The 96147-nt window shown below is 33.6% G+C and carries 80 protein-coding genes, 2 tRNA genes and 1 rRNA gene (1 of these 83 only partly in view); 34 read left to right on the top strand and 49 right to left on the bottom strand.

Features of this window, described 5'->3' with window-relative positions:
* The 3 genes from rrf to BLV35_RS08075 all read left to right on the top strand — a co-directional run.
* Nucleotides 1-92: ribosomal RNA gene (rrf, locus tag BLV35_RS08085) — 5S ribosomal RNA — on the top strand; the annotation flags it as partial.
* Nucleotides 93-155: 63 nt separating this feature from the next.
* Nucleotides 156-228: transfer RNA gene (locus BLV35_RS08080), tRNA-Phe, on the top strand.
* 6 nt (nt 229-234) lie between these two features.
* A tRNA-Leu gene (locus BLV35_RS08075) sits at nt 235-320 on the top strand.
* Between the two features lie 1305 nt (nt 321-1625).
* On the opposite strand, the gene BLV35_RS08065 is transcribed toward BLV35_RS08075, so the two are convergent.
* The gene (locus BLV35_RS08065) at nt 1626-2033 is read right to left on the bottom strand and encodes a response regulator (protein WP_091087647.1); all 408 of its coding nucleotides are present in this window, start codon (nt 2031-2033) and stop codon (nt 1626-1628) included.
* Nucleotides 2034-2037: 4 nt separating this feature from the next.
* Nucleotides 2038-3750, bottom strand: a complete 1713-nt coding sequence (locus BLV35_RS08060) for a sensor histidine kinase (protein WP_091087643.1) — start codon at nt 3748-3750, stop codon at nt 2038-2040.
* Nucleotides 3751-3909: 159 nt separating this feature from the next.
* On the opposite strand from BLV35_RS08060, the gene typA reads away from it, so the two are divergent.
* Nucleotides 3910-5706 carry a translational GTPase TypA gene (gene typA / locus BLV35_RS08055; protein ID WP_091087641.1) on the top strand — a complete coding sequence of 599 codons (1797 nt, stop codon included), beginning with the start codon at nt 3910-3912 and terminating at the stop codon, nt 5704-5706.
* Nucleotides 5707-5794: 88 nt separating this feature from the next.
* Here the strand turns inward: typA and BLV35_RS08050 are convergent, their stop codons facing one another.
* The 7 genes from BLV35_RS08050 to BLV35_RS08020 all read right to left on the bottom strand — a co-directional run bounded on the left by BLV35_RS08050 (nt 5795) and on the right by BLV35_RS08020 (nt 20131).
* Nucleotides 5795-8578 carry a T9SS type B sorting domain-containing protein gene (locus BLV35_RS08050; protein ID WP_091087637.1) on the bottom strand — a complete coding sequence of 928 codons (2784 nt, stop codon included), beginning with the start codon at nt 8576-8578 and terminating at the stop codon, nt 5795-5797.
* 82 nt (nt 8579-8660) lie between these two features.
* Nucleotides 8661-13715: a T9SS type B sorting domain-containing protein gene (locus tag BLV35_RS08045; RefSeq protein WP_091087634.1), complete on the bottom strand. Its 5055-nt coding sequence runs from the start codon at nt 13713-13715 to the stop codon at nt 8661-8663.
* A 24-nt stretch (nt 13716-13739) separates the two neighbouring features.
* Nucleotides 13740-16076 carry a T9SS type B sorting domain-containing protein gene (locus BLV35_RS08040; RefSeq protein WP_176980592.1) on the bottom strand — a complete coding sequence of 779 codons (2337 nt, stop codon included), beginning with the start codon at nt 16074-16076 and terminating at the stop codon, nt 13740-13742.
* Nucleotides 16077-16091: 15 nt separating this feature from the next.
* Nucleotides 16092-16928: an ABC transporter permease gene (locus BLV35_RS08035; protein WP_091087701.1), complete on the bottom strand. Its 837-nt coding sequence runs from the start codon at nt 16926-16928 to the stop codon at nt 16092-16094.
* A 4-nt stretch (nt 16929-16932) separates the two neighbouring features.
* Entirely contained in the window at nt 16933-17847 is a 915-nt protein-coding gene (locus BLV35_RS08030; protein ID WP_091087630.1) for an ABC transporter ATP-binding protein, read from the bottom strand.
* Between the two features lie 72 nt (nt 17848-17919).
* Nucleotides 17920-18312, bottom strand: a complete 393-nt coding sequence (locus tag BLV35_RS08025; RefSeq protein ID WP_091087627.1) for a response regulator — start codon at nt 18310-18312, stop codon at nt 17920-17922.
* Entirely contained in the window at nt 18302-20131 is a 1830-nt protein-coding gene (locus BLV35_RS08020) for a PAS domain-containing sensor histidine kinase (RefSeq protein ID WP_091087623.1), read from the bottom strand. The genes BLV35_RS08025 and BLV35_RS08020 overlap by 11 nt, the downstream gene beginning before the upstream one ends.
* 338 nt (nt 20132-20469) lie before the next feature.
* On the opposite strand from BLV35_RS08020, the gene BLV35_RS08015 reads away from it, so the two are divergent.
* Nucleotides 20470-21534, top strand: coding sequence for a hypothetical protein (locus BLV35_RS08015; protein WP_091087619.1), 1065 nt, complete (start codon nt 20470-20472; stop codon nt 21532-21534).
* A gap of 45 nt (nt 21535-21579) precedes the next feature.
* Entirely contained in the window at nt 21580-22458 is an 879-nt protein-coding gene (locus tag BLV35_RS08010; RefSeq protein WP_091087616.1) for an SdiA-regulated/phytase-like domain-containing protein, read from the top strand.
* On the opposite strand, the gene BLV35_RS08005 is transcribed toward BLV35_RS08010, so the two are convergent.
* Complete coding sequence (locus BLV35_RS08005) at nt 22441-26169, bottom strand: metallophosphoesterase (protein WP_091087612.1); 3729 nt, start codon at nt 26167-26169, stop codon at nt 22441-22443. The two genes, BLV35_RS08010 and BLV35_RS08005, sit on opposite strands and share 18 nt — an antisense overlap.
* A gap of 25 nt (nt 26170-26194) precedes the next feature.
* Between BLV35_RS08005 and BLV35_RS08000 the strand changes: the two genes are divergently transcribed.
* Nucleotides 26195-27397 carry a Pycsar system effector family protein gene (locus BLV35_RS08000; protein WP_091087609.1) on the top strand — a complete coding sequence of 401 codons (1203 nt, stop codon included), beginning with the start codon at nt 26195-26197 and terminating at the stop codon, nt 27395-27397.
* Here BLV35_RS08000 and BLV35_RS07995 read toward each other — a convergent pair.
* The 8 genes from BLV35_RS07995 to BLV35_RS07960 all read right to left on the bottom strand — a co-directional run bounded on the left by BLV35_RS07995 (nt 27394) and on the right by BLV35_RS07960 (nt 35541).
* Complete coding sequence (locus BLV35_RS07995) at nt 27394-29763, bottom strand: GAF domain-containing protein (protein ID WP_091087605.1); 2370 nt, start codon at nt 29761-29763, stop codon at nt 27394-27396. The genes BLV35_RS08000 and BLV35_RS07995 overlap by 4 nt on opposite strands.
* Nucleotides 29764-30157: 394 nt before the next feature.
* Complete coding sequence (locus tag BLV35_RS07990) at nt 30158-30400, bottom strand: hypothetical protein (protein WP_091087601.1); 243 nt, start codon at nt 30398-30400, stop codon at nt 30158-30160.
* 239 nt (nt 30401-30639) lie between these two features.
* Nucleotides 30640-31698 (bottom strand): nucleoid-associated protein, encoded by a 1059-nt coding sequence (locus tag BLV35_RS07985; protein WP_091087598.1) that lies wholly within the window; start codon nt 31696-31698, stop codon nt 30640-30642.
* 92 nt (nt 31699-31790) lie between these two features.
* Nucleotides 31791-32330: an IS1096 element passenger TnpR family protein gene (locus BLV35_RS07980; RefSeq protein ID WP_091087594.1), complete on the bottom strand. Its 540-nt coding sequence runs from the start codon at nt 32328-32330 to the stop codon at nt 31791-31793.
* Between the two features lie 225 nt (nt 32331-32555).
* Nucleotides 32556-33155 (bottom strand): HPP family protein, encoded by a 600-nt coding sequence (locus BLV35_RS07975; RefSeq protein WP_091087590.1) that lies wholly within the window; start codon nt 33153-33155, stop codon nt 32556-32558.
* A 6-nt stretch (nt 33156-33161) separates the two neighbouring features.
* Nucleotides 33162-34442 (bottom strand): chloride channel protein, encoded by a 1281-nt coding sequence (locus BLV35_RS07970; RefSeq protein ID WP_091087586.1) that lies wholly within the window; start codon nt 34440-34442, stop codon nt 33162-33164.
* A gap of 149 nt (nt 34443-34591) precedes the next feature.
* Nucleotides 34592-34981 carry an SMU1112c/YaeR family gloxylase I-like metalloprotein gene (gene gloA2 / locus BLV35_RS07965; RefSeq protein WP_091087582.1) on the bottom strand — a complete coding sequence of 130 codons (390 nt, stop codon included), beginning with the start codon at nt 34979-34981 and terminating at the stop codon, nt 34592-34594.
* A gap of 2 nt (nt 34982-34983) precedes the next feature.
* Nucleotides 34984-35541, bottom strand: a complete 558-nt coding sequence (locus tag BLV35_RS07960) for a sugar O-acetyltransferase (RefSeq protein WP_091087579.1) — start codon at nt 35539-35541, stop codon at nt 34984-34986.
* 385 nt (nt 35542-35926) lie between these two features.
* On the opposite strand from BLV35_RS07960, the gene BLV35_RS07955 reads away from it, so the two are divergent.
* The 7 genes from BLV35_RS07955 to BLV35_RS07925 all read left to right on the top strand — a co-directional run bounded on the left by BLV35_RS07955 (nt 35927) and on the right by BLV35_RS07925 (nt 42178).
* On the top strand, nt 35927-38047 hold the full coding sequence (locus tag BLV35_RS07955) for a TonB-dependent receptor (RefSeq protein ID WP_245712034.1): 2121 nt from the start codon (nt 35927-35929) through the stop codon (nt 38045-38047).
* Nucleotides 38048-38366: 319 nt separating this feature from the next.
* Entirely contained in the window at nt 38367-39017 is a 651-nt protein-coding gene (locus tag BLV35_RS07950; protein ID WP_091087572.1) for a hypothetical protein, read from the top strand.
* Nucleotides 39018-39053: 36 nt separating this feature from the next.
* The gene (locus BLV35_RS07945; protein WP_176980591.1) at nt 39054-40391 is read left to right on the top strand and encodes a 2TM domain-containing protein; all 1338 of its coding nucleotides are present in this window, start codon (nt 39054-39056) and stop codon (nt 40389-40391) included.
* Between the two features lie 2 nt (nt 40392-40393).
* Nucleotides 40394-40678 (top strand): 2TM domain-containing protein, encoded by a 285-nt coding sequence (locus BLV35_RS07940; protein ID WP_245712032.1) that lies wholly within the window; start codon nt 40394-40396, stop codon nt 40676-40678.
* Between the two features lie 8 nt (nt 40679-40686).
* Entirely contained in the window at nt 40687-40998 is a 312-nt protein-coding gene (locus BLV35_RS07935; RefSeq protein ID WP_091087563.1) for a 2TM domain-containing protein, read from the top strand.
* A 16-nt stretch (nt 40999-41014) separates the two neighbouring features.
* On the top strand, nt 41015-41368 hold the full coding sequence (locus tag BLV35_RS07930) for a 2TM domain-containing protein (RefSeq protein WP_091087560.1): 354 nt from the start codon (nt 41015-41017) through the stop codon (nt 41366-41368).
* 54 nt (nt 41369-41422) lie between these two features.
* Entirely contained in the window at nt 41423-42178 is a 756-nt protein-coding gene (locus BLV35_RS07925) for a LytR/AlgR family response regulator transcription factor (protein ID WP_091087694.1), read from the top strand.
* A 123-nt stretch (nt 42179-42301) separates the two neighbouring features.
* On the opposite strand, the gene BLV35_RS07920 is transcribed toward BLV35_RS07925, so the two are convergent.
* The 7 genes from BLV35_RS07920 to BLV35_RS07890 form a co-directional block, all read right to left on the bottom strand.
* On the bottom strand, nt 42302-42469 hold the full coding sequence (locus tag BLV35_RS07920) for a CsbD family protein (RefSeq protein ID WP_091087556.1): 168 nt from the start codon (nt 42467-42469) through the stop codon (nt 42302-42304).
* Nucleotides 42470-42689: 220 nt separating this feature from the next.
* The gene (locus tag BLV35_RS07915; protein WP_091087553.1) at nt 42690-43463 is read right to left on the bottom strand and encodes a CDP-alcohol phosphatidyltransferase family protein; all 774 of its coding nucleotides are present in this window, start codon (nt 43461-43463) and stop codon (nt 42690-42692) included.
* A 61-nt stretch (nt 43464-43524) separates the two neighbouring features.
* Nucleotides 43525-44547 carry a COX15/CtaA family protein gene (locus BLV35_RS07910; protein ID WP_091087549.1) on the bottom strand — a complete coding sequence of 341 codons (1023 nt, stop codon included), beginning with the start codon at nt 44545-44547 and terminating at the stop codon, nt 43525-43527.
* 60 nt (nt 44548-44607) lie between these two features.
* Nucleotides 44608-46023 (bottom strand): CCA tRNA nucleotidyltransferase, encoded by a 1416-nt coding sequence (locus tag BLV35_RS07905; protein WP_091087546.1) that lies wholly within the window; start codon nt 46021-46023, stop codon nt 44608-44610.
* 74 nt (nt 46024-46097) lie between these two features.
* Entirely contained in the window at nt 46098-46472 is a 375-nt protein-coding gene (locus BLV35_RS07900) for a GxxExxY protein (RefSeq protein WP_091087542.1), read from the bottom strand.
* Nucleotides 46473-46515: 43 nt separating this feature from the next.
* Nucleotides 46516-47085, bottom strand: a complete 570-nt coding sequence (locus BLV35_RS07895; RefSeq protein ID WP_091087539.1) for an L-threonylcarbamoyladenylate synthase — start codon at nt 47083-47085, stop codon at nt 46516-46518.
* Nucleotides 47086-47216: 131 nt separating this feature from the next.
* Nucleotides 47217-48293, bottom strand: coding sequence for a glycosyltransferase family 4 protein (locus BLV35_RS07890; RefSeq protein ID WP_091087537.1), 1077 nt, complete (start codon nt 48291-48293; stop codon nt 47217-47219).
* Between the two features lie 218 nt (nt 48294-48511).
* Here BLV35_RS07890 and BLV35_RS07885 point away from each other — a divergent pair, with 218 nt between their 5' ends.
* Nucleotides 48512-49282 (top strand): lipopolysaccharide kinase InaA family protein, encoded by a 771-nt coding sequence (locus tag BLV35_RS07885; protein WP_245712031.1) that lies wholly within the window; start codon nt 48512-48514, stop codon nt 49280-49282.
* On the opposite strand, the gene BLV35_RS07880 is transcribed toward BLV35_RS07885, so the two are convergent.
* From BLV35_RS07880 to BLV35_RS07870, 3 genes are all read right to left on the bottom strand, one after another.
* Entirely contained in the window at nt 49279-50073 is a 795-nt protein-coding gene (locus BLV35_RS07880; protein WP_091087534.1) for a glycosyltransferase family 2 protein, read from the bottom strand. The genes BLV35_RS07885 and BLV35_RS07880 overlap by 4 nt on opposite strands.
* Nucleotides 50063-51136 (bottom strand): glycosyltransferase family 9 protein, encoded by a 1074-nt coding sequence (locus BLV35_RS07875; protein ID WP_091087531.1) that lies wholly within the window; start codon nt 51134-51136, stop codon nt 50063-50065. Before BLV35_RS07875 ends, BLV35_RS07880 begins: the two co-directional genes overlap by 11 nt.
* A gap of 65 nt (nt 51137-51201) precedes the next feature.
* Nucleotides 51202-52017: a 2,3,4,5-tetrahydropyridine-2,6-dicarboxylate N-succinyltransferase gene (locus BLV35_RS07870; protein ID WP_091087528.1), complete on the bottom strand. Its 816-nt coding sequence runs from the start codon at nt 52015-52017 to the stop codon at nt 51202-51204.
* Between the two features lie 349 nt (nt 52018-52366).
* Between BLV35_RS07870 and ruvX the strand changes: the two genes are divergently transcribed.
* Together ruvX and BLV35_RS07860 are read left to right on the top strand one after the other, a co-directional pair.
* Nucleotides 52367-52783, top strand: a complete 417-nt coding sequence (ruvX, locus tag BLV35_RS07865; protein ID WP_091087525.1) for a Holliday junction resolvase RuvX — start codon at nt 52367-52369, stop codon at nt 52781-52783.
* Nucleotides 52784-52905: 122 nt separating this feature from the next.
* Nucleotides 52906-54402, top strand: coding sequence for a malate:quinone oxidoreductase (locus tag BLV35_RS07860; protein WP_091087521.1), 1497 nt, complete (start codon nt 52906-52908; stop codon nt 54400-54402).
* A 25-nt stretch (nt 54403-54427) separates the two neighbouring features.
* On the opposite strand, the gene BLV35_RS07855 is transcribed toward BLV35_RS07860, so the two are convergent.
* The gene (locus tag BLV35_RS07855; RefSeq protein WP_091087518.1) at nt 54428-56656 is read right to left on the bottom strand and encodes an FUSC family protein; all 2229 of its coding nucleotides are present in this window, start codon (nt 56654-56656) and stop codon (nt 54428-54430) included.
* A 199-nt stretch (nt 56657-56855) separates the two neighbouring features.
* Here BLV35_RS07855 and def point away from each other — a divergent pair, with 199 nt between their 5' ends.
* From def to BLV35_RS07835, 4 genes are all read left to right on the top strand, one after another.
* Nucleotides 56856-57443 (top strand): peptide deformylase, encoded by a 588-nt coding sequence (gene def, locus BLV35_RS07850; RefSeq protein ID WP_091087515.1) that lies wholly within the window; start codon nt 56856-56858, stop codon nt 57441-57443.
* Nucleotides 57444-57532: 89 nt separating this feature from the next.
* Nucleotides 57533-58012 carry a DUF5606 family protein gene (locus BLV35_RS07845; protein ID WP_245712030.1) on the top strand — a complete coding sequence of 160 codons (480 nt, stop codon included), beginning with the start codon at nt 57533-57535 and terminating at the stop codon, nt 58010-58012.
* A gap of 112 nt (nt 58013-58124) precedes the next feature.
* A complete protein-coding gene (gene mazG / locus BLV35_RS07840; RefSeq protein WP_091087511.1) occupies nt 58125-58907 on the top strand; it encodes a nucleoside triphosphate pyrophosphohydrolase in 783 nt (260 codons plus the stop codon).
* A 99-nt stretch (nt 58908-59006) separates the two neighbouring features.
* On the top strand, nt 59007-60455 hold the full coding sequence (locus BLV35_RS07835; RefSeq protein WP_091087508.1) for an APC family permease: 1449 nt from the start codon (nt 59007-59009) through the stop codon (nt 60453-60455).
* Between the two features lie 8 nt (nt 60456-60463).
* On the opposite strand, the gene BLV35_RS07830 is transcribed toward BLV35_RS07835, so the two are convergent.
* Nucleotides 60464-61144 (bottom strand): Crp/Fnr family transcriptional regulator, encoded by a 681-nt coding sequence (locus tag BLV35_RS07830; protein ID WP_091087504.1) that lies wholly within the window; start codon nt 61142-61144, stop codon nt 60464-60466.
* Between the two features lie 105 nt (nt 61145-61249).
* Here BLV35_RS07830 and BLV35_RS07825 point away from each other — a divergent pair, with 105 nt between their 5' ends.
* The 9 genes from BLV35_RS07825 to BLV35_RS07785 all read left to right on the top strand — a co-directional run bounded on the left by BLV35_RS07825 (nt 61250) and on the right by BLV35_RS07785 (nt 70242).
* Nucleotides 61250-63628, top strand: a complete 2379-nt coding sequence (locus BLV35_RS07825; RefSeq protein ID WP_091087501.1) for a heavy metal translocating P-type ATPase — start codon at nt 61250-61252, stop codon at nt 63626-63628.
* Nucleotides 63629-63723: 95 nt separating this feature from the next.
* On the top strand, nt 63724-63915 hold the full coding sequence (gene ccoS, locus BLV35_RS07820) for a cbb3-type cytochrome oxidase assembly protein CcoS (RefSeq protein ID WP_091087498.1): 192 nt from the start codon (nt 63724-63726) through the stop codon (nt 63913-63915).
* Between the two features lie 2 nt (nt 63916-63917).
* The gene (gene ccoN / locus BLV35_RS07815) at nt 63918-66107 is read left to right on the top strand and encodes a cytochrome-c oxidase, cbb3-type subunit I (protein WP_091087495.1); all 2190 of its coding nucleotides are present in this window, start codon (nt 63918-63920) and stop codon (nt 66105-66107) included.
* Between the two features lie 5 nt (nt 66108-66112).
* Nucleotides 66113-66283, top strand: a complete 171-nt coding sequence (locus BLV35_RS07810; RefSeq protein WP_091087491.1) for a CcoQ/FixQ family Cbb3-type cytochrome c oxidase assembly chaperone — start codon at nt 66113-66115, stop codon at nt 66281-66283.
* A gap of 24 nt (nt 66284-66307) precedes the next feature.
* A complete protein-coding gene (locus BLV35_RS07805) occupies nt 66308-67204 on the top strand; it encodes a cbb3-type cytochrome c oxidase N-terminal domain-containing protein (protein ID WP_091087488.1) in 897 nt (298 codons plus the stop codon).
* 26 nt (nt 67205-67230) lie between these two features.
* Nucleotides 67231-68649 (top strand): cytochrome c oxidase accessory protein CcoG, encoded by a 1419-nt coding sequence (gene ccoG, locus BLV35_RS07800; protein WP_091087485.1) that lies wholly within the window; start codon nt 67231-67233, stop codon nt 68647-68649.
* A 116-nt stretch (nt 68650-68765) separates the two neighbouring features.
* On the top strand, nt 68766-69215 hold the full coding sequence (locus BLV35_RS07795) for a FixH family protein (RefSeq protein WP_091087481.1): 450 nt from the start codon (nt 68766-68768) through the stop codon (nt 69213-69215).
* A 56-nt stretch (nt 69216-69271) separates the two neighbouring features.
* The gene (locus BLV35_RS07790) at nt 69272-69973 is read left to right on the top strand and encodes a sulfite exporter TauE/SafE family protein (protein ID WP_091087478.1); all 702 of its coding nucleotides are present in this window, start codon (nt 69272-69274) and stop codon (nt 69971-69973) included.
* 32 nt (nt 69974-70005) lie between these two features.
* Nucleotides 70006-70242, top strand: a complete 237-nt coding sequence (locus BLV35_RS07785; RefSeq protein WP_091087475.1) for an HP1242/YdcH family protein — start codon at nt 70006-70008, stop codon at nt 70240-70242.
* A gap of 165 nt (nt 70243-70407) precedes the next feature.
* On the opposite strand, the gene hemN is transcribed toward BLV35_RS07785, so the two are convergent.
* The 7 genes from hemN to BLV35_RS07745 all read right to left on the bottom strand — a co-directional run bounded on the left by hemN (nt 70408) and on the right by BLV35_RS07745 (nt 80303).
* Nucleotides 70408-71772, bottom strand: a complete 1365-nt coding sequence (hemN, locus tag BLV35_RS07780) for an oxygen-independent coproporphyrinogen III oxidase (RefSeq protein ID WP_091087472.1) — start codon at nt 71770-71772, stop codon at nt 70408-70410.
* A 138-nt stretch (nt 71773-71910) separates the two neighbouring features.
* Entirely contained in the window at nt 71911-73935 is a 2025-nt protein-coding gene (locus tag BLV35_RS07775) for a DUF349 domain-containing protein (protein ID WP_091087469.1), read from the bottom strand.
* Between the two features lie 332 nt (nt 73936-74267).
* Nucleotides 74268-75020, bottom strand: a complete 753-nt coding sequence (locus tag BLV35_RS07765; protein WP_091087464.1) for a shikimate dehydrogenase family protein — start codon at nt 75018-75020, stop codon at nt 74268-74270.
* Between the two features lie 2 nt (nt 75021-75022).
* Complete coding sequence (locus tag BLV35_RS07760) at nt 75023-76417, bottom strand: tetratricopeptide repeat protein (protein ID WP_091087461.1); 1395 nt, start codon at nt 76415-76417, stop codon at nt 75023-75025.
* 132 nt (nt 76418-76549) lie between these two features.
* The gene (locus BLV35_RS07755; protein ID WP_091087458.1) at nt 76550-77746 is read right to left on the bottom strand and encodes an aspartate aminotransferase family protein; all 1197 of its coding nucleotides are present in this window, start codon (nt 77744-77746) and stop codon (nt 76550-76552) included.
* Between the two features lie 40 nt (nt 77747-77786).
* Complete coding sequence (gene lgt, locus BLV35_RS07750; RefSeq protein ID WP_091087454.1) at nt 77787-78623, bottom strand: prolipoprotein diacylglyceryl transferase; 837 nt, start codon at nt 78621-78623, stop codon at nt 77787-77789.
* Nucleotides 78624-78674: 51 nt separating this feature from the next.
* Nucleotides 78675-80303, bottom strand: coding sequence for an OstA-like protein (locus BLV35_RS07745; RefSeq protein WP_091087450.1), 1629 nt, complete (start codon nt 80301-80303; stop codon nt 78675-78677).
* Between the two features lie 322 nt (nt 80304-80625).
* Between BLV35_RS07745 and BLV35_RS07740 the strand changes: the two genes are divergently transcribed.
* The gene (locus BLV35_RS07740; RefSeq protein WP_091087447.1) at nt 80626-82494 is read left to right on the top strand and encodes an alpha-amylase family protein; all 1869 of its coding nucleotides are present in this window, start codon (nt 80626-80628) and stop codon (nt 82492-82494) included.
* Between the two features lie 105 nt (nt 82495-82599).
* On the opposite strand, the gene BLV35_RS07735 is transcribed toward BLV35_RS07740, so the two are convergent.
* The 8 genes from BLV35_RS07735 to rsfS form a co-directional block, all read right to left on the bottom strand.
* The gene (locus BLV35_RS07735; RefSeq protein WP_176980590.1) at nt 82600-83376 is read right to left on the bottom strand and encodes a superoxide dismutase; all 777 of its coding nucleotides are present in this window, start codon (nt 83374-83376) and stop codon (nt 82600-82602) included.
* 8 nt (nt 83377-83384) lie between these two features.
* Entirely contained in the window at nt 83385-83654 is a 270-nt protein-coding gene (locus BLV35_RS07730; protein WP_091087438.1) for an acyl-CoA-binding protein, read from the bottom strand.
* Nucleotides 83654-84307, bottom strand: a complete 654-nt coding sequence (locus BLV35_RS07725; protein ID WP_091087435.1) for a phosphatidylserine decarboxylase family protein — start codon at nt 84305-84307, stop codon at nt 83654-83656. The genes BLV35_RS07730 and BLV35_RS07725 overlap by 1 nt, the downstream gene beginning before the upstream one ends.
* Nucleotides 84297-85142, bottom strand: a complete 846-nt coding sequence (locus BLV35_RS07720; protein ID WP_091087433.1) for a phosphatidate cytidylyltransferase — start codon at nt 85140-85142, stop codon at nt 84297-84299. Before BLV35_RS07720 ends, BLV35_RS07725 begins: the two co-directional genes overlap by 11 nt.
* Before the next feature lies 1 nt (nt 85143).
* Nucleotides 85144-85749 (bottom strand): lactate utilization protein B/C, encoded by a 606-nt coding sequence (locus tag BLV35_RS07715; protein WP_091087430.1) that lies wholly within the window; start codon nt 85747-85749, stop codon nt 85144-85146.
* Between the two features lie 257 nt (nt 85750-86006).
* On the bottom strand, nt 86007-86486 hold the full coding sequence (locus BLV35_RS07710) for a hypothetical protein (RefSeq protein ID WP_091087426.1): 480 nt from the start codon (nt 86484-86486) through the stop codon (nt 86007-86009).
* A 683-nt stretch (nt 86487-87169) separates the two neighbouring features.
* Complete coding sequence (ftsH, locus tag BLV35_RS07705; protein WP_091087423.1) at nt 87170-89095, bottom strand: ATP-dependent zinc metalloprotease FtsH; 1926 nt, start codon at nt 89093-89095, stop codon at nt 87170-87172.
* Between the two features lie 18 nt (nt 89096-89113).
* Nucleotides 89114-89485, bottom strand: a complete 372-nt coding sequence (rsfS, locus tag BLV35_RS07700; RefSeq protein ID WP_074722868.1) for a ribosome silencing factor — start codon at nt 89483-89485, stop codon at nt 89114-89116.
* Between the two features lie 96 nt (nt 89486-89581).
* On the opposite strand from rsfS, the gene BLV35_RS07695 reads away from it, so the two are divergent.
* A complete protein-coding gene (locus tag BLV35_RS07695) occupies nt 89582-90310 on the top strand; it encodes a biotin--[acetyl-CoA-carboxylase] ligase (RefSeq protein WP_091087420.1) in 729 nt (242 codons plus the stop codon).
* Between the two features lie 28 nt (nt 90311-90338).
* Here the strand turns inward: BLV35_RS07695 and BLV35_RS07690 are convergent, their stop codons facing one another.
* The 3 genes from BLV35_RS07690 to pyrE form a co-directional block, all read right to left on the bottom strand.
* Nucleotides 90339-90995 carry a hypothetical protein gene (locus BLV35_RS07690; RefSeq protein ID WP_091087416.1) on the bottom strand — a complete coding sequence of 219 codons (657 nt, stop codon included), beginning with the start codon at nt 90993-90995 and terminating at the stop codon, nt 90339-90341.
* Nucleotides 90996-91173: 178 nt separating this feature from the next.
* On the bottom strand, nt 91174-91566 hold the full coding sequence (locus BLV35_RS07685) for an SRPBCC family protein (protein ID WP_091087412.1): 393 nt from the start codon (nt 91564-91566) through the stop codon (nt 91174-91176).
* Nucleotides 91567-91578: 12 nt separating this feature from the next.
* The gene (gene pyrE, locus BLV35_RS07680; protein WP_091087409.1) at nt 91579-92229 is read right to left on the bottom strand and encodes an orotate phosphoribosyltransferase; all 651 of its coding nucleotides are present in this window, start codon (nt 92227-92229) and stop codon (nt 91579-91581) included.
* Nucleotides 92230-92236: 7 nt separating this feature from the next.
* On the opposite strand from pyrE, the gene BLV35_RS07675 reads away from it, so the two are divergent.
* Nucleotides 92237-92839, top strand: coding sequence for an NUDIX hydrolase (locus BLV35_RS07675; RefSeq protein WP_091087405.1), 603 nt, complete (start codon nt 92237-92239; stop codon nt 92837-92839).
* A gap of 7 nt (nt 92840-92846) precedes the next feature.
* Here BLV35_RS07675 and BLV35_RS07670 read toward each other — a convergent pair whose 3' ends face one another.
* On the bottom strand, nt 92847-94574 hold the full coding sequence (locus tag BLV35_RS07670) for a M14 family metallopeptidase (RefSeq protein ID WP_091087689.1): 1728 nt from the start codon (nt 94572-94574) through the stop codon (nt 92847-92849).
* Nucleotides 94575-94833: 259 nt separating this feature from the next.
* Between BLV35_RS07670 and BLV35_RS07665 the strand changes: the two genes are divergently transcribed.
* Nucleotides 94834-96147, top strand: partial view of a DEAD/DEAH box helicase gene (locus BLV35_RS07665; protein WP_091087401.1) — the 5' portion only. Its footprint extends 36 nt past the window's final position; the window shows 1314 of its 1350 coding nt (coding positions 1-1314); its start codon is at nt 94834-94836; its stop codon lies off the right edge, out of view.

The raw sequence follows: 96147 nt of genomic DNA, 5'->3' as shown, positions 1-96147 counted from the left end.
GGGGCTCACCTCTTCCCATACCGAACAGAGTAGTTAAGCCCGCCTGCGCAGATGGTACTGCAGTTATGTGGGAGAGTATGTCGTCGCCTTTCTTTAAAAACCCTGTTCTAACGAACGGGGTTTTTTGTTGATACTCATTAATAGTAAATATTTAGGGTACCTTAGCTCAGATGGTAGAGCAATGGACTGAAAATCCATGTGTCCCTGGTTCGATCCCTGGAGGCACCACATTATGCTCGGATGGTGAAATTGGTAGACACGCTGGACTTAAAATCCAGTGAACAGTAATGTTCGTGCGGGTTCAAGTCCCGCTCTGAGTACTAGAAAACCTAATTAGCTTAAGCTAATTAGGTTTTTTTTTTTGATCAAGTCTAAAACGGGGAGATTCGATGTTGCTGCTGGCTTTGACTTGAGATCTCTTACTCCTCTGAATTTATTTCTAAAAGCTTTTATTTTAGGATTGAATGAGTCTACAGCTGCGTTTTTACTTCTTTTTTCAAAATAGTTCAAATTGGAGTCATAATTGATTTTAAGATGTTCATTATAGTATTACAGTTTTTTTGCCAAGGAAATTGAATATTGTCAAGACCACTCAATTGCGTTCTAAACACTTTTATTTAGCATTAGAAGGTCGTACTGAAGTCCTAAAAGCTTTCTTGTGATAGTAGTTAGAGATGGTTTTATATTAGTTAGTAATTAAGTTGTTCTAGAGTTTGAGTTGAATAACCTGAAGCTCGATTGATTAACTTTGCCCATCCATGGATCTCGTTTTGTAGCCCCTATAGTTATAGTTGACCTGTTTTTAAAGTCGTACGTTGTAATTGTATGGGGTTATCTACTCTTTCGATGTCAGAATGAAATTCACATGATACAGTGAGCACTTTTTGGATTATAGATTATTTCGTTGTTCCGCGGAAGAGATACGTTGTGCTTAATCGATAGTAATTTGTTTAAATATTTTTTAAAGTCCAACTTGTTGCTTTTGCTATAGCTTTTTCTATTGTTTCATTTTCGAAGTCAATGACTTTCTGTTTGTATCTAATTTTCTGCTGATTTTTTTGTTAATTTTTGAGCATATATTTTCCTTAGGCGTGGTATGGTTTCTAATTTTATTAAATATAATTAGGGGAGAAATGGTTCGTAAATTGTATGGAAATGTGTAAATATTCCGTGGTGATTTTTCCCTTATTAGCTGCCTTCTAGAGCATTAATTCAATCGCTTGATTTTGGTATATAAGTGACCTCTGTTATTTATTTGGGGACTACAGTATCAGTTTAAATCGCTGTATTTATGGATGTTACAACGCTGGTTCCTTTATGTAATAATTGTTTAATACTGTTGATTTAACTATTAAATTTAATATATAGCTACACATAGGTTAGACTATATTATCGGGATAAAGGAGTTGTTATTGGGCATAAAGTTTTTTGTTGTAGGTTTTAAATATAACAAAAAATAGAAGTGCTCAGTTTTAATTTTAGCTAATGGCAAATTGATAATTTCGTCGTCGTGAGATGGTATTTATCTGTAATAGTAAAGTTTGAATTTTCGTTTTTTTTATAGGTTTCAAAAATTATAATATTGACTTTAATTTAGGGCTTTAGACGTTCTTAATCTTTTTTAATTATGCTTTTTTATTTGATAAGTAATCTAGCATGGAAAGGGTAATTGGTTTTGACAAAAAGTCAATTACCATGGGATATTTTTTTGCTTTTTCTAAATCTTCAGGGTCAATTGTTGACGAGAGTATTACCACTTTTGTAGTGGTGTTAAAGTCAGAATAGTTTGAAGTACAAAAGGAATCTAAGAATTCCCAACCGCCCATGACGGGCATGTTTAAATCTAAAAAAATTAATTGAGGTTGTTTCTGGGATTCAGTATCATTAAGTTTGATTGAATCGAAATATTTGAGGGCTTCTTCACCATTTTGCGCTGTAATAATTTCATTTGAAAATGTTGTTTTGCAAATTACTTTTTTGCATAACATTAGCGTTATAGGGTCGTCATCGACACATAAAATTAAGTCTAGCATTGTATTATTTGTTTTTGAATGTTAAAGTAAAAATAGTTCCTTTGTCTACTTGGCTATCAATACTGATAGTTCCTCCCATAGCTTCGACCTGTGATTTTACAAGGTATAAACCCAACCCTTTACTATCTGGATAGTTGTGAAACCTTTGGTAGAGACCGAAAACTTTATCGTGATTTCTTTCTAAGTCGATTCCTATTCCATTGTCCTCAAAAATTAATGTTGTGTAGTTTTCGACTTCATAAGTAGAGACAGATATTTTTAGCGTTTTATTTTCTGATTTGTATTTTATTGAATTAGTCAAAAGGTTCAATAATATACTCTCGATATAGGGTTTATTGATTTCTAATACGGGGGCTTTTTCAAAATCAATTGTTACTATTGGTTGATGAGTCTTAATTTGTAGAGTGAGTTGGCTAAATATATTTTCAAATACTTCTTTTAATATAACTACTTCTTTTTGAATGGAAGGGTTGTCCTTAATAACCATTACTTTTGTCAGGTCATTAATGGTTTCGTTTAGTAGATGGGTCGATTTGTTGAAGCCGTTTAAAATCTCTTGTAGTTCTGGATTTGTAACGGGGATGTCTTCGAGTAAATTCAATAACCCGGTTAAGTTAGATAGAGGAGCTCTAAGATTGTGAGAGGTTATGTATGAAAATTGCTTTAAATCCTTATTGTTTTGAGTTAATTCTCGCATGAGTTGTTCTTTTTCATTTTCCTGCTTTTTTTCTTCAGAAACATCTCTTTGTATGGAAACCCAGTTTGTCAAGTCATTATCAGAATTATAAATAGGAATCATTGAAAATCGCAACCAAAACTCTTCTTCGTTTTTGGTGTAAGCTATCATTTCTATTGTACTATCTTCTTTGTTTTTTATAGCGCTTATTATCTTTTTAATGTTCTTTTTATCGGAATTGCTTCCACGTAGTAGATCTGGAGATTTCCCTATAACTTCAAAAGAAGAGTAGCCTGTCATTACTGAAAAAGCAGGGTTTACATAAACTATTTTTGGTAATTTACGTTTGTTAAAGTTAGCTTCTGTGATGATTATTGAGTCTTTGGTTTGAACAATTACTGTTTCTAATAACTTTAGACGTAGTTCTTCTTCCTTTTGTTTTGTGATGTCTTGAATTGCTCCAATCATTCTAATGGCTTTGCCATTTTCGTCCTTTAGAAGAAACCCTCTGTCAAGTACATATTTATAAGTATTATCAGCACATTTAAAGCGATATTCATCTTGCCAATTTTGTGTTTTTTGCTCAATAAAAGAATATAATTTAATAGACATTTTAATGCTGTCTTCCGGATGTATGTTGTCAAACCACCATTTTGAACTATCTCCAATTTGTTCTTGGTCGTAGCCAAAAATACTTTTTATTCCTTTGCTCCAAAATAGGTTGTCTTCCTGTATTTTCCAGTCCCAAATCGTATCACTTGTTGCCTTGGCAACAATGTCATATTTTTCATTCGATTCTTTAATTTCGTCATTTGTTTTTTTAAGTTTTTCAAAAATAACCTTGTTTCTATTGTCGTTTGCAGATAGAATATATCTAAAGGTTATGCCGGTTAGAAAAACTAAAATGAGGTCTTTCGAGAAATTGTAAAGTTGATAATTAGCTAAATAAGAGTATTGTAGAGAAAGCTTGTGAAAAACGATAGCCACGAAGACGGCTATTAGGATATAAATAATAGTTAACTGGTTGGATTTGCTTTTCATTACTCAAATGTAATTAATTATAATGAATTATAAAATACCCTTATCCACTTATTTTTTAACTTAATTTTAATATCTAAAACGTTAACAATATGTAAACTATTGTAGAAATATTTTTTATATCAAAATAAAGTGTACCTTTGCACCCATTAAAAATCACAGATGGAATCTATTAGAAACATTGCAATTATTGCCCACGTCGATCACGGTAAAACAACTTTGGTTGATAAAATTATGTATCACTGTCAGTTATTTCGTGACAACGAAAACACAGGTGACTTAATCCTTGATAACAACGACTTAGAGCGTGAAAGAGGTATTACCATTACTTCTAAAAATGTTTCGGTAGTATACAAAGGAACAAAAATCAACATTATTGATACTCCTGGTCACGCCGATTTCGGTGGTGAGGTAGAAAGAGTATTGAATATGGCTGATGGAGTTTGTCTACTTGTAGATGCTTTTGAAGGACCGATGCCACAGACACGTTTTGTATTACAAAAAGCACTTGACCTTGGTTTGAAACCATGCGTTGTAATCAATAAAGTTGATAAAGAAAACTGTACTCCTGAAGAAGTTCATGAGAAAGTATTTGACTTAATGTTTGAATTAGGAGCTACTGAAGAACAATTGGATTTCCCAACTGTTTACGGTTCTGCTAAGAACAACTGGATGTCTGACCATTGGGAAAACGTTACTGATAATGTTGAAGCATTATTAGATATGGTTATTGCTAATGTTCCAGCTCCTAAAGTTTCTGAAGGAACTCCTCAAATGTTGATTACTTCATTAGACTTTTCTGCTTTTACAGGTCGTATCGCTATTGGTCGTCTTGAAAGAGGTGTTTTGAAAGAAGGAATGCAAATATCTTTATGTAAAAGAGACGGCGTTATAGTAAAATCACGTATTAAAGAATTACATACTTTTGAAGGATTAGGTCGTAAAAAAGTTCAAGAAGTAATTGCTGGAGATATTTGTGCAATTGTTGGAGTTGAAGGTTTTGAAATTGGAGATACAATCGCTGATTTTGAAAATCCTGAAGCATTACAAACAATTACTATTGATGAGCCAACAATGAGCATGTTGTTTACAATTAATGACTCTCCTTTCTTTGGTAAAGAGGGTAAATTTGTAACTTCTCGTCATATTAGAGACCGTTTGACAAAAGAATTAGAGAAAAACTTAGCAATGAAATTAGGTGAAACTGATTCAGCTGATAAGTTTATGGTTTTTGGTCGTGGTGTACTTCACTTATCTGTTCTTATTGAAACAATGAGAAGAGAAGGGTATGAAATGCAAATCGGTCAACCACAAGTTATTATCAAAGAAATTGATGGTAAAAAATGTGAGCCAATTGAAGAATTAACTATTGATTTACCAGAGAGTCTTTCAGGTAGAGCAGTTGAATTCGTTACTTTGCGTAAAGGTGAAATGCTTTCTATGGAAACTAAAGGGGAGCGTATGATTGTGAAATTCAACATTCCATCTCGTGGAATTATTGGATTACGTAATCAATTGCTTACTGCTACAGCTGGTGAGGCGATTATGTCACACCGTTACATAGGATACGAACCTTTTAAAGGACCAATTGCTGGACGTAACAAAGGATCATTAATTTCTATGGAAAAAGGAAAAGCGATTCCTTATTCTATCGATAAATTACAAGATCGTGGTAAATTCTTCGTTGAACCAAGTACTGAAATCTACGAAGGTCAAGTAATTGGAGAAAACTCTCGTGCTGATGATATGTGTGTAAACGTAACTAAAGAGAAAAAGCAATCTAACGTACGTTCTTCTGGAAATGATGATAAAGCGAGAATTATACCTCCAATCATTTTCTCATTAGAAGAAGCTTTAGAATACATTCAAAAAGATGAATATGTAGAGGTAACTCCAAAATCGATTCGTTTGAGAAAAATATATTTGACTGAAACAGATAGAAAAAGATTCAAAATCTAATTTTATTTTTTTATATAAAGAAGCCATTCGAAAGAATGGCTTTTTTTTTGCTTGGTACTTAAAATAAAATGAATAGTCCAGTGACTATTTATCGTTTCAAACTAAAGTGACCCTTTGCTTCTCTGCCATCTTCTAACTTAATAGTAAACCAATAATCATCTGCTGGGAGGGTAGATTTGTTATAGTTACCATCCCATCCAGGACTTGTAGGGCTTAATTGCTTGAGTAATTTTCCGTAACGGTCAAAAATATATATTACTGAATTCTTATAAAAGACAGTATTTATTCCTTTTAAATTCCAATAGTCGTTATAGCCATCGTTGTTAGGAGTAAAAAAGTTTGGAGCTTCTAATATTGAAAAACTTTTAATTACTTGACCACAACCATTGAAGTTTTCTACTATTAATTCGTGGAAGCCGCCAGGTACATTTTCGAATATGACTGAATTTTGAAATGGTGTTGACGTACCATTTTGAAAATGAATCATGTATTTGTAATTATCAGGATTCTCTAAATTAACTATAATATGATTTGTAGGTACTAGATCATGAACCTCGATATCTTTTATTTTTGCAAGGTAAGACATAGTTACTTTACAGGTTCTTGTCGTTGTACATCCAACATTATTTTTCACTACTACAGTATACTCTCCTTCTTTTGATACTGATATGGAGGCTGTGTTTTCCCCTGTTGACCATAAGTAGGTGTAGTCGCTAGTTAGTGCTGGTGCTTTTACACCGGAGTCTAGAACTATGGTTGGATTTGAACCTTCACATAAAATCCTTTCCTCATAAGTATTTACTTTTGGAGTCGGTTCTACAATAATATCAAATTGACCGGTTCCGTAACAACCTTCGTCATTTTCAGCTCGAATATAAAGTGTTCTGGAAGCGGAAGTATATTTGTCTTCTAATTCATTTAGTCCAAGTGAAGCGTTTTGTTCACTTGAATAAAAATACAATCGCACATCTGACGGAAGATTTAATTCGGTTTTTATTGATTCCTTTTTTAAATCCAGTTGAAAAAGTGCCTGTCCATCACCTAAGTCACATTCATGCATAGGATCAGGGAGTAACAAATTGTTTTCATTTGCATGTAAAATTACGGTTCCAATTTTATAACAGGATGAATTTGGCTGGGTGACTTTAGCATATACAACTTCATCCGGAACACTGTTTTGATATAGTGATGGAATAGGTTCGGTATTAGTTAAATCATTTTCAGCTTCCCCTATACTATGATAGAAAAACACCTCATATTCAGTGTTCCCCAGACTAATGGGCTCACTAGCTAAATCGAGATTAAAGATTGATAGTCCATCTGTTGGGTTTGCATCTTGTGTGTCACATTGTATGAGCTTATATGGGTTCTCAGAAATAACTGGGGCGTCATATATTGTAATTGTTTTTTCTATTGGTTCCCTAGTCTCGCCATTTACTATTTTGGTTAAAGTAACGGTATAGTCACCAATATTTTGATAAATGTGGTAAGCATCGAAATCAGTTGACGTAGTCCCGTCACCAAAATTCCATAGAACCGAATCTACTGTTTCTACCGTATTGATAAAAAAATGAGTTGAGTCTCCTAGACAATTAAATTCATACGCAAAGGAGTAAAGAAATAGTGAGGTTATGAATGGGGGTAGCCCCAGTTTTGATAGTTTAAAATTCAAATCAATTGCATTCTGTAGGTAGTTACTACTTGTTCCGTCTAATTCAGGATTATTTATCACGGATAATTTATTAAAGCCATCGGCAAAAAGAGGATAGCCCGCACGGTATATTTTTTCATCTATAGCAAGCTGCAATGCTCCTGCCACATTATTTGAATTATTTATTAATGTATTTGAGCCTGGAATATTTGAATTTTGTAAATCGAACTGAAGTAATGAACTTCCTGAGGAGACTCCTTCTGAATTAAAATTATTTGTCGTTACATATAGCTTTTTTGTTTTTGAAGAAAATTCTACACCGTATGGGTTCGCATTATTTAATAATGTTATTCCATTATTAACAGCTCCTGTTCCGGAATTAAAATCAAAGAGTAGCACATTTCCTGTATTGTGTACTTCATTCCCTTTTGGGTCTCTATCGTTTGTTCGTCTTGTTGCAGTATTTGCTATAGCTATTTTTTTTCCATTTGGAGAAGCCTTTAAATAGCCTATAGAATTTGGTAGATAACCGCCAAGAGGTATGTTAAGAGGAGTTGTAGTTTTAACGGGCGCAGTGTTAACTCCTTGAGTACTTATTTTAAATGAATAAAAATTATTTATAAAATGGGTAATCACCCAAAAAGAAATACCATCTCCATGCTGAACAGCAGTTATTTTTTCAGAACATTTAAATTTAAATTCTTCGCTATCATTAGGGTTATATGTAAGTAGATGAACATTTTTTTCAGTGCTAACAACGTCTCCAAGACCATTGTTAAGTCTCATGTCAACCTGAGAGTAGTTTAAACCATGATTTGGAGGAGGATCGTTCCTGTCGATGGTACCATTAGGGTTTTCGGGAAGTGGTTGGTCTACTGTAAAAATATAATAAATATAGGGATTTCTGGGCTTTGGAACTATAATAGCTGATTGTGTACTTGATTGATGTCCTAATAGCCCAAAACCGTTAGGCATAATTTGATGGCTCTTATCATATACCGTTGAGCCATCTGTATAAAAAAGTAAATTTCCGTTTTTATCAGATATGCTTGCACATCCTTCTTTCGTGACTAGTTTTCCATTAGTTAAAGTAACTGGACTTCCCGAGTTGAAATCTAAACCTGCACTATCACCAAAATACCAAATCGCTGCTTCCTTTTGAGCATATGCTGGAGCTAATATAATAGAGAAAAGTAGAATTAAAAAAGCCCTGATTTTCATAGTAACTCAAATGTAGTGAATTCTAAGTAATATTGAATTAATAATAATAAAGCACTATTGCATGTTAAATATGTGAATTTACTTATCTTTTTAAACTAAAGTGTCCTTTTGCTTCCCTTCCATCCTCTAACTTAACTGTAAACCAATAGTCATCTGACGGTAGTAGGCGTCCATTAAATGTACCATCCCATCCAAGATCTGAGGGATTGATTTTTTTAAGCAGTTTACCATAACGGTCAAAAATATAAATTAAGGATGTAGAATTAAAGTCTTTATTTGCACCTTTTAAATTCCAGTAATCGTTGTATCCGTCTCCATTTGGAGTAAAAAATTTAGGTATTCCGAGAACGGCTATTGTTTTACTTATAGTTCCGCAGCCATTACTATCATTTATATATACTTCATGAATCCCAGCTGGTACATTATCAAAGAAATTTGATACTTGAAATGGACCGTTCGGTTCGTCTAAACTATATTCATAGTTACCTTGACCAGTAACATTTACAGTAACGGTATTGGTATTTGCTAAATCTACAACAGTTATACTTTGAAGATATGCTATATCTGAAGCGGTGACTTTTATCGTTCGTATTCTACTGCAGCCAAAAGGGCTAGTTACGTTTACAGTATATAAGCCTATTGCATTAACATTTAAAAAGTCCTTAGTTTCAGTTGTTAAATTTATATTGTCTTTTGTCCATTGATAGGTGTAATTGCTGGGAGAAGTCCCATCTTGAATTCCAGCATCTAGCTTTACAAAAAAAGTAGGAAGATTGGAACATACTAATTCATTCTCGCTTCCATTTGTATTTAAGCTAATGTTAGGTAAAGGATTTACAATAAAAGGTATAATAAGTGATGCTGTACAGGTCGTGTTTATCGCGTTTTGAACTGTGACTGTAATGTTTTGTGTCTCGGTAACATATGGATTGGGCAATGGACTGGATAGCAATTTTCTATTTTGGTCAAAGTATTTAACGTCCATCCCTGTTTGTCCTTTTAGAATTGTCGCTTCAAAAGTTGATGTGTCGAAAGCAAATTTTCCGTCTTGAAGTAAAGGATTTGGCTCGTCATCACACGCTGTTGTTAAAGCCGTAAGAATAGAAAAAGCTTCGGGTAGATCATCGACAATAAACTGGAACGAATTTTCATCATAACAAGGACCATTATCTACTTGAGTTGTATTGTTGGTTACTTTGTAATTAATGGTTAAATTACCATTCACAGTTAATGGATTTGGTAATGGACTTGATAAAACTGTTCCAGAACCATTACTGTAACTTATAATAGCATTGGTTTGACCTTTTAAAATTAAGGAGGTTATAGAAGAGGTGTCGAAGTTAAAAATTCCATCTTGATTATCATCACAACTTCTAATAATTTGATTGGGATTTACATTATTAGCTACTGGTAAAGCTTCAACAGTTAAATTTATTTTTGCAAACCCATAACATGATTTGTCAATTGTGCTATCAACTCTTACCCAAACTTGTCTATTTGGGAAACCGATATTTCTGTAGTTGTTTATAGGCAAAATAGGATTTGTTTGTGATAGAAAATCACTTTCGGTTCTGTAGTATGAAACAGTATATGTTCCTGTTGCAGGAAGATAATTTGTTTGTATGTCATTTTGAATAGGTGTAAAATCAAAACTAGCAACGCCATCTCTATCATCATTTGTAGCGTCAAGATAGTCGTCACATTTGAATAAATCCCACTGTGTTCCAGGAGGAATTTGAGTGACAGAAACAAAAACGTCAATTTTTGCAACGGTAAAGCAACTATTGTTATTGGTAACTCTTGCCCAAACACTAGTGTCGTTGGTGTTAAAAGCAATAGGATTGGTTATTTCTAATGCGGGGTTATTGGTTTCTGCTGCAGCAAATGTTGTGAAATAAGTAAACATGTCGGCTGGATTTTTTGAAATAAAATCATTTTTCACCTTTAGATTTACAAAAGTATATCCATCCCTATCATCGTCACACTGAATAATAGTTACATTAGTAACGTCAGGTAAAGCATAAACCGTTAATGTTGTTTCTGAGGAAAGTAAGTCGCATGAGTTTCCCACTTTCTTTAATTGAACACGATATTTATATCCGTCCATGGCATTTTTCACACTTGTTATTAATAAGGTATTGGTTGTTTCTCCTGAGTACGTTGTGCCATTAACAATATTATTCCACATAGCTCCACCATTCGTTGATAGTTGCCATTGGTAGGTATTCCCGCCATTATCTACTACTGTCACTGTTGCATTTTGTAATTCACAAGTAGGTGCAACAATAGGTTCTGTGGTAATTACAATAGGAGCTGCAATCGTATAGTTAGGATGTGGAGTTGTATAACCATTAGTCCTACTTGTTACGACTCCTTTGGAATCAACTGTTGGAGGAGCAATCGAACCCAATAATCCTAAACTATTATCTGTAAATCCAGCTTCTATGACATCATAACAGCCATCATTATCACTGTCTAATTCAAGATAATTTTTAATCCCATCACTATCTGTATCTCTAATGGTATAGTTAATGATGCCGCTTTCGGGTACGGTTTCTAGGTTGTTTGCTAGGCCATTAGCTCCAAAATTAGTGCCGTCGATAACTCCATCTAAATTGGTGTCAGAAGCATTAGAACCAGATTCAACTAAATCGTATATTCCGTCATTATCACTATCTAGGTCGATATAATCTTTTATTCCGTCACTATCGCTGTCAACAGGAATTAACCCCGTTCCAAAAGCATCACTTAGTCCATCTTTATTAATATCCACAGCGGAATAGGCTATAAAAGTATTTGCCCCTTGTGCTTCGACAGTATCTGGAATTCCGTCATTGTCACTGTCAAGGTCCAATTGGTCAGGTATTCCATCAAGATCTGTGTCTTTTGGTATACATGTAGCTACAATTGTAAATGAGGCTTTATTAATTTCAGTATCAGATAAGTTTTTCTGTGTAAAAGAAATTGATTCTGTCATGAAAGAACGAAAACTAAATGTACCTGTGCCAGCTGCTAATGGTACAGCGCTATTTAGTCTAAATCGAATTTCGAAAGAAGAAAATTCCGTTATGTTACTTTCAAAAATCCCATCATAATTAGTGTCAATTAAGAGCTGATTATTTGGGTTTAATACTGTAATAGTTTTATTAGTGGGTGATTTTAAAATAAATTCGGAATTAGAATTTAGTAAGTCACTACTGTTTGCTACAGCAATGTACTCTAACGCTAATGATATTGGTTTAGTAAAATTCATCTGATAAGTAAGTGAATTTCCACTACCCGCGGGGATCTCAGTAGTGAAATCGCCATTCGTTTTGCCTATAAAAGAGGAAGTGGCTGTAGTAGGATTTGAAGTTAGTACTCCCGCGAAGGAGTTAGTGTAATTATTTTTATTAATAATACCGCTATTTAGATTTGAGGTGTCGATTCCAAGATTACCATACGACTCAGTACAATTTGTAATCCCATCATTATCATTGTCAATATCAATATTGTTATTTACTCCATCATTATCAGAATCTAATGCACAGTCACTTACGGGTATTTTGTCTGAAAATACATTACTTACACATCCTAGAATACCTCCTTTTACTTGATAATAACCTGGTTGAGTTGGAGTATATGAGTTTGAGTTTGCTCCTGTAATTGGGTTGTCATTAAAATACCATTGAAATGTATCGTAGGAAGAAAAAGTACTAATGTTCAAGTTTACATTTGGGATGCAGTTTGTACTATTTATAGCTAAATTATCAGTTACGATTTCAGGCTTAGTATCAAAACCAGAATAATAACCACCATAAGTTGCTGCCCCATTAGTTCCAAAATAAGAAACATAGACTTGTTTCGTGGATTTAACGGTAATATTACCGGAAAGACCACTTATGGTATATCTTTCGAAATTTGGATTTCCAGCTATTGAAACGGCTGTTGTTGCAATTGGGCTGCCATTGATTGAAACTAATGCGCCAGTTTCGGTTACTATGTTTAGTCCTCCATTATAGGTGATACTTCCTATTGATTCGATTAAAGGGATGTTGTCAACAATGTTTGGTGTTGAGCAGTTTATTGGCGGTACAAAAAATAAGTTTTGATTAGCTGGTGCGGCGGTACCTCCTATACATTGATAGGCAAATAAGTTCTCAGATGAATTTACATATAAGTTTCCATTAACGAAATTACTACCATTTAGAACATAATAGCTTCCAGCATTAAGTGTTGCAATAGGAGTTGAATTTCCATTAGTAAATATTTGAGTATTATCGCTATGAGCAACTAAAATTATGCTTTCTAATTCATCAGTCCCATTTCCTCTTACAAATATATATTCCTTACCTATTTTTTCTAATGGTACAATTTGATCAAACCCTACATCGCGGCCAGTTCCCATCGGAGCTGCTCCAGTAACTATTGTATTATTACTTCCTCCAAATGAGCCTGAATTTACAGCTATAGGTTTGTCAGACTCTACAAGAGCGCCTATCATTTTAGAGCTATTAGAAGTTGTATTAGAATAGTTTTCTAAGGCTAAAACATAACTTTCATTTTTATTTAGCAGTATTGTAATAGGGCCCGTAATTGTAGTTCCGTCAGTTAAAATAGTGCCAACAGGAATATTTGAAATAGTTACTCTAGAGCTGTTTTCAGTTGAAATAATGGAAGCGAAATTTAGAAGAGACGTATCGTATAATGGATTTAACATTGCACCTAATCTAAATACTTTCCCTAGAGCACTCTTCCCTTTAGAGACTAGACCTCCAGCATGATTATAGGTTCCGTTAATGTTCAGACCGGAGTTTACTCTGACACTAGCATAAATTAAATTTTCGGATTCTATAATGTAACCTTTATTCTGAATTGTTCCAATTGTTGTTTTTGGAGTGAATAATTGAGAATTATTTCCCTGGCCAATATAATATACAAAGGGAGTAGTATTGTTGACAATACCTGAAATTACAGCGCCTCCATTCTCAATGATCTTGAAGTTAACGTTAGTAGTACTAGGTGTCGAAATATATAAATAATGATCTCCTACCAAATTATTTTGAGCAGTAATTGGCGGTATATAATGTGTTTTACTAAATTGGGCAAAACAGCTTATTGATAAAAAAGTAAAGAAAATAAGTAAAGTTTTTTTCATGGGCTAAAAATAGGGAAATAAGTATTATCTCTTTAAAGAAAAATGGCCTTTTATGATTTTTCCATCTTCAAATGTTAAATTAAACCAATAATCATCAGCAGTTAATGGACGTCCGTTGAATGTACCATTCCATCCCGCACTTGTAGGACTTATTTCTTTTAGTAATTTTCCATAGCGATTAAATATGGTTATCGTTGATTTTGGTAATAAATCTAGGTTTTCAATATTCCAATGATCATTATAGCCATCTCCGTTAGGGGTAAAATACCTAGGATAATCCAATACATAGAAGACAAAAGGAGTTGATATGCCACAACCATTTTTATCTCTTGCATAGGCGATATAGGTTCCTGCAGCTACTCCTTCAAATTGTGGGTTATCCTGAAAATAGGAACCATCAATTGAAAATTCGTAATCTCCTGGCCCTGTATATTCTATTAATACGGAATTTTCATTTCCTGCGAAATCATTTATTGTAGTGCTGTTTATGGTAGCGATTCCCGAAGCAGTTATATAAAACTTTTTAGTTGCTGAACATCCGTTTGAATTGGTAACTGTAACGAAATAGTCTCCGGCAGCAGCTACTGTTATTATATTTGTTGTTTCACCGGTATTCCATAAGTAGCTGCTGAATCCCGTAGCGACTGCTATATTTATCGTATTCCCGTTACATAAACTTGAGTTTAAATCTTGGAAATTTGGAGGGATAAAAGTATCTATAATCAGTGTAATAGGGGTAATGGCATAACAGTCAGGGCCGTTTATAATTTTTGCATAAATAATTTGTTGATAGGGAGTCGTGTTTTTAAATACATTTGGAATCACATTCTTTTTGGAAAGAGCGTCAGCTGGATTCAAATAGTACTCTACATTTAATCCAGCCGCTAGTCCATTTAAAACGGTTGGCGTTATTTCTGCATTTAAATCAAAGATAGATAAACCATCTTGAGTGGTATCTAAATCGCAGGTCATAAATGGATTTAATGGCCCAATACTTTTATTAGAAATTTGTAGTGTTAGTTCAGCATAATTTACGCAACCGTAAGAATTGGTAACTCTTGCATACAGGATTTGATTTTGGGATTTGTTCGCATACGATGTCGAATTTGTAATCGCATTTACGGAGCCTTTGGCTTCTGCCAATGTTTCATAATAAGCAACGGCACTTAAAGAAGAATCATTATTTTTGATTTGAGTATCTACTTTAGTTAAGTCAAAAAAGGAAACTCCGTCGCCATTGTCATCGCATTGTACTAAAGTAGTATTGTTCAGGACAATTTCAGGAGTGTACTCAATTTTTATTTCATTCGTCGCGGTGCACGTTGTGGGGTTTAGCGTGATTTCAACTTTGTAAGTTCCCGAATTTTTAACGGTATACGATGGGTCTACTTCACCAGCTATTAATGTATTGTTTTTATACCATTTATAACTATAAGTTGTAGGTAGTTTAGTATCTATAATGTAATTTTCGCCAAAACATACACCGTTATTTGTGGCCAGTAACCTATCTGCGCCTAAATCTATTTTAGAGACAAAACTACCAGCTTGAAGGAAAACAGCGGAGTCAAAATATTCAAACTCATCATCTGCGATTACCAATTTGATATGATATAAAGTTCCTGCAGTAACAATTGTTTCTGCGGTCATTACTTTTGTTTGTCCACTATAATTTATAGGGCTTGAATTAGGTATACTAGTATTTAGTTGCCCAAAATAGTTTTCATTTATTGCAGCGCAGGATTTAGTAGCTCCTGAAGTAGGATTTGTATAGCTGATAGCGGGATGTATGTTTGTAGATGAGACTGGGGTTGAAGACCCAGGAATTACTGCCAAATTTTTGTAACTACCAGTACTTCCTTTTTCTTTTATTAAAAATGCAAATCCATCGGAATATTCGCAAGGGAAAGCATCTTGGTATTCATTTGAAGCAAAAATATAATTGAAACTAATGAAGTTGGTCAAGGGTATGAAATCAAATTCTAAAACAGTTGCATTTATCGATTTAATGTTTATTGCTTGATTTAGATCAGCATCGCCTAACCATAATTTACCACCACCTCCGGAATTTCTAACAAATGGTCCAACTGAATTAACACTGCTCCAAGTGCTCAAAAGGACACCTTCGGCAAAGGGAAAGCCACTTGGTCCTGAATTGAAATAACTATAACTATTTTTTGTTCCTGAAAAGGTGTCTCCCGACGCATTAGAATTTGAAGTAGTAGCGCATGTACTATTGTTTGTCAGTATGTCTACAAGATTTTGTGCGGTATAAGTATCGTTTACAGTAAATGACTGAGTCTTTCCCAAAATGGGAAAACAACAAAGAAAAACACAAAGTAATATTGTTTTTAAAGACTTCATACACTTGTAAAGGTACTATAAATCTCTGTTTTTTAATAACTTGTATGATAATAACATGAAGATAATTGACCATGACAACACAATTAATAGTGAGGAAAAATGAACACTGTAATCTTTTACACTGTCTACTCCAATTTGTGTTCCGATATTTTTTATCACCGATAATCTGGAAAAAGGCTCAATTATTAGGTTAGACATCGACTCTAGTGGAAAAAATTGAGTTATATAATCAGCTGTTTTATTATCAGGAAATATTTTAAAAACTAAAATTCCTTTTGCGATTCCTTCTATGATATTCCATACTAATAGAAAACCAAGGGCAAATGCAGATCGCTTTACCAGTATTCCTAAAAACAAACAAAAAGAGAAAAAGCCAACTAATTTGACAAAGAATGCCACTAGATATTCCATTTCAGAAAAGACTACAGATAGCTCTGTATAGGAGGAAAAGAGGTAGCCTAGAATTAAAGACATAAGAAATACAAAAACGGTAGAACAAAAAGAAAATAACAGCACCGTCAAAAATTTAGACAAAATGAACTCTTTTTTACTCAAACCGTCAATTAAATTTTGTTTTAAAGTACCGTAACTATACTCATTAGCCATCATGGAAACGATAACAATTGCTAAAAATAATTTTAAAACTGCTGCAATATAAGTGTTGAAGTGATAAATAAAGGGGAAATTAAATATACCCATTTCAGCAAGATGAATTTTAAAAAAACCAATATCAAATTTTATAGACGCAATCATTGCTATAAAGGAAAGTAGAATGAAATAGGTCAACGTCAAAACTCGACTAGCTTTGTTCATCCATATTTTTTGCAATTCAATCGATAATAATCTTTTCATTTTTTTAGTTTTTAAGTGTTGGTGAAGCATTTTTTGTCAATTCTAAAAATTGCTCTTCCAAACTGTGTTTGCGTTTTACCAAATGACTTAGATTAATATTTTTTTCGAAAAGAAATTTATTTAAAGCGGCGGCTTCTAAGGGGCTTTTTAGATATACAAAAACCTTTTCGTCCTCTTGCTTAATGCTCTCAATAGCGGGATGTGGGCGTAAAGCTTGGATTAAGTTTTCAGAATCCTCTGCTTGAAGTTCAAAGAAACCTTCATTGGAAGACATGCCATGTACACTTCCGGAATAGAGAACGAGTCCTTTTCTTAACACTAAAACATGTGTACACACTTTTTCGACTTCATCTAATAAATGAGAGGCAAGTAAAATAGTAGTTCCTTGCGATGCAATCTGTTTTATAATATCTCTAATTTGATGAATTCCCTGAGGGTCTAAGCCGTTAGTAGGCTCATCTAAAATCAATATTTCTGGATCATTTAATAGGGCAGAGGCAATCGCTAAACGTTGTTTCATTCCTAAAGAAAAGGTGCTAAATTTACTGTCTTTTCTTTCGTCTAAACCTACAAGTTGTAGTTTTTCCTGAATTTTAGCATAACTGATATCCTTTATTTTACAAACTAGCCTCAGGTTTTCTTGTGCTGTCATATAAGGATAGAAATTAGGCCTTTCGATAATTGCTCCTACTTTTTTCAAAGCATCATGGGTTTCCATTTTTCCGCCAAACCAGCTGTATTCCCCTGAGGTTTTATTAACCACATTCAAAACAATTCCAAGTGTTGTTGATTTTCCGCTTCCGTTTGGTCCTAGAATACCATAAACGTGACCTTTTTTTATTTCGAAGGAAATATCTTTTAAGGCTTGCACGCTTCCGTAGCGTTTGCTGAGATTTTTGATAGAAAGGATGGTTTCCAAAATGTTCGTTTTTATATTATCTATAGGACGAACAAATTAACCAATTGTTACCGTTTTAACAAAATTAGTTTGTTAAGCAATTAATAGGGTTGCTTCTTCTAATTTTTGAGCGGTAATTGGTTTCATGATATAGTTTTTTACAATGTCATATTTCTTTACCATTTCAATATCAGAGGGGTCAATGGAAGAGGTGACAATAAAAATGGCGATTTCTTTCTTAATGGGTAATTTTATAAATTCATCAAGGAATTGCCATCCATCTAAAATAGGCATATTTAAATCAAGCAAGATGACGTCAGGTAAACTTGAGGGCTTATCACAGTTTTTAGCCAACTCATTTAATGCAATTTGAGAATTGTGAAACGATACTATTTCTTCACAAAATTTATTTTTTGAAATCAACATACTCATTAATTTAATCGACAATTTGTCGTCATCGATTATATAGGTTGTTTTATTTTTCATTTATAAAAATTTTAAAAGTAGAGCCACAGTCTAATTTACTTTCTACTTCAATCTTCCCGTCCATCGCCTCTATTTGGTTCTTAGTTATATATAATCCTATTCCTTTTGCATCTTCGTTGCCATGGAACGTTTTGTACATTCCAAATAATTTATGACCGTTTTTCTTTAAATCTAATCCTAGTCCATTGTCCTTGAAACTAATAATAGTTTGGGATTCATTGATTTCGTAATTGATTTCGAGAAAAGCTTTCCGTTTTGGGGATTTATATTTTATGGCATTAGTAAATAAGTTAAGTAAAATGCTATCTAGATAAGCGGGAACTACCTTCACCATTAAATTGTCAGGAATAGTGTCGATTATTGATATTTCACTTTCTTTAATAGCCAGTCGCAAGGCCATTTTTGTTTTTTGTATTTCGTCTTTTAAAGAAATCGTGATTTTTTCAACATTTGTTTTTTGCTGAATAGTTATTATTTCGTTTAAATATTCGATCGTTTCCGAAAGTTTTGCAGTCCCTTCTTTAAAAAGATCAAAGTAAGAAAGTTTTTCTTCTATAGTTTTCGAATTCTCAATGATATCGACAACCATTTCTAAATTGCTGGAATGCGATCTGATATTATGGGAAACAATGTGTGCAAAATTATATAATTTGCTGTTTTGTTGACTTGTTACTTCTAAGAGATTTTTAAGTTCAATCTCTTTTTCTATCCTTTGAGTAACATCCCGTCCTACACCAACAAAATTTATAAAATTATTTTCGTTATCAAATACAGTTGTAATATTCAATTCAAACCAATATTTTTCTTTCTTTTTATTGTAATTCAGAATCGTAATTTTTATACTTTCTTTATTCTGAATAGCTTTTCGCATTTTGGCAGTAGCTTCAGGATCTGTCTCTGGGCCTTTAGACATATAACCAGGTCTTTCATCTAATACTTCTTCTAAACTTAAACCTGTCAATTCTAAATAGGCATTGTTTGCCCAAATTGCTTTTCCCTGTGCATTAGCAATTACAATGGTGTCAGTAGTTTCAGAAGCAACAAGAGATAGCATATTTAGATTTGCTTCAACATTTTTACGATCACTTATGTTTCTAAAAAAACAAACCAGGTAGGTATGATTATCTACTATAAACTTTTTTCCTGAGGCAACTTCCACTGGAATAACAGTGTTATTCTTTGTTTTTAAGTAGGTCTCATTTACAAAATGAGTATCTTTTTTTAATTGATTTGCAAGAAATCGTCTAATTCCTTTTCTTTTATCAGGCGGGAAAAGTTCTGAATTATGAAGACCTAATAGTTCGGAACAGTCATAACCACTAAGTTCATAAGATCTTGCATTACAGTCTGTAATAATTCCCGTTGCCGAGTCAATAATGATGATGGCATCATTTGCGCTTGAAAAGATAGATGAGAATTTTTCTACACTTAATTCTAGTTTATGAATCAGGTTTTGTTCTTTTGTAATATCCTGAAAAGTACCTATTAAATGGGTTGGTTCGCCGTTTTTGAATTCGACTTGGCAAACACATTCGACATATTTGGGGTTGTTTTTGGCGGTTGTAATTTGGAATTTTTCGTCAAATGAAACTCCTTCTTCAACTGCTTTTTTTATGTTTTTTTCGAATCGAGTTCTTACTTCACCCTCCGAAAAGAAATTGATTGCATATCCTCTTATTGGTTCGAAATCTTGAGAAACTTCAAGAATTTTTTTTGTGACAGCGTCCCAATAAACGGTATTGGCTTTGATGTCTATTTTCCATATACCGATTTTAGCAGACGCAGCTGCTTTAACATAAATATCATGTTGGTTTATCATAGTAGGTTTAGAGTATCGATTTAGCCTTGGGGGCTTTCAAATGTAGAATAAATATATTCCTTACTGTTTTTTTTAGTAATTAAATTGAGAATATTTTCGGATTAGGTGGTTATTTATGACGTAAGAAGTTGTCAATCAGTTGATTCGATAGTTTTGTCGAATATTTTAAAAAGTACAGGATAAAATTTTTCTTACGCTAGTATGTTGAGACAGTGGATACTAGTTTTAATTTTTAAATGCTTTGAAACGGGTCTCTTAGGCTTGTCAAAAGTTAAGAAGTTTGAGTTTTATTATCTTTTACTTATAAATTGATGTAAATTTGCATTAAATACACCCTAATGAGCGATTCTGAAGTACTGTTTAAAAAACCATCCTATCCTATAAATAATGCCCTTTTTGATTATTTAGGTCGTTTTGATCGAATCTCGAAAGTTCCCGTAGTTTATGATGATTTGTTGCGTTTCTCAGGAGCTATAAACGTTTATGATAAGCAGGAGGTAGATACCTTATGGATAAGGGTTTATTACAATGAATTTGAAAGAATGGAAATTGATCTTACCTTAAAAAAGATTTATTCGCTTTTACATTCTGATGGTAATTTAGACATTATTAAGTTTTTGAATGTAGATTCAATCGATTATTGCACTTTTGGGAATTCTAAACCTTTTCGAATAAAAGTTAGAAACATATTAAATGATAATTACACTCATTTTTATGTGAAAAAAGCTGATGCTTCGCGTGTATATGGACTAGAGTTAGAGCACATATTATCTCCTGATAAAATCAATTTCTTAGTGTATGAAGATACATTGATTGAAGAACATATCATGGGTATTCCAGGAGATGTATTTATAAAAACACTTTTGGAGGATTGTAGTGAAACCGAAAAAGCACAGATAGCAAAGGAATTTGTAAAGTTTAATGAACGTTGCATGATACGTCTTTTAGGAGATATGAGGGCGTACAACTATGTAATTGTGCCAATTCACGATTTTGATCAGGTAGTCTATAGAATTCGCCCCATTGATTTTGACCAGCAATGTTATGAGGGGAATTTCAAGATTTATAGACCACAATTCTTTAAAGAGAATTATCCTATGGTAAAATTAGTCAAGGATAAATTGCAGGATAGTTCCATTGAACAATATAAAAATGAAGAACGAGCGGTATTAGCTAAAAGAATCCTTTCGGCAGAAACACGTATTAAACGATTATTGAAGATTATGGGAAATGACCTCATTGCCCCTGATGAACATGTACAGCGACTAAAGAATGATTTGTTTGTATTTACAAATGATTTGAATTTTAAAAATGCTAAAAGGATGGGGAATGTTTTAACTGCAGCCTTCCGATTTGTGACCAGAAACTATAAAAACGCCAATTTATTTAAACCTGGGTTTTAATCTATAATTAAGATTCTTTATTGTTAGTATATAATTCTTCAAAGTATGAGAAACCCAATTTCGATTCTGCTATTGTCAATATTGTTATTGTCTTGTAAACAGGATTCAAAATTAATAACATCGCTTTATGCACTACCGAACAAATTAAAAGAAGTTTCAGGCATAGCTTATTCAACTCAATCTAGCTTGCTTTGGGTTCTTGAAGATAGCGGTAATGCAAATGCAATTTATGGGTTAAGCCCAAAGGGGGAATTGGAAAAAAGTATCACAATCGATAATGCTAAAAATATCGATTGGGAAGATATTACTAAGGATAGTGAAGGGAATCTATACATAGGGGATTTTGGTAACAACGAAAACACCAGGAAAGATTTATGTATTTATAAAATTGCTAAAGATTCTTTACTAAAGAATACTATAAACGCTTCTTATAAAATTTCATTTGAGTATCCTGAGCAAAAAAAATTTCCTCCAAAAAAGACGGGTCTTCTATATGATGTAGAATCTTTTTTTGAATTTAAGAATAACTTTTATCTTTTTACGAAAAACAGAAGTAGTAAATTTGATGGCACGACCTTCCTTTATAAAATCCCTAATAAAGCAGGTTATCATCAGGCAGAGTTACTTGGAGAATTCAAGACCGGAGGTAGTTTTGAAAACAATACCGTTACTAGTGCAGCCATAAGTCCGGATGGATCTAAAGTGGTTCTTTTATGCCATAGTAAAGTATGGCTTTTTAAAGATTTCACTACAGATAATTTCTTGTCAGGAAAAGTAAGTGAACTTAAACTACATCATTTTTCGCAAAAAGAAGCCATTTGCTTTAAAGACAATTCAACACTATTGATTGCTGACGAAAAGACTAAAAAAATAGGTGGTTTTGTTTATGAAACAACGGTAGAAAGACTAGAAGCCCAACCCTAAGCCAAAAGTGATACGTCCTTCATCATCGGCACTTTTAAAGTAAGTTAATCTTGTCGTTATGCTATTGAGACCATTAAGCCAGATACCGCCACCCATGGATTGATGCCATTTATTTGACGTTTCTCCATCTAGCCAAACTCTTCCATAATCAAAACCTCCGAAGACTCCATAGGTCATAGGAACGATACTATTCTTGATTTTCCCTATTGAATAGCGAATGTCACTGCTTTGAAAAAAGGATTGGTTTCCTAGAAAACGCTGGTTTCTAAAACCTCTTAAATCATAATCACCACCTAAAGTTGCTCCTTGATAAAAGTCATAATTATTATTCAAGATTGCTTTTCCTTTTAATAGAGTGGCTAACACAAGTTTTCCGTTCGAATCAATTTTATGGTTAAAATTAAGTTTAGACTCGATAGCAGGGAAATTACGTTTTGTATCGTTAAGGTTTATTTTCCAACTTCCACCTATTGAAAAACCCATTCCCATGGTTGGTAAAGAAGGGTTGTCATAGTTTTCATAACTGTATTTTATACTCGCTCCAGCGAATTGCTGACTGTCAAAAACTCTGGGATGTACACTGTTTGGAATTGCTACAAAACGATTACTAGTGCTTTCTACATCAAAACTTTCAATGGACGTCTGAAAAAGAATAGTACTTCCATAAAGTCCTGTTTTTTTAATTTGTGGTGCTATTTTAAGCATTCTAATGCGAACTCTATTGTAATCCATGCCGTATAACTCTTCATTATTTAGACTGTTGTTTCCAAAACCAAAATAGTTAATGGCAAAATTTGGACTGGTAATTTGGGATTCTAAATTAAAGTCCCAATTCCCAGCTATTTTAGGAACATGGAGGTTGTATAGTAATTCAAAACCTTCCGTTGCAAAATAATAATTAGCTTTTAGTGTGTGTTTTCTGGTGTATGGATTTTGTTTAAAATGATTGATAGTGTAGTTTGCAACAATGCCAAGTTTTATTCCGTCATCAGGGTTAAAACCAATAGTTGGCATACCTGAAAAGGCATTGTATTTTGGTTTCTTATAATCATAAAGATTTGCCTCATAATCATCAGTCAGGAGTTTTTTAGTTTTTGAGTCAATGGCAAAGCTGTTTTCTTTTGATTTAAAATCAATAATTTTAGTGTTGTGACCATTTGTAATTGTATAGGCGTCGTGGTTCTGTCCACCAATAAGTCTAATGTTTATACTTGATTTTTTATTGCCTGTAACTTCAAATTCATCATCATCATCTAAGCCATACACCCAGATATTCTTAGTTCTAGAGCCGTTAAATAATTTAGTATACTCTAATTCATCACCCTCTTTTTTTATTCGATAAACACTAACTTCAATTTTATTTTTAGCAACATGATGGATTATAAATTTGTCTTTTTTATTGGTACCAACAACCAAAACCGTTTTTTGTAATACACGATTGTACTCGCTCGCATATTTTACTAACTGTGCTCTTCTCAATTTTAGTTTCTGCTTTATTTGCTCTATGGTCTCGTCTTGTACTTCTTTAGGTAAATTGTCAAAAGCGTGGTCTATAGTTTCATCAGATAGGTTTTCTTGAATGTATTTGGCTTGAGCAATCCATTCTTTTTCGGTAGCGGTTTTTAAAAAAGCAAGGTCTAAAGGGTACGGTTCTCTATTGAACCATTTAACATTTTTAATGTCATCCTTGAATGTTTGCATATGACGAAGTGCTGGAATATTCATCAGGATTGAAAGCAATGCACCATCATATTTAGAAAAAGCTTGATCTCTATCACGAGGAATGGGCTTATAAATAACTTGATTGTCTTTTTTATATTCGGCCCAGCGCCATTGGTCATAATGTCTATCCCAATCCCCAATGAGCATGTCAAATAAACGCGCTTTTATGTATTCGTTTTCGTCAACAATATATTTTTCATCCTTGCGTAAGTTCTCTAGTAAATCTTCGGTGCTAATTATATCATCTGGTTTTCCAAAGGACTCTAGGTCTTTTTGACTTTCGGAAGGACGCTCTTCAACTAAATACAATTCATTCCCAAAATCAGCATTAAAAGCTCCTAATACTTCTTGTTTTGGTATATAATACAAATGAGGATTTGTATGGAAAACACCAATTCCATCGGCTAAATTACCAACGGCCAATGGCGCATAAGGATGCGCAGTGGTATAAAAATCATATAGGAAATTTTCAGCATAGGTGTTTTTAAATTCATGTTCTACATATTGATCTTTGAAAGCAACACTTTGCAAAAAGCGTCCCACACTTTTCTTTACAGCACGCATTACATATTCTTTACCATCCGGGTCAGTGAGTCTCAGTGAAATAGATTGATGTCCTCCGCCAGCTCTTTCAGGTGATAGACCACCATAGAGCGTGTCGAGTGTCGCTACTTGTGATTCTATTAAAGTGCCATAATATTTTCTATAATGGGTGCCAAAAATAAAATTATGAGTAGCACTTTTGTCAATCATTTCAGGGGTGTAAATAGAGGTCTTTTCTGTTGGAGAAAATCGAGTTGCATAATCAACTTTAATTTCTTTCTTAGGGTAAAGTACTGTTTTTCTGAATAATAATTGAGTTTGATTGTTGTCTCTACCGTAAAATGAAACTGTTGTTTTTCCATTCTCATAGGTGTCTAATGTAGCATAACCATTTTTCTCATAGGAGAAGTCATTTGAATTTATTGCTCTTGCTGCTTCAGATTTAGATCCTGCACCACTAATGATTTGCTTGATATTATCGTTGTCAATATATTGTAAATTATGATCATGACCAGAAACTACAATTACATTATTTTGGCTTTGTAAAAGGGTTTTCATTCGTTTTACATAAGCCGTATATTGTTTGTTTTGAATGTCTTGCGGACTAATTCCTGAGGTTTTTCTCAATAAGTTAATTAAGGAACCTATAACTGGTAAAGGAATTTTTTGTTCTAATGGGAAAAGCTGTTTTTTTAAAGAAAATTGTCCGCCATGACTGCCATTAGTCATCAATGGATGATGCAACGCCATAATGACTGTTTTATCTTTGTTTTTATTTAAGATGCTTTCTAATTCTTCAAAAAAAGCTTCTCTACTTTTAATCGAACAATCATCATTTAGTGTTGGAGTTTTATCCCAGTCTTCAAGAAACCATTGACTGTCAATGGTAATAAGAATTAGGTTGTCATTTATTTTCTTATCATCAATAGGGCAACCTTTTCTGGGTGAGAATGATTTTTTATCATCAAGATAATCCGTAACTATTTCTTCTTGTCGTTCTAATCCTTTTATGCCATTATACCAGTCGTGATTTCCGGGGATAAAAATAGTTTTACCCTTGAAATTTTTTGAAAGTTTTAATTGGTTTTCTAGCTTATTGTGAGCGATTTCATAGTCGATTTTATCTTCTTTTGGAGGCATTCCTTTTGGATAGATATTATCACCCAAGAATAGGAGCGTACTGTGTTTATTTGCTAAAACAAGTTTTTCATGAAGCGAGTTTAGTGCGTTTTTATCATTATTTTTGTCAGTGTTCCCCGCATCACCAATTAAAAAGAAAGTATGGGCAATTTTTGAAGTGTCGGTTGCGTTATCAGCCACAGGATTTTCAATTTTATTTCCAAATTGTGGATGATGTGTCGCACAAGACTGCAATAATATTAAAAATAAAGCTAGAGAATGATATATTTTATTTTTGTAGAAACGATTATCCGAAAACAATTTCATAATTTAGTAGTATAAAAATTTACATATGAATCTTATAGAAGAAGCCGAAAATTTTGTTTGTAAATTACTCAAAGATAAACTTTCTGTTTTATATTTCTATCATGATTGCAACCATACTTTAGAAGTAGTAACTGCAGTTCAAGAACTTTCTAAAAAGGAGGAATTAAGTCCGCTGGAAAGTGAAATATTACTTGTAGCAGCTTGGTTTCACGATACTGGATATATATACGGATGCGAAAACCATGAAAATCATAGCATTGATATTGTTTCTGATTTTTTAAAGGAAAAAGATAAATCAGATGAATATATACAACAAGTTTCTAGTATTATAAAAGCAACTATTTTCGATTATGTACCACAAACTCTTCTTGAAAAAATAATCAAGGATGCTGATTTTTTTCATTTTACAAAGGAAGATTATCCAATAAAATGCAATCTACTAAGAAGGGAATGGGAAAGTACAAATAGGGTGAAATACACTGACTTAGAATGGGCTCAAGAAAACTTGAGAATGTTATCTCAGCGTCACGTATATTATACTGAATATGCCATTGAAAATTGGCAGATTCTAAAAGAAAAAAATATTAAAGTAATTGAACAAGAAATACAAAATATGCAAAACGATAGTAGCGATTCACTGGAAGTAACCAAAATTAAAAAAAAGAAAACTAAAAAGGAAGATAAGAAAGTAAAACCAGATCGCGGAGTTGATACTTTGTTCAGAATAACACTAAGTAATCACACTCGTTTAAGCGGAATCGCAGATAGTAAAGCTAATATATTACTATCTGTAAATGCTATTATTATCTCAATTGCATTATCTTCTTTAATTCCAAAATTAGACAATGCTAATAATGCTCATCTGGTCGTTCCAACTTTTATAATGCTGATGTTTAGCGTGGTATCGATAATTTTCGCGATACTTTCAACGCGTCCTAAAGTTACAACTGGAACTTTTACAAGACAAGATATAGAAGATAAAAAGGTGAATTTACTGTTTTTTGGAAATTTTTATAAAATGCCTTTAGTCGAATACGAATGGGCAGTAAATGAGATGATGAAAGACAATGCCTATTTATACAACTCTATGATTAAAGATTTGTATTTTCTAGGTGTTGTTCTCGAAAAAAAATATAGATTATTAAGGATTACCTATAATATTTTTATGATTGGAATAATAATTTCAGTGATCGCTTTTGTAATAGCATTTAATTCCGTGAGGCTTTAATTCAACTCATCGAGCAATTCCTGATAAGTATATCTCTTGTCAGGGGAGTTTTTGTCAACAGTATTTGAAACCTTTACTCGTAGTGCTTTAAGCCCAGAAACACCTTGTAATTCTTCGACGTCAAATTGCTCTATTGTTGGTTCAAGGATTCCTTTAAATTGTAAGAACTTGATATATTTTAAGTATTCTGTTTCTTCATAATTATGGGAGTACACAATCGTGATTTTCTCTTTTTGGGTAATTCTTTCGGTTGTTCCTTTGATGTTGGATTTATCAATACGTTTTTTTACCACTTCATAACGGGCATTATAGGTTCCGTCAACATCAAAACGTTTTTCATCCATTCTAAAACGAATAGAAATAGGAGAACTAAACACTAAAATTAAGGAAGTTACATCTAGTTCATAGGGCAATGCTGATTTAAGCTGATGATGTTCTAATTCCATTTTGCACAGCGTTTGAAGTTGCCACAATCTTAAATTATTCAGATACATTAAGTCAAAGGGTTTTGAAGGAGCAATCGATGCGCCAATATAGAGATTGTGCTCGACTCCATCGGTTTTAAACCTTTCGAAATAATGAGGAAATATATTTTGTGCTTCCACCTGTTCTTTGTCTAGAACCGTAGCCATTTTTTTATTGATGATAGACATAGCGTCATCAAATTTTTTCCGTGCTTGATAAAACAAACCTGTTTTTGGATCTAAGTCTTCAAAATAGCTATTTATCAATAACTGACATTCGCCCTCAATTTTTGAATTAGATAAAATGGGGTGTATTTCTTTTTGAATGTAGTTTTGAATCTGTTGTTCTGTATCTGCTTTTAATTCTAATTGCAATTCTTTAGCGTACGATTGCATTTCAAATTTTCGTTGCTCCAGTAAAGGAAGTGTACTATTTGCTTCTAAATTTTCAAAAATGGCAGATAATACATTAAGTTGATTTTTTAAATCTTCTTTGACAGTTGCGTTTCGGTGTTCAGAGGAACCTTTAATGTCAATTTGACCATACAGTGGATACACTTCTTTGAAAACAATTTCTTTAAATATATAATCCTTATTAGAGGTGTTTGTTTGAAAATATTTTTGTGCCTCATTTCTAAATTTCCAGTAAACACTGGAGTGTATTGCAGTATATTCACGTTGAATTATAGCTTCTACTTGGTTTTCTAAATCCATATTGTACCGTTCCATAGTATCTACGATGTACGGCAATATAAGGTCCAGATTGTTTGCATTGATACTATTTAGTTGTCTTGGTTTGGATGAAACGAGTTCCATAATCCCTAGCAATTTATTGTCTTTTATTACCGGTGCCAGAATGCAACTTTTAATGCCTTGAGCTAATAAATGTTTAGCAAACTTTTCATTACCGGGAATAGTGGAAAAATGCTCCACATTTGAAATTGAAAATGGTTTTTTATCTTCTAGAAGTGTGCTGAAGGAGCATCCGAGAAAAGCTTTTTCGCAAGGGATTTCGTTTTCATCCAGAAGAATGAAACTTTCCACCTCTTCATTTTTAAAAGGCGGCCGTATAAATTTACCTTCTTCTTCGTTATATATGACTAGACCTATTCTTAAATCAGGAACTTTAAATATTGATTTAAATATTGCGTCTGAGTTTTTATTAATATCATTTTGTCCTTTTTCAGGTTTTAAAAGATTACTTTTTAAATTAGATATGGCACTTTCCTTGGTAGCATCATAAAGCGTTACTATCCCAAAACCTTTTAGAACCCAACTTTCTAAAGGGAATTTCTCTTTCCATAAATCGATATTACTATAATTGTCCATCAATTCATCAATATCTTCAGATGATAATAGAACGGCTTTTTCTGTGGGGTATATCTCTATGAAATCAGCATTGTATAGAATGCGATAATGATTTATAATTCCATCTGAATTTGGAATATCATAGAATAAAGGCTTGTTGTAATCAAACTGCTGACGATAATAGGAATTTAATATTAAGATACAGCTTAGTACATAAAATTGATCATCGCTAAAGTCTCTTATTGTTAAATCAAAATCTCCTGCAGCATTTAATATTTTTTTGAACCTTTCTGAATAATTAAAAGTCAAATTTTGAAACGGAATCGTAACGGCTTTAATCTCATTATTTGTTAATGAAGTCGGGAATAAATCAGCCAGTAAATATTTTATAAGTGTTTTGTTCTTTTCAATAATTGATAAATCGGCAATACCGGTTCTAAATTCAGGTATTGGTTCAATTTCTTTTAACACTGCCTTTGCATAATTAGAACGATAATCAATATCTGACAATGCTATTTCTTCCAATGATTCGATTAGTTTATGAAAGGAAATTAGTGTTTTAAAAGGGCTGTCGTTAAATACTAAGGTGTTCATTCTGAAGTGGATTTAAAAAGGCAAAATTACTAGTAAATGAGCTTTTTCACCTCTGTAAATTTATAAAAAAAACTCCAACCACTAGTGTAATTGAAGGTTTAATATTTTTAAGGTTTAGAACAAGCTTTACTAAATGGCCTAAATAAACTCGAGTTTTCTGATTTGTTAACTGAGACTATTAAGTCTACGGCTTATTTCAGTCTGAGCTTGAGAACAGGTTCATTAGTAAGGAACATAAGTAAAATAGGGAAATATAGATTTCAGATTTTGATTTCTTTTTTTCGTTTCAGATTTTGCTTCATAAGTAAAATACAGTGGGTCAGTAATAATATTAGCATCTTTTGTGATTTTTAGAGGGTTAAAGAAATAGTATTTAATAAAAAATTTAAGTCATCTAAATATGCTGAAGACTTTTCTTTACATAAAAATTTTTTAGAGTATTATTTATATCTTTTAATTCAGGTGTTAGAAATGTTTTGTTTCCCCTTTGATCATTTGTTAGTTCTAATTGACAAACAGTACATTTATATTCCTTTAAATGATTCGTAATGTCACGCGTAGTAATTATTTTATGGCCAAAAAGTAAACAATATAATTTTTTACTTAAAAAATTTTCTTTGATTTCGACTGTACTCATACTAGTGGCGTTTAGATAGATTTGGGCTTATAAAACTATCTAAAAATCGTTTAAACAAACAATTTAATCGATTAAATACATGTTTTTGTTAAATAAGTAAAATAATTCTGATAATTATTAAAATATTTATAAGCTAATACTAAAGTTGTGAATTAGTTGGTTACTAGGGTGTTAAAAAAAATCCTCAATTACTTAATAGTGATTGAGGATTTTTTAAAGTTACATAAGTAAAAAAAGCTTTACGATTTTTCTTCTTTATTGAAATAAACTAAATAGTAATACATCTGTTTTTCTTCATCCCAACCTTTTTCAACATATTTTTCTGCACTTTCTGGATTGATGAAATCCATTTTGATTTGGATATGCGTGTCTAAGTTGATTACATTTTTTATTGATTTGCGAGCATCCGTAACTGCAGCATTAGCAATAGGGAATGAAGTTACGTCTTCAATGCTGTACTTTTCTCCTTTATCAACCTTGTAATTTTTAAATTCCGGAATTAGGTCTGGATTGTCTAATACTTCATTCAAGAAGTTAGTTTCTTCAAACTGATCATTTTTTGCAAAATAATTCACAGAACGGTTCATGAACATTACTTCTTCTTTTTTGTCTTCAGCAGGAAAAACAACGTCTTTTGCAAAGTTTTGACAGAACTTCAAGTATTTTTTAGTGATAAAGTTTTCATCTTCAAAAGCATCAACAGATAGGAAATGCTCTAACCAGTATCTCGCATCATAACGGTTGCTGTCCACAGTCAATATTTTGTATCCTTCTTCTTTTTTATGATTAAAAATGATACATCCTTTATCTAGTTTGCTTAAGTTAATCCCTTGTTGCAGGATCATCTCTAAATGTGTTCCTTTTTCTTCAAATTGTAAAAAGTCAGCTTGCAACTCACTTTTAAATATACCTATGGCATCAACGACATTGTTATCAATATTAACGTTTGTCAGATAGGTAACATATACCTCTCCATTCTTAATATGAGGATGGTTCGATTGTTCGAATAAATGATTAGTGATATTCTTTGAATTTTCATGTAAACTAGCCGGGTTTTCAAAAATGGCTGAAGCAAATTTATACATGTCGTTATAATCCAAATCTACTTCATGCGCAAACTGAAAATAGTTTTCTTCTTTTTCTCTAAAAGGTTTCAAGAAAAATTCTTTTATAAGAGGCACAATTTCATCTTGAAGACTAAAAGGTTGCTCTGATAAGAAGATAGCTTCATTACGACTTTTGTTCCCTACTCTATGAATAGAAAGCGTCTCGATGTGAGTGTTGAATAAGTTAATCATTTTGTGTGTTTTATTTTTTAGATGAAAAAGCCAAGATTATAGACAATAGAGAAGTCTTTAATCTTGGCTCTTGATTCTTATTTTTTACTATTCTAATTCCAGTTTTCCTCAGATCCAAAATCTTCAAAACTGTCGTCTCCGCCAAACATGTCCAAATCGTCTTCGTCTAATCCGTCTTCATAATCATTGGCATAATCATCAGCATTGTCTGCTTCAAAGCTTTTTTCCATTGCTTCGTCTGGCATTTCACCATGAGAAAATAAAGTTTCGGGATATAAATTTCCAGCTTCTTGCTCTTCAACAGCAGCTAATTCAACTAAGAATGTCCACATATTAATAAAATCATATACATAGATGATTTTTGTATTTTCAGCATCTAATAGATCTGACAATTGGTAAGAGCTCATTGTTTTTTGCTCTCCAACAACATCGCCTGTATCAAAAAGCGAAATTTCATCTTCCTGGTTCCATGTTTCATCACAAGTGTAAAACGAGGCTACTTCCATACCGTCAAAACCAAAGGAATTGAATATTGCGTTATGTAAATCTTCTAAAGTGTCATCTGCAAGTATTGCAATATCTCTGAATATATCTTCTTCTGCATCTAGAATTACTCTGAATTTGTAAACCATAATCTTTGTTTTTAATGAGAGGTCAAAGGTAAAATTTAATTTTATATTTCATCCCGAAGTTTCAAGACAGATTCTAGATTTGTTGATAAGATTTTTGCGTATGCATTTATAGAGAACCAAATCAACTATTTATAGGTCTGCCAATTAAAAATAGCACTAAAAGTGATTGCTACGATTTAATTATTCGAATAAAAATAAAACATAAGTAATTATATAGAATTATAATTATTTGCTGTTTAGATATTTATGTATTTTTTTTCTGAATTTGTGGTATTTCCCATGAATAGGATAATATCTGTTTACCGTCATATTATTAAAAATCAGGGCAACCACTAGAAGAATTAAGACTCCGCTTAGTACCGGTGAAATTACATACCAGTATCCCAAATTTTTTATATGTGCCGATCCAGTTACTGCTATCAAAGCGGTAGCTCCTCCAGGAGGATGCAATGTTTTTGTCAATTGCATAAGAATAATAGAAACTGAAACGGATAAGGCAGCTGTTAACCACAAGATGTCAGGTATGAATTTTGCAATAGTTACCCCTACAATTGCAGAGATAACGTGACCCCCAATCAAATTTCGAGGTTGTGCTAGCGGACTTTGGATAATACCATAAATCAAAACGGAGGATGCGCCAAAAGATCCTATAAGGAATAGGACATCAGAATTTGGAAGTGTTTGAGATTGTAAATAAGCAAGCGTCCCTATCCCAATAAAGGAACCAACAAACGACCAAAATTTTTCTCTAAAATCAACTAGCGTTTCTTTATAAAGTATGTATTTAGTCTTACGATAACTTCTTTTAATTTTTTCAGCTGGCATAAATATTTATTTTACTACACTAGCAGCGTAGGAATATACAGAATGTGGATAAATCATCTTTGCCGTGTATTTTGAAATCAGACAAACAACTAAAATGGGAAAAAATAGGGTATAATCATTTATTAACCCGCAAATTAAAAATAGTGCAGTAAAAGGGGCATGAATACTAGCGCTTAAAACCGCTGCCATTCCTATGACCATAAAGTTAACTGGAATTATATTTGCGTTTAAATAAGTGTTTAAAAGCAGCGCTACAAATAATCCTAAAAAAGCTCCAATGAAAAGGCTAGGCGCAAAAACACCGCCATCTCCACCAGAAAATAAAGTTGCCGATGTGACAATGGGTTTTAATATAATGATACCTATAAAGGTATATAATAAACTATAAGATATTTTCACCTCATTTGGATTCATAAAAATCATTTTAATCGCGTGATATCCTTCTCCATATAATTGCGGAAAGAAAAATAGTGAGCAACTCAATATTACAGACCCAATTAAGATTTTGTAGTAATGACTTCTTATTTGGCTTAGATTATTTTTAAAAAACAATACGCAACGCGTTAGATAAACAGAATTAATCCCTGCAATAATCCCTAACAAAATAAAGTACGGAATTGCTCTTATGTGCCACGTTATGATGTCTACAGTAAATATTGGTTTCTCATCTATTAAGTAAACAAGCCCAAAAGCAAAAGTAACCGCAATAAGATTAGTGATTAAAAAAGCACGTGTTATTTTTCTAGAAATAACTTCGAACACAAAAAATAGTCCCGCGATAGGGCTGTTAAATAAAGCTGTGATTCCAGCCGCTATTCCCGCACAAATCAGCTCAGTTTTGTATTCTTTAAATATATTTTGTTTCCGTTGTGCCACTGATCCTATTGTAGCTGTAGCGACAACTGTCGAAACTTCAATTCCCGTGGAACCTCCAAAAACAACAGTTAGCAATCCATTAATAAAATGAGAAGCAATCTTAGATTTGGGTAAGTTTTTGGTTTTCGAACCTGTACTTTCAAAGACTTCATTGATTCCTTTATTCTCTTTTTTATTAAACACATAATGTCTAAGAAAATAAATTACCGACAATCCAAAAACTGGAAAAAGAAATATAAATAAAGGATGTAAAGTAGCTTGGCTGGAGAAAATTTCTTCGTAATGGTCGGTTAGCTTCTTTAATGTTATTGCTAAAAAAGCAGAAAGGAAACTAATCAAAATAGAAACAATAATTAATTTTCGCAATTTTATCAATTGCATGTTTTTTTTAATACGGGCAGTATTATTCATATAAATGTATTGTGAACCTTAGTTTTTATAAGGTTTTTAAAGGTTGCAAATTTAAAGAATAAAAAAAGAGTAAGGCTTGTTCGTGAGTGACAGTTGACTTTTTTTATGAAAGTTTTGTGACTGCAATCGTTGTCTGGGATTTTATTAAGTTAGAATTCATAAAATTCTATAGGCAAATCATCGGGGTCAGCGATAAAGAAAAATTGTTTACCGGTGTATTCATCTATTCGTATTATTTCTGAGAAAATGTTATTCTGAATTAGAAAATCACGGGTTTCTTCAATATCGTCAACCTCAAACGCCAAATGACGTAAACCACAAGCTTCAGGTCGGGAAGATCTTTGTGGCGGATTAGGAAAAGAGAAAAGTTCTACGATATAAGTTCCATTCAAAGCCAGATCTAGTTTGAAAGAATTTCTTTCTTCTCGGTATACTTCCTGAAGTACTTCCAGTCCTAGGATTTCTGTATAAAAACGTTTTGATTTTTGATAATTAGAACAAATAATGGCAATGTGGTGTACTTTATTTAAGACTAACATAACTATTGATTTAATTTCCGAATCACTTTTGCAGGATTCCCAACTGCTAATGAGTTTTCAGGGATGTCTTTTGTAACAACAGAACCAGCGCCGATGACAGCGCCTTTGCCAATGGTAATTCCGGGACAAATTACTGAATTACCACCAATCCAGCAATCGTCTCCAATTGTGATAGGCAAGGCATTTTCCAGTGTTTTCCTTAATTCGGCATCGAGCGGATGAGTCGCAGTGTATAATTGTACTCCCGGTGCAAAAAACACATTGGAACCAATAGTTACTTTGGCGCAGTCTAAAACAACACAGTTAACATTGAAGTAAACATTCTCTCCACAATGAATATTATAGCCATAGTCGCAAAAAAAAGGTGGTTCGATATAAAGATTTGCACCTGCATTCGGAATTAGTTCTTTGATTATTTCTCGTGCTTTTTTAGTAATACGATATTCGGTAACGTTCAAACGATGCAGCAAATTTTTTGAACGTCTTCTGTCTTTTACTAAAACAGAATCCCCAGCCAAATAGTAGTCTCCGGCGATCATTTTTTCTTTTTCGGTATTCATAGTGGTAATAATGGTTTTTAAATAATAATTTTGGCATGGCCTCCGGAACCCCAATAGATATAGTGGGCAGGACGGGCTGTATGTTAAAATCTCTATCGTCTCGCTTTAAGAATGAGACAAAAAAGGATTTTCGCTACCATTCCTCATGCAAATCGTACCCCTAATCAATACCGATTTGATGTAAATATAAGAGAAAATTAAAACCACCACAACTCATCCTTGATAATCTACAGTTCAGTAAGAACTTTTTTTATTACTTCTATTTCCATTAGATATTTGCTTCATCAAAATCAAAATCATGAAACCATCAAAAGACGATTATCTAAAAATTCATCAAATAAATAAGAGGCTGTTCTTTTTTACGGTTCCTCTATTTCTATTTTCTATGGCGCTTTTTGCCCAAACAACCATTTCAGGGAATGCGGTAGATCAAAGAGGAAAACCAATCGCAGGAGTGAATATCTATATTGAAGGTACTTATGATGGTGCTACAACTAGTGACAATGGTCAGTTTTCGTTTGAAACGACTGTAACTGGAAACCAAGTTTTAATAGCTAGCTTTCTGATATATGAAACCACACGAATAGCTATTGATGCGGCTATTTTTCAAAATAAAACGATTATTTTAAAGGAAAAGAGTAATACACTTGACGCAGTAGTAATTTCGGCGGGTACTATGGAGAGTGGAGATAAAGCCCGCGTTTCGGTTTTAAAACCTTTGGATATTGTGACAACGGCAGGTTCAGCTGGGAATATAATTGCCGCATTACAAACATTGCCGGGGACACAAAGTGTAGGTGAGGATGGAAGACTCTTTGTACGTGGTGGTGAGGCTAATGAAACACAAACTTTTGTTGATGGACTTCGTGTCGCGCAGCCTTATGGTGCTAGCACGAATAATTTACCTACAAGAGGCCGGTTTTCTCCTTTTTTGTTTAGTGGAATCACTTTTTCAACTGGAGGATATTCAGCAGAATATGGCGAAGCGTTGTCTAGTGTGTTACTTTTAAATACGGAGGATGAACCAGATCAAAATAAAACAGATATTTCTTTAATGACCGTAGGTCTAGGTGTTGGGAACACACAAAAATGGGATAAAAGTTCGTTGAGTGTTAATGCTTCGTATATCAACTTAGCTCCTTATCAGGCTCTAATCCCTCAAAATGTAGCGTGGAATAGTCCGTTTCAGTCTTTGTCTGGAGAAACGGTGTATCGTTATAAATTGGATAAGGGACTACTGAAGTTGTATGCCGCTTTCGATTCTTCAAAATTTGATATTAATCAAGAAAATATAAATGCTGTAGAGAAAACTAGAGTTGATTTAAATAATAATAATTTCTATTTCAATACTTCTTATAGTGGTGATTTTGGTAACGATTGGCAAATTGTAACCGGAATGAGTTACGGGTATAGTAAAAATAAAATCGACTTAGATTTTGATAATGTGAATAATGATGAAAATGCGGCTCATTTGAAATTAAAACTAAAGAGAAACTTTTCTAACCGATTTAAATTGTCTTTTGGAGCAGATTATTTTACAACTCAATTTAATGAAAGCTTTACAGCTAATTTAGGAGCAACAGGTACCAATGGTTACAATTCTAATATTGCTGCTGCTTATACAGAAGCTGATATTTTTTTATCTAAAAAATTTGCGGCAAAAATTGGGTTTCGTGCATCGCATAATGACATGTTGGAGGAAACGAATGTTTCTCCAAGGATTTCAATGGGGTATAAAGTAGCTAAGAACAGTCAGTTCTCTTTCGCTTATGGTGATTTTATCCAAAGTCCAAATGCAGCTTATATCAAGTATTCTCAATACCATCAGTTTGAAAGTGAGAAAGCATCGCATTATATTTTGAACTACCAATATAGCAAAGATGGAAAAACGTTTCGTGCCGAAGCGTATTATAAAGACTACAGCAATTTAGTGAAATACGATAGTCCTATGGCAGAGTATAATTCAGCTTATAGTAATAACGGTTCGGCTTACGCCAAAGGGTTGGATTTATTTTGGAGAGATGGTAAAACGATTAAAAATCTGGAATACTGGATTTCCTATTCTTATATTGACACCAAACGAGATTACAAAAACTACCCAACGACTGTTACGCCAAATTTTGTATCTGACCATAGCTTGTCTGTTGTTGCTAAGTGTTTTATAACAGACTGGCGCTCCCAAGTAGGTTTTACAAATTCTTTTAGTTCCGGTCGTCCCTATAACAATCCAAATGAAACTCAATTCATGAACGGAAAAACAAAGCCCTACAATAGCCTAAGTTTTAATTGGGCGTATTTAATTAGCCAACAAAAAATTCTGTATTTCTCTGTTTCGAATGTCCTTGGAACCCAAAATATTTTCGGATATGACTATGCAAATACTGCTGACTCAAGTGGTTTTTATAAAAGAAAGGAAATTACGCCTACTGCAGACCGTTTCTTCTTTGTTGGTTTCTTTTGGACCATTAGTAAAGACAAAAAGGACAATCAGTTGAAGAATCTGTAAAGGATAGAAGTTAGAAGGGTAGTCACGCACTGAAACGAAATGAAAAATTACCATTACAGTCACTTCGAGTGTATTTATGAAGTGGAGCGGAATAAAAATGTATCGAGAAGGCGTCATTGTTTCCGATAAATGGCTCGAACTAATGATTTTTCAAAGATGCTAGACTTTACAGTTTTTGGATTAACTAACAACTCATCTGTATAAATCAACAGTTCAGTAATTATAATTTTTAAAGGGATAAAATCCATGATACTTTTGAAGTATAAATTAAAAGAGTTTCAATCATCAATAAAAAAAATCAATCTTAAAACTAGAAATCATGACTAAATTAATCACAGCGTTCGCTTTATTTGTATGTAGTTTATTAGCGGCTCAAGGCCAAGAAGCATCAGCTTCCAAAACGGGAAGTCAGTTTGACCAAGGAATGGGAAAAGCTTTCGGACTTTGGAAAGAAGGAAAAAATAGCGAAGCTTCTGATTTATTCGAAAGAATTGCAGCAGTAGAAACAACTACTTGGTTGCCTAATTACTATGTAGCATTGGTCAATACGACTTCTGCTTTTAGAACCAAAGACAAAGAAAAAATAAAAGTATTACTTTCGAAAGCACAAACTGCGTTAGATACTGAAATGGTAAAAGATCAGAATAATGCAGAACTTTACGTAATGCAAGCCATGATCAACACAGCCTGGATTGTTTATGACCCAATGACAAATGGACAAAAACTATCAGGCTCTACGATGGGATTATATGCAAAAGCCGAAGCAATTGCACCAAATAACCCGAGAGTCGTTTTTTCTAAAGCAGAGTTTGAAATAGGAAGTGCTAAGTTTTGGGGTAAGGATATTAAACCAATGTGTGCTCAAATTGATAAAGCCATTGGACTTTTTAGTACTTTTCAACCAGAAACAGCTTTTTCTCCAAGTTGGGGATTAGACAGAGCATTAGAAGCACAAAAAAATTGTCAGTAAGACAAAGGCAGTTTTGACCTTTAATACCCAATTGAAATGAACAGATTAATAAAAGAATTTCCAAGAGCGCTAATTATTTCGATAATCATATTTATCGTTTTAAACGTGATTCCTGTTCTGAACGGTGGAGTTATCACTTTTGACAATCATTTGACAGTTAATTTTTTATACACCATGCTTTATGGAATGGTTTTGTATTATGGTAATGCCATTCTCTATATGTTCCTAGATTCGTTTTTTGAAAAAGGAAGGTATAGTTTAAAAAGAGTTATTGTAGGTTTCTCAACTTCTTTCGTTCTTACTTTATTCCTGATTTTATTATTGCGAATATTTGAAGATGTAATTATCGAAGAAAGTACTTTGACGGCTTTTTTTCAAAATGAATCTGCTTCTAACTATGTAGTAGCTTCCGTAGTGACATTTGTTGTCTTAGTAGGGATTCATTCACTTTATTTCTACAAAGCCTATAATGAAAACAGGGTAAAGGAACAAAAAATCATTGCTGGAACTGCATCTGCAAAATTCGAGAGTTTAAAAAATCAAATAGATCCTCATTTTCTTTTTAATAGTTTAAATGTGTTGAGCTCTTTAATTGAAGAAAATCCTGATAATGCACAACGTTTTACCACTTCTTTGTCTAAGATTTATCGTTATGTTCTGGAGCAAAAGGATAAAGAATTAGTGTCTGTAGAAGAGGAATTAGCTTTTGCTAAAACGTATATGAATTTACTTAAAATGCGTTTTGAGGATAGTTTAAATTACGAATTAAATATAATAAATGCAGATCCAGAAGCTAAAGTAGTACCGTTGTCATTGCAGCTTTTATTAGAGAACGCTGTCAAACATAATGTTGTTAGTGCTGGGAAGCCGCTGCAAATTAGGATTTACATTGAAAATGGCTGTCTGGTGGTTCAGAATGACTATCAAAAGAAAGAAGTTTTGCAAGGTCGTCAAGGAGTGGGCTTGCAAAATATCATCAGTCGTTATGCAATTATTACGAACAGAAAAGTGATGGTTGAACAAAACGAAAAAACTTTCACTGTCAAAATTCCTATTTTAACAAAACAAATTTCAGTTATGGAAACAGCTATCGATTATAGTGAAAACAACGCTTATTATAGAGCTAAAAAACGAGTAGAAGAATTGAAAGGATTTTATGGAAACTTAATTTCGTATTGTTTTGTTATACCCTTTCTAATTTTTATAAACCTGACCTATTCACCACAATTTCAATGGTTCTGGTTTTCTGCTGCTGGTTGGGGTTTTGGATTAACCATGCATGCCTTGAAGGTTTTTGGATACAGCTCCAATTGGGAAGAACGGAAAATACAGGAAATTTTACGAAAAGAAGAGAATAATCAAACATGGAAATAGTTGTGGAAAATAAAGATAAAAACGATGATCGCTATTTAAAGGCAAAAAAGAGATTCGAAAAAGTTAAAGCGTTTTATGTGCATTTGCTTATCTATTTTAGTATAATTCTAACTATAGTTTTTATTAACTTTAAATTGACTCCTGAAGATCACTGGTTCTGGTATTCCGTAATTGGGGCAGGAATTCCACTACTGATACATGGTTTAAAAGTTTTTTTGTTTAACGCTAAATGGGAAGAGCGAAAAACAAAAGATATTTTAGAAAAAGAAGATGATAAACAAAAATAAAAATAATCATGGAAGATAAATATCAAGACGAGGAACGTTATTTTAAGGCTAAAAAGAAAGTGGAGCAGATAAAAGGCTTTTACGGAAACTTAATGTCCTATGTAGTAGTTAACTTGGGTCTTTTAGTACTTAATTTAGTCACTTCACCAAACCATTTGTGGTTTTATTGGCCTATGTTAGGCTGGGGGATAGGCGTGATTATTCACGGAATGAAAGTCTTTAATTACATGCCTTTTATAGGAAAAGACTGGGAAGAGCAAAAAATTAAAGAATTCATGGAAAAAGAAAGAGAGAATCAAAAGAGAGAAAACTGGAAATAATTTAATCTCAAACAAGATGGGACGATTTAGAAAAAGAATGTACGATAAGTATCAAGAAGAAGGGAATAGCCCTGATGAGCGTTATGATATGGCTTACAAGAGAGTAAAGAGAATTAAAGGATTCTACATCCATGCATTAGTGTATGTATTGGTTAATGCTTTTATATTAATCTCAATATTTAATCGAAGTATGATAGGGGATGTCGTTTTTTGGGAATGGCAAACTTGGAACACTGTTTTCTTTTGGGGAATAGGTTTAGTAGCGCACGGACTTTCTGTTTTTGGTAGAGATATATTTTTTGGATCCAACTGGGAAGAAAAAAAGGTTCAAGAATTTATGGATAAAGACAAGGGTAATAAATGGGAGTAGCTATTTTAGCTAATGCAAATTACAAACAATTTTCAAACCGAAAATAATTTTATATTGAAAACAATCATAATTGAAGACGAAAAACCAGCTGCAAGACTGTTGCAAAGAAAGCTCGAGAAACTAAATGTTGAAGTAGGAGTGATGCTTCATTCTGTTGAAGAATCCATAGCCTGGTTTTCTAAAAATGAACATCCGGATTTAATTTTTTTAGACATACAATTGTCGGATGGATTGTCGTTTGAAATTTTTGAAAAAGTCGAAATCAAGAGTGCTATAATTTTCACAACGGCCTATGATGAATTTGCTTTACGAGCGTTCAAATTAAACAGTGTAGATTACCTTTTAAAACCAATTGACGAAGATGATTTAGAGCAAGCTGTTTCGAAATTTAAAGAACGATTGCCTAAAAAAGAAAAGTTGCAATTGGATTTTGAAGAGATTAAAAAAATGCTTGGCAATCCTTTTGAGAAAGAATATAAAAAAAGGTTCACTGTGAAAATTGGTCAACATTTAAAAGTTATTTCGATTGAAGAAATTGAATGTTTTTTTAGCGAAAATAAAGGGACTTATATTCACACATTCGACAATAGAAATTATCTTGTTGAATCAACTTTAGAAGTTTTAGAACAAGAATTAGATGCAAAAGAGTTTTATAGAATCAACAGAAAATTTATAATTCCTATGAAAGCAATTAAAGAAATTGTGATCTATAGTAACTCTCGATTGAAAGTAATTTTGCCTTCTTATGGAGAGGATGAGGTTATTGTAAGTAGAGAAAAAGTAGCCGATTTTAAAGTATGGATTGGGTAGCGAAAAAGCATGAAAAAACTGTTTCAAAAAAGCACGTTTTTATTTCGTTTTAAATAAAGTAAAAAGCATTTTTTCGAAACAGTTTTTAGTGATTTTTGAATTCGAAATTAGTAAAATAATGATTTAATTTCTTTCTCTGTCTTCCCTAATTTTTTGTTGTAGTTTTCCCCACATTACATCTTCTTTTTCTTCTTCAAATAACAAATCGTCATCGGTAAGGTCGGCAAATTTTTGTTTTAGTTTACCTTTCATTTCATTCCAGTTTCCTTTAATTGCTTCTGAATTCGGCATAATAGTGTAGTTTAATAGTTACTAAATTATCTATTGTAAAATTGAATAAAAGTGAGAGAAAAAGTGTTGTACAATTCCTTGAAATTCTTGCGAAATTGTTTTAGGGTACAGGCTTCAGTAGTTACTTTTGTTGATTAAACTTATTAAATAAGTTAGTAGGCTTAAGTAGCTGGTAAATAGTTGTTTTGTAATGCAATATAGATTTTCTCTATGGTCATTTTTAAGCTTTTAAAAACGATTTCCTAATGCCTATTATCACAAATATAAGGAAAGAATATCCAATAAAAAAAGGAGCGATATATTCAATGTAATTCATTGCTAACATCAGCGAAATTATCAGTAATTGAAACCCTAGTCCATAAAGTGAAACGAAAGTCATAAACCAGTTTGGGAATGTTTTTACCTTGTATGCACTACTGTCCAAAGCATGAATGATCTTGTCAAAGCCCCCATAAACAACTGTGTATGTTTTGAACAAAATATCGACTGATTTTTGAGTTTCGCCGGCTAATGCCCGAGGCGATTTGTATTCGAAAATCTTGCTAGTTTTATCTCCTCCTACCGATTTATTTCTCAAAATAACATAGTAATAATTGTATAAAGTTCCTTGTAATTGAATACAAAAAAAGGCGCCTAAAGTGAGTAGAAAAGAGGTCTTAGAAACGTAACAAATAGCACTCAGAAAAAGGAAGTTTAAGATGATGTCAAAAACGCTGTCGAGGTATCTTCCGGTATAGGAAGGCGTGTTTTTTAAGCGAGCAAGTTCTCCATCGGCAGCATCGATTCCTGATTTTAAAATAATAAAAAAACCAGCTAGGTAATAGTGACTTTCTAAAATACAGTAAATCGCAATTAGCCCTGATATGCCAAAAAGAAGCGTTACATGGATAGGTGTGAATCGCGTATTTTTTAACCGATTCGCGAGCATTTTTCCAAACGGTCTTCCGTAATCTGATAGGTCAAGAAAGCTATCTTGCGCAGCAAGTTTAGACATTTTTTATAGGAACAAATAGAAATGTGACAATATAGTCAAAGGTAAATATAGTGATAAGTTGTTATTTTGACAACCTATGTAAAGTAAATGTCATCGCCGATAAAAGGAAAAAAGCATTGATTTGATGTGTTAATCCTAGCCACAATGGAACGCCATATAAAAGAGTAAAAACCCCTAAAGCAAACTGTACAAAAACGAGTATTACAAGTAGGTTTATACCGCGAGATTGTCCACGATCTAAAGTGATTTTTCGACTCTTAAAATAGAGTAAAACCATAAAACCAACCACAATATAAGCTAAGGTTCTGTGTATAAATTGCACGCCACTTTTACCTTCTGTAAAGCTTAATAACAGGTTTTTTTGTTCGAGAAAAACACTGTCATGGATGAACTGACCGTCACTCATCATTGGCCAATGATTGTGAATTAATCCTGCATTTAAACCAGCAACAAATCCTCCATATATGATTTGGATTAATAAGAATGCTAATGCGTATCTCGCAATTGTTTTTAAGGGTTGTAGACTGTTTTTTCGATTTGGATAGATTAGATCTAAGGCTACCCAAAAAGTATAAGCAAAGGTGATAAATGCAAAAGTTAGGTGTAGCGCTAGTCTGAAATGACTAACATCTGGGTTGTTTATTAAACCACTTCTTACCATAAACCATCCCAAAAAACCTTGGAAAGCACCCATTCCTAAAAGGACGATGCATTTGTTTATCGTTGCTTTATCTAGTTTCTTTTTGATTAAAAAATAAAAGAATGGAACTATAAATACCAAACCAATAATACGACCTATAAAGCGGTGAAACCATTCCCAAAAATAGATAAATTTATAGTCGGACAGTTGAAAGTCGTTGTGAATGTTGATTTTTTGATATTCGGGGAACTTCTTGTATTCGTCAAATGCTGCTTGCCATTTAGCTTCTGATAAAGGGGGAAAAGTGTCTGTAACTAAATGCCAGTCGGTCATTGATAAACCGGAATTGGTCAATCTTGTAATTCCTCCTACGGTTACCATTAAAAACAATAATACGCAACCGGATAATAACCAAGTAATAACTGATCGATTCTCTTTTTTCATTTTCGAAACTAATTTTGGCAAAGATATTTTATATTATAGTAATCTTTAACTCAACAATCGTTAAACTTTGATTAAGCCCATTTTTTGCGCTCTTTTCATCATAAAACCGTAAGCAGCATCATAATCATTTGGAATTTCACCTTCTAATATTGCTTCTTTTATAGCTTCTTTAAGCATTCCTATTTCTTTTGAAGGCTTGAGGTCGAAGATCTCCATAATCTCTTCTCCTGTTATCGGAGGTTGAAATTGTCTAACATGATCACGCTCTTCCACTTCCACAATTTTCTTTCGAACAATTTCAAAATTACTATGGTATTTCTTAAATTTGTTTGGGTTTTTAGTGGTAATGTCAGCTTCGCACAAGGTCATTAGATTCTCTACGTCTTGTCCGGCATCAAATACCAAACGGCGTACAGCAGAATCTGTAACTGTTTCTTGGGATAATACAATAGGGCGTGAACTCATCATGACCATTTTTTGAACAAATTTCATTTTTTGGTTCAACGGCATATGCAAGCGTTCAAATATTTTTTTGACCATTTTACCACCTAAAAACTCATGTCCGTGGAAAGTCCAACCTTGTTTTTTATTGAAACGTTTGGTAGGTGCTTTTCCTATATCGTGTAATAAAGCGGCCCAACGCAACCAAACATCATCTGTGTTTGGGCATATATTGTCTACAACCTCAAGTGTGTGATAAAAATTGTTCTTATGGGTTTGACCTTCAATTTCTTCTACTTGATTCAAAGCCGTCAATTCAGGTAAGATAATGTCTAAAAGTCCTGTTTTGTATAGCAGTAAAAATCCCTCTGAAGGTTTGTCTGTCGATAAAATTTTATTCAACTCGTCAACGATACGCTCTCCAGAAATAATTTTGATACGTTCTGCATTTTTTGCAATGGACTGAAACGATTTTGCTTCTATTTCAAAACCCAATTGATTAGAGAAGCGAATGGCTCGCAACATACGTAAAGGATCATCAGAGTAAGTGATGTCTGGGTCAAGAGGAGTTCTCAGTATTTTGTTTTCTAAATCGTCTAATCCTCCAAAAGGATCTGACAGCGCTCCGAAATTATTCGTATTCAACGATAATGCCAACGCATTAATAGTGAAATCACGACGATTTTGATCGTCTTCAAGCGTTCCGTTTTCGACCACAGGATTCCGACTTTCAAAATGGTACGATTCTTTTCTTGCTCCAACAAATTCAATGTCTGTATCTTCAAAACGAAGCATCGCGGTACCATAGGTTTTGAATACCTGTACTTTTGGTTGTTTTGGAAGTAGTTGAGAAACTTTTAAAGCCAATTCGATTCCGCTACCAACGGCAACAATATCGATATCTTTTTTAAAATCTCTGTTTAAGATTAAGTCTCTTACGAAACCACCAATAACGTAACTATCGACGTTTAGTTCTTGGGAAGCTTGTGAGATGACTTCGAAAATTCTATTATTTAATGCTTGTTTGTAGTTCATAGTGTTTTTTGCCACGAATTCACAAATTATTTTTTTTTAAAATGTTTTTTATGACATAAATTTATTCTTGAGTTTTATAAAACGATTCTTTTGTACTCAAGAGATTTATTATTAAAATTAGCTAAAATGGCTAATTTATTTGTTGATACTTTTAGATAGTTAATACACTGAGCTGTGTGTTTTGAATCTAGTTTTTCGCATGATTTTAATTCAAGTATAATTTTATCGAATAATACAAAATCTGCATAGAATTTATGATTTAAAACCGTGTTTTTATAATGAACAACATATTCTTTCTCTCTTTCGAAAGGTATTTTTAAATTTCGTAATTCATATTCTAACGCATCTTTATAGACTATTTCAGAAAATCCCCCACCTAGATTATTATGTACTTCAAATAGAATTCCAACGATTTGAAAGCTTTCTTCTTTATAAATAAGATCACTCATAATAATAAATTTTAAAAAAAAATTAGTGAATTCGTGGCCTTTCCTATTTTCGTATTACTTTAACCTGACTATCATTCGTTAATTTTATAATTGTTGACGGTTTTACAGCAATTTTATCGCGGTGCAAATTTACAACATAGTCCACACCTTTTATAATCTCAGGACTGATTTCTTTAAAACTTTTTGGAGTCGGTTGTCCTGAAATATTTGCTGAAGTAGAAACCAATGGCTTTTTCATCTTTTCCAGTAATTTGAAACAGAATGGTTCTTTTACGATTCGGATACCTAATGTTTTATCGGGAGCAATTAAATTAGGAGCCACATTTCTAGGGTTATCCAGAATAATAGTGGTAGGGTTTTCTGATAAATCCATGATTTGCCAAGCTACCTCAGGAATATCTTTAAAGACGTTGTACATCATTCGTTCCCCATTCATCAAAACAATCATACTTTGGGTTTCTACTCTTTTTTTGAGCTTGAAGATCTTAGCAACCGCCTCTGGGTTTGTAGCATCGCAGCCAATTCCCCATACGGTGTCTGTGGGGTAGAGGATTATTCCGCCTTCCTTTATGATTTCGTATGCTTTATGAACTTCTTCGTTAAGATTTTCCATCATTGATTTTTTTATGTTGTTCTAAGTTCTTTTTAGTTATTATTATAGTTTTATAACTATTAATCTGTTTTATATTTGAAATAGTATTGAACCTTGAAATAGGTCCTTCGGCATGAAATAAATAAAATGTTTTAAAAAAGACATTTTTCATATACTTTCAAATATTCAGCAGCTGCTACTTTCCAGTTGAAACTTGCGGCTCTTTCTTTCATTAATAATTCCATTTCGGTTTTATTATTGTAAAAATGGTTTAAGCCTTCAATTAGTGTCTCTTTCATATATTCAGGATCGAAATTATCCCAATAATAAGCATGTTTTCCACCCACTTCCGGTAATGAAGTTTTGTTAGATAAAAACACGGGTTTGCCAAAATGCATTGCCTCAATAGGGGGAAGACCAAATCCTTCACGAATTGATGGGAAGACAAAAGCATGACACTTCGATAAGTAAAATTGTTTAGCAATATCACTTACTTTACCAGTTAGAAAAACTCGATTTTGTAAGTTATTTTCTTGGATGAAGCTTGCTATCTCTATTCCATATGGCTTATTGCTATTTCCTGATAAAATCAAATTAAAATCAGTAAGATGTTCCATCATTTTTACGACAGAAAGGAAGTTTTTGCGTTCTAAAAAATCTCCAATCGAATATAAAAAAGGTTTGTCTGTAGGGATATTTGAAACAAAAGTAGAAGTATCTAAAATTGTCGAAATAGGATTTCCATTGTGAATTATATATTCAGGGATAGTTGGGACATTAAAATATTGATGTGTTTGTTTTTTTGCAAATTCGGATATGTAGGTAATAGCGGTTGCTTTTTTTAATTTTTCAATAAAAGCTAAGTTTTTTTTATGGTTCATATCCGACGAAATTTCTTCAACAAAGTTTACATCGTGGATAGTTAAAAGATATTTTGTGTCAAATCGGGGTTCTATTTTAGAGTTTTGGTTTACAGAATGCCATAAATCATACTTTTTGAATGGTCTTAAATGTTTATACCGATGTGCACCAATGTATCGATGATACTTAAACTTATCACCGAATTCAGATTTCAATTTACTAGGATTGTCAGAATTAAGGTAAAGGTTTAAATTGTCAAGAGGAAGGCTTTCTAGGCCTTTTATTAACTCGTAATTAAAAGTTCCGAGTCCACTTGTTCTATTTTTTATATTATGTGTTTCCAAAAAAACACTTTTATTTTGTGTCATTACAATAATTTTCGACGAAAATACGATATTAATTTGAAGTCTAAAATGGTATGTGTATTTTTGTTGGTTGGTAATGGTTTTGAGAGCTTGTCTCTGAAATTTGATTGCTATTTGTGAGAGCCGCTAATTTATATATGATTAATGTAGCTTTTTGAATCCATTTACAATCAAATAGAGCTTTTTTTGAAAGCATAATAAAAGCACTTAATAAAATAAAAATGACAATAAAACTAATGTTTTCTAGGACGGTTCAAAACTCTAAAGGAATCCTTTGCTTCATTAAAGAATTTAATTCTGATTTAGGAACTGTTTTTGGAAATGGAGACAGAAACATAATCAAACTATTTGATCTTGATGGGAAAATAATTAATATCAAGTCGTTTAAAATTCCAAATATTGTCAACAAAGTCGCCTACAAGTATTTTAGGAAATCTAAAGCCAAACGTTCTTTTGAATATGCTACTATTTTGTTAGAAAGAGGAATAGGAACGCCAGAACCATTGGCCTATTTCGAAAAATTCAATAGCATAGGCTTGCGCGATAGTTATTATGTTAGCGAACATTTAGAAGCCAACCTTACTTTTAGAGAATTGGTAGAAATCCCAGATTATCCAGATAATGAAAATATTTTAAGACAGTTTACAAAATTCACTTTCGATTTGCATGAAAAAGGAATTGAATTCTTAGATCATTCTCCTGGCAATACACTGATTAAGAAAGAAGAAGGCAATACCTATAGTTTTTATCTAGTCGATTTAAACCGTATGAACTTTCATGAATCTATGGACTTTGACATGAGAATGACAAATTTCAGTAGGCTTACGCCAAAGAAAGAAATGATTGCCATTATGAGTAATGAGTATGCTAAATATTATGCAGAAAGTGAAAGTGCGGTTTTTGAAAAAATGTGGCAGTTTACCGTTCAGTTTCAAGATGAATTTGCCAGAAAACGCAGGTTGAAAAAGAAATTGAAGTTTTGGAAATCTTAGTCATTTAAGCGGAGTCTTTTCAATTCCTGAAAGCGAACATAAACACTATAGGCGTTTAGGTAACAAATAACGATGCCTTTTTTGCCATCCAATATTCCCATTCTGATGACGTATTGATATAGAAATTGGTATACGGGTCTCACGTAAAAATGAAAAAAAGTAGGTTTTGTTCCTTTATTTAATTCTTCGATTGCTTTTAATTTACCGTAAACGCTCATTTTTTGTCTGTATTCGTTGTAACTGCGAAACGAATAATGAATCAGTTCATTCTTTAATTTTCCAATTTTTCCTGTAACCGTTAACTTTTCATGAACAATCTTTCCTAAATCATACTGAGCCTTTTCTTTCTTGAAAAGTCTAATTATTTTATCGGTTTGCCATCCACTAAAGTGTAATTTGATGTTTTTAAACATAAAGGTACGACAGCAATAATAGGCCGAAAAGGAGTTTTTGTCATGAATGGTTTCAATAATCTCCTCTTTTAGTTCAGCTGTAAGTCTTTCATCGGCATCCAAAAAAAGTATCCAGGAATGAGTAGCTAAACTAATGGCATAATTTCTTTGGGATGGGTAATTTTCAAAAGGATGTTGTACCACTTTTACATTCTTATGATCTGCTGCTATTGCGACGGTTTTATCCGTACTAAAGGAATCCACGACAATTATCTCATCAGCAAAATCCAGGTCGTTTAAAACGTTTTTTATATTGTGCTCCTCGTTATAGGTGATAATTAGTGCACTCAGAAATGTTTTATTGGATGATATTTCGTCTCTACTTCTATTAATTGTCATTTGATAGATTCTTTAATAGAAAAGACTTTAGTTTGTCTTTAAATAAACTAGGTTTAAATTCTTTATATAAGGTAAGAGCATCCTGTTTAAGTTGCTTCTCTGTTTTTTGCGATAGTAATTCCGGTTTATAATCATTTAAATGTACTGACATGTGATGGATGCCATCTTCTAATGTGGCCCAGATTTTCTTTTCAATCCATGGAGAAAAGATAATAAAAGAAGGTTTTCCTAGGGCTTTAGCCATATTTATGGCGCCACCGTCATTCCCTACAATTAAATCGCATTGATTCAATACGCCAATAAATGCTCTCAAATCACCACCCAATAAATCAAAATATATTTTTTCCTTGGTTGATGGTTTACAACTGTCAAAAACAGTTTTAGCATCATCGATTTGCTTTGGGAAATAATTAAAAAGAATATTCACATCTGCATTGTCTGCAATTGTATCAATAACGGATGTTATATAGTTTAATGGATATGTTTTTAGTTTTTCACTACCCAAAAGGCTAATCATGACCGTTTTTCTATCTTTTTTAAGCTTATGTTGTTCAAAAAGGGAGATAGCGTGCTCATTTTCCGCTTGAGTAACAAATAATTTGGGTAACGGATCAATCTTTACCGCTAAATCAAGGGGTTCTATAAGGGACAACCTTCTTTCAATGGCTAAGCCCAGATTAGTTTTTGGGAATTCCTCAAACGGGACATTGTCAGTATATAGAAAAGTGCGTCCTTTTTTCTTATAGGATATTTTTCTTGTGGCTCCACTCAGTAGTACAATTAACCAACTTTCCAATTTTGAATAAGCATCAATTAATAAATCGTATTTATTGGCTCTGATTTCTAGAGCTAAATTCAGTAATTCTTTTTTGCTTTTTCGATGCTTTTCTTCAAAACGAATAATCGTATCGATATTTGGATTGCCTTCTAAAACAGGAGTTGTTGATTCGTATACCAAATAATCGATTTGAGCATCAGGGTAGGCGAGTCGGAGGTTGTTGCATATAATGCTGCTCACCAATACATCCCCAATCATTTTTTGCTGTATAACTAGTATTTTCATAAGATAAAAAAACCTCCCTTTTTGAGGGAGGAATATACAATATAATATTTTATTACAAAATAAATTTAAACAGCTACGTCATATTCGCGTAAAGCGTTATTCAAAGATGTTTTTAAGTCAGTAGATGGCTTACGAGTCCCAATGATTAATGCACAAGGAACTTGAAAATCACCTGCTGCAAACTTTTTAGTATAGCTTCCTGGAATCACAACCGAACGAGCAGGAACAAAACCTTTCATTTCTACTGGCTCATCACCAGTTACATCAATAATTTTTGTAGATGCAGTCAAACATACGTTGGCACCAAGAACAGCTTCTTTCCCAACATGTACCCCTTCGACAACAATACAACGAGAACCTATAAAAGCACCGTCTTCAATAATTACTGGCGCAGCTTGTAAAGGTTCAAGAACGCCTCCAATTCCTACACCACCACTTAAATGCACATTTTTACCAATTTGAGCACAACTTCCTACTGTTGCCCAGGTGTCAACCATAGTTCCTTCGTCTACATAAGCACCAATGTTTACATAACTTGGCATCATGATTACGCCACTTGAAATGTAAGCACCATAACGAGCAGATGCTCCCGGAACGACACGAATTCCTTTGGCAGCATAATCTTTTTTCAATTCCATTTTGTCATGGTATTCAAAAATCCCTGCTTCCCATGTTTCCATTTTTTGGATTGGGAAATACATAACCACCGCTTTCTTAACCCATTCGTTTACTTGCCATGCATCACCTTTTGGTTCAGCAACACGTAATTTACCAGAGTCTAATAATTCAATTACTTCTCTAATGACTTTTGTAGTCGTTTCTTCTTGTAACAAAGCTCTGTTTTCCCAGGCTTGTTCTATAATTGTTTGCAATGAATTCATGTGTGATAATTTTTAGGCAAATATAAGTTTTTAATGCAAAAACAAAAAGTCAATTTGCTTGGAAAATGTTACAAAATTTTCAGGTTAATACTAAATGTTTGAGTCGTTTTATTACCAACTCATTATGTTGGCTTTGGTTTGATGTAACTGTATTAAATTTGTTAGCCGATGCAGTATTCATTCCAACTGTCGGTTAAACGGTATTGTAATCTAATAATGATAACAATACCTCTAAAATGATCCAAGATGAGTTGAAAGCTTCTTGGTAAAAAAGTGATAAAAAAGTAACATTTCCGTTGTTGCTGAGAATCGGAAAATTAAAATAGTTATCTTTGAAAAAAATATAAAAATGCCTAGAGTACTTGCTATAGATTACGGACAAAAACGCACCGGCATTGCGGTGACAGATGAAATGCAAATCATTGCGTCAGGACTAACTACCATTCCAAGTGCAACAGCTATTGCTTTTTTAAAGGATTATTTCTCTAAGGAAAAGGTAGAAGCAGTACTTATTGGCGAGCCCAAACAAATGAATGGGCAACCTTCAGAAAGTGCTTCTATAATTAAAGGTTTTGTGACTCATTTTACCAATCATTTTCCAGATATGAAAGTGATTAGAGTAGACGAGCGTTTTACCTCAAAAATGGCTTTTCAGTCGATGATTGATAGCGGTATGAAGAAAAAACAACGTCAGAATAAGGCGTTAATTGATGAGATTTCTGCCACAATAATGCTACAGGATTATTTGAATAGAAAAACGTTTTAAAGAGTCATCCTTAAAGGACTATAAAAGGCTAAAACGTTTTCGTAGTTTGTAACTTTTCTCTATCATTTTATGCTTTTTTTTGCAATTATATAAAGTATCTTTGCACTTTAAATTTTTTTGCTATGCCAGACACAACAATTCGTTCAAATACTGAAGTAGTTCTTATAGGTGCTGGAATTATGAGTGCCACTCTTGGATTAATTCTGAAAGAACTGCAACCAGACATAAAAATAGAGATTTTCGAAAGATTAGATAGGGCAGCTGCCGAGAGTTCTGATGCATGGAATAATGCAGGGACTGGGCATTCTGCTTTTTGTGAACTTAATTATACTCCTGAAAATGAGGATGGAACGATTGACCCGAAAAAAGCAATTAGTATTGCTGAATCTTTTGAGGTGTCTCGACAATTCTGGGCTTATTTAGTAGAAGAAAATAAAGTTCCTTCTCCTGAAAATTTTATCAAAAGTATCCCGCATCTAAGTTTTGTTTGGGGTGATAAAAACGTTGAATACCTAAAGAAAAGATTTGAAGCTTTACAAAAAAACCAACTTTTTAAGGATATGGTTTTCAGTACTGATTTATCCCAATTGAAAGAATGGATGCCTCTAGTAATGGAAGGTAGAGATGAGTCAGAAAAAGTGGCTGCTACAAACATGGCTATAGGTACTGATGTGAACTTTGGAGAATTAACCAGAAGTATTTTCAGTTATTTAGGTACTCTTGACGGAGTAACTATTCATTATCACCATGAAGTGCAGAAATTGAAACAGCGTGATGATAAGTCTTGGAGAATAAAAATTACTGATTTGGCTACAGGCCAAAAAAGAAAAGTATATACTAAATTTGTATTTATAGGTGCCGGTGGTGGATCATTGCCGTTATTAGAAAAAGCAGATGTTCCTGAAGGAGATGGTTTTGGTGGTTTTCCTGTAAGTGGACAATGGCTTAAATGTACAAACCCTGAAGTAATTGCAAAGCATGCCGCAAAAGTATACGGTAAGGCTAGTGTAGGTGCGCCACCTATGTCTGTTCCTCATATAGATTCAAGAATGATTAACGGAGAGAAACAGTTGTTGTTTGGCCCTTTTGCCGGGTTTTCAACTCGTTTTTTGAAAAATGGTTCCTATTCGGATTTACCATTATCCATAACCACAGATAATATTTTTCCAATGCTATCTGCAGGGATTAAAAACATACCGCTTACAAAATATTTGATTCAACAAGTACGTCAATCGACAGAAGACAGAATTAATGCTTTACGTGAATACGTTCCTAGCGCAAAGTCAGAGGACTGGGTGATTGAAAGAGCGGGACAACGTGTTCAAGTTATTAAAAAAGATAAAAATGAAGGTGGAATACTTGAATTTGGTACTGAGGTAATAACTACCGCTGATGGATCATTATCTGTTCTACTTGGTGCTTCGCCAGGTGCTTCTACCGCAGTTTCGATTATGATTGACTTAATAGGAAGATGTTTTAAGGAAGAGCTAGCGTCTGCTGAATGGCAAGAAAAACTTAAAAAAATGATTCCTTCCTATGGTCAGGCATTGAATGAAAATCCTGCTTTATCAGACGAAATAAGAAAAAATACCGCTGCAGTTTTAAAACTAAAAAATTAGATTTTATAAAATGAACTTCAATGAATTATTGGAGTTCATTTTCTGTTTTTATTAATACTCGGGTAGTCTTAACTATATTTTCGGATAGATTAGTTAACCATATTAACTGCTCGATTACCAATTGTGCTTCCTGCATTTTTAATTGAAATGCGTCTTCATCAATAGCATTTTCTTCTTTTAATTCTTTGGCTCTAATTTTATTTAATTCGATAAATCGTTTGCTTAAATCCTCATTAATTGTATTTGCTTTAGGCTCTATACCATCTTCTTTTAAGATAGTTATGGCATCTTTTAGGTTTTTAATAACTTTGTCTACAACAACATTAAATGCCTCTGAAGCCGCAGATGTTTTGTGGGATTGGATGTAGGTTCCAAGGGATGCTGCCGACGACAATAGGGTGTGATTCAGTACGGTCAATTTATAGACTTGTGCTAATTTGTTTTGTTTCGATTTAGGCTCTTGAAGCATTCTTTGAAAGGAGGCCATCAGATTTCCAACTTCAATAAAAGCATGTTTTCGAGCTAAACGATAGGAAGTAGGAACCTCTCCTTTTTTATTGTAAAACAAGGATATTTGCTTTAAATAATTTCTGTTTGCTTCAATTGATTTTTCTAAATACACTGGAATTTTAACAAACTCCCACGAAGGCCACAAAAAGTAATTGGCCAGAAAAGATAAAACGGCTCCAACCAAGGTATCTAAAACGCGATATTGAATTACATCTTCGATATTAGGAGTTAGAATTCCATAAATAAAAATCACATAAATGGTTACGAATGTGGCTCCAATTTTATAATTAGTTGGTGTAAATGAAAAGCCAAAAAGCATCGCAATAATCGCTAGCCCGCCAATGATTGTAGAGTCATGAACGAAGGATAATATTCCAAAAGCAATAAAGCCACCTAGAATTGTTCCGAAAATTCTTTGAAAGGTTCGTTGTTTTGTCAAGCCATATCCTTGCCTCATAATAACAACAATAGTCAATACGATCCAATAAGCATTTTGAAAGGGTAATATTTTTCCAATTATAAAGCCAATCAAAATGGTAATTGTTAACCGAAGAGAATGTCTGAAAACAGTGGAAGAGAAACTGAAATTCTCGATCAGTGTACGTATTGGATAGTATTGTGGCGTTATGAATTTTTCTAAATCTTTATCTTTTCCTTTTAAGTCTTGTGATTTAACTGCAGTTGTAAAAGCGCGCTCTAGTGTTTTGTTTATCTCGACTTGTTTCTCCGCATAATGCAACATGTTTGTTAGCATTAAAACACCTTCTGAAGCGTTGTCTTTCCCTAAATCATTTTCATAATTTGTAATTGCCAGTTCTAAGTCGTGTAAATCAGTAATAAGGTTGTGTTCAGAAATGTATTTCTCGCCGTCTTCAATGCTTTCAGATACTTTTTTGAGGCTTTTTGCAAGGTTGTAGGCAAGGTTTTGGTAGGTTTTTAAAACCCTTGGATGGGCGTCAAATTTTTGGTGTAGCTTATTGTGGTCGAATGAAGTAGCAATAGCCAACTCCATAATTTCCACTAACGAAATGAATACCAAAAGCATTTTTCGATTCTGATTAGAAGAACCGGAATCAGTTCGATTCCTGATAAGTACTTCTCTTATGTTTTCGTGAATAGTGTTTAGTTGAACCTGTAAATTCAATTGTTTTTCGGTGATTGCTTTTCGGTCTGAGTTTAATTCCCATAAGTCACCTCTTAATTTTAAATATTTCGAGGTTAATTTGATGCATTCGGCAATTTGTAATTCAGCATAACGATGTGGTCTTATGTAAAAAAATACTACAGAAATAAGTAGGTAGAATATGCCTCCCAAAAGTAGTAGTCCAGAATACTGAACTCGGTCCCAGCCTATTTGCAAATGAGCAAAAGCCAATGAGATTGTTAATAAAGCCGAAAATGAGACCATCGTTGCTCTTTGGCCATAGACTGAAATCATCGAAAGGAAAAATAATAATACAGTTAAGAAAGGATAAAATAGCCAGGAGTAGGGATAGACGAGGTTTATTAATAAATTAACTCCGGAAACGATTAAAATGGTAACAAGAATTCCGTTAATTTTATGTTTCAGATTACTTGGGATGTCACTGGGATAAACAAGAATGGCTCCCAGGGCTATAGTAAAACCAATTTGGAAATTGCCTAAGAAAGAAAATAGCAAAACGGGAATAGCCGCTGCTAATGTTATTTTTAAAGCATTTGTAAAATAAGTACTGTCTATATTCTTTTTGACTTTAGGAAACATATAATAAGTATTGCATACAAATATAAGTATTGTACGATTTATCCATAGCTGAAAAGGCTTTGATTTAAGTTTAAAGTAGAAATAAATGCTAAATATCCTTTAGGAATTATTCATTGTCTAAATTTTTACTATTTTTGCCAACCGTAATTAAGGTGTGAAAATCCTGAATTTACGGTTGCTAATACTTAAAATAACAATAATGATTTTACCAATTGTAGGATATGGGCATCCTGTTTTAAGAAAAGTAGGGGAAAATATTTCTCAGGAAGATGCTGACTTAAAAGAGACGATCGCTAATATGTATGATACGATGTACAATGCATGTGGAGTGGGACTTGCTGCACCACAAGTTGGCAAAGCACTTCGTTTGTTCATAGTTGATACAACACCTTTTAGTGATGATGAAGATTTAGAAGATTCAGAACAACAAGAATTGAAGGGGTTCAAAAGAACTTTTATCAATGCAAAAATGTTGAAAGAAGACGGTGAAGAATGGTGTTTTAATGAAGGATGCTTGAGTATTCCTGATGTTCGTGAGGATGTTTACAGAAACGAAAGAATAACTATTGAGTACTGTGAAGAGGATTTTGTAGTGAAAACAGAAGTTTTTGAAGGTTTGATAGCGAGAGTAATTCAGCATGAATACGACCATATCGAGGGAATCTTATTTACAGATAAAATTTCTTCACTTAAAAAACGTTTGATTCAAAAGAAACTAAAGAATATTACTGAAGGCAAGACATTCCAAGATTATAGAATGCGTTTTATTGCAAAAAAAGGAAGATAATACACTTCCATATGATATGTTTAGGCATGGATTTTGGTGGTTAATAAAAAATATATACAAATCGAATTCTTAATAATAATTAAAATAATATGAATTTAGAAAAAATACTAGCCATTTCTGGGAAACCAGGTTTATATGTACTTAAAGTACAAACGCGTACTGGTTTTGTTGCAGAATCATTATCGGATGGAAAGAAAATCACGGTAAATTTAAAAAGCAATGTAAGTTTATTATCTGAAATTTCAGTTTACACTTATGAAGGCGAAAAACCATTAGCAGAAATAATGGGGAAAATCGCTGCCAAAGAAAGCAATGGTCCTGCAATTTCACATAAAGAAGACAATGCTACATTAGCAGCGTACTTTAAAGAAGTATTAGCTGACTATGATGAAGAAAGAGTATATCCATCCGATATTAAAAAAATATTGAATTGGTACAATATGCTTCAAGCTAAAGGTTTGGTTGTTGATGCAGAACCAGCTGCAGCCGTTGCAGAGGATACTCCTGCTGTTGCCGAAGTAGAAGCTGCTGTTGAAAAGCCAAAAAAAGAAAAAAAAGTTAAGGAATAATACATTCTGAATTTTATAAAAAATCCTGTCTTCTCTAATTTTAGAAGACAGGATTTCTTATTTTTACGAGCCTTTATTCAATGACTAAACTGACAAGGAAAAAACAAATACTATGACTACAAGAGAAACGCAACTTAAGGCTTTTGACAGATTGTTAACTATCATGGATGAGTTGAGAGAGCAATGTCCCTGGGATAAAAAACAAACTCTTCAAACTTTACGTCATCTTACCATTGAGGAAACCTATGAACTTGGAGATGCTATTTTAGACAATGATCTAAATGAAGTAAAAAAGGAATTAGGAGACTTGATGTTGCATATTGTTTTTTATGCTAAAATTGGAAGCGAAACGAATGATTTTGATATTGCTGATGTGTGTAATGAAATTTGTGATAAGTTGATTCACCGTCATCCCCATATTTACTCGGACACTGTTGTTGCCAATGAAGAAGAAGTAAAACAAAATTGGGAAAAACTAAAACTCAAAGAAGGAAGAAGTTCAGTTCTTGAAGGTGTACCTAAAAGTTTACCTGCTTTAGTGAAGGCAAGCCGAATCCAAGATAAAGTAAAAGCTGTAGGATTTGATTGGGATGAACCACATCAAGTTTGGGACAAAGTACAGGAGGAACTGCAGGAATTGCAAGTAGAAGTAGAAGCTGGCGATCAAGATAAAATGGAATCCGAGTTTGGGGATGTTTTATTTTCGATGATAAACTACGCCCGTTTTTTAAACATAAACCCCGAAGATGCTCTGGAGCGCACCAATAAAAAATTCATTAAACGTTTTCAATATCTGGAAAGTAAAGCAGGCGAATTAGGCAAACCCTTAATGGACATGACCTTGGCTGAAATGGATGTTTTTTGGGAAGAAGCGAAGCGGCTTCCCAAAAATTAGGAATTGGAAAATCTTTGATTTTCAAATATACTAAATTGGGAAGAAGCGAAGAAATTGTAGTTCCATTTTTCTATTTATAAAAGTCAATTCAAAATACATATGTCGGAAAATAAAACCGAGTTAAAGCGCTCGTTAGGATTACTTGATGCTACCAGTTTAGTAGCTGGTTCTATGATAGGTTCAGGGATTTTTATAGTAACATCGGCAATGGCGCGTGATATCGGTTCTGCTGCTTGGTTGTTGATAATATGGGTGGTTACTGGTTTAATTACCGTGGCTGCTGCACTAAGTTATGGTGAGTTAGCCGGAATGATGCCTAATGCTGGCGGACAGTTTGTTTACATTCAGCGTGCTTACGGACGATTAGTTTCCTTTTTATATGGATGGACGGTTTTTACCGTGATTCAAACAGGAGTTATTTCTGCAATAGCAGTGACTTTTGCAAGTTATGCCGCTATATTTTTTCCGTTTTTAGATGATACTTTGTTTAAAATTAGTAGTTCTGTAACATTTACAAACAGTAAGTTACTGGCTATTTTGAGTATTATTTTGCTGACATATGTTAATACTAAAGGGGTTAAAACTGGAAAAGCGGTACAACTAATTCTAACTTCGGCTAAATTGATTGCTTTATTCGCTTTAATTATTTTAGGAATTTATGTGGGTTTAAAAACGGATGTTTTGGTGAATAACTTTACTAATATGTGGGATGCTAGTAAAACGGTACTTAATTCGGACGGAACAGTAACGGTTACAAAATTGGCAGGAACAGCAATTCTAGGAGCAGCAGCGGCGACAATAATTAATTCATTGTTTTCTAGTGACGCTTGGAATAATGTGACTTTTATTGCAGGAGAAATTAAAGAGCCTAAAAAGAATATTCCACGTAGTTTATTCCTGGGTACTTTGATTGTTACTATTATTTATGTTTTGGCAAACGTAGCTTATTTAGCGTTACTACCAATGCAAGGAGCACCAGGTGCTACAACTGTTTTTGACAGTGGAATCATGTTTGCAAGTAATGACAGAGTAGGAGCAGCGGCAGCTGGTATGATTATGGGTAATGTTAGTGTTTTTGTAATGGCTGCGCTTATTATGGTGTCTACCTTTGGGGCTAACAGCGGATTGATTCTTTCGGGAGGAAGGTTGTTTTATGCTATGGCAAAAGACGGTTTGTTTTTTAAACAAGCAACAGAATTAAATAAAAACCAAGTTCCAGCTAAGGCTTTGTGGGTACAATGTATCTGGGCTTCTGTATTAGCAGTATCAGGTAAGTTTGGCGATTTACTGACCTATGCGACTTTTGCGTCTTTACTCTTTTATATTTTAACTATTATTGGTGTATTCGTTCTTAGAAAAAAAGAACCAGATACGGAACGACCTTACAAAGCTTTTGGATATCCATTTGTACCCGCTATTTATGTAGTAGTAACTTCGGCAATATGTATTGCATTATTGGTCTACAATACTTTAAATACAGGTTTAGGACTCGGAATAGTGTTTTTAGGGATTCCTGTTTACTATTTTATGATGAATAAAAAAGAATAGTGAAGCCGCTATTCGGAGATCTTTTTTAATTTACTAATGTCAGTAATAGTAATTTTTTTACCGACTAATTTGATTAATCCCAATTTATTAAAATCAGACAGTAAACGAATACAACTTTCAGTAGCTGTCCCTATCATACTGGCTAACTCGTCTCTTGATAGTTGAATTTTTAAGGAGTCATCTTCGTTTTTTCCAAAGGTGTCGTGTAAGTGAAGCAGCGTTTCAGCTAATCGTTCTTTTACAGTTTTTTGAGCCATATTGACGGTATGACTGTCCGCTTCTTTTAAGTCACCGCATATCGTTTTCATCACATTCATTGAAAACTGATTGTTTTTATCAAAGAACCCCATGACTTCGGTTTTTGGAATAAAACACACTTCCATGTCTTCAAGCGCGACAGCACTTAAGTTAACGGGTTCGTCACTAATCATAGAACGTTGGCCTAATAATTCTCCTTTTGAAACTAGTTTGACAATATGATCTTTTCCATTGGGACTCAATTTAGTAAGTTTACAAACCCCGTCCTTAATACAGAATATTCCATTTACATTTTCTCCTTCTTCAAAAATCACTTCTCCTTTTCGGATAATGCGTGACGTTTTACAACCGGCAAGTTTTACCAGTTCATCTTTATTAAGAGCTTTCAGTGAACTGAATTCTCTAACAATACATTGTTCGCATTTTGACATTATAAGAGGGGATTAGGTCGGTAAATTTACGAATTTATATGACATATATCATATTTTTATTAACATTCGTTTAGGAGCTTTGCATCAGGTAAAATGAGCAAAATTATGGACACACAAAACTGTTTCCATTGTGGTTTAGATGTTATTAAAGCAGAAGAAATTATTTTTGATGAAAAAAGTTTTTGTTGCAACGGTTGTAAAACGGTGTACGAAATTTTTAGTGTCAATGATTTGACGTGCTATTATGATTTTGAAAAATCCCCTGGAGCAACCCCACTTGATATTAAAGGTAAATATGATTTCTTAGAAAATGAAAGTATCGTTTCAAAATTATTGGATTTTCAAGAAGCTACAACCGCTGTTGTTTCACTTAGTATTCCTCACATACATTGTAGCTCGTGTATTTGGATTCTGGAAAATTTACAGCGTCTACAAGAAGGAATAAGTACTTCACAGGTTAACTTCCCTGAAAAGAAAGTTAGAATAACTTATGATCCCCAAAGCGTTTCTCTAAGTAAAATTGTTTACCTACTTAGTTCCATTGGCTACGAGCCTTATATAAGTCTTGAAAATTATGAAACTGGAAAAAAGAATGTAGATAGAAGTTTGACTTATAAGTTAGGAGTTGCTTTTTTCTGCTTCGGTAATATTATGTTACTTTCCTTTCCGGAATATTTTGATGTGAACGAATATTGGTTGGATACTTATAAACCATTCTTTCGCTGGCTTATTTTTGCTATGTCCTTACCTTCATTTTTGTATTCCGCCTCCGATTATTATGTTTCGGCTTATAAAAGTATCCGATCTAAAATGCTAAATATTGATATTCCTATTGCTTTAGGAATTATTGTGATGTTTGTACGGAGTACGGTTGATATTGTATTTGATTATGGGTCTGGTTTTTTTGATAGTCTTACGGGCTTGATTTTCTTTATGCTGTTAGGAAAGATGTTTCAAATAAAGACCTACAGTTTCTTAAGTTTCGAAAGGGATTTTAAGTCTTATTTTCCAATAGCAATTACCCGAATCAATAGTGATGCTACTGAAGAAAGTGTCCCTGTTTATGATATTCAAAAAGGAGATCGACTACTCATCAGAAACCAGGAATTGATTCCTGTTGACGGAATATTGATTAGTGAGAAAGCAGCCATCGATTATAGTTTTGTAACCGGTGAAGCAGTTCCTATTACTAAGAATTCCGGTGACAAAGTATTTGCTGGTGGAAAGCAGATTGGGAAAGTTATTGAAATGGAAGTATTGCATTCTGTTTCTCAAAGCTACCTCACCCAGTTATGGAGTAATGATGTTTTTCAGAAGAGTGTAGTGCAAAGACATAAAAGTATAACCGATACCATAAGCAGGTATTTTACTCCTGTATTATTGTTTATTGCTTTTGCGGCATTTGGCTATTGGATTTTTGTTGATACTACAACTGCTTTTAATGTTTTTACGGCAATCTTGATTGTGGCCTGTCCTTGTGCTTTGGCATTGACTGCACCGTTTACGATGGGAAATGTGCTGCGTATCGTAGGGAAACAGAAATTTTACCTTAAAAATGCGCTAGTGATTGAACAATTAGCTAAAGTGGACACCATTGTTTTTGATAAAACAGGAACGATAACCACTAATAAAAAAGCGAAAATTTCTTATGAGGGCAAGTCGCTGTCTAGCGAGAATCTAACCAGTATCAAAACAGTACTTCGTGCATCTAATCATCCGTTAAGTAGGATGTTGTATGACTTTCTTCCAGAAATGAAAAGTGTTGCAATTACTGATTTTGAAGAAATAACCGGTAAAGGGATTCGGGCTAAAATTCACGGTATGGAGGTAGTAATCGGATCGGCTGCATTTGCAGGTAGTCCAGACGAGAATGCGGTGCTACAAACGGCGGTTCATATCGCAATTAATGAGCAGTACTTTGGGAAGTACGTTTTTAATAATCAATATAGAGAAGGATTAGAAAGTCTTTTTAAAAGTTTGAAGGGTACCTATCAAATTAAAGTGTTGTCCGGTGATAACGAGGGGGAGAAATCTTCTTTAGAAACACTGTTACCTGCCGGGACTGAATTGATTTTTGACCAGAAGCCGGAGCAAAAACTGGAGTTCATTAAGCAATTGCAAGAACAGGGAAGAAATGTGATGATGGTGGGCGATGGCTTGAATGATGCGGGGGCATTGGCGCAAAGCAATGTCGGAATTTCTATTTCAGAAAATGTCAATGTTTTCTCTCCAGCATGCGACGGGATTTTAGAAGCAAACGAATTCCAAAAACTACATTACTTTTTGAAGTTGTCTAAAAAGGCAATGACAACGATTAGGATGAGTTTTGGATTGTCTTTGCTCTATAACGTAGTAGGTTTGTCTTTTGCGATTACCGGACATCTGCAGCCTTTAGTAGCGGCTATAATTATGCCGCTGAGTACAATAACGATTGTCAGTTTTGTTACTATAATGAGTAATTTTTACGCTAAGAAATTAAGATAATTTTAGATAAATATTAACAAATAATAAGTAAGTATGATAATTGTCATACTTTATAAAAAAGGTGCAAGTTACCTTTGTAAACACAAATTGTAGGTATGAGTGTCATTTATTTATTAATCTCCATCAGTATAGTTGTTGCTGTGGCATTTTTTATTGCATTTTTAATTGCAGTAAGAAGTGGTCAGTATGATGATGACTATACGCCATCAGTCCGAATGTTATTCGACGACGAGCTCAAGATTACCCCCAAAAAGGAAATACAAACAACAGAAGAAAAACACAATTAATTATGGAAATGCAGCAGTTTTATTATGACAACAAAATTGTAAAGAAGTTCATTTACGCTACCATTGTTTTTGGAATAGTCGGAATGACCGTCGGACTTTTATTAGCAACATTATTTTTATTCCCTAACCTTACAGATGGCGTTTCGTGGTTGAGTTTTGGTCGATTAAGACCATTACATACCAATGCCGTTATTTTTGCTTTCGTTGGAAATGCAATGTTTGCGGGGGTTTATTATTCCTTACAGCGACTGCTGAAGGCGAGAATGTTTAGTGATTTCCTGAGTAATCTGAATTTCTGGGGTTGGCAACTAATTATTGTTGCTGCCGCAATTTCGTTACCAATGGGGTATTCATCATCTAAGGAATATGCGGAACTAGAGTGGCCAATTGATATTGCGATTGCATTGATTTGGGTAGTTTTTGGTATCAATATGATCGGGACGATTTTAAAAAGAAGAGAACGTCATTTATATGTTGCGATATGGTTTTATTTGGCCACTTTCGTTACTGTAGCGGTGTTACATATTTTCAATAGCTTGGCAATACCGGTATCGCCAATGAAAAGTTACTCCGTTTATGCTGGAGTTCAAGATGCTTTAGTACAATGGTGGTACGGTCATAATGCCGTAGCGTTTTTCTTGACGACACCTTATTTAGGATTGATGTACTACTTTGTTCCAAAAGCAGCAAATCGTCCAGTATATTCTTATCGATTGTCTATTGTTCACTTTTGGTCGTTAATATTTTTATACATCTGGGCAGGACCACACCATTTATTATATTCTGCGTTGCCAAACTGGGCACAAAATTTAGGAGTTGTATTTTCAATCATGTTATTGGCGCCTTCTTGGGGAGGAATGATCAATGGTTTGCTAACTTTAAGAGGTGCTTGGGATAAAGTACGTGTAGATCCAGTATTAAAATTCTTCGTAGTTGCGATTACTGGTTACGGAATGGCCACTTTTGAAGGGCCTATGTTGTCTCTTAAAAATGTAAATGCAATTGCGCATTTTACGGATTGGATTATTGCACACGTTCACGTGGGAGCATTAGCTTGGAATGGATTTATGGCTTTTGGTATGATTTATTGGTTGATTCCAAGAATGACAAAAGGACCTCTATTTTCACTTAAATTGGCAAATTTCCACTTTTGGATTGGAACTTTAGGAATTATCCTTTATACGATTCCAATGTATGTTGCTGGTTTCCTACAGGCTTCTATGTGGAAACAGTTTAATCCTGATGGTACATTAACGTATGGTAATTTTCTTGAAACAGTAACGCAAATTATGCCAATGTATTGGATGCGTGCAATAGGGGGAACTTTATATATTATTGGGATGTTTGTTTTGACTTATAATATTGTAATGACGGTTAGAGCGAATGCAAGAATCGAAGATGAGTTAGCTGAAGCTCCAGAATTACAAAAAATAAGCAGTAGTAGAATTAAAGGAGAGAAGTTTCACCCTTGGTTAGAAAGAAAACCAATTCAGTTGACAATATTGGCTACAATTGCCATATTAATAGGAGGGGTTATCCAAATTGTTCCTACTATAATGGTGAAATCTAATATTCCAACTATTGCAAGTGTTAAACCATATACACCATTAGAATTAGAAGGTCGAGATTTATACATCCGTGAGGGTTGTGTGGGTTGTCACTCTCAAATGGTACGTCCTTTCCGTAGTGAAGTGGAACGTTATGGACCACAGTCTAAAGCAGGTGAATTTGTTTACGATCACCCATTCCTTTGGGGATCAAAACGTACAGGTCCAGATTTGTTAAGAGTAGGTGGGAAATACAATGACAACTGGCATTTTAACCACATGTGGAGTCCGCAAAGTACTTCAGCAGGTTCTATTATGCCTGGTTATAAATGGTTATTCGATAATAGCGCTTTAGATATTTCAGATATTGAAGGAAAAATGAAAGTAATGCAAACGTTAGGAGTTCCTTATACAGATGCTGAAGTTGCAAATGCTAAAAATGCCATTAAGGAACAATCGCAAAAGATTGAAGACAATCTTCATGCAGATCCTGACTTTGTGAAAAGTTATGAAGATAGCAAGAAAAAAGCAGCTGCAAGAGGAGAAGAATTTGTACCAATGCATCAAAGAGAAATTGTTGCTTTAATTGCATACATTCAAAGACTTGGAACAGATATTAAAGTAAAAGATAACGCTAAAAACTAAAAATCATGTTTGAACAAATAAAACACAACATGGAAACCATTGCAGGAGTTGAGATCTATCCGATACTGTCTTTATTGATTTTCTTTAGCTTCTTTGTGGGACTGGGTTTATGGGTGGTGTCCTATAAAAAGGATAAAATTGATGAATTGAGCCAAATGCCGTTGAACGATAATTAATAGTATAATTTCAAAATAATTAAAATGAAAAAATTAATTCCAGCATATGTTAGAGTACCGGTAATTTTCTTCATCATTCTTGGTGCAATGGAATATTTTATCGACTCAGGTGATCGCGCAGCATTTCTAAAATACCCTATGGTTTCGGTGTTTTTGTTAGTATTCCTATTTCTTTTAATAGCGATAGAAATTACAATAAAAGCTATCGATAATATTACTTATCAGTTGCTTACGGAGGAACAGAAGGCAGAAATGGCTGAAGTGAGTACCTCAAGTATTCAAGATAGCGAATGGTATAAAAAATTGATGAAAAGGCTTACTAAGACAGAGCCAATAGAAAATGAGGGAAGTTTATTGCTGAATCATGATTATGATGGTATCAAGGAGCTAGATAATAATTTACCACCATGGTGGGTGTATTTGTTCTACGGTTGTATTGTTTTTGCCGTAGTATATCTAGTTCGTTTTGAAGTTATGGATGGTGACAACCAGGAAATGGAATTGAAGAAAGAGTTGGCTCAAGCCAAAATTGATGTGGCAGAATATATGAAGACGGCACCCGATTTAATGGATGAAAAAACCGTGGTTTTACTAACTGAACCAGCTGATTTGGCAGAAGGAAAAGTAATTTTCACAACTAATTGTGCTGCTTGTCATAGAGCTGATGCGGGAGGGCAAATTGGTCCAAACTTGACAGATGATAAATGGATTTTAGGTGGCGGAATTAAAAATGTATTCCATACTTTAGTGAATGGAGGGCGTGATGGAAAAGGAATGATTTCTTGGAAAGGAACGCTGAAACCAAAGGAAATGCAGAAAGTAGCAAGTTATATATTGTCTTTAAAGGATAGTAACCCTAAAGATCCAAAAGCACCGGAAGGTGAGGTTTGGGTTGATGATAACGCTACAGTTGTTAAATAAAGAATAGTTCAAATAAAACACACAAAATGTCAAAGTTACCGGATGAAGCTTTTAGAGATACCATAGGTACCATCGATGATGAAGGAAACAGAAAGTTTATTTTCCCTAAAAGGCCTTCGGGTAAATTTTGGGAATATAGAAAGTGGGTTAGTTATTTTTTGTTGATTATTCTGATTGCAAATCCTTTTATAAAGGTGAATGGCAATCAGTTCATGATGTTTAACATCTTAGAACGCCGATTTAATATTTTTGGATTTCCATTTTGGCCGCAGGATATTTATTTATTCGTGCTATTTATGATTGTGGGAGTGGTGTTTGTTATCTTGTTTACGGTCATTTTTGGAAGAATATTTTGTGGATGGATTTGTCCCCAAACCATATTCTTAGAAATGGTTTTCCGTAGGATTGAATTTTGGATAGAAGGAGATAGAGGAGCTCAAATTAGACTGTCTAAGCAGGAATGGAATGCAGAGAAAATCAGAAAGAAAGGTTTTAAATGGACTATCTTTCTATTAATATCTTTTGGTATTGCTAATGTTTTCTTAGCCTACCTTATCAGTAGTGATGAGTTGATCAAGATGATCGAAGACGGACCATCGAGTCATTTGAGTACATTGATAGCGCTTTCCATTTTTACAGGGGTTTTCTATTTTATTTTTGTTTGGTTTAGAGAACAGGTTTGTATTATAGCATGTCCTTATGGAAGATTGCAAGGTGTTCTTTTAGACGACAAATCGATAAATGTCGCGTATGATTTTGTTCGTGGCGAAAAAGAAGTAGGCCGGGCAAAATTCAATAAACAAGAAGATAGAGCGGTTACTGGGAAAGGGGATTGTATTGATTGTAAACAATGTGTCAATGTATGTCCAACTGGAATAGATATTCGTAACGGGACTCAACTGGAATGTGTGAATTGCACTGCCTGTATCGATGAATGTGATGTAATAATGGAGAGTGTAGGATTGCCTAAAGGGTTGATTCGCTATGCATCTGAAGATGAAATAGAGAAAAAAGAGCCTTTCAAATTCACAGCAAGAATGAAAGGATATACCGCTATTTTGGCCATTTTAGTCGGAATATTGATTGGTTTATTATTTCTACGTAATGACGTTGAAGCAAACATACTAAGACTACCAGGACAATTGTTTCAACACAAAGGAGAAAATATCAGTAATATTTATACTTATAAAATCATTAATAAAACAAACAATGATTTTAATGATGTTCATTTCAAATTAGTCGGTATTAAAGGATCATTAAAACTAGTAGGAAATCAATCCATCAAAGTGCCAAAACAAGGAATGAAGAACGGGACTTTATTTGTGGAGATTAATCAGTATTTATTGGAAAGTGATAAGACGACGCTTAAAATTGAGGTTTTTGAGGGAAGTAAAAAAGTGGTGACCAGTTCAACAAGTTTTCTAAGCCCTAGGACTTTTGATTAGGTAATAGATCTTTTATAGTTTTGTATTGAATATATTTTATATCAAGAAATAAATAGTAATAAACATTCTCATTTGCCATCGGGAATTACCCTTCAGGGGTTAGCTGGCTTTGTATTATGAAAATAAATTGGGGAACAGGAATTGCCATTGCTATAGCATTATTCATGGCTTTTATTTTATATTTTGTGATTAAAGTACAGTCCAATTCGAAATATGACAATGAATTGGTTGTCGAAGAATACTATAAGCATGATGCTGTTTTTGAGCAAGAAATGGAGAGGATTCAAAACGCACATGATTTAGCTGAAAAACCTGTTTTTACAAAAACAGAAGCCGGAGTAACTGTCGTTTTTCCAGCTGTTTTTATTCCAAATAAGATTAAAGGAAAAGTGTCCCTTTATAGACCGTCTAACAAAAAATTAGATTTTGAAATTCCAATTTCGTCATCTAATCCAACTTTGCTCATACCTAAATCAAAATTGGTAGGCGGTCAATGGGACATTAATATGGAATGGCAATATGAAGGTACAGAATATTTATCGAAGGAAGCAATTTACATTAATTAGTCACAAAGGTTGAGTATCGGTACAATTGATATTTAACTTTTAAACATTCGAGTCAAATGTTATATACAGCATTTTTTTTCGGTCTGATCAGTAGTTTTCATTGTATAGGTATGTGCGGTCCAATTGCTATGATGTTGCCTGTCGACAGAAATAATCCTGCCAAAAAGGTTACTCAAATTATCACCTATCATATTGGGAGATTGACTGCTTACGGTACTATTGGACTTGTATTCGGATTGGTTGGTAAAGGGTTTTTTATGGCAGGAATCCAACAGAATTTATCAATATTCATTGGGGTTGCAATGATTGCTGTAATTTTGATTCCAGAGAAGACATTCGCGAAGTACAACTTTTCGAAACCCGTTTTCGTTTTGATTTCTAGAATAAAAACAACCTTAGGCAGTCAATTTAGAAACAAAAGTTATCAATCACTATTCACCATAGGCTTGTTAAATGGATTTTTACCCTGCGGAATGGTCTATGTCGCCTTGTTTGGTGCAATAGCCATGCAAAATGCTGGTTTTGGAGTGTTGTACATGGTTTTATTCGGATTGGGAACTGTACCCATGATGAGTAGTGTGATTTACATCAATTCGTATTTGACTATTCCAATTCGAAACAAAATTCAAAAAGTGATTCCTTATGTTGCAGTTATTATTGGGGTACTGTTTATATTAAGAGGTTTAGGTTTAGGAATACCTTATGTTTCGCCTTCAAATATGAGCCTTTTTGTACAAGAAAATCCGCAATGTCATTAAAATACTATTATTAATTATTTAAAATAAATAAAATGGAAAGACACGATTTATTACACGAGTTCCCGGAATATCATGATAAAATTCATCAACTAAAAACTGATGACAATCATTTTAAAAAATTATTTGACGAATACAATGAATTAGAACATCAAGTTCATAGAATCAATACAGATGTTGAGGTCGTAACTGATGAACATGCACACGAAGTAAAAGCTAAATTATTATTCGTTAAAGACGAACTATATTCTATGTTGACTAAGGAAGAATAATTGAATTTAGTGAGCTAACAAAAAGAAAACCATTTAAGGTTATAAGCTGCAATAATTGCAGTGTATAATCTTAAATGGTTTTTATGTATTATTATATCGGCATTATATCAGAACGCTTTGGACTAAAATATAAATTAATTTAGTACAACTTTATGGCGACTTGTTTTAAATCGTCATAGAGAATAATTGGGTGTCTGGGGCTTTTCGTTTTAAATGTAGGTCAAAAGCCATGCATATGTTACGAATATAGGGCTTGCCACTTTCTGTTACTTTTAGGCTGTCTTTATTCATTTCTAGTAGTCCGTCTTTTTCCATTTCTTTTAGTTGAATAAGAACCTCGGGTATTTCTTTGAAATAAGTAGATGCATCCGTCCAGGAAGTTGAAAACTCACACATTAAATTTAAAATGTGTTTTCTTATAATCAGGTCTTCGTCAGTCAATAAATGTCCTCTAAAGATGGGTAATTTATCCCATTCTAAGATTTGGTAATAGTCTTCTATTTTTTTCTCGTTTTGGGCAAAACTATACCAGCTGTCACTTATTGATGATACTCCTAAACCAATCATTAACTGCGTTTTTGAGGAACTATAGCCCATGAAATTACGGTGTAGTTCACCGCGTTCGTACGCTTCATACAGGCTGTCCGTTTTTAATGCAAAGTGATCCATACCTATTTCATGATACCCATTCTCTTGCAGTAATTCCTTTCCTATTTGATACAGCTTTCTCTTTTCACTATCTTGTGGTAAGTCCTCATCTTTAAAACCACGTTGACCGTTACCTTTAATCCACGGCACATGAGCATAACTATAAAATGCCAATCGATCCGGCTGCAATGATTTTGTTTTTTCAACGGTATCAATTACATCTTCAATTTGTTGAAACGGTAATCCAAAGATTATATCGTGCCCTATAGAAGTGTAGCCTATCTCCCTTGCCCAGAAAGTTACTTTAGCCACATTGTGAAAGGGTTGCTCGCGGTGAATTGCCTTTTGAACTTTTTCAGAGTAATCCTGAACACCAAAGCTAACCCTTCTAAACCCTAAGTCGTATAACTTTTGTAAGTGCTCGTGCGTAGTGTTATTTGGGTGTCCTTCAAAACTAAATTCATAATCTTTTGCCTTTGTGGCAGAACTAAAAATTCCATTAATTAGATGTTCTAAGTTTTGTGGAGAAAAAAAAGTGGGTGTTCCTCCACCTAAATGAATTTCTTTAATCGATGGTTTTTCGCCTAGAATCTTACAATATAGAGACCATTCTTTTAAAACGGCTTCAATATAAGGGCTTTCTAAAGTATGATTTTTTGTAATGCGTTTATTGCAACCACAAAAGGTGCATAAGCTTTCACAAAAGGGTAGGTGTATATAAAGACTGATGCCTTCTTTAGAGTTACTTTCTGTAAACGATTTTTGTAATGTATCAATCCAGTTTTGATATGCGAAGTCCGTTTCATTCCAGTAAGGAACGGTAGGGTAACTAGTATATCGTGGGCCGGGAACATTATATTTTTGGATTAGAGAATTTTTCATTAGATATCAATTTTCAATAATCAAAAGTAGATGGATTTTTGAAAAATTAAAATGATAATTATCATACTCAAGTCGGAGAAATAAAAAAGCCTCATTCTACTTCTAGAATGAGGCCTATTTTTACAATATTTTATTATTTTATTCTTGCTTTAGGTTTCTTAGCTGTTTTAGTTTTTCTTTCCAAACGTCTAAGCTTTCTTTATGAATAGCAATGTTTTTTCTCACTTCTAAAACAATTGAATTTTCTTTTTTAGCATTTCTCGTGTTCGTGAAAAACTGAATGTTGTTTTCCAATTGGAATATTTCATTTTGAACTTCGTCAATCTTACGCATCAAGAAAATCTTTTCGTTTTCTATTTTTCGAGTGTCATTATTTTCTGATAAATGATCCATTCGATTAGCAAAACGCAACATATCTGTATCTTTTTTGCTCAAACTCAATTTATCAAAAAGGGCATCCAGGATTTTATTAAATTTTCCTTCGATATGCCTTCTCGGAAAAGGAACTTTTCCAAAATTTTTCCAAGTTTCGATATGCAATTTTATAGCATCCAAATCAGTTTTATGATCTCCCGTTAGTTGGTATTCACGCAAGGTTTCTAAATAGGCTTTCTTCTTGTCAAAAGCTTCTATTTCTTCAATATTATGTTCGTCTTTTTGCTCTTTTAACTTGTTGAAATAATGATTACAGGCATCTTTGAACTCTTTCCAGATTTTATCTGAATATTTTCTTGGAACATGACCTATTTGTTTCCACTCGTCCTGAATTTTCTTCATGATTGGAGTAGTAGCAGCAAAATCAGTGCTTTCTTGTAGCTCTTGTGCTTTCGCTACTAGCGCGTTTTTCTTGGCTAAATTCTCATTTTGCTCTCTTTTAATTTCTTTATAAAACGAATTTTTAAAAGAATTAAAATTTCTAACGGCTAATTTAAATGCACCCCAAGTTTCTTCGTTAACATCTGAAGGTACTTTTCCTGCAGAGAAAAAAGCAGTTCTTAAAGCTTCCACTTTTTCAATTTGACCAAGCCATTGCGAATGAGCATTTACTTTCACAGTTGCCAAAACTTCAATTGCAGCTATGATTTCTTTTTTCTTTTCTAGGTTTTCCAGCTCAGTACCTCTTAGTTTCTCAAATAAAACCTCACGCTTATCGTGCATTTGTTTTGTCAAATCACTAAATTGGTTCCAGATCTCATCACGATGTTCTTTAGAAACAGGACCAATATCCTCTTTCCAGATTCTATGTAAGTCTTGTAATTCTCTAAAGGCTTTATTTACATCGGCTTCGTTCACAAGTTCCTCAACACGAGCCACGATTTTTTGCTTTTGCTCTAAATTGTGTTTAAAGTCAAGGTCTCTGGCCTCACGATCAAGATGTAAATAGTCATAGAAATTCTCTACATGAAAATGGTAGTTATTCCATACGTGGTTGTATTTGTCTTTTGGTATCGATCCCGCATTTTTCCACCTGTCTCTTAACTCATTAAAATGCTTTAAGGTGTCTTTGATGTTTTCCTGTGGATTGATTAGCTCTTTCAGTTCTTCAACAATGGCTAATCTATTTTCTAAATTGGATTTCAAGTTCGTTTGTAAACTCTTGAAATGGGTGTTTTTATTGTCTCTATAAGTAGAGTAAGATTGATCAAACTTTGTTTTTAAAGGGAAATGGTATTGAAAATCTTCTGTCGTATCAGGGTTTTCATTGTGATACTCCTCCTTTTTCTCTTCGATAAAATGGTTGTATTTTGCTAAAAATGCCTTTTTAATTTCTTCAACGTGATCCTTAACTGACATTACCTTGTCGTTTGCAACAAGAATTTGTAGTTCATCTACAAGTTGCTCCATTGACAATGTATCATAATCTTGCATAGGGATATGATGACGGTCTTTTAAAGTTTCGTCCTCACTTTCCTCGGCATTAGAATCATCTATTGAGTTTAAAGCTTTTTGATTTACATGTTCAGTTACAGTATCTGTGTTAACCGCTTCTTCTTCAGGAGCAGCGACAATATTCTCTTCTACAACCTCTGTTGTTTCAGCAGCGGTATCCTCGGTAGTCGCTTCGGTTTCTGTGATTGTTGTCTCAACTTGAACAGATTCATTTGAATCATTAGCTACATTTCCATCTGCGTCTTGCAGGTTGTCATTCTTTTCTTCTAACATTTTTTTAAATGTTTAAGGTTCCTATTTTATCGAAAACGAAAGATAGTAAAGGAATACTGAAATACAAAATAATTACCTTATTTATAGTGGTTTTAGGTTGCTTAGCAGGCTTTTTTGTAGCAATTTCCTGCTATTCGCTATATCTTTTTATCTTGAATTTAGTTCAGAATCCTGAACTAAATTCAAGATAAAAAGGATGCCGCTGCTATCAGGGCTATGGCGTAGTGGGTTAGTAATGAGTAGGTTATTCGTCGAAATGAAAAATCCTACATTAAATGGTGATACCTCGGTACAGTCATTTAATGCAGGATTATATGTAAGAAAGGGATACTTTATTTATTCCAGATCTTCCACGCTTTTTCGGCTTGATAAACTAACATATCATAACCGTTTTTAATTTGAGCACCTTTCTCTTTTGCTTTTCTTAAAAACTGCGTTTCTGCAGGATTATAAATCAAATCAAAAGCAATATGCTTATCGGTGAAGTATTCGTATGGAATTAATGGAAACGCTTCGATATCAGGACTTGTTCCCACAGGAGTAGAGTTGATTATGATTTGATTTTTTTTAAATGTAGCGGCATCAATTTCTTCATAAGAAATAGTGTTTTCTTTCCCATTTCTTGAGACGAAAGTATATTTAATTCCTAACTCATCCAGAGCAAAAGCGATACCCTTTGAGGCACCACCTGTTCCCAGGATTAGTGCCTTCTTATGATGCTTTTGCAACAACGGTTTTAACGTTTTTTTGAAGCCATAGTAATCGGTATTGTATCCTTTTAACTTCCCTTTTTTAGTAAATTTGATAGTATTTACAGCGCCAATTAATGCGGCTTTTTTTGATAATTTATCTAAAAAAGGCATTACAGCTTCCTTATAGGGAATGGTAACATTCATTCCTTCTAATTCCTGATGGTTATTTTTTATGATGTCTTCAAATTCAGCAATATCCTGAATGTCAAAATTTTCATAAGTATACTCTTTATAGTTCTCATCCTTGAATTTATCGGTAAAATAGCCTTTCGAAAAAGAATAACTAATATTTCGACCCAATAAACCAAAGCGTTTTCTGATGATATCCTGCATTTTTATTTTTTATGTTTGGCAATGTAATTCTGAACCATTTTTTTTGTCCAAACCACTGGAAACATATCTTCCAAGATGATATAGTTGTCAAAGTTTAAACGCAAACCATTACTCAAATGAAATTTTGCTTTCGTATTGTCTTGAATCATAAAGTACAGTCCGGCTAAACGGTATTCAACTTCGTTTTCTTCTGGATAATATTCAGAGGCTTGTAATAAGGTTTGAATAGCACTTTCAAACTCCCCTAAGAATTGAAGAATGTCAACCCAAAATAACCAAGTGTCTAATTCATGATCTCCAAATTCCACTGCTTTTCTAAAGCCAAATTCGGCTTCTTCAAAGAGGTTCATGTGTTTATTTATTGTAGCATAACGCTTCCAGTACAATCGATTTTGATTGTCAATCGCTAAGGCTTTATTTACATAAAATAAGGCTTTTTGATAGTTTTTTTGACGAACATAAAAATCGGTGATGGCAATCCATCCTTTATCTAAAAGTGGATCTTCATGCACGGTTTCATTGTAAAATTTAAGGGCTAAAACTTTGTTGCCTAATTTCTCATGACATTTACCTATTCGAAGCAAAGCATAACTAGTCGCATCGTCTAACTCGATGGTACGGCTGTAGCTTTCTATCGCCTCTTCGTATTTGTTTAATCGTTCAAAAGCCTTTGCTCTTTCCATAAAAGCACCAAGGAATTCATCATCGATTAAGGTAGCGTAATCAAAGGCACGAATGGCATTTTCATAATCTTTTACACCATAATACAAACGACCCATTTGATGCCAAGCTATTTCACTATACGGATTTTTATCAATGTATTTATTTAAATAGGCAATCGCTTCTAAATTTTGATCTAAAAATTCAAAACAATACACCACATTATAAAGTGCGGATTGATCATCAAGGTCTTCTTCGAGACATTTGATGAAACTCTGTTTTGCCATTTCTAGATTATCCATAAACAGATATTCCATGCCAATTAAATTATACACATCGGCATAATCATCAGTATATTCTAAAGCAGTATTTAGTAATTCAACCGCCTTCTCATGTTGGTCTCTTTTCGAGTAGATATTGGCTTTTTGAATGAAAATTTCTTCATTCGTAGGTTCGATGGCATAAAGCTCATTGAGTAATTTCTCAGCGATATCCAGTTTGTCGTCAAATACGAGCATTTCTACTTGAACTAGTTTTAAACCAGTTGATTTAGGGTGTTGATCCAGTGCAAGTTTAAGTGCTTTTTTTGCCAGTGCGGCTTTACCCATATCGAGATAATGAAGAATAATTTCTTCAAATTCTTCCGAATCAAAAAAGAGTACTTTGTTGGTTTTCAACATAGACTCAAATTTCTTAAGGGATAAGTTATAGTCTTCTTCTTCGTTGCTTAATTGCATACTTTTATTTTTAGAATTTGGCCTACTTAAAATTAGGCATCCTTCGTTGTTATTGGAAGAAAAGTCAGAATTGTTGTGAACAATTTAATTAACAAAAAGAAAACAATTTATTTATTTAGCTATTATTATATTTTAATCAACTGTAGTCGACAAAAGTATCTCATTCATTACCTCCAGCATTATTGCGCAACCTTCACGTATTTCATCGTCTGAAATTGTGAGTGGCGGCGTAATTCGTATCGCACATCCTTCAAATAGTAACCAGAATAAAATAAGGCCTTTGTCTTGACATTTTAAAATCACTTCATTAGTTATCGCTGCGCTAGCTGTCATAGCGGCCAGCATTAACCCTTTTCCCCTGACTTCTTGTATCAAAGGGTGTACCAAAAGTGATTTAAATAGGTTTTCTTTCTCTAAGGTTCTAGGCATTAGGTCGGTTTCAGTAATTTCCTGCAAAGTGGCCAGACAGGCTGACGCTATGACAGGATGTCCTCCAAAGGTGGTGATATGTCCCAGTTTTGGATTGTCACTCAATAAATCCATCATTGCTGCTGATGCGGTAAAAGCCCCCACAGGCATTCCGCCTCCCATTCCTTTTCCCATTACAACAACATCTGGAACAACGTCATAATTCTGGAAACCAAATAGTTTTCCAGTTCTTCCAAAACCCGGTTGGATTTCGTCTAGAATCATAAGAGCTCCAACTTCGGTACAGCGTGCGCGTACTTTTTTTAGAAAATCATTATGAGGTTGAATAAAACCAGCGCCACCTTGGATTGTTTCTAAAACTATACCTGCGGTTTTTGTCGTTATTTTAGCTAAATCGGATTCATTGTTAAAAGTAATGAAATCGACATCAGGAATCAAAGGGCGAAAAATTTGTTTGCGCTCTTCAAAACCCATGATACTCATCGATCCCATCGTATTTCCATGATAAGCATTGTGACAAGAAATTAACTGACTACGACCTGTAACGCGTCGTGCCAACTTAAGCGCTCCTTCAATGGCTTCCGTTCCTGAGTTAACGAGGTAGGTTTTATCTAAAGGAGCAGGTAAGAGTGAAGCTAAAAGCTTGCAATATTCCACCGCCGGACTTTGGGAATATTCCCCATAAACCATTACATGCGAGTATTTGTCTAATTGATCCTTGATGGCTTGATTTACTCTCGCGGGTTGGTGTCCTAGCGTACAAGCCGAAACCCCTGCCACAAAATCAAGGTATTTTTTATTATTGGTATCATAGATATAAGAACCTTTTGCATAAGATACTTCCATGCCTAATGGATAGGGAGAAGTTTGTGCCTGATATTTTAAGAAATCTTGATTCACGTTTTTTGCTTAAAGTTTTAAAAAGGATAAAGAATAGTTTTTAAACTATTGGGTTTACTTGTCGAGTTTTGAGTCTCCACAGAATTATTAGTACGCCAAAAATAATAAAAGGAATACTTAATATTTGTCCCATGTTTAAAGGCATCTGATTTTCAAAAGCCTCTTGGTTTTCTTTGAAAAATTCGATTATTAATCGTGCTGAAAATAATAATACTAGAAAAATACCAAATAGTAAACCATCTCCTCTTTTTGTAAGGTTGGATTTATATAAAAATTGTAAGATTATAAAAATTAAAAAATAAGCGAAAGCTTCATATAACTGCGTTGGATGTCTCGGAATTAAATCGTCTTTTTGAAAAACAACACCCCAATTGCCATTGGTAGGTTTTCCATAAATCTCCGAATTCATAAAATTGCCTAATCTGATAAAAATAGCGGTTACTGGCACTGCAATTGCAATTCGGTCTAAAAGCCACAACAGATTTATTTTGTTTTTTCTATAAAACAGTAAGATAGCAATCAAAACTCCAATTGTACCTCCATGGCTTGCTAACCCTTGAAAACCAATGAATTTATAAACTCCTCCAATTTTTTTTATTGGTAAAAGAATTTCCATTGGATGTTGAAAAAAATAAGCGGGTTCATAAAAGAGACAATGACCTAATCTGGCTCCTAAAATTGTTCCAACAATGACATATACGAAAAGGGTATCTAATGTTTCTACTGGAACACTTTCTTTTATAAATATTCTCTTGACTATACTATAGCCGAGTAAAACTCCAATGGCAAATAGCAACCCATAATATTTTAACGGAAAACTATCTGTTAACCATATAATTGTAGAGTCAGTATTCCAATAAATAATCTTGTCAGTCATATTTTAAGCTATTTATCTTTGAGTAGTATTTAATATTTCTTATTCTGAAAACTACTTATTCCCCTTTTTTCCATCTTTGGGAGCCGGTGGGTTTTTCTTTTTATCGTAGTTTAAGGTTTCCTTCCTGATTTTCATTGGGACATTTTCTTTTGCATCTTCTGCTGCGCCCTCTTTTATCATTTTATCGTTGAGTTCGTTGTCTTCATCTGAAAAGATATCTTCTTTTGATTTTATCCGTTCATCACCTCGCCAGACGAGGCCTCTAAGTTTTCTTGCGTTTTCTGGTAAATCTTTGTCAGGATAAATATCTCCATCAATTTGTTTGAAAAAAGTAATCGTTTCTACAGCATTATTTTCAAAAATTAGGTTGATTTTGCTGCTCAAATTTTTATTGATACCAATGAGTTCTTGTGCATCATTACGCATATAGTAGATTACCTCTGCATTTTTTACGATATCGACATCATGTAGTTTGCCTTCTTCAAACTTTCCATAGAGATTTTGCCCTTTTACCTGATTATAGCCAGTTCCCAGGGTATCTTTCGAGACCAGAAAAGTGTTGTTGAGCACTTTGAGTGAATCAAGTTCTTGAGAAGCGTTGTTCCCTATAAGATGCATTATATCTCCTGTGATTTGGTTCTCACCGTTCCATAGTACAGGGTTTCCGATTAGTTTTGTTAAGGCTGTTTTTGAACTCGAATGTATTGAATCACATTTTCCGCTCATGTCGGTTTTAAAAAAGCGCACATTAGTGAAGGCTCGAATAATTTGGTCGCCCTCTTTACCGGTCACCATCAATTTTTTACCGTGAATATAAACAGAGTCATTTTCGACAAAATTCACAGCCACCGCTCTTTTAGTGACAAACATGGAATCTTGTTTTTTATATATTTCGGCATAATGCCCCTTTACAATTCCGCGATTAATAGAATCGGTTATTTTTACATTGCGAGTTGCCGAAGCGAATTCTTTATTTCGATCATAATACAAACTGTCTCCTTCAATAAGTCGGTCTTCATATTTTATATACGATTTTCTAAGAAAATGGCCCATGTTTCTTTTGGTGTCATAAAACCCTTTTTCAGTATAGATGTAATTTTTCTTACTTGTAATTGTAGATGGCCCAAAAAGATAGGAGTGGCCAGAATTTGTAAAATAATCGACATGATTAGATTTTATTACATAAGTAGGATTAGTGATTGTAACAGCTGTCAGGAACTGGAATTTTTTTTGATTCACATAATATTTACCAGATTTACTAACTAGAGTATTGTCTTTATTGACAATAGTTCCTTTTGTATTGTAATATACTTCTTGAGAATTTCGATCAAAGTTTATTGTATCCGTTGCTAAAGTTGCATCGGGAGAACTCATGAAAGCTTCGCCGGTAGCAAAAGCTTTCTTGGCGTTACCGCTATACTCCGCATATTTACTGTTTAGGAATAAAGTGTCACCCTGAACTAATTGTACATTTCCAAAAGCTTTAATGTAATTCTCTTTTTGAAAATAGTAGGCCTTATTGCAAGTTAGGACAACACCATCATGGTTAACTCTCACGTTTCCGGTAAGTAAAAAGGCATCTGGCATCTCTGCTTGATTAACATCTGCAAAATCAGAATGTTCTACAATGATTTTTTTTGGTGCTTGTGCCAAAACAGATTTTGAACTTAGTATTGCCAAACAACAACAGATGAAAAATAAGGACTTCTTCAATGGATTTATTTTTTTTCAAATTTAAGAAAAAGGAAACAATCCTAATCTATATTAGCATTTATTTATAAGTTCAAAACCATTAGTAATTAATAGTGTTTTAATACGATTGTTAAGTTATGAACAAATAGACCAACTCTTACGTTGTAGTTCTTTTTTTAGGTGCTTTATTAGTGCTAAGTGATTAAGGGGAACCGCAAATTTTAAAAAAATAGATTAAATTTAGAAACTAATTATCTAAGTCTTTACTTTTGTAAAAAAGAAGAGGCATAGGCAGCAATACTAACTATAAATGATTAAAAAATCGATTCTTATTACAGGGATAAGTTTAATTCTTGTCGCCGCAGCTTGTAAGACTACAGCATTACCAATGAATACAGAAAAAGAAAATACCACCGCACAGAAGAAAATAGTTGTTTATCAGGTTTTTACCCGTTTATTTGGAAATAAAAACACCAATAATAAGCCCTGGGGAACCATTGAAGAAAATGGAGTAGGGAAGTTTAATGACTTTACTGAAAAAGCTCTTAATGAAATCAAGGATTTAGGGGTGAGCTATATTTGGTACACCGGAGTGCCTCACCATGCTTTGGTAAGAGATTATACTGCGATTGGAATTTCAAATGATGACCCGGATGTTGTAAAAGGTAGGGCGGGTTCACCTTATGCCGTAAAAGATTATTACAATGTAAATCCTGATTTGGCCGTTAATCCAGCACAGCGGCTAGATGAATTTGAAGCGCTAATCGCACGAACACATAAAGCGGGGTTAAAACTGATAATTGATATTGTACCCAATCATATTGCACGAAAATATGAAGGAAAAAACAATCCTAAAGGTGTTAAAGACTTTGGTGCTGACGATGATAAAACGGTTGAATATGCTAAGGACAATAACTTCTATTATATTCCAAATTCCCATTTTGAAGTGCCGGATACCGCTGCACCTTTAAATGGAGAAGTAAATCGATTAAGTGATGGTAAGTTTACGGAAGTTCCAGCTAAATGGACAGGGAACGGCTCTAGGATGGCAAAACCAGATAAAAATGATTGGTATGAAACTGTAAAAGTAAATTACGGGATTCGTCCAGATGGTTCAAAGGATTTTCAAGAACTTCCGGCGGACTATGATACAAAATCAGTCGAAGCACATTTTGAGTTTTGGAAAGACAAAGACGTACCTGATTCCTGGAAGAAATTTAAGGATATTGCATTGTTTTGGACAGCTAAAGGAGTAGATGGATTTCGATATGATATGGCCGAAATGGTTCCTTATGAGTTTTGGAGCTATATGAACTCAGCGATTAAGATGCAAAATGCAGATGCTTTTTTATTGGCAGAAGTATATAATCCTAACGAGTACCGCAATTACATTCGCTTAGGAAAAATGGATTACTTGTATGATAAGGTGGAAACCTATGATAAATTAAAAGATGTAATTCAAGGAAGGTCATTGCCTGATGGGCTTTCTGATATTCAACGCGGAATGAAAGATATTGAACATCATATGTTGCAATTTTTAGATAACCATGACGAGCAACGTTTGGCCAGTGCAGAATTTGCAGGTACTCCAGAAAAGGGAAAGCCTTTGATGGTTGTTTCCACAACGATTAGTTCAGCGCCTACAATGATTTATTTTGGTCAGGAATTGGGAGAGGCTGGTAATGAAAATGGAGGTTTCGGAACGCATTCCAGAACTTCTATTTTTGATTATGTTGGAGTGCCAAGTCATCAACGCTGGATGAATAACGGCAAATTCGACGGAGGACAACTTACGGATAGCGAAAAGTCACTTAGGGATTTCTATAAGAGATTGCTTAATTTCTCTACTAGCAGTTCAGCATTAATGGGAGAGTTTCAAGAAATTCAAACCGTGAACAGACAATCAACTTTGGGCTTTGACCCGGGTATTTATGCGTTTACACGCTGGTCAGATACTCAAAAACTAATTGTGGTCACTAATTTTTCTTGGCTTACGACTAGTAAGTTCGAACTTAAAATCCCTGCAGATGTTATAACTAAATGGAATTTAAAGGACGGTGAATATACGATTACAGACCAACTTTATAATAAGAGCGTAATTCAGTTAGAAGTGAGCAATGGAGAGGGAAGGGTACAAGTTGAAATTGGGCCATTGGAGTCTTTTATTTACCAACTATAAAATACCTTTTAGTAGATTATTCTACAGAATATAGGGTTAAACTAAAAAATGCTGATGCATACTACTTTGGTAGTGCATCAGCATTTTTTTATTTAGTGTTGACTTTTAGTATTTTCGCCTTAAGGCAGCCTCGTAATTTTCGCTAACCTTAGTCCAATTAATCACATTAAAAAAAGAATCAATGTAGTTTCTTCTTCGGTATTGATATCCTAAGTAGTAGGCATGTTCCCATAAATCCAAAGCTAATATAGGTGTTCCAGGAACAACTGCATTTTTCATTAATGGATTGTCTTGATTTTGAGTACTTGTTACCTTTAGTTTTCCGGATTTATCAATAACCAGCCAAACCCAAGCAGAACCAAATTGTTTAGTTGCTTCACTTTTAAAAGTCGTTACAAAGTTTTCATACGATCCAAAATCTCTGGATATTACGCTTGCTAGTGTGTCTTTAGGTGCGCCTCCTGTGTTTGGTGCCATTGATTTCCAATACAACGTATGGTTATAATAACCTCCTGCGTTGTTTCTTAAATCAGCATTGTTCAGGTCTAACTTGGCTAAAATATTTTCGATGGGTTGGTTTTGATATTCAGTCCCAGCAATAGCATTATTAAGATTATTGGTATAAGTTAGATAATGTTTCGAATAATGCATTTCTAATGTCAAAGGAGATATTGTAGGCGCGAGTGCATCATAAGGATAAGGTAGTTTTTCCAATTGAAACGAACCTTTATTTGCTTTGACATCGTCTGGAAAGCCGATAGTTACTTTTTCTTGGGCAGTTGGCAATGGAACTTCTACTACTTCTGTTAGTTTTTTGTTGTTACAAGAAACTAAAAAGCTAAGCATAAGAAAGCAAGATATTAAAACAGATATTTTTTTCATTGATAGTATTATTTTTTCACAAGGGAATTGATTATTTCAATGTACTGCTCTTTTGCTTCATCAGAGGATAGATGACTGATTTGCATCCAAGCATTAGTTTTAAAAGCATCCCTTAAATGATACGTTGATGTTTGTCTAGGTTCTAAAGTGCCAAAAGTAGCCTGTTTGTAACAAGCATAGAGACGTAGCTGTACATCTTGTGGTAAAGATGCCTGAGTCATTTTGGAAGCAATAGCTACGGCTTCCTGAAACCTAGTATCTAATTCTTTTGCATTCATTATCCTTTTGTTGCAATAATCGTTTTTCCTCCAATTGCTTTTTGATTAAGCACAACATCAATTGGAGTTCCAATAGGTAAAAATAAATCTACTCTCGAACCAAATTTAATGAAGCCAGCATCAGTCCCTTGGACAATTTGCATACCTTCTTCAGCATAATTCACGATTCTACGGGCTAAAGCACCAGCAATTTGTCGGTATAGAATAGCACCGAATGTATTGTTTTCAACTACAATAGTTGTTCTCTCGTTTTCTTCACTAGCTTTTGGATGCCATGCAACAAGAAATTTTCCTGGATGGTATTTGCTGAATTTTACGATTCCGCTTATTGGGTAACGCGTTACATGCACATTTATAGGTGACATGAATATAGAGACTTGTAAACGCTTGTCTTTGAAATATTCACCTTCGTATACCTCTTCTATTACAACTACTTTCCCGTCTACTGGAGATAGTATTTGGCTATCATTTAGCATAACAGACCTCTTCGGGTTTCTGAAAAATTGTAAGATGATTAATAATATCAAAAAAGCACCAATTTGAGCTAGCTTCTTAAGCCACATAGTGTCAATAAAATTGTCAGATAGTAATAATACAGTTGCTGTAAAAATAATACCTAGTAAAATAGTCTTGGTTCCTTCTTTATGAAACATAATTTAAAATTTGATAAAATAAAAATACAATTGGTGCTACAAATATAACACTATCTAGTCGATCTAGCACGCCACCATGGCCCGGCATTATTTTTCCGCTGTCTTTTACACCTGCAAAACGTTTGAATTTTGATTCAATTAAATCACCGATCGTTCCAAAAACACCTACAATTACGGCAATAATAATCCAAATAAAAATTTTCCCTTCAGCAATCTGGATGTAATATTTTGAAATTAAGTAACTAGCAATAACGCAAAATACAACTCCGCCAATAAAACCTTCTATGGTTTTCTTTGGGGATATGCGTTCGAACAATTTTGTTTTTCCGATAGACTTTCCTACGATATAAGCAAAGCTGTCATTGGTCCATATAAGTACGAAGATACTGATAAGGATTTTAGGGTTGTAGCCGTTTATCCCAAACGGAATTTTTGTCATGATTACAAAGGGAAGTATGATGTAACCTATTAGGTAAATGTATTTTGAAAAAGAATCGATTTTCACCGTTTTACTATCAAAAAGAAAATGAATGCATTTTAGAAAAACAAACAGCGTGACAGATAGCACGATTAGATCGAATGTGTTATTAAACCTTAATTGATAAAGTACGCCAGTTGTTGCAATCGTTATTTTATAAAAGAGTAGATAAGTCGCAGCCGCAAGTAGGAAAGGAATTACTTTATGAATGTGTACCAAGTTACAAAACTCTACTGTAGCGATAAGCAGAAATACACCAAACAGAATGAAAAAACTTTCTGTTGAAAATAGGATGGATGCTATTAGTAAAATAACATAAACAGCGCCGGAAATAGATCTCTTAAGGGTTTCATTCATGTTATAGATCTTCTAAAAGCAGCAAATAAAGATTTTTTGCAGAACTACCGTATTGGGTAAAGTCTTCTTCTTTTGCTTTTTCAAAATATTTTATAGCAGTAATGTTCGTTGGGATATCTCCTTCGTACTTCTTTTTTATAGCACTAAGACCATCGCTTTTTATGGAAAGAATTTGAGACGTTGTTGCAAAAACGACAATGTTAATAGGCAACTCATTTGGTTTGTGTTGTTTTATCTGTTTTGAACAAAACAAGATAGAACCTTCTTCCGCTATCAGATTTTCGCAATTGGAAAAAAGGAACTTAGGATTAGGTGACTTTTCATAGGTGAGTTTGTTTTCATCAAGTATATTGAAAAGTTTGGGTTCATAACAGAGTACGTTACTTTCATACCAGTCATTTTCTTCAAGTATATTTTCGAATTGTTCTTTAACCTCTACTAAATTTTCACAGTATAGAAATTTACCGCCGTTTTTTTTGAAGTTATAGATAAATTGTTCATCGATAGACATACTGGTTGCGTCGGGAAGAAAACTACTGTTTTCTTTCTCTTTTTCCTCATCTGAAGCTGAAATACTAGAACCAAAGATTTTTCTGAAAAGACTCATATTTTGTTTAGGTACTTGATATATTTATTTGAAACCGTTCAAAGATAAAAAAATCTTAATTCAAAAGTGATTTTTGAATTAAGATTTTAAAAAATAATGAATAATGCTAATTGTGTATAGTTCAATGTATGCCGCATAGCTCTCTATATCTGCAGGAGCTTTAAAATATTTAGTGGACTAAATTATAACTATAATCGGTATAATTAGTAATATAAATTGAAAAGCAATTCTACTATTAAAGTAATACGTATGATGAATTAATTATTAGCTTTTCTAGGTAATAGTGGGCACTCAAAATAATTCTCTGTAGAAAAAAAATCATCAAGGTCAAGATCTTCTACACTGCAAGCACCATTATATTTGGCAGGATCCACCACTTCTTTTATCAAGTTTAAATGCCATCTACCACCATTATAATCTTGGTCCCCTGGTTTTGATTCTGAAATAAGTGGCGAACCGTTTTTAAAACCATATCCTGGCATCATGTATAATTCATCAAAATTACCTGCTTCTGGTTTAAATGTGGCTGGAGTTACTAAACCAGCAAATAATATACAGTCCACCCAAGTTGTCGGTCTTGGGAGCGCTTTCATAGCTTTCATAGCGGAACTGTTCCTAGCAGTAGATATTTTCTCAGCTCCAAAAGTTTCAGTTTTTTCCGGAAGTAAAATCTCTTCGTTTGCACAGCTCAAAATTGCCATAAATGCTAGTGCGATAAAAATAGTTTTAGTTTTCATGATTATATATTTAAGTTGTTAATACATTCCAAGTATTTTAGTACTTATATAAAACACACACACTCTGGAGTAGTAGGAGAAACAGTTGGGTACCACTTTTTTGTACTAAAATAATATATATACTAAATTTTGAAATTGGGGTATTTTAAAATTTAGTTATTAATCTTAATTATAATTAACTGACATTAGTGATTATAAAGATATAATAAATATAATAATAAGCTGATATTTAGCGCTTTAAATCATGGTATATGTTTTTTTTAAGAGTTATTTCCGACTTATTCCAATTATTGCATTTTGTAAATTAATTTCTATTTTTTATTTATCTATATTTTTTCATTTTGTTATGTGATACTTTTTTATATCGGTCTACCTTTTTATTACTTGAATGAGTTTATCATTGTTAGGTCTATAACTAGTGACCTAATTTTATTTTTGATAATATAAATGTTTAATTAGATGTGTTTTATTGCTAAGTCGCGTAGTATCTTTTAGTGGGGCTGCTTGGCGTAGAAGTAGTTATTCGCTTATAAACTTGTCCTAAATTTTTTGTGTAAGAAATAATAGTCATTTGACTTGCTGTTGTTGGGTTGAAATTAAACGAAAAAAAGGGAGTTACTAATTGCTAGTAACTCCCTTTTATTCTAAATTTAATTTGGATGATGATTAATAATTATTCATTATTAAGATACTGTTTCTTCAAGGTTTTTATCAAATGCCCTCTTTCCGAAAATAGCTTCTAAATCATCTTTAAAGATAACTTCTTTTTCAATTAGTATATCTGCCAGTTGATTCAGCTTGTCTTTATTCTCTTCTAAGATATCAATTGCTCTTTGGTACTGTCCTTCAATAAGTAATGAGATTTCCTCATCAATGACTTTTGCCGTTTCTTCAGAGTAGGGTTTAGAGAAATTATATTCACCTTGTCCTGTTGAATCATAATAGGTCACATTTCCTATTTTATCATTCAATCCGTAGATAGTCACCATAGCACGTGCTTGTTTGGTTACTTTTTCTAAATCGCTTAAAGCGCCTGTAGAAATTCTACCAAAAGTAACTTTTTCAGCCGCTCTTCCTCCCATAGTAGCACACATTTCGTCTAACATTTGGTCAGGACGAACAATTAAACGCTCCTCAGGTAAGTACCATGCTGCTCCAAGGCTTTGTCCTCTAGGAACAATAGTTACTTTTATCAGCGGTGCTGCATGCTCTAACATCCAACTTACGGTTGCGTGTCCTGCTTCATGAATAGCAATTGCTTTCTTTTCTCCGGGAGTTACAATTTTGTTTTTCTTTTCTAAACCACCAACTATTCTATCAACAGCGTCCAAGAAATCTTGTTTGTCAACAGCAGTTTTGTTGTATCTGGCAGCAATTAATGCCGCTTCATTACAAACGTTAGCTATATCGGCTCCTGAGAATCCTGGAGTTTGTTTAGCTAAAAATTCAGTGTCAAGACCTTCCACTTTTTTCAATGGTGCAAGATGTACTTTGAATATTTCAGCACGCTCACGAATGTCTGGTAAGTCTACAAAGATTTGTCTGTCAAAACGACCGGCACGCATTAATGCTTTGTCTAAAACGTCAGCTCTGTTCGTTGCTGCTAATACAATTACATTTGAATTGGTACCAAAACCATCCATCTCAGTAAGTAATTGATTCAGCGTATTTTCTCTTTCGTCATTTCCGCCTGACATATTGCTTTTTCCTCTTGCTCTACCTACCGCGTCAATTTCATCGATGAAAATAATTGCAGGAGATTTTTCTTTAGCTTGTTTGAATAGGTCACGTACACGTGATGCTCCTACACCTACAAACATTTCAACGAAATCAGAACCTGACAAAGAGAAGAAAGGTACTTGTGCTTCCCCAGCCACTGCTTTTGCCAATAAAGTTTTTCCTGTTCCAGGAGGCCCTACAAGTAAAGCTCCTTTTGGAATTTTACCACCAAGATTAGTGTATTTCTCCGGATTTTTCAAAAATTCTACAATTTCTTGTATCTCTTCTTTTGCCCCTTCGAGTCCAGCGACATCTTTAAATGTGGTTTTTACGTCTGTTTTCTCGTCAAAAAGTTTCGCTTTTGATTTTCCAATATTGAAAATTTGTCCACCGCCGCCACCGCCGCCGCCTGACATTTTTCTCATTATAAAAATCCAAACACCAATGATTATGATTATCGGCAGTAAACTGATGAAGATATCTGACCAATTGCTTTTTGATAAGAAATTGAAATCTTGTAATTTACCTTCGCTAACTGCTTTCTCTAACTTGGTTTGTAATATTTCATCATTACCTATAATAAAGGTATAATGCGGTCCTTTGTTAGGACTGTCAAATATATCCTTTGCTACTTTTTTGTTTTCAGTTAGTTTTAATGCGCTAGCAGTTAGGAAAACTTCTGCATCCGCTTTATTGTAAACGATTACTTTTTGAATTTCACCTTTATCTAAAAGCTCATTAAATTTAGATGATGTTATTTGTGCAGGTTCTTGTAAACTGGAGCTACCAGTCACGAAACTAATAAATAAGAAAATAAGTAGGATGGCTGTATAAACTAGCCAAGGGCTTACTTTAAATTTATTAGGAGTTGGATTGTTATCTTTAGCCATTCTTCTGTTTTTCTTACTTTAGTATTTGTTTTCTATTGTAGTTATTTTTGCATCTCCCCACAAACTCTCGATATTATAATATTCGCGTATTTGTTTTTGGAAAACATGAACTACTATATTAACATAATCCATAAGTACCCATTCTGCATTGTCAGATCCCTCAACATGCCATGGTTTGTCTTTTAATTCTTTTGAAACAGTTTTTTGAATGGAGTTAACAATTGCGTTAACCTGTGTGTTTGAGTTTCCGTTGCATACAACAAAATAGTCGCAAACCGCGGTGTCAATATCTCTTAAGTCGAGAATATCTATGTCATTTCCTTTTACTTCTTCGATTCCCTTAATAATGTTTGCCAGAAGGTCATCATTATTTATAGTCTTTTTTGCCATGAATTATTTTTATATAAGTTTGTAAAGTTACCATTTTTTGTGATTATTTTTGGCTCTTAACATAATATTAAATTCTGTTCGATAAATAATTACAAAATGAAACTAATCAAACTCGATGCCATAGATTCAACAAATGAGTTTCTTAAGGGATTATCAAATAAGCAGGAGCTGGATAACTTTACCGTTGTAATTACTGAAAAACAAACCAAAGGAAAAGGGCAAATGGGTGCCGTATGGGACTCTGAGGCGGGTAAGAATCTAATAGTGAGCGTTTTTATTAAGGATCCATTGTTAAATCTAGATCAGATTTACAATCTCAATGTCGCTATTGCAGTGGCTGTTGTTAGTGTTTTAGAAAGCTATAATATTCCTCAATTAAGTATTAAATGGCCAAACGACATTATGTCATATAATTTTAAGATAGGTGGCATTTTGATTGAAAACAGCCTCAAAAGTGACGGAACTATTTCTTCTGTTGTGGGTTTAGGGCTGAATATTAATCAAACAAATTTTGAAAATTTGCCTAAAGCGTCTTCATTAGCGGTAATTTGCAAAGCTCAATTCGACAAAGAACAGATATTTTTTGATGTTATTGAAAAGGTTAAACAAAACATTGATTTAGTAAAGGAACAACCCGAGGTGTTATGGTTAAAGTATGCCGACAGACTATTCAAAAAAGGAGTTCCAATGCCGTTTAAAAACACTTCTGATAAGAATTTCATGGGGATTATTCAGGGTGTTTCTGCGTTGGGAAAGCTTCAGGTGCTTTTAGAAGATGATTCCGTTTCAGAATTTGCTATTAAAGAAATTCAAATGCTGTATTGATTAGCATAAAGATTGCAGTCGGTCGTTTTTAATTTCTGATTGTTTTAGTACCTTTAGTTTCTGTTTTTCTATTCCAATAAATGATATATATTGTTCCTAAAACCGTGGGTGTTATCCACGCTATTAAATTTGCGATTCCTAGTCCAGCAACAATAAAAGCTGTTATTGAAGCGATCAAAGCTCCTATCATTTTTCCAATATGTTTTGATAGCCATTTTTTATTTATCTCTGAAATGTTTGCATAAAAGATAAAATATTTAATAGTCATAAATAGCCCAAAGCCGCCAAAGAATATAAATAGTATTGCGTTTTCAATAGTATTCAGTTGATAATATATTCCTAAAGTAACCATTACAATTGAAAAGAATAACATAGTTCCCGAAATTATTTTATCAACTACATCAGCTTTCTTTTTACGTTTAAAAGTCAAAGCTCTATTTCCAGAAATAACAAGATAGATGGTGAACAATCCAATCAAGAACAGAAAAATATTTTGATGTTTTGGCATCCAACAAATGGGAACGGAAATAAGGGAGCTTGTTATCATTCCGATTGAGAATAGTTTTCCCATTTTTTTATGTAGCGAACTTCCTTTTTGGACAATTATACTTCCAATTCCTGTGAGTAATCCAATTCCGCCAAAGAATGCGTGGATGTATATTAGAATCTTAATAGCTTGCTCCATTTTGATATGCTTTAGTTTAATGGCTCAAACTTCTGATAATAATTTAGTTTTTAATAAAGTTTATTACTGAACTGTCTTTTTTTAATGATGAGTTGTGGTTTGTCCGTTTCATTTACTAACAAAAAAAAGTCCGATTAGAATTTCTAATCGGACTTTTAAATTTTATTGAATTTAAAAACTATAGTTTAGTCATATTTGTCGCTAAGGCTTCGATAAACTTACCAATAGGTCCTTTTATCATCATCGCCATCATAGGGTTGAAATCTCCTTCGAAATCAAGTTTTACAGCACTTGAATTATCTGAAACAGCATCAATGTTTGCTACTAAAGTGAAAGGTAGTTTGTCGCTTGCAGCGCCAAGTACCACTTTGCTTGGTGCTACTTTTTCTTTCATTTTTAATTTGATCTCTGGCATCCCTTTTAATCCAAAAATAAAAGCATCTTCTCCGATTACCTCAAATTTAGCGATGTTATCTGGCATTAATTTTTCAAAGCTTTTTACATCAGTCAATAAATCGAATAATTCTTGTGCTGATTTTTGAACAGTAACTTTTGGACTTTCTAAGTTCATATTGTGTTAATTTTATTTATTTTCAATATCCCAAGTAGATGGAGTAACACTCCATTCTCTCAATGTTTTTTCTTCTTTTTCTGAGATATAACTTTTGGCTACAGCCAGATTCAACAAGTTTTGATAATTACTCAAAGTGTATAAATCAATATTAGCGTTTTTAAAGTTTTGTTCAGCTACATCAAAACCGTAGGTAAAGATGGCTGCCATCCCTTTGATGTTTGCGCCAGCTGCACGCAAGGCTTCCACAGCATTCAAGCTGCTACTTCCTGTACTAATTAAATCTTCTACAACGACAACATTTTGTCCTTTTTGCAAGAAACCTTCTACTTGGTTTTGACGTCCGTGTTTCTTTGCCTCTGGGCGAACATATACGAACGGAAGCCCCATACTCTCGGCTACAAGCATCCCAATTCCTATTGCTCCAGTGGCAACACCGGCAATAACATCTGGTTTTCCAAATTGTTTTTCAATATTTTTAGAAAATTCATCTCGGACGTAATTTCTTATCGTTGGAAATGAGAGGATTAGGCGGTTATCACAATAAATAGGTGACTTCCATCCAGAAGCCCATGTAAAAGGATTTCCTGGATTCAATTTAATTGCATTTATTTGTAAAAGCAATTCGGCTGTTTTTTCGGCAGTATCTTTATTAAAAATCATAATACAAATGTATAAAGTTTTTGTTAACGACAAACCACTTTTTTTGACAAATAAAATTTCAAAAGAAACAGATTTTCAATTGTTCTTACTGGAAAGTATAGACATTGAGCAACTTATCGTAAAAATATTTCAAAATAAAATTCAAAAAGCCTATCTCTATCATCCCGATGAAAAGGAAATCATGAAGACTTTGAAAGCTAAAATTCCTGTTTGTAAGGCAGGAGGAGGCTTTGTCTATAATAAAAAAGGCGAGATTTTATTCATTTTCAGGAATGGAAAATGGGATTTACCGAAGGGTGGTATCGAAAAAGGAGAGGGAATTGAAGATACTGCGATGCGTGAAGTCGAAGAAGAAACGGGAGTGAATCAATTGCGAATTACAAAAAAACTCCAAAAGACGTATCATGTTTTCAAACGCAATGGGAAATATAAGCTTAAAATAACCCACTGGTTTGAAATGCAATCTGATTTTGATGGTGTACCACAAGGTCAACTAGAAGAAGGAATTGAAAAAGTAGCCTGGTTGAAGCCAGAGGAAATTCCAATGGCTTTAAAAAATTCATATGAAAATATCAAATTATTGTTTGAAGAAGAAGCACTTGTCAAATGATACTTTTTTATAAGATACGATAGATTGGATACTGTAAATGGGCTTTTTCATAATAGGCTGAGTGTTTGTAAACCCAGTCTAATTGAGCTTCGGGACTTTTAGCAAAAAGGAGATCATCGTTTTTTTTCTGTTCCAATTCTGCTTTTAGTTTTGGGTTGTCTTTCAATATTTGAGCTGCAGTATCCTCAAAAACATAGTCAGAGTATCCTTCTTTTTGTTGTAACATGGTATCGAAGAAATTCCAATTGAAAAAAGAATCTATTCCTTCTGGTTCTAGCGTTTCTAATAAATATTTCACTCCTTTTTGCTGTGTAGCGACAACATAATCTCCTTTGGCGAAAGCTTTAGTTTCCTTTTTAGCAACGATTTTAGTGTCTCTATGGATATAGTGTCCTTCGTAAGCTGCTCCCGAAGTTTTATAATCGGCAATTTTATAACTTTCTATTTCAATTAGTGTGTCTTTTTTTAACTGGGTAAACGTAATGTTATTGCTTTTTAATAAATCAATTACATTCCAAAATGCTTTCGGGATTATATAGGCGGTAGGAATGGTTATTTCTTTTATAGATTTGTATTCTTTTAGATAAGGAATATCTTTTTTAAACGGTTTGCTTCTATCATAGAATAGCCTATTCCCATTAGTAACTTCACTTTTTTTATGTCCGGCTTCGAAACCTAAAAATGAAAATTTGGAGACTTTGGTAGTGTCAATTTCCCATTTGATAGCGTAGGAGTTTTTAGGCGTGTATTGCTCTTCGTTTTTCAAGCGCATTTGTTTGATTTTTTGGTTATTAGTATCCATAAAATCAATTGTGGAGCGCATATAATCGTAGGTTGCTTTTACCCGATCTGTATATTTTTTAAGCATATGCGTTTCTACCACAAATCCTATAGTATTAAATAACGAAGTGTAGCCTGTTGAATATCGAGGGCTGTCAAAAAATTGCATAAATCCATTGTCTGGTGTTTCGCTGAACGCATTGACATAAGGAGTGGTAGGAACGTTTTTTTTCTGTAGATCAAGGACAATCGAAGGCATCATTTCTTTATCCAAATAGTTGCCTAAAACAGTTCCTAACTGGTTCTGTTGCGTCACGATGTAGGTCAGTTTGTATTGATAGTCGGCGCCATTGCTAACATGGTTGTCTATAAAAACATCGGGATTTAGTTTATGAAAGAGTTCGGCAAAACTTTTGGTGTTTCTTGTGTCTGTCTTGATGAAATCCCGATTTAAATCATAATTCCGACCATTGCCTCTAAAACCATAGATTTCTGGTCCGTCTTGGTTGGCTCTTGAGGTCGAATTTCTATTTAGCGCCCCTCCGATATTATAAACTGGAATAGTGGATACAATCGTATTCTTTGGAATTTTGATTTTTCCTAAAGCCAGATCCCTGAATAATTGCATCGTTGCATCAATCCCGTCTGGTTCTCCAGCATGAATCCCGTTATTAATCAATAGAACCGCTTTGTTTTTTTGAATTTCGTCAAGGTTAAAAGACTTCTCAGGATTGAAAATTATTAGATGTAAGGGTTCTCCACTATCGGTAGCACCCATTTCAATCATTTTTATGGTGGGGAAATCAGTAGCTAGTTGGGTGTAATAACGGATAGTTTCTTGATAGGTTGCTGATTGATTTCCGTTTCCTTTTTCGAAAAAAGTACTGTATTTAGAATCTTTTTGGGCGTAGCTTGCCAACGAAAATAATAGGATTGCAACAGCGTAGAATCTCATGTCTAGTTTTTTTATGGTGTAAGTCAAATGTAATATTTTTTTTAGGGTAATGTCAATGGTAATGAAAATATCAACATCAATATCAACATCAATATCAATGTCAATATCAATGGCAATATAAATATCAATATCAATGGGAATGGTAATATCAATGGGAATGTTAATGAAAATATCAATGATAATAGTAATATAAATGGCAATAGTAATAAAACTCATAATTCATAACCTATAAATCATATTTCGTATTTACCTTTGCAAAATGAATCAGAGACACCATTCCAACAATATACTATTGAATTTAGGCATCGAAAACCTAAATGAAATGCAAGAAGCAGCACAAGAAACAATCTTAAATGATAACAATGTTTTGTTGCTTTCACCTACAGGTTCAGGGAAAACCCTGGCTTTTTTGTTACCTATATTAGAAATGCTACAACCCGAAATCCTTTCGGTTCAATGTTTAATTCTAGTTCCTTCAAGAGAATTGGGATTGCAAATTGAGCAAGTTTGGAAAAAAATGGGTACCGATTATAAAGTAAATGTATGCTACGGTGGACACTCTATCGACACTGAAATCAAGAATTTAAGTAATCCTCCAGCTGTTTTAATAGGAACTCCGGGTCGTATTGCTGATCACATCGACAGAGGTACTTTTAGAACTGATAAAATTCAAACATTGATTTTAGATGAATTTGACAAATCGTTGCAATTGGGTTTCCATGAGCAAATGTCATTTATCATTGGGAAATTAACAAAACTAAACAAACGCGTTTTAGTTTCGGCTACTTCAGATATCGAGATTCCAAAATACACCAGAGTAGTAAACCCGACGATTTTAGACTTTATTCCAGAAAACGAGCAAGAAACTAATCTTTCGACAAAATTGGTTGTTTCTAAGGAAAGAGATAAGATAGGAAGTTTGTTTAATTTGATATGTTCATTGAAATCGCAATCGGCCATTGTTTTTTGTAATCATAGAGACGCTGCAGAGCGTATCAGCGACACCTTAAACGAAAAAGGTATCTATTCTACTTATTATCATGGCGGAATGGATCAAGACGAGAGAGAACGTGCTTTAATTCAATTTAGAAACGGAAGTGTGAGTTACTTAATCACTACTGATTTAGCTGCTCGTGGTCTTGATATTCCTGAAATGAATCATGTTATCCATTATCATTTACCTTCAAAAGAAGATGAGTTCACGCATAGAAACGGTAGAACAGCACGTATGCTTGCTACAGGAACAGCCTATGTTATTGCTCATGAGAGTGAGAAAAAAGTAGATTATATCAACTACGGAATGGAAGTTTTTAAAGTGGAAGAGACGGTTTCATTGCCAAAACCTCCTCAGTATCAAACAATCTATATAAGTGGTGGAAAGAAAAATAAATTAAATAAAATCGACATTGTAGGTTTCTTTTCTCAAAAAGGAAAACTAGAAAAAGGAGATTTAGGATTAATTGAAGTAAAAGATTTTATTTCTTTTGCAGCAGTAAAATTCAATAAAGTAAAAGACTTGCTTCATAACATCCAGGATGAAAAGATGAAAGGGAAAAAGTTCAAAATTGAAGTG

It is taken from the genome of Flavobacterium gillisiae, assembly GCF_900107635.1.
Lineage (GTDB): Bacteria > Bacteroidota > Bacteroidia > Flavobacteriales > Flavobacteriaceae > Flavobacterium > Flavobacterium gillisiae.
This window is presented reverse-complemented; position numbering and strand designations above follow the sequence as displayed.

Coding starts and splice junctions, on each gene's coding strand:
- BLV35_RS08065 (WP_091087647.1), bottom strand. CDS start 2,033: ATGCTAGACTTAATTTTATGTGTCGATGACGACCCTATAACGCTAATG.
- BLV35_RS08060 (WP_091087643.1), bottom strand. CDS start 3,750: ATGAAAAGCAAATCCAACCAGTTAACTATTATTTATATCCTAATAGCC.
- typA (WP_091087641.1), top strand. CDS start 3,910: ATGGAATCTATTAGAAACATTGCAATTATTGCCCACGTCGATCACGGT.
- BLV35_RS08050 (WP_091087637.1), bottom strand. CDS start 8,578: ATGAAAATCAGGGCTTTTTTAATTCTACTTTTCTCTATTATATTAGCT.
- BLV35_RS08045 (WP_091087634.1), bottom strand. CDS start 13,715: ATGAAAAAAACTTTACTTATTTTCTTTACTTTTTTATCAATAAGCTGT.
- BLV35_RS08040 (WP_176980592.1), bottom strand. CDS start 16,076: ATGAAGTCTTTAAAAACAATATTACTTTGTGTTTTTCTTTGTTGTTTT.
- BLV35_RS08035 (WP_091087701.1), bottom strand. CDS start 16,928: ATGAAAAGATTATTATCGATTGAATTGCAAAAAATATGGATGAACAAA.
- BLV35_RS08025 (WP_091087627.1), bottom strand. CDS start 18,312: ATGAAAAATAAAACAACCTATATAATCGATGACGACAAATTGTCGATT.
- BLV35_RS08020 (WP_091087623.1), bottom strand. CDS start 20,131: ATGATAAACCAACATGATATTTATGTTAAAGCAGCTGCGTCTGCTAAA.
- BLV35_RS08015 (WP_091087619.1), top strand. CDS start 20,470: ATGAGCGATTCTGAAGTACTGTTTAAAAAACCATCCTATCCTATAAAT.
- BLV35_RS08010 (WP_091087616.1), top strand. CDS start 21,580: ATGAGAAACCCAATTTCGATTCTGCTATTGTCAATATTGTTATTGTCT.
- BLV35_RS08005 (WP_091087612.1), bottom strand. CDS start 26,169: ATGAAATTGTTTTCGGATAATCGTTTCTACAAAAATAAAATATATCAT.
- BLV35_RS08000 (WP_091087609.1), top strand. CDS start 26,195: ATGAATCTTATAGAAGAAGCCGAAAATTTTGTTTGTAAATTACTCAAA.
- BLV35_RS07995 (WP_091087605.1), bottom strand. CDS start 29,763: ATGAACACCTTAGTATTTAACGACAGCCCTTTTAAAACACTAATTTCC.
- BLV35_RS07990 (WP_091087601.1), bottom strand. CDS start 30,400: ATGAGTACAGTCGAAATCAAAGAAAATTTTTTAAGTAAAAAATTATAT.
- BLV35_RS07985 (WP_091087598.1), bottom strand. CDS start 31,698: ATGATTAACTTATTCAACACTCACATCGAGACGCTTTCTATTCATAGA.
- BLV35_RS07980 (WP_091087594.1), bottom strand. CDS start 32,330: ATGGTTTACAAATTCAGAGTAATTCTAGATGCAGAAGAAGATATATTC.
- BLV35_RS07975 (WP_091087590.1), bottom strand. CDS start 33,155: ATGCCAGCTGAAAAAATTAAAAGAAGTTATCGTAAGACTAAATACATA.
- BLV35_RS07970 (WP_091087586.1), bottom strand. CDS start 34,442: ATGAATAATACTGCCCGTATTAAAAAAAACATGCAATTGATAAAATTG.
- gloA2 (WP_091087582.1), bottom strand. CDS start 34,981: ATGTTAGTCTTAAATAAAGTACACCACATTGCCATTATTTGTTCTAAT.
- BLV35_RS07960 (WP_091087579.1), bottom strand. CDS start 35,541: ATGAATACCGAAAAAGAAAAAATGATCGCCGGAGACTACTATTTGGCT.
- BLV35_RS07955 (WP_245712034.1), top strand. CDS start 35,927: ATGGCGCTTTTTGCCCAAACAACCATTTCAGGGAATGCGGTAGATCAA.
- BLV35_RS07950 (WP_091087572.1), top strand. CDS start 38,367: ATGACTAAATTAATCACAGCGTTCGCTTTATTTGTATGTAGTTTATTA.
- BLV35_RS07945 (WP_176980591.1), top strand. CDS start 39,054: ATGAACAGATTAATAAAAGAATTTCCAAGAGCGCTAATTATTTCGATA.
- BLV35_RS07935 (WP_091087563.1), top strand. CDS start 40,687: ATGGAAGATAAATATCAAGACGAGGAACGTTATTTTAAGGCTAAAAAG.
- BLV35_RS07930 (WP_091087560.1), top strand. CDS start 41,015: ATGGGACGATTTAGAAAAAGAATGTACGATAAGTATCAAGAAGAAGGG.
- BLV35_RS07920 (WP_091087556.1), bottom strand. CDS start 42,469: ATGCCGAATTCAGAAGCAATTAAAGGAAACTGGAATGAAATGAAAGGT.
- BLV35_RS07915 (WP_091087553.1), bottom strand. CDS start 43,463: ATGTCTAAACTTGCTGCGCAAGATAGCTTTCTTGACCTATCAGATTAC.
- BLV35_RS07910 (WP_091087549.1), bottom strand. CDS start 44,547: ATGAAAAAAGAGAATCGATCAGTTATTACTTGGTTATTATCCGGTTGC.
- BLV35_RS07905 (WP_091087546.1), bottom strand. CDS start 46,023: ATGAACTACAAACAAGCATTAAATAATAGAATTTTCGAAGTCATCTCA.
- BLV35_RS07900 (WP_091087542.1), bottom strand. CDS start 46,472: ATGAGTGATCTTATTTATAAAGAAGAAAGCTTTCAAATCGTTGGAATT.
- BLV35_RS07895 (WP_091087539.1), bottom strand. CDS start 47,085: ATGGAAAATCTTAACGAAGAAGTTCATAAAGCATACGAAATCATAAAG.
- BLV35_RS07890 (WP_091087537.1), bottom strand. CDS start 48,293: ATGACACAAAATAAAAGTGTTTTTTTGGAAACACATAATATAAAAAAT.
- BLV35_RS07885 (WP_245712031.1), top strand. CDS start 48,512: ATGACAATAAAACTAATGTTTTCTAGGACGGTTCAAAACTCTAAAGGA.
- BLV35_RS07880 (WP_091087534.1), bottom strand. CDS start 50,073: ATGACAATTAATAGAAGTAGAGACGAAATATCATCCAATAAAACATTT.
- BLV35_RS07875 (WP_091087531.1), bottom strand. CDS start 51,136: ATGAAAATACTAGTTATACAGCAAAAAATGATTGGGGATGTATTGGTG.
- BLV35_RS07870 (WP_091087528.1), bottom strand. CDS start 52,017: ATGAATTCATTGCAAACAATTATAGAACAAGCCTGGGAAAACAGAGCT.
- ruvX (WP_091087525.1), top strand. CDS start 52,367: ATGCCTAGAGTACTTGCTATAGATTACGGACAAAAACGCACCGGCATT.
- BLV35_RS07860 (WP_091087521.1), top strand. CDS start 52,906: ATGCCAGACACAACAATTCGTTCAAATACTGAAGTAGTTCTTATAGGT.
- BLV35_RS07855 (WP_091087518.1), bottom strand. CDS start 56,656: ATGTTTCCTAAAGTCAAAAAGAATATAGACAGTACTTATTTTACAAAT.
- def (WP_091087515.1), top strand. CDS start 56,856: ATGATTTTACCAATTGTAGGATATGGGCATCCTGTTTTAAGAAAAGTA.
- BLV35_RS07845 (WP_245712030.1), top strand. CDS start 57,533: ATGAATTTAGAAAAAATACTAGCCATTTCTGGGAAACCAGGTTTATAT.
- mazG (WP_091087511.1), top strand. CDS start 58,125: ATGACTACAAGAGAAACGCAACTTAAGGCTTTTGACAGATTGTTAACT.
- BLV35_RS07835 (WP_091087508.1), top strand. CDS start 59,007: ATGTCGGAAAATAAAACCGAGTTAAAGCGCTCGTTAGGATTACTTGAT.
- BLV35_RS07830 (WP_091087504.1), bottom strand. CDS start 61,144: ATGTCAAAATGCGAACAATGTATTGTTAGAGAATTCAGTTCACTGAAA.
- BLV35_RS07825 (WP_091087501.1), top strand. CDS start 61,250: ATGGACACACAAAACTGTTTCCATTGTGGTTTAGATGTTATTAAAGCA.
- ccoS (WP_091087498.1), top strand. CDS start 63,724: ATGAGTGTCATTTATTTATTAATCTCCATCAGTATAGTTGTTGCTGTG.
- ccoN (WP_091087495.1), top strand. CDS start 63,918: ATGGAAATGCAGCAGTTTTATTATGACAACAAAATTGTAAAGAAGTTC.
- BLV35_RS07810 (WP_091087491.1), top strand. CDS start 66,113: ATGTTTGAACAAATAAAACACAACATGGAAACCATTGCAGGAGTTGAG.
- BLV35_RS07805 (WP_091087488.1), top strand. CDS start 66,308: ATGAAAAAATTAATTCCAGCATATGTTAGAGTACCGGTAATTTTCTTC.
- ccoG (WP_091087485.1), top strand. CDS start 67,231: ATGTCAAAGTTACCGGATGAAGCTTTTAGAGATACCATAGGTACCATC.
- BLV35_RS07795 (WP_091087481.1), top strand. CDS start 68,766: ATGAAAATAAATTGGGGAACAGGAATTGCCATTGCTATAGCATTATTC.
- BLV35_RS07790 (WP_091087478.1), top strand. CDS start 69,272: ATGTTATATACAGCATTTTTTTTCGGTCTGATCAGTAGTTTTCATTGT.
- BLV35_RS07785 (WP_091087475.1), top strand. CDS start 70,006: ATGGAAAGACACGATTTATTACACGAGTTCCCGGAATATCATGATAAA.
- hemN (WP_091087472.1), bottom strand. CDS start 71,772: ATGAAAAATTCTCTAATCCAAAAATATAATGTTCCCGGCCCACGATAT.
- BLV35_RS07775 (WP_091087469.1), bottom strand. CDS start 73,935: ATGTTAGAAGAAAAGAATGACAACCTGCAAGACGCAGATGGAAATGTA.
- BLV35_RS07765 (WP_091087464.1), bottom strand. CDS start 75,020: ATGCAGGATATCATCAGAAAACGCTTTGGTTTATTGGGTCGAAATATT.
- BLV35_RS07760 (WP_091087461.1), bottom strand. CDS start 76,417: ATGCAATTAAGCAACGAAGAAGAAGACTATAACTTATCCCTTAAGAAA.
- lgt (WP_091087454.1), bottom strand. CDS start 78,623: ATGACTGACAAGATTATTTATTGGAATACTGACTCTACAATTATATGG.
- BLV35_RS07740 (WP_091087447.1), top strand. CDS start 80,626: ATGATTAAAAAATCGATTCTTATTACAGGGATAAGTTTAATTCTTGTC.
- BLV35_RS07735 (WP_176980590.1), bottom strand. CDS start 83,376: ATGAAAAAAATATCTGTTTTAATATCTTGCTTTCTTATGCTTAGCTTT.
- BLV35_RS07730 (WP_091087438.1), bottom strand. CDS start 83,654: ATGAATGCAAAAGAATTAGATACTAGGTTTCAGGAAGCCGTAGCTATT.
- BLV35_RS07725 (WP_091087435.1), bottom strand. CDS start 84,307: ATGTTTCATAAAGAAGGAACCAAGACTATTTTACTAGGTATTATTTTT.
- BLV35_RS07720 (WP_091087433.1), bottom strand. CDS start 85,142: ATGAATGAAACCCTTAAGAGATCTATTTCCGGCGCTGTTTATGTTATT.
- BLV35_RS07715 (WP_091087430.1), bottom strand. CDS start 85,749: ATGAGTCTTTTCAGAAAAATCTTTGGTTCTAGTATTTCAGCTTCAGAT.
- BLV35_RS07710 (WP_091087426.1), bottom strand. CDS start 86,486: ATGAAAACTAAAACTATTTTTATCGCACTAGCATTTATGGCAATTTTG.
- ftsH (WP_091087423.1), bottom strand. CDS start 89,095: ATGGCTAAAGATAACAATCCAACTCCTAATAAATTTAAAGTAAGCCCT.
- rsfS (WP_074722868.1), bottom strand. CDS start 89,485: ATGGCAAAAAAGACTATAAATAATGATGACCTTCTGGCAAACATTATT.
- BLV35_RS07695 (WP_091087420.1), top strand. CDS start 89,582: ATGAAACTAATCAAACTCGATGCCATAGATTCAACAAATGAGTTTCTT.
- BLV35_RS07690 (WP_091087416.1), bottom strand. CDS start 90,995: ATGGAGCAAGCTATTAAGATTCTAATATACATCCACGCATTCTTTGGC.
- BLV35_RS07685 (WP_091087412.1), bottom strand. CDS start 91,566: ATGAACTTAGAAAGTCCAAAAGTTACTGTTCAAAAATCAGCACAAGAA.
- pyrE (WP_091087409.1), bottom strand. CDS start 92,229: ATGATTTTTAATAAAGATACTGCCGAAAAAACAGCCGAATTGCTTTTA.
- BLV35_RS07675 (WP_091087405.1), top strand. CDS start 92,237: ATGTATAAAGTTTTTGTTAACGACAAACCACTTTTTTTGACAAATAAA.
- BLV35_RS07670 (WP_091087689.1), bottom strand. CDS start 94,574: ATGAGATTCTACGCTGTTGCAATCCTATTATTTTCGTTGGCAAGCTAC.